This window comes from Candidatus Parakkermansia intestinigallinarum (assembly GCF_944389695.1).
Lineage (GTDB): Bacteria > Verrucomicrobiota > Verrucomicrobiia > Verrucomicrobiales > Akkermansiaceae > Akkermansia > Akkermansia intestinigallinarum.
In genome coordinates this window covers 1-82,882 of sequence record NZ_CALXNG010000008.1, presented here as the reverse complement: position 1 = coordinate 82,882, position 82,882 = coordinate 1, and the positions used below count along the sequence as shown (strand labels likewise).

The 82,882-nt window shown below is 62.3% G+C and carries 65 protein-coding genes and 1 tRNA gene; 27 read left to right on the top strand and 39 right to left on the bottom strand.

The annotated features are described in order from the left end of the window. Positions 1 to 382 precede the first annotated feature (382 nt). From AC6UAL_RS03885 to AC6UAL_RS03805, 17 genes are all read right to left on the bottom strand, one after another. The gene (locus tag AC6UAL_RS03885; RefSeq protein WP_500682054.1) at positions 383 to 847 is read right to left on the bottom strand and encodes a hypothetical protein; all 465 of its coding nucleotides are present in this window, start codon (positions 845 to 847) and stop codon (positions 383 to 385) included. A 178-nt stretch (positions 848 to 1,025) separates the two neighbouring features. After that, on the bottom strand, positions 1,026 to 2,141 hold the full coding sequence (locus tag AC6UAL_RS03880) for a SufD family Fe-S cluster assembly protein (protein ID WP_500682053.1): 1,116 nt from the start codon (positions 2,139 to 2,141) through the stop codon (positions 1,026 to 1,028). A 34-nt stretch (positions 2,142 to 2,175) separates the two neighbouring features. Next, on the bottom strand, positions 2,176 to 3,618 hold the full coding sequence (sufB, locus tag AC6UAL_RS03875; protein WP_500682052.1) for a Fe-S cluster assembly protein SufB: 1,443 nt from the start codon (positions 3,616 to 3,618) through the stop codon (positions 2,176 to 2,178). Between the two features lie 5 nt (positions 3,619 to 3,623). Continuing rightward, positions 3,624 to 4,370, bottom strand: a complete 747-nt coding sequence (sufC, locus tag AC6UAL_RS03870; protein WP_500682051.1) for a Fe-S cluster assembly ATPase SufC — start codon at positions 4,368 to 4,370, stop codon at positions 3,624 to 3,626. Then, positions 4,367 to 4,834: a Fur family transcriptional regulator gene (locus tag AC6UAL_RS03865; protein WP_500682050.1), complete on the bottom strand. Its 468-nt coding sequence runs from the start codon at positions 4,832 to 4,834 to the stop codon at positions 4,367 to 4,369. The genes sufC and AC6UAL_RS03865 overlap by 4 nt, the downstream gene beginning before the upstream one ends. Positions 4,835 to 4,946: 112 nt before the next feature. Then, the gene (rpoN, locus tag AC6UAL_RS03860) at positions 4,947 to 6,332 is read right to left on the bottom strand and encodes an RNA polymerase factor sigma-54 (protein ID WP_500682049.1); all 1,386 of its coding nucleotides are present in this window, start codon (positions 6,330 to 6,332) and stop codon (positions 4,947 to 4,949) included. 189 nt (positions 6,333 to 6,521) lie between these two features. Beyond that, positions 6,522 to 7,985, bottom strand: a complete 1,464-nt coding sequence (gene dnaA, locus AC6UAL_RS03855; protein WP_500682048.1) for a chromosomal replication initiator protein DnaA — start codon at positions 7,983 to 7,985, stop codon at positions 6,522 to 6,524. A 353-nt stretch (positions 7,986 to 8,338) separates the two neighbouring features. Next, positions 8,339 to 9,241 carry a thiamine-phosphate kinase gene (gene thiL / locus AC6UAL_RS03850; protein WP_500682047.1) on the bottom strand — a complete coding sequence of 301 codons (903 nt, stop codon included), beginning with the start codon at positions 9,239 to 9,241 and terminating at the stop codon, positions 8,339 to 8,341. Next, the gene (locus tag AC6UAL_RS03845) at positions 9,238 to 10,035 is read right to left on the bottom strand and encodes a CPBP family intramembrane glutamic endopeptidase (protein WP_500682046.1); all 798 of its coding nucleotides are present in this window, start codon (positions 10,033 to 10,035) and stop codon (positions 9,238 to 9,240) included. The genes thiL and AC6UAL_RS03845 overlap by 4 nt, the downstream gene beginning before the upstream one ends. Positions 10,036 to 10,083: 48 nt before the next feature. After that, positions 10,084 to 10,650 (bottom strand): hypothetical protein, encoded by a 567-nt coding sequence (locus tag AC6UAL_RS03840; RefSeq protein WP_500682045.1) that lies wholly within the window; start codon positions 10,648 to 10,650, stop codon positions 10,084 to 10,086. Beyond that, positions 10,647 to 11,063 (bottom strand): hypothetical protein, encoded by a 417-nt coding sequence (locus AC6UAL_RS03835; protein WP_500682044.1) that lies wholly within the window; start codon positions 11,061 to 11,063, stop codon positions 10,647 to 10,649. Before AC6UAL_RS03835 ends, AC6UAL_RS03840 begins: the two co-directional genes overlap by 4 nt. 52 nt (positions 11,064 to 11,115) lie before the next feature. Then, positions 11,116 to 12,570 carry a hypothetical protein gene (locus AC6UAL_RS03830; protein WP_500682043.1) on the bottom strand — a complete coding sequence of 485 codons (1,455 nt, stop codon included), beginning with the start codon at positions 12,568 to 12,570 and terminating at the stop codon, positions 11,116 to 11,118. 68 nt (positions 12,571 to 12,638) lie between these two features. After that, positions 12,639 to 13,817: an MFS transporter gene (locus AC6UAL_RS03825; protein ID WP_500682042.1), complete on the bottom strand. Its 1,179-nt coding sequence runs from the start codon at positions 13,815 to 13,817 to the stop codon at positions 12,639 to 12,641. Positions 13,818 to 14,131: 314 nt separating this feature from the next. After that, positions 14,132 to 15,172 carry a quinone-dependent dihydroorotate dehydrogenase gene (locus AC6UAL_RS03820; RefSeq protein ID WP_500682041.1) on the bottom strand — a complete coding sequence of 347 codons (1,041 nt, stop codon included), beginning with the start codon at positions 15,170 to 15,172 and terminating at the stop codon, positions 14,132 to 14,134. Between the two features lie 54 nt (positions 15,173 to 15,226). Continuing rightward, positions 15,227 to 16,261, bottom strand: coding sequence for an NAD-dependent epimerase/dehydratase family protein (locus AC6UAL_RS03815; RefSeq protein ID WP_500682040.1), 1,035 nt, complete (start codon positions 16,259 to 16,261; stop codon positions 15,227 to 15,229). 172 nt (positions 16,262 to 16,433) lie between these two features. Further along, entirely contained in the window at positions 16,434 to 17,312 is an 879-nt protein-coding gene (locus tag AC6UAL_RS03810) for a fumarylacetoacetate hydrolase family protein (RefSeq protein WP_500682039.1), read from the bottom strand. Between the two features lie 66 nt (positions 17,313 to 17,378). Next, entirely contained in the window at positions 17,379 to 18,068 is a 690-nt protein-coding gene (locus AC6UAL_RS03805) for a hypothetical protein (RefSeq protein WP_500682038.1), read from the bottom strand. 338 nt (positions 18,069 to 18,406) lie between these two features. Between AC6UAL_RS03805 and AC6UAL_RS03800 the strand changes: the two genes are divergently transcribed. Then, a complete protein-coding gene (locus AC6UAL_RS03800; protein WP_500682037.1) occupies positions 18,407 to 20,893 on the top strand; it encodes a phage tail protein in 2,487 nt (828 codons plus the stop codon). A gap of 299 nt (positions 20,894 to 21,192) precedes the next feature. Here the strand turns inward: AC6UAL_RS03800 and groL are convergent, their stop codons facing one another. The 5 genes from groL to AC6UAL_RS03775 all read right to left on the bottom strand — a co-directional run bounded on the left by groL (position 21,193) and on the right by AC6UAL_RS03775 (position 28,848). Next, a complete protein-coding gene (gene groL, locus AC6UAL_RS03795; protein WP_500682036.1) occupies positions 21,193 to 22,836 on the bottom strand; it encodes a chaperonin GroEL in 1,644 nt (547 codons plus the stop codon). 36 nt (positions 22,837 to 22,872) lie between these two features. Further along, a complete protein-coding gene (locus tag AC6UAL_RS03790; protein ID WP_500682035.1) occupies positions 22,873 to 23,157 on the bottom strand; it encodes a co-chaperone GroES in 285 nt (94 codons plus the stop codon). Between the two features lie 112 nt (positions 23,158 to 23,269). Next, positions 23,270 to 25,192, bottom strand: coding sequence for a molecular chaperone DnaK (dnaK, locus tag AC6UAL_RS03785; RefSeq protein WP_500682034.1), 1,923 nt, complete (start codon positions 25,190 to 25,192; stop codon positions 23,270 to 23,272). Between the two features lie 315 nt (positions 25,193 to 25,507). Beyond that, on the bottom strand, positions 25,508 to 27,100 hold the full coding sequence (locus tag AC6UAL_RS03780; RefSeq protein ID WP_500682033.1) for a hypothetical protein: 1,593 nt from the start codon (positions 27,098 to 27,100) through the stop codon (positions 25,508 to 25,510). Between the two features lie 95 nt (positions 27,101 to 27,195). After that, positions 27,196 to 28,848, bottom strand: a complete 1,653-nt coding sequence (locus AC6UAL_RS03775; RefSeq protein ID WP_500682032.1) for a SpoIIE family protein phosphatase — start codon at positions 28,846 to 28,848, stop codon at positions 27,196 to 27,198. A 189-nt stretch (positions 28,849 to 29,037) separates the two neighbouring features. Here AC6UAL_RS03775 and AC6UAL_RS03770 point away from each other — a divergent pair, with 189 nt between their 5' ends. The 7 genes from AC6UAL_RS03770 to AC6UAL_RS03740 all read left to right on the top strand — a co-directional run bounded on the left by AC6UAL_RS03770 (position 29,038) and on the right by AC6UAL_RS03740 (position 35,950). Beyond that, entirely contained in the window at positions 29,038 to 30,507 is a 1,470-nt protein-coding gene (locus AC6UAL_RS03770; RefSeq protein ID WP_500682031.1) for an efflux transporter outer membrane subunit, read from the top strand. 224 nt (positions 30,508 to 30,731) lie between these two features. Continuing rightward, positions 30,732 to 31,532: a diadenylate cyclase gene (locus tag AC6UAL_RS03765; protein WP_500682030.1), complete on the top strand. Its 801-nt coding sequence runs from the start codon at positions 30,732 to 30,734 to the stop codon at positions 31,530 to 31,532. Next, on the top strand, positions 31,492 to 31,659 hold the full coding sequence (locus AC6UAL_RS03760; RefSeq protein WP_500682029.1) for a hypothetical protein: 168 nt from the start codon (positions 31,492 to 31,494) through the stop codon (positions 31,657 to 31,659). The genes AC6UAL_RS03765 and AC6UAL_RS03760 overlap by 41 nt, the downstream gene beginning before the upstream one ends. Before the next feature lie 23 nt (positions 31,660 to 31,682). Further along, positions 31,683 to 32,318, top strand: a complete 636-nt coding sequence (gene bioD / locus AC6UAL_RS03755; protein ID WP_500682028.1) for a dethiobiotin synthase — start codon at positions 31,683 to 31,685, stop codon at positions 32,316 to 32,318. Positions 32,319 to 32,440: 122 nt separating this feature from the next. Further along, complete coding sequence (locus AC6UAL_RS03750; RefSeq protein WP_500682027.1) at positions 32,441 to 33,382, top strand: LysR family transcriptional regulator; 942 nt, start codon at positions 32,441 to 32,443, stop codon at positions 33,380 to 33,382. A 469-nt stretch (positions 33,383 to 33,851) separates the two neighbouring features. Further along, positions 33,852 to 34,682, top strand: a complete 831-nt coding sequence (locus AC6UAL_RS03745) for a carboxymuconolactone decarboxylase family protein (protein ID WP_500682026.1) — start codon at positions 33,852 to 33,854, stop codon at positions 34,680 to 34,682. A gap of 302 nt (positions 34,683 to 34,984) precedes the next feature. Then, positions 34,985 to 35,950: an alpha/beta hydrolase gene (locus AC6UAL_RS03740; RefSeq protein ID WP_500682055.1), complete on the top strand. Its 966-nt coding sequence runs from the start codon at positions 34,985 to 34,987 to the stop codon at positions 35,948 to 35,950. A 224-nt stretch (positions 35,951 to 36,174) separates the two neighbouring features. On the opposite strand, the gene AC6UAL_RS03735 is transcribed toward AC6UAL_RS03740, so the two are convergent. Further along, the gene (locus AC6UAL_RS03735) at positions 36,175 to 37,689 is read right to left on the bottom strand and encodes a hypothetical protein (protein WP_500682025.1); all 1,515 of its coding nucleotides are present in this window, start codon (positions 37,687 to 37,689) and stop codon (positions 36,175 to 36,177) included. A gap of 335 nt (positions 37,690 to 38,024) precedes the next feature. Between AC6UAL_RS03735 and AC6UAL_RS03730 the strand changes: the two genes are divergently transcribed. After that, positions 38,025 to 39,563 (top strand): ankyrin repeat domain-containing protein, encoded by a 1,539-nt coding sequence (locus tag AC6UAL_RS03730; RefSeq protein WP_500682024.1) that lies wholly within the window; start codon positions 38,025 to 38,027, stop codon positions 39,561 to 39,563. Positions 39,564 to 39,676: 113 nt separating this feature from the next. Here AC6UAL_RS03730 and AC6UAL_RS03725 read toward each other — a convergent pair whose 3' ends face one another. Next, on the bottom strand, positions 39,677 to 41,275 hold the full coding sequence (locus AC6UAL_RS03725) for a tetratricopeptide repeat protein (protein WP_500682023.1): 1,599 nt from the start codon (positions 41,273 to 41,275) through the stop codon (positions 39,677 to 39,679). A gap of 180 nt (positions 41,276 to 41,455) precedes the next feature. Here AC6UAL_RS03725 and AC6UAL_RS03720 point away from each other — a divergent pair, with 180 nt between their 5' ends. After that, positions 41,456 to 42,400, top strand: coding sequence for an enolase C-terminal domain-like protein (locus AC6UAL_RS03720; protein ID WP_500682022.1), 945 nt, complete (start codon positions 41,456 to 41,458; stop codon positions 42,398 to 42,400). Between the two features lie 176 nt (positions 42,401 to 42,576). Here the strand turns inward: AC6UAL_RS03720 and AC6UAL_RS03715 are convergent, their stop codons facing one another. Next, entirely contained in the window at positions 42,577 to 45,837 is a 3,261-nt protein-coding gene (locus tag AC6UAL_RS03715; RefSeq protein WP_500682021.1) for an alpha-mannosidase, read from the bottom strand. Between the two features lie 88 nt (positions 45,838 to 45,925). On the opposite strand from AC6UAL_RS03715, the gene AC6UAL_RS03710 reads away from it, so the two are divergent. From AC6UAL_RS03710 to AC6UAL_RS03680, 7 genes are all read left to right on the top strand, one after another. Next, complete coding sequence (locus AC6UAL_RS03710) at positions 45,926 to 48,433, top strand: beta-mannosidase (protein WP_500682020.1); 2,508 nt, start codon at positions 45,926 to 45,928, stop codon at positions 48,431 to 48,433. A 240-nt stretch (positions 48,434 to 48,673) separates the two neighbouring features. Beyond that, positions 48,674 to 51,016 (top strand): sodium:solute symporter family transporter, encoded by a 2,343-nt coding sequence (locus AC6UAL_RS03705; RefSeq protein WP_500682019.1) that lies wholly within the window; start codon positions 48,674 to 48,676, stop codon positions 51,014 to 51,016. Positions 51,017 to 51,138: 122 nt separating this feature from the next. After that, positions 51,139 to 52,929: a potassium transporter TrkG gene (locus AC6UAL_RS03700; RefSeq protein WP_500682018.1), complete on the top strand. Its 1,791-nt coding sequence runs from the start codon at positions 51,139 to 51,141 to the stop codon at positions 52,927 to 52,929. A gap of 2 nt (positions 52,930 to 52,931) precedes the next feature. Then, positions 52,932 to 53,636 carry a potassium channel family protein gene (locus tag AC6UAL_RS03695; RefSeq protein ID WP_500682017.1) on the top strand — a complete coding sequence of 235 codons (705 nt, stop codon included), beginning with the start codon at positions 52,932 to 52,934 and terminating at the stop codon, positions 53,634 to 53,636. A gap of 141 nt (positions 53,637 to 53,777) precedes the next feature. Next, the gene (locus AC6UAL_RS03690) at positions 53,778 to 54,407 is read left to right on the top strand and encodes an HAD family hydrolase (RefSeq protein ID WP_500682016.1); all 630 of its coding nucleotides are present in this window, start codon (positions 53,778 to 53,780) and stop codon (positions 54,405 to 54,407) included. Between the two features lie 8 nt (positions 54,408 to 54,415). After that, positions 54,416 to 56,842 (top strand): Eco57I restriction-modification methylase domain-containing protein, encoded by a 2,427-nt coding sequence (locus AC6UAL_RS03685; protein WP_500682015.1) that lies wholly within the window; start codon positions 54,416 to 54,418, stop codon positions 56,840 to 56,842. Positions 56,843 to 56,933: 91 nt separating this feature from the next. Then, a tRNA-Cys gene (locus AC6UAL_RS03680) sits at positions 56,934 to 57,007 on the top strand. 203 nt (positions 57,008 to 57,210) lie between these two features. Here AC6UAL_RS03680 and AC6UAL_RS03675 read toward each other — a convergent pair. Continuing rightward, complete coding sequence (locus tag AC6UAL_RS03675) at positions 57,211 to 59,181, bottom strand: hypothetical protein (RefSeq protein ID WP_500682014.1); 1,971 nt, start codon at positions 59,179 to 59,181, stop codon at positions 57,211 to 57,213. A 729-nt stretch (positions 59,182 to 59,910) separates the two neighbouring features. On the opposite strand from AC6UAL_RS03675, the gene AC6UAL_RS03670 reads away from it, so the two are divergent. Then, positions 59,911 to 60,054 (top strand): hypothetical protein, encoded by a 144-nt coding sequence (locus AC6UAL_RS03670; RefSeq protein WP_500682013.1) that lies wholly within the window; start codon positions 59,911 to 59,913, stop codon positions 60,052 to 60,054. A 157-nt stretch (positions 60,055 to 60,211) separates the two neighbouring features. Here the strand turns inward: AC6UAL_RS03670 and AC6UAL_RS03665 are convergent, their stop codons facing one another. Then, on the bottom strand, positions 60,212 to 60,772 hold the full coding sequence (locus AC6UAL_RS03665; RefSeq protein WP_500682012.1) for a hypothetical protein: 561 nt from the start codon (positions 60,770 to 60,772) through the stop codon (positions 60,212 to 60,214). A gap of 41 nt (positions 60,773 to 60,813) precedes the next feature. Beyond that, positions 60,814 to 62,829, bottom strand: a complete 2,016-nt coding sequence (locus AC6UAL_RS03660; protein WP_500682011.1) for an ankyrin repeat domain-containing protein — start codon at positions 62,827 to 62,829, stop codon at positions 60,814 to 60,816. A 586-nt stretch (positions 62,830 to 63,415) separates the two neighbouring features. Here AC6UAL_RS03660 and AC6UAL_RS03655 point away from each other — a divergent pair. Continuing rightward, positions 63,416 to 64,123, top strand: coding sequence for an endonuclease/exonuclease/phosphatase family protein (locus AC6UAL_RS03655; protein ID WP_500682010.1), 708 nt, complete (start codon positions 63,416 to 63,418; stop codon positions 64,121 to 64,123). A 423-nt stretch (positions 64,124 to 64,546) separates the two neighbouring features. Here AC6UAL_RS03655 and AC6UAL_RS03650 read toward each other — a convergent pair whose 3' ends face one another. Together AC6UAL_RS03650 and AC6UAL_RS03645 are read right to left on the bottom strand one after the other, a co-directional pair. Continuing rightward, positions 64,547 to 65,044, bottom strand: a complete 498-nt coding sequence (locus AC6UAL_RS03650; protein ID WP_500682009.1) for a C-GCAxxG-C-C family protein — start codon at positions 65,042 to 65,044, stop codon at positions 64,547 to 64,549. Positions 65,045 to 65,111: 67 nt separating this feature from the next. Further along, the gene (locus tag AC6UAL_RS03645) at positions 65,112 to 65,942 is read right to left on the bottom strand and encodes a hypothetical protein (RefSeq protein ID WP_500682008.1); all 831 of its coding nucleotides are present in this window, start codon (positions 65,940 to 65,942) and stop codon (positions 65,112 to 65,114) included. A 250-nt stretch (positions 65,943 to 66,192) separates the two neighbouring features. Here AC6UAL_RS03645 and AC6UAL_RS03640 point away from each other — a divergent pair, with 250 nt between their 5' ends. From AC6UAL_RS03640 to AC6UAL_RS03620, 5 genes are all read left to right on the top strand, one after another. Next, positions 66,193 to 67,260 (top strand): L-threonylcarbamoyladenylate synthase, encoded by a 1,068-nt coding sequence (locus tag AC6UAL_RS03640; protein WP_500682007.1) that lies wholly within the window; start codon positions 66,193 to 66,195, stop codon positions 67,258 to 67,260. Continuing rightward, positions 67,257 to 67,748, top strand: a complete 492-nt coding sequence (locus tag AC6UAL_RS03635) for a hypothetical protein (protein ID WP_500682006.1) — start codon at positions 67,257 to 67,259, stop codon at positions 67,746 to 67,748. The genes AC6UAL_RS03640 and AC6UAL_RS03635 overlap by 4 nt, the downstream gene beginning before the upstream one ends. A 183-nt stretch (positions 67,749 to 67,931) precedes the next feature. Continuing rightward, positions 67,932 to 69,116: an iron-containing alcohol dehydrogenase gene (locus AC6UAL_RS03630; RefSeq protein ID WP_500682005.1), complete on the top strand. Its 1,185-nt coding sequence runs from the start codon at positions 67,932 to 67,934 to the stop codon at positions 69,114 to 69,116. Positions 69,117 to 69,219: 103 nt separating this feature from the next. Beyond that, on the top strand, positions 69,220 to 70,602 hold the full coding sequence (locus AC6UAL_RS03625; protein ID WP_500682004.1) for an aldehyde dehydrogenase: 1,383 nt from the start codon (positions 69,220 to 69,222) through the stop codon (positions 70,600 to 70,602). A 288-nt stretch (positions 70,603 to 70,890) separates the two neighbouring features. Further along, a complete protein-coding gene (locus AC6UAL_RS03620; protein WP_500682003.1) occupies positions 70,891 to 72,114 on the top strand; it encodes a saccharopine dehydrogenase family protein in 1,224 nt (407 codons plus the stop codon). A gap of 86 nt (positions 72,115 to 72,200) precedes the next feature. Here AC6UAL_RS03620 and AC6UAL_RS03615 read toward each other — a convergent pair whose 3' ends face one another. The 7 genes from AC6UAL_RS03615 to AC6UAL_RS03585 form a co-directional block, all read right to left on the bottom strand. After that, positions 72,201 to 72,530: an HU family DNA-binding protein gene (locus tag AC6UAL_RS03615; protein WP_500682002.1), complete on the bottom strand. Its 330-nt coding sequence runs from the start codon at positions 72,528 to 72,530 to the stop codon at positions 72,201 to 72,203. A gap of 71 nt (positions 72,531 to 72,601) precedes the next feature. Next, positions 72,602 to 73,036, bottom strand: coding sequence for a large conductance mechanosensitive channel protein MscL (mscL, locus tag AC6UAL_RS03610; RefSeq protein ID WP_500682001.1), 435 nt, complete (start codon positions 73,034 to 73,036; stop codon positions 72,602 to 72,604). Between the two features lie 60 nt (positions 73,037 to 73,096). Continuing rightward, the gene (locus AC6UAL_RS03605; protein ID WP_500682000.1) at positions 73,097 to 73,783 is read right to left on the bottom strand and encodes a histidine phosphatase family protein; all 687 of its coding nucleotides are present in this window, start codon (positions 73,781 to 73,783) and stop codon (positions 73,097 to 73,099) included. 93 nt (positions 73,784 to 73,876) lie between these two features. Further along, on the bottom strand, positions 73,877 to 75,733 hold the full coding sequence (locus AC6UAL_RS03600; RefSeq protein ID WP_500681999.1) for a DNA topoisomerase IV subunit B: 1,857 nt from the start codon (positions 75,731 to 75,733) through the stop codon (positions 73,877 to 73,879). A 91-nt stretch (positions 75,734 to 75,824) separates the two neighbouring features. Further along, positions 75,825 to 76,295: a hypothetical protein gene (locus AC6UAL_RS03595; RefSeq protein ID WP_500681998.1), complete on the bottom strand. Its 471-nt coding sequence runs from the start codon at positions 76,293 to 76,295 to the stop codon at positions 75,825 to 75,827. 218 nt (positions 76,296 to 76,513) lie between these two features. Next, positions 76,514 to 77,512 carry an SEL1-like repeat protein gene (locus AC6UAL_RS03590; RefSeq protein WP_500681997.1) on the bottom strand — a complete coding sequence of 333 codons (999 nt, stop codon included), beginning with the start codon at positions 77,510 to 77,512 and terminating at the stop codon, positions 76,514 to 76,516. Between the two features lie 129 nt (positions 77,513 to 77,641). Continuing rightward, on the bottom strand, positions 77,642 to 78,061 hold the full coding sequence (locus AC6UAL_RS03585; RefSeq protein ID WP_500681996.1) for a hypothetical protein: 420 nt from the start codon (positions 78,059 to 78,061) through the stop codon (positions 77,642 to 77,644). A 179-nt stretch (positions 78,062 to 78,240) separates the two neighbouring features. Here AC6UAL_RS03585 and AC6UAL_RS03580 point away from each other — a divergent pair, with 179 nt between their 5' ends. Together AC6UAL_RS03580 and AC6UAL_RS03575 are read left to right on the top strand one after the other, a co-directional pair. Continuing rightward, a complete protein-coding gene (locus AC6UAL_RS03580) occupies positions 78,241 to 78,939 on the top strand; it encodes a hypothetical protein (protein WP_500681995.1) in 699 nt (232 codons plus the stop codon). Between the two features lie 217 nt (positions 78,940 to 79,156). Then, positions 79,157 to 80,074 (top strand): hypothetical protein, encoded by a 918-nt coding sequence (locus AC6UAL_RS03575; RefSeq protein ID WP_500681994.1) that lies wholly within the window; start codon positions 79,157 to 79,159, stop codon positions 80,072 to 80,074. 453 nt (positions 80,075 to 80,527) lie between these two features. Here AC6UAL_RS03575 and AC6UAL_RS03570 read toward each other — a convergent pair whose 3' ends face one another. Together AC6UAL_RS03570 and AC6UAL_RS03565 are read right to left on the bottom strand one after the other, a co-directional pair. Then, a complete protein-coding gene (locus AC6UAL_RS03570; protein WP_500681993.1) occupies positions 80,528 to 80,752 on the bottom strand; it encodes a hypothetical protein in 225 nt (74 codons plus the stop codon). After that, positions 80,749 to 81,630 (bottom strand): DpnI domain-containing protein, encoded by an 882-nt coding sequence (locus AC6UAL_RS03565; protein ID WP_500681992.1) that lies wholly within the window; start codon positions 81,628 to 81,630, stop codon positions 80,749 to 80,751. Before AC6UAL_RS03565 ends, AC6UAL_RS03570 begins: the two co-directional genes overlap by 4 nt. A gap of 584 nt (positions 81,631 to 82,214) precedes the next feature. Here AC6UAL_RS03565 and AC6UAL_RS03560 point away from each other — a divergent pair. Continuing rightward, on the top strand, positions 82,215 to 82,364 hold the full coding sequence (locus AC6UAL_RS03560; RefSeq protein WP_500681991.1) for a DUF2924 domain-containing protein: 150 nt from the start codon (positions 82,215 to 82,217) through the stop codon (positions 82,362 to 82,364). The last annotated feature ends 518 nt before the right edge of the window (positions 82,365 to 82,882 follow it).

Below are 82,882 nucleotides of genomic sequence, written 5' to 3'. Positions count from 1 at the left end.
CAAATAATGACTTATTAGGATTACGGTGCGGATTTTTGTCCGCTACGCGTATGGTGCGGATTTTTGTCCGCTTACGCGGCCGTTTTTTTGCGGTAAGGCATCAAATCCCTGCAAGGTATCACCGGCATAGAGCCCATCTCGCTTCATCTCTGAGATCGAATCTCTTCCGCTGAACGAATCCGAGGCAATGGGTGAATCAACCCTATCCGACACGGTCGGCGTCGAATCGCTCTCCGCGTGCCGTTTTGTTTTGAATGTGAGGGAGACTCCGCCGTCCTCCCGCTTTCGCCCCGAGAGCGACTTCTCTTTGTCTGAACCCTAGAGACAGAGGTGAGCAGCGCGATGCCGCTTCCGATGTCCCCGAGGCGCGGGCGAAAGGCACTTAATCGTCGTCAGCCATGCTGACGGCCTTATGAATCCGCTCGACGCAGCGGTTGATTTTTCCCAGAACGTCAATGTCCTTTTGTCCCTCGAGTCCTCGCTCGCAGGTTGCCACAGCAAGTTTGCCGTCGATTTGGGTCAGGATGACGCCGTACTTTTTACGGAGTTCCAAGGAGAGGCTTTCGATGACCTCGTCGTCCGGCATCTCGACGTCGATGAAGGTGTAGGCGACGACTCCTTCGATTGGGTGTTGGGAGTCGGCGGATGAAAGGGGCCTTTCGTTTCGGCCGGAGAAGATAAAATGGACGGAGCGGATTCGGATGATTTCGGTTTCTCGGTCGATGCTGACGTCGAGGTTTGCATCACGTGCCCCCTCGATGAATTGGGCCGGCGTGAGAGCCGAAACGGGAAGTGCGAGGCCGAGGGCGAGTGCGATGCCGGCGAGGGGGCGAAGGTGGGTGTTCATTGTGCGTTTCGCTGAGGAGTTGTTTGATTGTGCGAACGTTGTTGATGCGGGGGGCAGGGAGGGCGTGTGCGCGAGCTTAGCGCTTCCTACTCCGAGTTTGCTGATTCTTGTCGGGTGTGGCAACCGGCTTTTTTCATCGCCGACGCAGGTGCGCCGCAGGCATCATTCGGTCTCGGGCTCAAGCTTCGCTTTCGCTGTCTTCGCTGTTGCGGAAGCGATCGACGGCGTCGCTGAGGAAGCCTTCGGCAACGAGCAGTTGGGCTTCGTGTCGCGGAATGCCCCGGCTGAGCAGGTAGAAGAGCTGCTCTTCGTCCATGGGGGCGCTGGCGGATCCGTGCGAGCAGCGCACGTGGTCGGCGAGGATTTCGAGGCCGGGCAGGGAGTTGACGGTGGCGTTTTCGCTCAGCAGCATGTTGCGATTGGCCTGGTAGGCGTCGGTTTCATGGGCGCCGGGGGCGACGTAGATATTGCCGGCGAAGGTGGCGGTGGCGTCGCCGTCGACGACGTTTTTGTAGAGGAGGTTGGTGGTGGAGTGCCCCGTGAGCATTTCCTGCCGCGTGTGCTGGTCGAGCACTTGCTCACCGCTGAGGCGATTGGCGGAGTAGAGTTCGATGTTGGCCGGGCCGTGGAGAACGGTGGCGATGCTTTCTTCGCGTGCCCAGCTGAGGCCGCGGTGCCGGGTGAGCTGGCGCACGTTGGCATCGACGGCTTCGATGTTGGTGATGTGCATGGCGCAGGGGCCGTCGCCTTCCGGGGCTTCGCCGCTGACTTCGAGTTCGAGGCTGATATCGGCCCCGCGCTGGGCCATGATGCTGCGCAGGGCGACGAGGGTGCCGCTGCCGCGTACGCTGTAGCGCTCGATGATGCGGGCCTTGGCTCCTTCGGCCGCCAGAATGAGGGTGGCGGGGCTGTAGAGGCTGTCGGTCTCGTAGTCGATGACGATGGGGCGCGTGATTTCTCCTTCGATGTAGAGGCAGCAGCCTTCGCCGAAGCGCTCGAGGTGCAGGGCGACGATTTTGTCGGAGCCGATGCTGCGCAGGCTCATCAGGCTCGCCTTCATGTCCGCATCGAGAGGCGCGGCGCAGCCTTCGGGCGCCTCGCAGGCGCAGCGGCCTTCGTTGCGTCGGCCGCTGAGGGCGGCGACGAGGGCTTCGGCGTAGAGGTGAGGGCGGCCGAAGCGCCAATTTTCGTTGAGGCGATCGGGGGTGCGGGCGTTGCGCAGGCGTGCTTCGTGCTGTGCTTGTTCGAGGGCCAGTTGCAGGCTTTGAGTGGCTTCGCTGTCGGGAAGATCCATATGTTGAGCTAGGAAGGGGGGAGGGTTGGCGGCGTCAGCCGATGGAGTCTTCCATTTCAAGGTCGATGAGGCGGCGCAGTTCGACGGAGTACTCCATGGGGAACTCTTGCACGAGGTCGTTGATGAAGCCGTTGACGGCGAGGCTCATGGCCTGCGCACGGGTGAGGCCGCGCTGCTGCATGTAGAAGAGCTGCTCTTCGTCGACTTGGGAGACGGAGGCTTCGTGCTGCACGGAGCCGGTGTTGCCGTTGACGCTGATGGCGGGGTAGGTGTCGGTGCGGCTGCAGGCGTTGATGAGCAGGGCGTCGCATTCGGTGTTGTTGCGGCAGCCCTTCATGCCTTTGAGCACCTTGACTTCGCCGCGGTAGCTGGCGCGTCCTTCGCCGATGGAGATGGATTTGGCGACGATGTTGGAGCTGGTCTCGGGGGCGGCGTGAATCATGCGTGCACCGGTGTCCTGATGCTGGCCGCTGTGGGCCAGAGAGATGCTGACGACTTCGCCGCGCGCGCGGCGCCCGCGCAGCACGACGGCGGGGTATTTCATGGTGAGGCCGGAGCCGAGGTTGCAGTCGATCCAGCGGATTTCGGCGTCCTCCATGGCGAGGCCGCGCTGGATGACGAGGTTGTAGACGTTGGTGGCCCAGTTCTGGACGGTGACGTATTGGATTTTCGCGCCTTTGAGGGCGACGAGTTCGACGACGCCGGAGTGCAGGGTGGCGCTGTCGTACTTCGGCGCGGTGCAGCCCTCCATGTACATCAGTTCGGAGCCTTCGTCGGCGATGATGAGGGTGCGCTCGAATTGCCCCATGGCTTCCGAGTTGATGCGGAAGTAGGCTTGCAGGGGCTGGGCGAGTTTGACGCCTTTGGGGACGTAGATGAAGGAGCCGCCCGAGAAGGCTGCGTGGTTGAGCGCGGAGAATTTGTTGTCGCCGACGGGGATGACTTTGCCGAACCAGGGGCGGAAGATGTCTTCGTAGTCGCGCAGGCCTTCGGTGGAGTTGACGAAGATGACGCCTTTCTTGCGCAGCTCTTCCTGCATGTTGTTGTAGGCGGTCTCGGAGTCGTACTGGGCGTCGACGCCGGCAAGGAAGGCGCGTTCCTGCTCCGGGACGCCGAGGCGCTCGAAGGTGCGCTTGACGTCGTCGGGGACTTCATCCCAGCTCTTGCGGGGGGCGACGCCGTGGGCGAGGTAGTAGCGGATTTTGTCGAAGTCCACGCCGCTGATGCCTTCCGGCGCCCAGTGGGTGGGCATGGGCATGTCGCGGAACTTCTTGAGTGCTTCTTTGCGGAATTGACGCAGCCAGTCGGGTTCGCCCTTGGCGTCGCAGATGTAGTCGATGGTGTCTTCCGTGAGGCCGTAGCCGGCGTCGAAGCGGTGGTTTTCCGGGAAGGAGAACTCGCCGCGCGTGTCGATGCTGAAGGGGGAATCCGCGGGCGTCCGAAGGTCGGCGGCGGGGTCGGGTGTTGTCTCAGACATGGCTTTCAGGCTTCGTCCTTGAGGAAATCAAAACCGTTTTGCTCGATGTGCTCGACGAGTTCATAGCCGGCCGTGCGCTCGATGCGTCCTTTGTAGAGAACATGCACGACGTCGGGGCGTATGTAGTCGAGCAGGCGCTTGTAGTGAGTGATGACCAAAAAGCTGCGGAAGGGGGCGCGCATGGCGTTGACGCCCTCGGAGACGATGCGCAGGGCATCGACGTCGAGCCCGCTGTCGGTCTCGTCGAGGATGGCGTAGGTGGGTTCGAGCATCATCATCTGCAGGATGTCGTTGCGCTTCTTTTCGCCGCCGGAGAAGCCTTCGTTGACGGCGCGCGCGGTGAACTTCGGGTCCATGCCCAGCTGCTTCATGCGGTTGCGCAGGCTCTTGTAGAAGGCGACGGTGTCGAGGTTCTCGTCCTGCGGCAGGCGTGCCTGAAGGGCGGCGCGCATGAAGTTGGCGTTGGTGACGCCGGGGACTTCGACGGGGTATTGGAAGGCGAGAAAGAGGCCGGCGCGGCTGCGCTCATCGACGCTCATGGCGAAGAGGTCTTGCCCGTCCATTTCCGCGCTGCCGGCGGTGACTTCGTAGTCGGGATGGCCGCAGAGGACTTTCGAGAGGGTGCTCTTGCCTGAGCCATTGGGCCCCATGATGGCGTGGACTTCGCCCTTGGGTATCTCGAGATTGATGCCGTTGAGGATTTCCGCGCCGTCTTTGACGCGGGCATGCAAATCTTTGATGATGAGGCTCATGATTTTGTTTGTGAAGGGGGCAGGCAGTGCTCGGGGATGATGCCGTGCAGGCAGGCGTCCATGCTGCGCACGCAGACGCCTTCCGGCAGGTCGAAGACGTCTTCGATGCGTATGCCGGGTTTGAGTTTGACGTCGATGACGCGGTTGCTGCTGTCGTCGAGCACGTGGACGTGCGGCACGAGGTTCGGGCAGTAGCGCGAGGGGCCGTTGTCGAAGCGCAGCTGGTTGATGAGCCCGGCTTCGGACATGGTTTCGAGGCAGTTGTAGACGGTGGCCAGCGAGATGCCGGCGCTGTTGCGGCAGGTGCGCTCGTAGATCTGCCCGGCCGTCGGGTGGTCGGTGGATGAGATGATGGTCTCGAGCACGGCACGGCGCTGGCGTGTCATGCGCACGCCGGCCATTCTCACCATGGAGCAGGCGAGGTTGCGCGCGTTTTTGCTGCTGCTGCCTTTTGTTTTTCTCATGTCGGTGCGGGGTGGGGGCATTATAGCGGCTTTGCAACGCCGAATCAAGGCTAAATAGAGCCTAGTTTGGAACGGGTAAAAACAAAGGGCCCTTTGCCTGTCGGTGCGCAGGTCAGTTCCGCCGCCTGAGGCTGGCGGGCAGGATGTGAAGTTGCTCGCGGTATTTGGCGATGGTGCGGCGGGCAACGCTGATGCCTTCGGCCGCGAGGGCGGCTTCGAGTTTGGCGTCGGAGAGGGGTTTGCGCGGGTCTTCGCTGCGGATGAGCTCGCGCAATCGGGCCTGCACGGCTCCGGCCGAGACGCTCTCGCCTTCGTTGCCGGCGGGCAGGGCTGCGGTGAAGAAGCGGCGCAGTTCGTAGACGCCGTGGTCGCATTGGAGGTATTTGCCCTTGGCGGCGCGGGAGACGGTCGAGAGGTGCAGGCCGGTGTCCTGCGCGATGTCTTCCATGCGAAGGGGGCGCAGGGCGGCCGGGCCGTCGGTGAAGAAGGGTTTTTGGCGGCGGACGATGGCTTGGGCGACGCTGAGGATGGTTTGCTGGCGGTCGCTGATGGCTTTGATGAGTTCGCGGCCCTCGCGGAAGCAGCGCGAGAGGTAGCGCCGCAGGTCGGTGTCGTCGGCGCGCTCGGCCAGCATGTCTCGGTAGGCGGCGGAGAGGCCGAGGCGGGGGAGTCCCTCGTTGGTGAGCTGCACGACGGGCTGTCCGTTTTCGAGGCGGACGATGAGGTCCGGGGTGATGACGTGCTCTTCGGCTCGGTTGAAGATGCTGCCGGGGTCGGGGTTGAGGCGGGCAATGCGGCGGGCGGCGCCGGCGACGGCTTCTTCGCTCTCGCCGAGTGCGCGGGCGGCTTCGGCGTAGCGGTGCCGCACGAGGTCGTCCCAGCGCTCGCGCAGCAGTCGCATGGCCAAGCTGTCGCCTTCGTCGGCGCGGAGGAGTTGGAGTATGAGGCTCTCTTGCAGGCTGAAGGCGCCGACGCCGGCGGGGTCGAGATCCTGCAGGGTGGCCAGGGCTCGCTCAAAAAGCGGGCGAGAAGCGCGGAGTTCGCGCTCCGTTTGTTCGCGGGTTTCGCTGAAGTAGCCACGGTGATCGAGGCGGTCGATGAGTTGCAGGCAAAGTTCCGCCAAGGGGGCGGGCAGGGCGCTTTGGCGCACCTGCTCGCTGAGGTGTTCGGCGAGGGTGACGGGCTCGGAGAGGTTCTCCAGAAAGGCGCTGTGGCGCTGCGTGGCGGCTCGATCGAGGGAGGGTGTGTCATTTTCTCCGCTCGCGTCGTGCCGAGTGCGGTCGGCGGCGCGGTCGCGACCGCCGCGCTCGTCGCCTTCATCGCTCTCGTCGCGGTGGGGGGGCGGGAGTTCTTCGAGGGCGGGGTTGGCGGCGATGGCTTGCGAGGCGATTTGCGCGAGCTCGGTGTTGGTGGCCTGCAGGGTGCGCATGAACATCTGCATGGCTGCCGTGGCAACCATGTTCTGCCGCATGCCTTGCTCCATGCCTTGCGAACTCACGCGGTGTTTCTTAACACATCCGCGCCGTTCATTCAAGCGCAAACAGGGCGGAGAAGCTTCTGCCCGCTGCCCGAATCTTCCGCGCCGAGGCTCTTTTTCCGCCTGTTCGCCCGAGCGAAACGGCGCTGCGATGGCAGCGCCGTTTGTTTGTCGTGCAGTTAACCCGGGACCTTGCCCCGGAGAAAGGCGTCATGAAAATTGATCGGCCAAGCGCTCGACGCAGCGGCGCAAGCGCGAGTCGGTTTCAATCTTCTTTTCGATGGTGCGCGCCGCATGGATGACCGTTCCGTGATCGCGGCCGCCGAAGGCCGCGCCGATTTCCTGCAGCGAACTCTGCGTGCAGCGGCGCGCAAGGTACATGGCCACCTGCCTCGGGTGGGCGATTTGGGCGGTGCGGCGGCGTGCGGTGAGGTCGGAGACGCGGATGTCGAACTCTTCCGCGACACGCTTCTGGATGGCCTCAATGGTGTTGCGGTCGTTGCCGCGATCGTTGTGCAGAAGATCGCGCACCTGCTGCCGAGCTTCCGAAACACTCGGGCTGTGATGGGAAAAGGAGGCCAAGCTTCCGATGCGCGTCAGGGCACCGGCCAAGCTGCGCACGGAACGCGTGATATTGCTCGCCAGAAATTCGAGCACCTCATCGCCCACCAGATCGCTTTTCCACTTGCTGCGCATGTTGCGCAGGATGGCCAGGCGCGTTTCGAAGCAGGGGAGTGCAATGGAAGCGGTGAGACCCTGTTCAAAGCGCGTGCTGAGGCGCGGGTCGAGGTCGGTGATCTCGTGCGCGGCGCAGTCTGCGGTCATGACGATTTGCTTGCCGCTGTCGAAGAGAGAATTGAAGGTGTAGAAGAACTCGTCCTGAGTCTTCTGGCGCTTCGAGAGGAACTGGACGTCGTCGATGAGCAGCACGTCCGCTTCGCGGTACTTGCGCCGGAAGGCGCGGATGGCTGCGTTTTTCTCGTCGCTGCGGCTGCCGATGGCGTCGATGTAGGCATTCGTGAAGTCCTCGCAGGTGACGTAGAGCACGCAGACCTCCTCGCGTTTTTCGCGGATGGCGTTGCCGATGGCATGCAGCAGATGCGTTTTGCCCAGCCCCGAGGCGCCGTGGATGAAATAGGGGTTGAAGCGAGGCGCCGTATCAGAGGCAACGGCCTTGGCCACTTCGTAGGCGAACTCGCTGTTCGGACCGACGACGAAGTTCTCGAAGCGGAAGTCCTCGTTGAGACCGCTGTTGACGTACACGCGGCGCTTGGCGCTGCGCTTGCGACTCGAGCGCTCGGCTCGAGGAGCAGCGCTCGCCGCCGTCGGGGAAGAGGCTGCCGCGGTGACGGAAGGCGTCGCTGCGGCATCGGTCGGTGCTGCGGCGGTGATCTCGTTTGAGTCTTCGTCCTGCTGCTCGATAAACTCGATGTCTCGCGCACCGTCGAGCACGCGGGCAGCTGCGGCCGTCATCGAGTCGAGGTAGTAGTTCTGCACCCACTCGATCATCATGCCCCGCGGGTACTCAAATACAAGCTTGCTGCCCGTGTCCGTCAGCAGTTTGAGCTGGGTCAGAAAGGTGGAACCAAACGATCCCTCCCCCAGGCTGTTGTCCGCTCTCATGGTGTTCATGATGCTCTCCCACAAACCTGCTGCCTCGCTCGTTTTGCTCATGTGTGTTCCTTTTCTATCTGTGGCCCGCCGATCGTCGGCCGGGCGCCTTTGCGGGGAGAACTATCGCACGCCCTCCCCCCTTCTGCAAAGCTTTTTTTCTCTCGGGCCTCTCGTGCCCTTGCGCTCATCTGCCCGTTCTATGAGCGTTCCACACGTTGAGAAAAAGTTTCTCCGAGACCTCGGCCTTAGTAAGGAAAACTTGACTTTTATGAGCTTGGCCATGATGGCATCTCGGATGCTTGTGGAACAAGGGAAAAATTTTTGCAAATGACTTATTATCAACAATGAAACTAATTTTGAAGCTCTGTGTGCACGGCGGTGGGCGTGTTAGGTCGGAGCGGCTGACAAAGGGGTCAGAGAGGGCGCTTGATGAAGTGCTGCCAACCTGAAATCAAAGGTGTTACGGAGCTGCGCGTGAGGTGCCCGACGGGGGTGATGGGGACGGGGGGCTCGAGGCGGCGGAGGCGTTCGAGCTGGGCGTCGTCGAGGGTGAAGAGCAGTTCGTAGTCTTCGCCGTCACTGATGGCGTGCCGAACGCTGATGCCGGGGTGGCAGGGGATGGCTTTCGTGTCGAGTTCGTAGCCGCAGCCGGAGGCGGCGGCGAGGCGAGGCAGGTCGCTTCCGAGTCCGTCCGAGAGGTCCATCATGGCGCCGGGTCGCAGGTCATGAGAGAGCAGGTATTCGGCCAGTTCGAGTCGCGGGGTGAAGGTCAGGTGGCGTCCGCTTTCAAAAGAGCCGCCCAATTTGCCGCTGACGCAGAGGGTGTCGCCCGGGCGCCCACCGCTGCGCAGAACGGCTTTTCCGCGCCGGACGCGGCCGGTGAGGGCGACGTTGATGATGAGGCCGTCCGCGGGCAGCGACGAGGTTTCTCCGCCCGCTATGGAGACGCCGAAGGCCTCGGCCAGCTCGGCCATGCCGTCATAGAGTCGCTCGGCATCGCGGACGGCGCGCGAGGGGTGCGCCAGCAGGGTGACGAGCGCATGGTCGGGCTGCCCGCCCATGGCGGCGATGTCCGACAGGGTGCGGGCGAGGGCTTTGCGGCCGATGAGCTCGGGCGGTGTATCGCGTGTGAAGTGCACGCCTTCGATGACGACGTCGGTTTTGAGCAGCAGGTCGTATGTGTCATCTCCGGCGACGACGGCGCAGTCGTCACCGGGGCCGACGATGAGGCGGTCGTTGCTGCTCAGGTGGTCCAGCAGGCGTTGCAGCGCTGCGTTTTCCCCGAGTTCGGCGAAGCTGGCGCGGTCGGGAGTCATAAGAGGACGAGCATGCCGAAGTTGAAGGCGTTAAAGAGCGCGTGCAGAACAATGGGCAGCCACAGGCTCCTGCTGCGGTAGTAGACCCATGCCAAAGTGAAGCCCAGGAAGCTCAGCGGCAGAAACTGCGGCAGCGCGAAGTGCAGGGCACCGAAGAGCAGTCCGCTCATGAGGGCAGCCGGCACAAAGCCGCAGCGATGGAGCAGAGTGGTGAAGACGAAGCCGCGGTGAAAGACCTCTTCGCAGACGGGAGCGATGAGGAGGGTCGAGACGCCGAGGGCGGCGAGGTGAGCGCCGCCTTGGGCGTTGATGACTTCGCTGCTGACCTGCTGCAGGGCAGGCGCGCCGCTGAGATTGACAATGAAGCCGTACAGACCGCTCAGCTGGTAGAGGATGATGAAGGCGAAGACCCCGGCCAGCCCGGTGCCGAGCAAGCGTGCGGCGTTGAGCAAGCTGATGCGCCGCCTGCCGGAATGCGGCAACAGAGCCCAACGGAGCAGCAGGGGAGCATAGATGACGAGGGTGAAGGCGATGTTGCTGATCTCGAGACTCAGCCCCGAGCCGGACTCTGCGGGAGTGTCCGCCGCTGCATTAGCGACGCCGACGGGCAGGTAGAGCAGGCAAAAGAAGAGGTAATAGAAGAGAGCCGTGGCGGCATCGCCCGGATTCGGGAAATGGCCTCGATGCAGCACCGTCACCGACGTGCCGCGCTTCACGCCTGCCGCATACATCAGCAGGGCGCCGATGAGGCAAAGGCCGGCGATGAGCAGCGCGAGGCGAAGATCTTGACTCATGCGCGGCGAGAGCGGGGTGCGTGTGCGGAGAGGGCAATCCTCATGCCGTTATTTTCTCATGGTGAGCACGAGCCGCTGAAGCTCCTGTGCCAGCTTGACCGAGCCGTAATACTGAGCGGCTGAGAGGCGGCTGCCCTGCTCCCTGATTCTGTCGTTGAGATCCCGCACCGCGCCCAAATAGCGATCGCAATAGGCTCGACCCTCCTCTTCATCCAGCGCCGGAAGAGCGGCGAAGCCCTGAACCCACTTTTGAAGCTCCCGGCTCAAGAGGCCGAGCTTGTCGGCAACTTTGTCGGCACTCTCGCGATCGCCGACGCTTGCCATCATGGCCTCGAGGCTTTCCAGCAGCTGCACCCCCCTCGCAATGTGGCGTGCAATCGGATCCTCGGCCGCCGAAGGCGCTGTTCCGTCCTCTTGCGAGGCTTCAGGCAGCTCCTCCTCGGCAAAAAGCTCATCATCGGGCATGGGCGGCAGAGGGTGGTGAGCCTGATCGTCTTCGGAGCTTTCCTCAGAGGAATTCGGCGTCATCAGCAATCCGTCAGCCGAGGGCGGCTCTTGCGCGGCCAGGTTGAGAGCCAGCCCGGGAAGCAGCAGAAGACAGGAGAGGCGCATCATTGTTCCAGCATCATGATGAGGGTTTGAAATTGCTTGTTGAACGCGGTGGAGTAGTAGCACTGCGCGCGTTGCAGGCGAAAAATCTGCTCATAGAGTTTGCCCCACTCCGTGCGCATGCGCATCTCATAGCGCTTGCGCACGAGGGCGCTCTGCTCCGGGGTGAGCTGCCGGATGCCGCGCATCGCATCGCAGACCTCGTAGACGCCGGACAGCTCGCGGTAGAGCGGCTCCGCAGCGGCATCAGCGGTAGCTTTGTCCGTCACGGAGCTGAGCACGGGCAGCAGCTTGGCCGGCAGAGCGCAAAAACTCTCCATCGCCTCTTCTATCTCGGGCGAGAGTTGCTCTGCGGCTGTGCTGAGAGGAGCCGCCAACGGCACCAAGGCCGCCCACGCGACGATCGGGAGACTTTTCATGAGCCCTAGTATAGGCGCAAGCGATGAAGCTGTCAACCCCGAGAGCGCGAGCTCACGCCGGGTCTTCGCCCTCCTGCTGCTCGCCGCTCCCGTCCTTGGCGTCGTCCGTCTTCTTTTCGCCGTCGCCCGACTCCGCTTCTTCCCCGGGCTCCGCCTCGCCTTCTGCGGATTGACCGTCACCGGCCGCATCGCCGTCACCGGCGGCATCGTCGGCATCGGGCAGATCTTCATCCGTCTGTCGGGACAGCTCGTCTTCAATCGAAGCGATCATGTTGTCGACTCTCGCCTCAAAGCTGCGAACCTTGCGATCAAGGTCGGTGATTTTGCGTTCGAGAGAGAGTTTTTCGCGGTTGCGGTTGCGGGAGCGCGTGCTGACCTCGCGCTTGAGCACGCGGAGCTGCTCGTTGAGGGGCTCGCGGTACTCCTGCGGGAAGATGTTGTTGCGCAGACGCGTGACGCCGCGCGTCACTTCGTCGCTGTCGAGCAGTTCCGTCGCTCGGTCAAACTCGCCGCGCATCATGGCCTCGCGCGCCTCATCCATCTTGGCCCAGAAGGCCGTGAGCATCTCGGGCACCTTGCCGACCGCGTCGTCCATTTCCGCATCCCTGTTGCGGCGCAGGGCATCCTTCACGCGGTTGGTGCAATTGCGGAGCATCTTGAGGTTGCGGGGCTGAGGGTTGTACCAGACGGTCTCAATGTTCTCTTTCTCCCGCTTAAACTGCTCGGCCAACTTCTCGTATTGCTCATCGTCGGCCTCTTCGAGAGCCCGCTGCCTCTGGTCATTCATGCGCTCACGGCGCTTGGTCTCGCGCTCGTACATCTTGGTCCAGTGTTTGTCGAGCTGCGTGAGCGTTTTGAGGTAGGTCTCGTGGGCTTGGACGTATTCTGGGATGCCTTGGTAGCGATCGCGCATCAACTCAAACTTGCCCAGACCGCCGACCTTGCGCTTGCCCTTATTCTCCTTCATGTCGGTGAGCATGGCCTCGTAGGCCGCCTGCGCATCGCGGACGTACTTGTCGCGATCGCCCGCCGTCACCACCGTGAACTCAAAGCCGCCGGTGAGCGTGTTGTTGTATTTTTCGTTGAGGTCGCGCACCTCGCCCGTCACCTTGCGAATATCATCGAGATCGCGAGCCGAGCGATCCTTGAAGCGTTTCATGGATGAGTTGAGGGTGCGGGAAGGCTTTTTGACCTGACTCATCAGGGTGTCGGCCTCCTCCAACCTGCGCGTAAGACGTGCCATGAGCGTCTCATCGGCGTCCGATGCTCCGGCGGCCTGCTGTTGATTTTCGGCTGTGGTGCCTGCTTGCGCGCTGCCGTCGGCGGCTTGTGCTGAAGCGGCGCTCTTGTTATCTGCTCCCTCTGCGGGGGCATCGGCGGGAGTTGCGGCAGCGGACTCCTCCTTGTCGGCCTCGCTGTTCAGCGTAGCAAAGGGGTTGAGGGAAAGCGGGGCGGCGCAGACAACGGTACCGGCAAGAAAGGAAAGGGAAAGGATAGCTCGTTTCATGGAAGTCGACTTTCTATATGCTGAATATAGCATGTTTTCGGCGGCTTGGCAATGTCAAATGCCGGCATTTACGTTTTTTGAGGAGTCGAGCGGTCGCAACGGAGGCCGAAGGCGAGACCGGACAAGGCGAAGAGGGTGTAGAAACCGAGGATGAAGAGTTCGGGATGCGGCAGCAGCATGCTGCTGCTCACCAGCCAGGCGAGGGCACCCCCGACGATGAAGCCGATGCCCTGCGCCATGCCCGAGAGGGCGACGGTTCCGGCTTCATCGGAAGCGCCCTCCACAATGAAGTTCATGCCGAGGGTGAAAATCGAGCCGATGCAGAGCCCGAGGAGAATGGAGAAAAGCGGCCAGAGGTCCAGAGGCGCTTCGAGCAAGCCGGCACAGGCGACGCAGGAAAGGGGTATGGTGACGAGCATCAGTCTCCGCCGGCTGCCCAGCCAGACGGCGAATTGGTGTGAGAGCAGGGAACTGGGGATTTGAAAAACCGTTGCGAGAGACAGCACCAGCCCCGCTTCAATCGCGCCGAGTCCGCGCAGGCGCATGAGGGTGGAGAGCCAGACGATGATGAGCCACGAGCCCGCGACGCGGAAGAGGTAAAACAGCGTGACGTCCCAAGCTCTCCGCTGACGCAGCAGGGGCAGCATGGAGGCATTGATGGGGTGGGGGTTGACGAGTTTGTCCCGGCTGTTGACGAGGTATTCGACCCAGAGAATGAGTGCGATGAGCAGCGGGAGAGCCCAGAACAGGAGTCCTTTCTGCCAGCTGCCCAACATCAGCGCGATCGGCGTGGCGCTGCCCGAGCCGACAGAGGTGCCCAGACAGACGCAGGCGGTGTAGCCGCCCATGAGCTCCGGCAGATACTGCGGGTACTGCACCTTGACGATGCCCAAGATGACGGAGCCCGTGATACCCAAACCGAGCCCCGTGATGACGGTGCCGCCGTAGAGCCCGAGAATGCCGCCGTAACTGCGCCAGATGACGCCGAGAATGGCGGCAGCCAGCGCATGGACGATCAGGAGACGGGGGCGAATGAGGCAGCTGAGGCGCGCTCCGAGCGGGGCGGCAACACCCATGGCCATGACGGGCAGCAGGGCAAAGAGACCGCTGTCTGACGGGCTGAGGTGCAAGTCGACGATGAGGGTGTCGAGCATGGGGTTGGCCGCGGAGAAGGCCATGCGCAGGTTGAAGCTGATGAGCAGAAAGATCAGCACGAAGTGAAAGGTCGAACGTTTCAGCGCGGGCATGACGTCCTGCATAGCTCTACCCGGCGCCCGAGGCAAGCTAACTCGCCAACCGTTTGAGCTTGCACGCGCTTGCGGGCCATCCGCGCGTCGTTTCCGCGCTGCGCGACCGCAGGGAGGCTGCGGGGAGGCTGCGGGGTGCAGGCGGCGGCTGCGCTGTGCTGCGGCTCAAGGCCGCATTTCAGGCGCGGAGGCGCTCCCCTGCGCCGCAGGCCTCAGAGGGGCGCAAGGGGGGAGGCTCGTGCACGCGACAATCCCGCCGTCCGCAGTTGATGCAGACGGCGGGAGGCGAAGCTGTTGGTGTCTTTGAGCGGGGCTCAGCACCGCTTCATGTCGCGCAGGCGGCGGGCGCAGTCCGTGATGAGCTGAGGCCCCTTGAAGACGAAGCCGCTGTAGAGCTGCACGAGCGAGGCTCCGGCCTTGATTTTGGCCTCGGCGTCATCCGCGCTCATGATGCCGCCCACGCCGATGATGGGAATGCGCCCTTGGAAAGCCTGGGCGAAGGCCTCGAGCGTTTCATTCGCTTTGTTGTACAGGGGCTTGCCCGACAGACCGCCTTTTTGCGCCGCTGCGGGGTGATTTTCAACACCGTCGCGGGAGGTGGTGGTGTTGGTGCAGATGAGCCCGTCGAGCTGGCAGTCGACAAAGACCTTGGCGAGCTCGCGGATCTGCGTCTCGCCCATGTCGGGCGAAACCTTCATGACAATGGGCACATTGCGCCCCGTTTCGCCGACGAGATTGGCTTGTTCGCTCTTGAGCGCCGCCAGCAGATCCGCCGCCGAGTCCGCCCGGGCGAGCTCACAGAGGTTCGGCACGTTCGGGCAGGAGAAGTTGATGGTGATGTAGTCGGCAACGGGCCAAGCAGCCCGCAGGCAGGTGAGGTAATCCACGCGAGCCTCGTCGTTCGGCGTCGATTCGTTTTTGCTGATGTTGACACCGAGCACGCCGCTGAAACGGCGCGCGGCGCGAATGTTCTCCACGCCCTCCTCAATGCCGGGGTTGTTGATGCCCATGTGGTTGATGATGGCCTGCTGAGGAATGCAGCGGAAGCAGCGCGGTTTGGGATTGCCCGGCTGAGGCCTCGGCGTGAGCGTGCCGACCTCCACAAATCCGAAGCCGAGGTGCCCGAAGGCCGCAAAGGTGTTGGCTTCCTTGTCCATCCCGGCGGCAAGACCCACACGGTTGGGGAACTTCAGCCCCATGACGGTGACGGGGTCGTCAATGCGGCGGCCGTTGATCAGGGAGCAGAGATGAAGCTTTTCTGCGACTCGCAGCCCGGAGAGGGTCAGCGTGTGAGCTGTTTCGGGGTCGAGGCAGAAGAGAAAACGTTTGGCGAGGCTGTAGAGGAGGGAATTCACGGAGTGGAGAGAGCGGAAGGAGCAGGCGTACTGCCCCTTCCGCCCGGGGTGGGGTCAATAATGGAAGGTCGTTTTGTAGTGTTGCCGGAACCACTGAACGAAAATCGGCACGGCTTCTTCGAAGTCCCAGACCGGCGAGTAGGCCAGTTGAGCCTCGAGCTTCGAGGTGTCGGCGTAGGTCTCGGCACTCTCACCCCGTTCAATCGACGGCGTGGAGTCGACGTCGATGGAGGCACTCTTGCCCATGGCCGTCTCGATGGACTGGATGAAGGTGCGCAGCGGGATGGCCTTGCCGCGCCCGACATTGTAGAGCGCGTAGGGTGCGTTTCCGCCGAGGGCGAGCGGCGGATTCGACAGGGCGATCGCCACGCCGTCGACGACGTCATCAACGTACGTGAAGTCGCGGATGAGATTGCCGTTGTTGCAGATGGAGATGGTTTTGCCGTCCGCTATGTCGCGCGCAATCGTCATCGGCGGCGAGTCCGGGCGCCCCCAGGGCCCGAAGGCGCAGAAGAAACGGAAGACGGTTACGGGGAGTTTGTATGCCTTGGCGTACGTGTAACAGGAGAGCTCCGCGCAGCGCTTCGTCATGGCGTAGATGCTCATCGGGGTATCAACGTCATCCTCTTCGCTCTGCGGAGCGTGCGCCCGCGCCCCGTGCACACAGGCGCTCGAGGCGAAGAACAGATGGCGGACGCCATGCCGCCTCGAAGCCTCGAGGATATTCATCGTGCCCATGTAGTTGTTTTTGATGAAGTATTCGGGATTGCGCATGGACTCGTCTATGCCCGTCACGGCCGCCATGTGCACGACGCTGTCAAACTTCTCGGCCTCAAAAAGGGCATTGATACCCCCTTCGTCGAGGATGTCGAGCTGGCGGAAGGAGAGAGCGCCGGGACCGGGCACGGAGGCGCCGTACGCGATGCGGGTGCAGTCGAAGCCCAGCTCGCCGAGTCGGGCGAGTTTCAGCTCCCGTGAGTTGAGTGTGTTGAGATTGTCAACAACGACGACGCGATGGCCGTCAGCGAGAAGACGCTTGACGACGTGGAAGCCGATGAATCCGGCGCCACCTGTAACGAGAATATTCATGGCAGAAAGGTCCGAGGTTGATTTGGTAGGATTGCAGGTAGTCATTATAACATCCCGGCGCTCCTTTGCAATACCAATTTGCGGCCTAGGCTCAAAAAATCGCGAGATGCGGATGCGTGTCTGTTTTTCTCTTATGCCCTGATATTTCCTGATAGAGCGAGGGAGGATGCGTTTAGTCTTCGTCTTCGGCGATGACGGTCTGCCTGACCCAGCCGATGGCATCGCAGCCGAACTCAACGACGTCGCCGGGCTTGAGGTAGCGGGGAGGGTTCATGCCCATGCCGACGCCTCCCGGCGTTCCCGTGGAGACAACGTCGCCGGGATTGAGTGTGATGAACTGAGAGACGTAGGCGACCAGCTGCGCCACGGGGCGGATGAGTTGCGAGCTGTTGCCGTTTTGCCGCAGCTCGCCGTTGACCTTGAGCTGCAGTTGCAGGGCGTCCGGGTCGGGGATTTCATCGCGGGTGACGAGAACGGGCCCGAACGGCGCGAAGCTGTCGCAGCTTTTGCCCTTGGTCCACTGCCCCCCGTGCTCAAGCTGGTAGGAGCGCTCGGAGTAGTCGCACATGAGGGTGTAGCCGATGATGGCGCGGCGCGCCTCCTTCTCATCGGCGCGATGCAGGGTGTCGCCGATGACGACGGCGAGCTCCACTTCGTAGTCGAGTTTTTCGGCTCCGGCCGGGTTGATGACGCAGCTCAGATCCGCGCTGACGGCCGAGGGGGATTTCAGGAAGAGCGAGGGCTCCTCGGGCTTGTCTCCGCTGAACTCCATCGCGTGATCAGCGTAGCTCTTACCGAGGCAGGCAATGTTGATGGGCTGCACGGGCAGGGCGCTGCTCACGACAAGACCCTCCGAATCCACGGGCACACCGTCGGGCGCCCCCTTGGAGATCCACGTTTCAATCTCCTTGCGGAGCTTTTTGCCGTCCGGCTGGAGGGCAGCCCAGATTTGATCTTCGTTCGAGCTGACGTCGATGAAGCATCGGCGCTTCGGAACCCAAAGACCGATGACGGTCTCGCCGTCTTCATCGGTGTAGTATTGCAGTTTCATGTCAAGGAGGTGAGAGCCGAGGGACGTGGTGCCGCCGCACCGCGGAGAGAGCGGGGCGTCGGGATATCAGTCCCAATCGTCGACGTGGAGGGGGATGTCGTTGAGATGAGAGGGGAATTCGTCTTTGGAGGGAGCGGATGCGGGCTTGGGCGTGGCGGTGCCGCCGCTAGGCGCAGCTCCGGCGTTGAGCGCATCGCTGACGGGGTCAACCACGGCGGGAGTCGGTGACGCAGGGGGCGCCGCATAGCCGCTGCCGGGCGTCAGGCCGGTCGGCTGACCCGTTGTCGTCGCAGCCGGCGTGCCGTCCGCCGTGCCGGAGCCGAAGCCTCCCGATACCGGGGCGAGCGGGTCGCCGGAGACGCTTTGCTCCTTGCCCGGGTGGCGCAGCACGTCGCGGTAGAGGTAGACGGCATCGCCGCTCACAACGGTGCCCGAGCGTATGGTGGCCGTAATAAAGCCGCGCACGGCGCGTGTATCGCGCAGTTCGAGGTTGCCGACTCGGGTATTGCTGCCGTCGGCCGGGTGTGTGATGAGGGTGGAGCCGGCTGCGGGCATCGGCCCGATCATCCGCAGAACAACGAAGTTGCGGTCGGCATGTACCTGGTGTACGGTGCCGAGATAGAGGGGCGCCGGCTCGTCGGTCTTTTCCCGCTTTTCTGCGTCGGTCTGCGACTGCTGCTGCTGCGCTATCTGGCATGACGGCAGCAGGGCGAGAGCCAGAGCGGCGGGCAGGCTCATCAACGTCGAAAACTTCATGCAGCCAGAGTACACTATTCACCGCCCATCGTCAAGCAGCATCTCTCGGGGGAGTTTGGCGTCGGGGGCTTATTTGCCGAGCCCGTGGCGTGCGGCTTGGCGCTGTCCCCGGCCTCAGCCGCGGATTCCGCACCGGGCCGGAGTGTCGGCACTGCCTTTTTTTTCGATCGGTCGATGGTTCGAAGTCCTTCTCTCTCCCGCTCTCTCGCACCCTCTATCTCACCCTCTATCTCACCCGCTCCGCCCATGCGTCCGCGCTGCCCGCCCGTCTGCGGGCAGGTGTTGCCGCGCTTCCTCTCTTTGTTGATCTTTATCGTTTTATATGCGATGGTGAGCGCATGCAGGATAATCCCTTTGTGCTCGGTTTTACCGCCGGAGAGTTGAGCCCTTGGCTCGAGTCTCGTTTCGATTTGCAGGCTTATCAACGAGGAGCTGCGCTGTTGCAGAATTTTATGGTTCAGCCTTATGGCGGAGTGAAGCGCCGCTGCGGTACGGTGTATGTCGCTCCGGCTTACGAGCAGACTCAGGGGGCGGTGCGCCTTGTGCCCTTCCGCTTCTCGGAGTCGGATGTGCTGATGCTCGAGTTTTTCCCCGGCGGAATGCGGGTTTATCGCGATGCCCTCCCGGTGACGGATGCGGAGGGTGCTCCTTACGTGTTGTCCGTGCCTTGGGACTCGGCCGAGGCGATTGCACAGATGGAGCTGACTCAGGTGAATGATGTGATTTACGTGACGCACGCGAAGTTTCCGCCCTATGCGTTGAGTCGCTATGCGGATAATGACTGGTCATGTTCGGAGCTCGAGCTGGAGCCTTATCCCCGTGAGTCATACCAGTTGCAGGACGGGCTGCTGGAGGTGTCGATTCATCAGGGAGGGAAGACGGCGACGCTGGTCTCCGGCTCGTCGACGCTGCGCTTTTCGTCTGAGATGGAGGGGCGTGAGTTCGTGATTGCCGATGCGCCGATTTCTCCGATGTCGTATTTTTTGAATAAGACTTATGCGCTGAATACTTATGAGTTGCCGAATCTGGAGACGGAGTCCGTGCGGCCGAGTTGTACGTACCGCGTTTATGATTCGGCGGAGCAGATGTATCATTTTTACTACTGCCGCAGTCCCTATATGCCTTCGATGTTTTCGGGGAGTACGTCGCCGGCGGATTACAGTTTGTGTTTTATTCCCGGTGCTTTCGTGTTGAATGATCGAAAGTTGCCCTTTGAGGTTTGCGGGGATTGGGAGCTTGAGACTTATGGCGAGTGGAACGGGATGTGGGAGTTGTGGCGTACGTATGATTCTCGGGCTCAGTTGCAGGATTATACGCAGTGGCAATGGACGCGTTTGCATTCTTTTCATCAGGATGGTTCGCAGGAGCGCAAGAATTGGTCTTTTTCGGGCTCGGAGGATCGCGCCTGCCGCATGGTGCTGATCTGCAAAGCGCAGTCGACGACGACGCTGCCGGCTATGCTGTGTTTCCGCGTGTTGGGCGGGCAGCGCGAGTACAAGATGCGTATTGTGTCAGTAGAGAGCGCAACGAAGGCGACGGCGGAGGTGCTGACGCCGTATTTGGATTATCCGAAGGTGTTTTCGACGCGCAGTTGGAGCTTCGGGGCTTTCGGTGCTCGCAATGGTTATCCGTCTTTTTGCAATTTGCACCAAGGTCGTTTGTGGTTCGGCGGTACGGCCGGGCAGCCGACGACGCTCTTCGGCAGCAGTGTGGATGATTATCGCAATTTCCGCGTGGGCTCGAACGATGACGATGCGCTGCACGTGACGATTGCGACGTCGGATCAGAGCCGTATTTGCTGGATTTGCCCGGCGCGCAGTTTGTTGGTGGGGACGTCGTCGAGCGAGTGGACGCTCAGCACGGCGTCGGGATCGGCGATTACGGCGTCCTCGGCTCTGTTCAGCCGGCAGTCGTCGGTGGGCAGTGATCGCCTCGGCGCTCATGGGGTCGAGAATACGGTGTTTTATGTGCAGCGGGGCGGTAAGCGTTTGCGGGAGATTTCATACAAGCTCGAGGCAGACGGATTTACATCGACGGATACGAGTTTGCTCGCGGAGCATTTGTTCGCCTCGGGCGTGCGCGAGTGGACGGTGCAGAAGGGGAGCAATACGCAGCTGTGGGTGCTGATGGAGAATGGCTTGCTGGCGGTGCTGACGACGAACGCGGAGCAGCAGGTGACGGCGTGGCAGCGGGTGGTTTTCCCGGGGCGTGAGGTGTTGCATGTGTCGGCGCTTTCGAGTCTCGATAGCCATGAGGATGAGTTGTGGCTGGTGCTGCGCAATGCGGTTTCGGGGCATGTGAGCATCGAGCGCTTGGTCGACGGTGCGGCGTTTGTCGACGGGGCTGTCGAGTTTGATGCCGCGGAGGAGGCGCCCCTTTATCCGCATTTGGCCGGTTTGCAGGTGTATGGGCGGCCGTCGGGTTCGGCGGAGGGCTTTGTACGGGTGTCGGTGGGTGATGACGGAGCGGTGGTGCTGCCGGAGGGCGCCTCGGGCAACTGGGTTGTGGGGGCGTCTTTTGCTTCGGTGTTGCAGACGATGGGGATGGAGCGCGAGGTGAATTTTAACACGGTGCGGCAGTTGGGACGCGTGAAGTTGCGCGTGCAGGAGTCGGACCCGCATTTTTCGTACCGAGCGGCGCATGTCGAGCGCTGGGAGCAGTATGAGCCGGAGCGCGATGGCCTGAGTTATCCCTTTACGGGAGCGATTCGCCTGACGAATGTGCCGCAGCCGGGTGTGGGGCAGGGCTTTTGCCTGAGTTACGACGGACCGCTGGATTTCCGTCTGATGGCGCTGGTGATGGAGGTCGATTCTCACGGGCGCTGAGTCCTGCCGCTCTTGGCGCCCTTGCATTCTTCCCGGGCGGGAAGTGTCATGACGGAATGGTGGGCGGCGGGCTGTCGGGAGACGGCCCGCCGCTTTGTGTCGCCGCTTTGTGTTGCCTTTTTGTGTTGCCGCTTTGTGTCGCCGGACGCGCGGGCGGGAGCGCGGGGAGAGGGTGCACGCCGGTGAGCTGAGGCAGGGTGAAGCGGGGCAGGGCGTTGCGGTACGAAGAAAAGCGGGTTGCCCCGTGAGGCAACCCGCTTGAATCTTGTCTGGTTTTCCGAATATCGGAGCCGTGCGGCTTACATCATGCCGCCCATGCCGCCCATGCCGCCGTCCGGGGCGCCGGCGCCGCAGCTGCAGCCCTTCTTCTCGGGCAGGTCAGCGATGAGGCACTCGGTGGTGAGCATGAGGCCGGCGATGGAGGCTGCATTCTGCAGAGCGGAGCGCGTGACCTTGGTCGGGTCAACAACACCGCTGGTCAGCAGGTCCTCATAGGCGTCGGTGACGACGTTGTAGCCCTGAGTCGGCGATTCGAGGCCCTTGACCTTCTCGACGATGAGAGCGGCTTCGCGGCCGGCGTTCTCGACGAGCTGGCGAAGCGGGGCTTCAACAGCGCGGTAGACGATGGCGGCACCGGTCTTCTCGTCGCCCGTGAGCTCGAGGCCGCAGATGGCCTTCTGGGCGCGGATGAGGGCGACGCCGCCGCCGGGAACGATACCCTCTTCCACCGCAGCGCGGGTGGCGTGCAGGGCGTCGTCGACGCGGTCTTTCTTCTCCTTCATCTCGGTCTCGGTGGCAGCACCAACCTTGATGACGGCCACGCCGCCGGCGAGCTTGGCGAGGCGCTCCTGAAGCTTCTCGCGGTCGTAGTCGCTGGTGGAGTCGGCGATCTGCTTGCGGATCTGGCCGACGCGGGCGGAGATGTCAGCGGACTTGCCGGCACCCTCGATGATGACGGTCGTGTCCTTCGTGACGACGACGCGCTTGGCCATGCCGAGCTGGTCGATGTTGACGCTGTCGAGCTTGAGGCCGAGGTCCTCGGAGATGCACTGGCCGCCGGTGAGGATGGCGATGTCCTGCAGCATGGCCTTGCGGCGGTCGCCGAAGCCCGGAGCCTTGACGGCGCAAGCCTTGAGTGCGCCGCGCAGGCTGTTGACGACGAGGGCAGCCAGAGCTTCGCCTTCGATGTCCTCAGCGATGATGAGGAGGGGCTTGCCGGCCTTGGCGACCTTCTCGAGCACGGGCAGGAGATCCTTGAGGTTGCTGATCTTCTTCTCGAAGATGAGGATGTAGGGGCTTTCGAGGACGGACTCCATGGAGTCGGCGTTGGTCACGAAGTAGGGCGAGAGGTAGCCCTTGTCGAACTGCATGCCCTCGACGACGTCGAGCGAGGTGTCGATGCCCTTGGCTTCCTCGACGGTGATGGTGCCGTCTTTGCCGACTTTGTCCATGGCCTCGGCGATGATGCTGCCGATTTCTGCGTCCCAGTTGGCGGAGACGGTGGCGACCTGCGCGATTTCCTTGGAGGAATCAACGGGCTTGGAGATCTTCTTGAGCTCTTCGACGACGGCGGCGGCGGCCTTGTTGATGCCGCGCTGCAGCGAGATGGGGTTGGCGCCGGCCGTGACGTTGCGGAGACCTTCGCGGTAGATGCTCTCGGCAAGGACGGTGGCGGTGGTGGTGCCGTCGCCGGCGATGTCGTTGGTCTTGCTGGAGACTTCGCGGACGAGCTGGGCACCCATGTTCTCATAGGGGTCTTCGAGCTCGATTTCCTTGGCGACGGTCACGCCGTCCTTGGTGATGTTGGGCGAGCCGAACTTCTTGTCGATGACGACGTTGCGGCCGGCCGGGCCCAGGGTGCACTTCACGGCCTTGGCGATCTTGGTGACGCCGCTCAGCAGGCTCTGACGTGCGGTTTCTTCAAATGAAAGTTGCTTTGCCATAGTGTGATGCTTGTTATGGGTTGGTTAACGGTTGGTTCAGTCGATGATGGCGAGGATGTCGCTCTCGCTCAGAATGGTGTAGGTGGTGCCGTTGACGGTGACTTCGGTGCCGCCGTATTTGGTGATGAGCACCTTGTCGTTGACGGCGACGCTGAAGGGAATGGGCTGGCCATCCTTGTCGCGGCCGCCGGTGCCGATGGCGCGCACGATGGCTTCCTGCGGCTTCTCCTTGGCGGTATCCGGCAGGAAGAGTCCGCCGGCGGTTTTGCTTTCAGCTTCGACGCGCTCCACGAGCACACGCTGTCCGATGGGTTTAATCATGGTCTTATTGATGTGTTTGGTTGATTGAAGATGGTGGGAGTCCCTGTTCGTTGTCAGGGGGGGGGGAGCCGGAGCAGGTGTCCTTCCGAGCGCCTGCTCCGGCAATGAGGGGTTATTTGTCGTCATCGACGACTTCGGCGTCGACGACCTTGCCCTTGGCCTTGCGCGGGCCGTTGTCGCTGCCCTCACCGGCAGGCTCGCTGTAGGCGGCGCCTCCCTGCTGAGCGGCGGCTTGCTGGGCAGCCTGATTGAGGTCGCCGAGCATCTTTTCAAGCTCCGTCGTGAGGCTCTTGCACTTCTCGACGTCCTTGGCCTCGGCTGCGGCCTTGAGGGCCTTGACCTTCTCCTCGATGGGCTGGGTGATCTGAGCCGGGGCTTTGTCTCCGAGCTCCTTGATCTGGCGCTCAACGTTGTGGGCGAGCGAGTCGGCCTTGTTGATGGCCTCGATGTCCTCGGCCTTGCGGCGATCTTCCTCGGCGTGGGCCTCGGCGTCCTTCTTGGCGCGCTCGATCTCTTCCTTGGAGAGGCCGGACGAGCCCTGGATGGAGATGTTTTGCTCCTTGCCGGTGTTCTTGTCCTTGGCGGTCACCTTCAGGATGCCGTTGGCGTCGATGTCGAAGGTGACTTCGATCTGCGGGACGCCGCGCGGAGCCGGCTGGATGCCGTCGAGCTTGAAGTTGCCCAGCAGCTTGTTGTCGTTGAACATGCGGCGCTCACCCTGGCAGATGCGGATGTCCACCGCAGGCTGGTTGTCCGCCGCCGTCGAGAAGACTTGGCTCTTGCGCACCGGGATGGTGGTGTTGCGGTCGATCATCGGCGTGGCGATGCCGCCCATCGTCTCGATGGAGAGCGTCAGCGGGGTGACGTCGAGCAGCAGCACGTCGTTGACGTCGCCCATGAGCACGCCGCCCTGAATCGCGGCGCCCACGGCCACAACCTCATCGGGGTTGACGCCCTTGTGCGGCTCCTTGCCGGCGAGGCGGTGAGCCATTTCCTGCACGGCGGGCATGCGGGTCATGCCGCCGACGAGAACGAGCTCGTTGATGTCGCTGGTGTTCAGCCCGGCTGCGGCGATGCAGTTCTTGACGGGAGTGGCGGTGCGCTCCAGCAGGTCTTCGGTGAGTTGCTCGAGCTTCGAGCGCGTGAGCGTCATCTGGATGTGCTTCGGGCCGGTCGCGTCCATCGTGATGAAGGGCAGCGAGATGTCGTAGCTCTGCGTCGAGCTCAGGGCAATCTTGGCCTTCTCGGCTTCCTCCTTGATGCGCTGGAGGGCGTCGGTCTGCTTCGAGATGTCCATGCCTTCCTTGGCCTTGAATTCGCTCAGAATCCAGTTGATGACGGCGTTGTCCCAGTCGTCACCGCCGAGGTGCGTGTCACCGTCGCTGGCTTTGACTTCGAAGACGCCGTCGCCGATTTCCAGCACGGAGATATCGAAGGTGCCGCCGCCGAGGTCGTAGACGGCGATCTGCTCGTTGCTCTTCTTGTCGAGGCCGTAGGCCAGTGCGGCGGCCGTCGGCTCGTTGATGATGCGGCGCACCTTCAGACCGGCGATTTCACCGGCGGCCTTGGTGGCGTTGCGCTGGGCATCGTTGAAGTAGGCGGGCACGGTGATCACGGCTTCGGTGATGGTCTCGCCGAGCTTGGCTTCGGCATCGGCCTTGAGCTTCGAGAGCACCATAGCGCTGATTTCCTGCGGCGAGTAGACCTTCGTCTCGCCGCCGACCTCGACCTGAATGTGCGCGTCGCCGTTCGGGGCCTCGACGATGGTGTAGGGCACCTTCTTGTCTTCAGCCGTCAGCTCGGCATACTTGCGGCCGATCAGGCGCTTGGCCGAGAAAATGGTGTTGCGGGGGTTCGTGACGGCCTGACGCTTCGCCGCCTGACCCACGATGCGCTCGCCGCTCTTCGTGAAGGCGACGACGGACGGGGTGGTGCGGGCACCCTCGCTGTTCTCGAGAACGGTGGCCTGACCGCCTTCCATGACGGCCATGCAGGAGTTCGTCGTTCCGAGGTCAATTCCAAGAATCTTGCTCATGTTGGTTTTCCTTTCTGTTTGTTAAGTGCTTCGTTGATGGGTTAACTGTCGGCCTTGCGGACCGTATCTTTTCGCCTTCTTTCTTGCAAAGAGCGTGCCAGATTTGTAAAGAGTTGAATTTAAGGGATTAGTGTTTTGCGTCCAGGTGTTTTGGCGTTTAAGGCGCGTCAAATTGCCGCACTTTGTCCCAAAATGTCGCATCGGCTGCGGCATTTTGCCTCAGCTCAACGAGCGGGTGAACGAGCAGATGAAAAAGACCCCCTGTCACCGCATGTGACAGGGGGTCGGATGGGGGGGGGGAGGAACTCCGGGATATCAAGCTTCGGGGCTTTCGGCCGGCGATTCCGGCGCGGCCGCGGAAGCTTCCGGCTGCGGCTCGGGCCGGGGCGCTTCGGGCTCAGCTGTCGGCTCGTCGGCGGGGGCGGCAGGGGCCTCCTCTGCTGCGGCAGGCGCGGTCTCGGGCGCGGGAGTCTCGCTCTTGGCCTCTGCCGCTGCTGCATTCTTGGCGTTTTTGGCGCGCTTGCCGCTGCGGCGGGCTCCGGCGGGAGCCTTGGCGGGCTCAGGGGCAAGGCTGCCCTTCGGGTACCAGATGGAGTTGTCCGCCGTCACGACGATGAAGCCCTGCTCAAGCAGCCAGATCATATCGGCAACGTAGGGGGCGTAGGCGTCGACCGTGGCCTGCTTGCCGGCCTCATCCGTCGCATTGGGCACGCCGGAGAGCGCCGCGCACATCGCGTCAACCTTGCTGCCGGAGTTCTCCTTGGTCCAGTTGACGATGGCCATCATGCGGTCGGCCAGCACCATGTCGGCGGGGATGGCGCGCACGCGGCTCGGCCCGGTGTAGTGGTGCCCCTGCCATTTGTAGATGGGGATGTGGTGGCGAGCCAGCCCGTGGCAGAGGTTCGGAATGAGCATCTGCGGGAAACGAGCCGTTTTGTCGGACAAAATGGCGAGGTGCGCCGCGAGGCCGGGAGAGAGCAGAGCCCTCGGCGTGGCGCCGTTGACGAAGACCTTGTCGACAACCTCATAAGCCTCGGCGTAATGCTTGGCCTTGAAGTCGGCCTCGACCGCCTTGGCGTCGCTGAGCACGACCTCGGCATCGCGCAGGGGCTTCCACACGACGGTTCGGCTGGCCTGCTTGAGCCATGCGGCGACGGTCTCTTCGCTCTTGTCGACGCGAACGCGCGCCTTGAAGCTGCTCAGATCCATCTGGGCGTACTTTTCGCGGTAGAGGTGCATGAGAGCCGCTTGGTAGCCGTGCCAGTTGACCGGGCCGATGAGCTCTCCGCCGAGGCTGCAGACGGCGATGGCATTGAAGTTGCCGCTCGGGGCGGGCGTCTCGATTTCCTCGCGGCTGTAGAACTTGCCGAACCAGTCAGCCTTCCAGAGGTAGGCGACGGCTTCTTCCTCGCTCAGCCAGCAGGCGCCGTCGCCGAGGCGGGAATGAATCATCATGGGGCCGTTCTCCAGCTTCATGAAGACGAGGTCGAAGCGGTCGCGCGAGGCCATGACGACGCGCGCGAGGTCGAGCAGGGGCAGGGCTCTCTTCTGGCGTTGAATCTGAGTGGCGAAAATCTCCAAGATGCTGTTGGCGGGGCGCAGCTCGACGCGAAGTCCCGGCGTCGGAGCAGGCAGGCGGCGCGGGGCGCGCTCGCCGCGACCCTCGCGACCCTTGGCGCGGCCGTCGCGGCGATCGGCGTTGCGATCCGCGCCGCTGCGGCGGTCGCGGAAAGAGGGCTTGCGCTCCGCGTCGCGACGCTTCGGCGCATAGTCGCGCGACGACATCTCTTCATATTTTTGCGGCTTCGAAGCGTCGTTTCCCTTGCGGGCCCAAGCGGGACCGAACTGAAACTCTGTCAGCTCCGACAGATTAAAGGGCGTACCGCCCTCTTGATGATTTTCATCCATAAAGATTCGATTCGTAACTGATGGAAGGGTAGCCTAAATCGGCCGAGAATGCAACTTTTTTTTGATGATTGTATCTCAAAAATTCGTTTCGGGACTTACTCGCTCAAGAATTCGACGCCCAACATGCAAATATCATCCTCCTGATCGGCATCGCCGGTGAAGTTATGCATGCAGGCAAGGGCTATGTTAATCATCTCCGTGATGTTGACGGGCTGGCGCTCCTGCAGGTAATTCATGACGCGCACGGCGCCGAGCTCATCGCCCTTGCCGTTGTGAGCTTCCGTGAGTCCGTCGGTGTAGAGCATGAGCTTCATGCCGGGCTCCAGCGGGATTTCGCTCTCGCGGAAGAGCGCGCTTTCGATGAGCCCGAGGGCAGGGGAGCGGGGAATGGCCGGAAGCACGGCTTTGCCGTCCGCCGTCATGACGATGGGCGCCGGATGTCCGGCGCCCGAGAGAGTGAGCCTCTGCCTGTCGAGGTCGAGGTAGACGTAGCAGGCCGACGAAAACATGGTGATATTGGCCTGGCTGAAGATGCGGTAGAGCTGCCGATTGAGCGACGAGAGCAGAAGCCCCGGCGTGTCAGCCAAGTTCGCCACCTGCTCCATGAGCCCCCGCAGCATGGCGGCGATCAGCGCCGCGCTGACCCCGTGGCCCATGACGTCGCAGATGAGCATGCCGACGCCCGAATCACCGACCGGAAACACCTCGAAACAGTCCCCGGCCACCCCGGTGGAGGGCATGTAGACGTGGTGGAAGGTGGCGCGGCGCCGGCTGCCGTCATTCGGATTCGTCCAGACGCGGTCGGGCAGTCGCAGGGGCTGAAGAGCGCGCTGCACCTCGCGCGCGAGGCTGATTTCCTTCTCCAGCGCCCGATTCCTCTGGTCGAGCTGCTCGGCAATGCGCTGGTAGCGGCGCTGCGCTTCGATGAGCTCGGTGACGTCCGACGAAATACCGACGATGCCCTTGATGTTGCCGTCGTGGCCGTACCACGGGAACTTCGAGACACGGCTCCAGCTGTTGCGCTGTTTACCGTTCTTCCACGTCTCGCGATGGATGCGGTTGGTGATGGGCACCCCGGTGTTCATGACGTTGAGCTCCTCCGCCCGGGCAACCTCCGCCATGCTCTCGGTGAAGAAATTCGTATCGCGGCAGCCGATGAGGTCGGCCGGGGTGCGTACGTGCATCTTGCGCGCCGTGGCCTCGTTGGCCAGCACGAAGCGCGATTCGCGGTTCTTGAAATAAATGTTGTCCGGCAGGTAGTTGATGAGGGTGCGGAAGAAGTTCTGATCCTCCAACGCCCGCATATCCGACATCTTGCGGCGCGTGATATCAACCCACACCCCCACGAGCCTCACGGGCTTGAGATCTCGGCCTCGCTCCAGCAGACCGTTGACGCGTATCCAGCGCCAACCGCGCGAGCGCAGATTGAGCAGGCGCACCTCCACGCGCATGGGCGAGGCCGCCACCATGGGCATGTCGATGTAGCGCTGGACACTGCTGCGGAAAAACTGCAGATCCTCCGGATGGATCGTTCGCTCGCTCTCCGTGAAGATATTGGGCGCGATCTCCCGAAAGGGCAGGCCCATCATGCGCAGGCACTGCTCGGTGTAAAAAATCTTGCCGGTCTCCATATCCCAGCAATAGACGCCCTCTTCAGCGGCACGCAGCGCCTTGCGCACCATCTCCCAGTTGAACACCCCGGGAGCCGCGCTGTTATGTGGCTTAAAGCTGGCATCGTCGCTCATCATGCTAAACTCTACCCTATTCCTTTTGCTTTTCAAGCAGAAAATGAAAAAGTGCCCGAATTATTTGTGCTCGCGGGCAGGCTCGCTGCTCGCGCAAGCTGCCGCGTTTGCTGCCCTCATGACACAAAGTTGGAAATTTTCAGCGGATAAAAACTTGACAACGCGAAGCATTAGGAGTAGAGTCAGCGCGGTATGATGAATCACGGAAAGTCTATGAAGATGACGGTTCTCAGCCTGGCTTCCGCCGTGGCCGTGCTGGGCATGAGCTCCTGCCTGATGGGCCCCGATTACAAAGAGCCCGAGATGGAGGTGCCGGCAGCCTTCCGAGGGGCTCCCTCCATGAAGGAGTCGATCGCCTCGCTGCCTTGGTGGGATGTGATGCGCGATCCGGATCTTCGCGACCTTCTGCTTGACACATACCGCAACAACCGCAGCCTCAAAGCCACGTTGGCCAACGTGGACAGCGCCCGCCAGAACGTGACGGTGACGCAGGCTCCGCTCTTCCCCTGGGCATCGTACGGCGGCAGCGTCTCCAAGGGCGCCAACCAGACCGGCGGTTCGACCATCGTCAACAGCGGCGGCATTACGACGGCTCCCGGCTCGATGGCGGCTTCCGCCTCATGGGAGCTTGACGTCTGGGGCCGCACGCGCCGCGCGGTCGAAGCTGCCGAGGCCGATTACTTCTCTGCCGAGCACCAGCTGCGCGCCCTCCAGCTCTCGCTGCTGCGTCAGGTGTCGACGGGTTACCTGCAGCTGCTGATGCTCGACGAACAGCTGCGCGTCCAGAAGGCGAGCGTTGAATCCTATCGCAAGTCACTCGAGTACTTCGAGTACCGCTTCAAGTACGACGCCGACAGTGTGCTCTCCGTCGATTCCAGCCGCGCGGCTCTCGCGGCCGCCGAGGCTCAGATCCCGGCCATCGAGTACCAGATCGTCGAGCTTGAGAACACGCTGAGCGTGTTGGCCGGCCGCACGCCCGGCCACATCCGCCGCCGCGGCAGTCTCTCCGACTACGCCGGCGGATCCACGGTGCCCGCCGGCATCCCGGCCGACATCCTCGCTCACCGCCCTGACGTGCTTGCGGCCGAGCAACAGGTGCGCGCCGCCAACGCCGAAATCGGCGTGGCCATCGCCAACTACTTCCCCTCCATCTCGCTGACCGCAGCCGCGGGTGTGGCCTCGTCCGATCTGACGACCGCCGTGCGCAAGGGCACGGGCTGGGGCATGGGCGCCAACCTCTCCGGCCCCCTCTTCCAGGCCGGCCAGCTGCGAGCCTCTGAGAAGATCGCCCGCAACAACCTCGTCGCGGCCGTCGCCAGCTACGAAGAGACCGTGCTGACGGCACTCAGTGAAGTCTCGACCACGCTCGTGCAGCGCGCCAAACTGCGCACGATTCTCGAACGGCAGGAAGCCGCCGTCGTATCGTATCGCCGCTACCTCGACGCCTGCCTTGAGCGCGTCAAGACCGGCTATTCCGACTACTACGAAGTGCTGACGGCTCAACAGAACCTCTTCCCGGCCGAGCAGAAACTCGCCGAGTATCGCTACCAGTATGCCGCCTGCATCCCGACCCTCTACACGCAGCTCGGAGGCGGCTGGAACCGCAGCTCGGAGAGCATGCGTGAAGGTCGCGATGACGCCCCGGCTCAGGCGAAGCAGTAAGGCCTCCGCCCGCAGCCGCCTCATGGCTTCAAACAAACGCCGCCGTGCCGATGCACGGCGGCGTTTGTCGCATCACGGCCCGCTGCGGCAGCAACGGACGCACGGCCGCTGCCGCCTGTTTGCGGCGGCGGGGCCGCTCGCCGGATAGAGGCGAGAACGCATGAACAGCGCGCAAGCCGCCCTTTGGGCTTGCCATCGGACGGACGAAAGAGTAAAATGATCGCATGAGTTTGCTCGAGTACATCCGCGCCGCCTTTGAGGTGCTCGTACTGGCCGTCATCTTTTATCAGGTGTACAGAGCCTACAGGGATTCGCCGTCCGCCACCATTTTCATCGGCCTGATCGCCTTGGTCGTCGTCGGCTTCCTGCTCCTCAAACTCATCGGAGCCGGCGTGCTGGAGCACATCGTAACCGTCATCTTCGCCGGCCCCGGCTTGGTGCTTGTCGTGCTCTTTCAGCCGGAAATCCGAACCGTGCTCGCCAAGTTCTCGCGCAAAATCATGACCGGGCGCATGTGGACGCATGCGGACTCGCACAGCGATGAATTCATGCAGCGCGTCAAAGAAGCCGTCACCTACATGGCCAGTCGCCGCATCGGTGCGCTGCTGGTGTTTTGCCGCACCAATCGACTCGACGACATCGACCACTACGACCGCGGCACCAAAATTGACGCCATCTTCACCCCCGCCCTCGTCGAGACCATCTTCTACACCGGTTCCCCCCTGCACGACGGAGCCGCCGTCATCATCCGCGAGCGCATCGCCTCCGCCGGCGCCATCCTGCCGGTGAGCGAGCGCAACCCCATCGACGCCTCGATGGGGCTGCGCCACCGCGCCGCCATGGGCATTGCCGAAAAATCCGACGCCGTCGTCGTGGTCGTCTCCGAAGAGAAAGGCCGCATCACGCTCTTCTACGGGCAGAAAGTGCAGACGGACATCTCGGTGAACCTGCTTTGCGAACGCCTCTCCTCGCTCCTCTACAACCATGCTGACGATATCGAAAATCAAGAGGTTTCTGACGTTTGAGTGGCAGGCCAAACTCGTCTGCCTGCTGTTGGCCGTCGTCGTTTGGATTGTTGCTGACTGGCTCTACGTCAAGAAAGACGTCGAAGAACCCGGCGACGATGAAATCCTTTTTGCAACACCTCTCTGAGCCCCGGCCGCCCAACAACCGCCATGCAAAACTTCTTCATCACCGGCACCGACACTGAAATCGGAAAAACCTACGTCACCACCGCCCTGCTGCGCGACCTGCGGCGCCGCGGCATACCCGCCATGGGCTACAAACCCATGGCCTGCGGAGACCGCAGCGACGCCCGCGCCATGCGCGACGCGACCGACCCCTCCGTGAGCCTCGAGCTCATCAACCCCCTCTACCTGCGGGCCGCCACCGCCCCCTACATCGCCGCCACCCTCGAGAACAAGACCATCAGCCTCGGCACCCTCATCGAAGGCTACGAACGCGTTGCCGCCGCCTACGGCCCCGTGCTCGTCGAAGGTGCGGGCGGCTGGGAAGTCCCCATTGCTCCCGGCGTCACCATGGCTGATTTTGCCGTCGCGCTCGGCCTGCCCGTCATTCTCGTCATCGGTAACAAACTCGGCGCCGTCAACCACGCCCTGATGACCATCAAAGGCATACGCGAGCGCGGACTGAGCTGCCGCGCCCTCGTCCTCAACCACCTGCAGCAGGATTGGGACACCGCCGCGCTGACCAATCGCCAACTCATCGAAGAGTTCTCCGGCTTGAGCGTCGCCGCCGAGCTCATCCACGGCCAAAGCGACATCGACTCGCAGGCCGTGCTGGGTTTCTGAGCGCTTCCTCATCCCGAAGAGGCGGGCGGAGCGCCTGGCGCGTCGCCCGGCTGCTCGCCCGTCGTGTATCATCGCCGGGCAGGACTGCTTCCTGCTTGACGTCCGCGCCCTTCCGTGCTTCAATGGCAGCAATGGAACTGCGCGTTCTCCGCTACTTTCTCGCCGTCGCCCGCGAGCGCTCCATCACGCATGCGGCTGCCGCTCTGCACATCACCCAGCCCACACTCTCTCGCCAGATTGCGGATTTGGAGAGCGAACTGGGCGTTCCCCTCTTCCGTCGCGACCGCAAAAACCTGACCCTCACCGAGGCCGGCCTGCGCTTTGTGCAGCGCGCCGAAGAAATCCTGACCCTCACCGAGCACGCCATCAGTGAAGTCTCCATACACCGCAAAGACATCTGCGGTGAAGTCACCATCGGCTGCGCGGAATCGCCCGGCTTCAGCCTCTTTGCCGATGCCTGTCAGCGCGTCCAAAAGTGCAACCCGGGCATCCGCGTTTGTCTGCAAACCGCCAACGCCACCTGCATCAGCGAACAGCTGGAATGCGGCACCGTCGACTTCGGCTTCATGCTCGCCCCCGTCAAGCTCTCCGATTACGAACACCTGAGGCTGCCCCACGTCGACACATGGGGCCTGCTGGTGAGGCGAGACCACCCCTTTGCCGAGCTCGCGCAACTCAGCCCCGATCAAGTTGCCTCCCAGCCGCTCATCACCTCCTACCGCGAACCCGTCCTCGAATTCCTCTCCGGCTGGCTTGGGCGGCAGCTGAGCAGCTGCGACATCCGCTGCCGCTACAACCTCGCCTACAACGCCGCCCGCTTCGTCGAGGCCGGCGTCGGCTGCGCCATCTGTCTCGACGGCCTCGTCCCGACGGGAGGCGAGAGCCTCCTGCGCTTCATCCCCTTTGCGCCGCGACTGAGCTCCCCCTCCTACCTCGTCTGGAAAAAGGCCCGCTTCTTCAGCCGAGCGGCACAAGTCTTTTACTTCGCGCTTTGCAGCGAAGTTCGGCGCCGGAGCTCTGCCCAAGACGCCCCGGCCCGAGAGAGCTCAGCCGACGACGCGTGAAAGAGGACGCATGAAAAGACATCGCTGGCCCGGCGCCGACCGACGCTCTCGAGCCTTTTCCCCTTCCTCCTGCCGCAGCTCCACGCCGGAGCCGCGCCGCCGACATGTCGAGGGCTTACGGGTTCGCACAAGTGTCGCGCAAGTGTCGGGCAAGTGGCGGACGGGGGGACGAGGGACGGACAAGGCTCGGATAGAGTTCGGATAGGATTCGGATGGGGGAGAGACGAAGGCCCGATGGGAGGTGGACAAGATTCGGCGCCCGGAATTGGTGGCGATGCACGAGGACGGCAAGGGAGGCATGGCATTTCCCGTCACCGCGCGATTCATGCCCCGCAGGCATAAAAACGTATGCCGAGCAAGTATTTGCGATGGCCGAGAAAACTGCTACAATGACATCAACGGCGCGAAAGCTCGTGCAAAGGCTGCCCGGCGGACGCGCCTTCACCAACACAAGATTCTTCCCCCCCGTATGAAGAAAACAACCTGCCTCCTCCTCGGTACCCTCATCACCATGAGCCCCAACCTTATGTCACAAGAACCCGTCAAACAAACCGCCGGGCGAGACCAACTCGGAGACTTCGCCCCTCAATTCGCTCAGCTCAACGACGACGTCCTCTTCGGCGAAGTCTGGAGCCGCACCGATAAACTCAGCCTGCGCGACCGCAGTCTCGTCACCATCACCGCCCTCATCAGCATGGGCATCACCGACAGCTCGCTGAGCTACCACCTCAACGAAGCCAAGAAAAACGGCATCACCCGCAGCGAAATCGCCGAAATCCTCACCCACATCGCCTTCTACGCCGGCTGGCCCAAGGCTTGGTCCGCCTTCCGCCAAGCCAAGGATATCTGGGCTGAGGACGTCAAGGGGCAGGGGGCCAAGGCCGACTTTGAGCGCTCCATGATTTTCCCCATCGGCGAGCCGAATACCGCCTACGAGCGTTATTTCACCGGCAAGAGCTATCTCGCCCCCGTCTCCTCCGAGCAAGTTCGCATCGCCAACGTCACCTTCGAACCGCGCTGCCGCAACAACTGGCACATTCACCATGCCGCCTCCGGCGGCGGGCAAATCCTCATCGGCATCGCGGGTCGCGGCTGGTATCAGGAAGAGGGCAAAGCCGCCGTACCCATCCTGCCCGGCACCGTCATCAACATCCCGGCCGGGGTCAAGCACTGGCACGGAGCTGCGGCCGATAGCTGGTTCGCCCATCTGGCCGTTGAAGTCAACGGCGAACAAGGCCGCAATGAATGGCTCGAACCCGTCAGCGATTCCGAGTACGATCGCCTGTCCTCCGATCGGTGACAACACCCCCTCCGGCCGACCACACGCATCGACGGACTGCAACCGGCGACGGACTCCATCCATCGACGAAGCTCACGCATCGGCCGTCGTTTCATATCCGCCTTCTTCAACCTCAGACATCCTCACATTCAATGAAAACAAACACCCTCATCCTCATGGCCGCAGCGCTGGGGCTCACGCTCAGCGCTGCCGGACAAGCTCCGGCCCCTGCGCCGTCATCGGCCAAGCAAGCCCGAACCGAGCAACAGCCGAGCACACCCGCCCGAGCCCCGCTGCTCAACAGCTCACAACCCCGCACCACCATGACACCCATCACCGAAGACACCCGCGTATTCCCCATCAACCCCGATATCACCGCCCTGAGCGTCAGCTTCCCGACCCGCTTCGGCACCACGCTCGTCGGCCACCTCTACCTGCCGAAAGACTTTGACGCCGCCAAACGCTACCCCGCTATCGCCGTCTGCGGGCCCTTCGGCGCCGTCAAAGAGCAAGCCTCCGGGCTCTACGCCCAGCAACTTGCCTCTCTGGGCTTCGTCGCCGTGGCCTTCGACCCCTCCTTCACCGGTGAGAGCAGCGGCGAGCCGCGCTACGTAGCCTCTCCCGACATCAATACCGAAGACTTCTGCGCCGCCGTCGACTTCCTCTCCCTCTGCCCCTTTGTCGAGGCGGAGCACATCGGCATCCTCGGCATCTGCGGCTGGGGCGGCCTCGCCATCAACGCTGCCGCCCTCGACCCCCGCATTAAGGCTACCGTCGCCTCGACCATGTACGATATGTGCCGCGTCAGCGCCCTGGGCTACAACGACAGCATGACGGCAGAGGATCGCGCCCAACTGCGCCGCAGCCTCGCCGAGCAGCGCCTTCGCGACGCGGCCGCCGGCAGCTATCGCCGTGCCGGCGGCGTCATTGACCCGCTGCCGGACGACGCCCCGCTCTTCGTCAAGGACTACTACGCCTACTACAAAACGACACGCGGCTACCATAAGCGCTCGCTCAACTCCAACGAGGGCTGGAACGCCACCTCCGTACAGCCCTTCCTCAACAGCACTCTCATGAACTACGCCGGAGAAATCACCACTCCCGTTCTCATCGTGCACGGAGAAAAAGCCCACTCGCGTTACTTCGGTGAGGGTGCCTTCAGCAAGCTGAAGGGAGACAACAAAAAACTGCTCATCGTTCCGGGAGCCAGCCACGTCGACCTCTACGACAACATGGAGAAAATCCCCTTTGAGGCCATCGGCGACTTCTTCCGTACGAATCTCCGATAACCAAGTCGGCGCTATCCTGCGCCCCCCCTCCCTCCGGCTGCCCGCTGCGCTGCCTCCCGCAGCGGGGGCTGAGGGAGGGGCTTAGGGAGAGACCCGGCACGCGCCGGTTGCGGACTTGATGAGCCTCTTGGCCGCCGCCGTGCTCCGACGGGTGTGCCCCGGCCTGTCCGACGACGGCCGGAGGCTCAGCTCTCTCGGAGGTCGCACTCAGATCCCTGTGCGTCTCACATGTAGCCCTCAAACGGGGAACACTCGAGCAGGTGAAAAACCTGCCGCATTTCCAAGGCGCGGTCTGCCGCAGGGGCAGGGGCATCATCGGTACTCGAGCTTTTCCGTTGCTTTGAGGGATACGGCTCCCCGTGGCTCTCGAGCGCTTGGTAGCCGCGGATCTCCACTTCCCCTCCCTCCGGATGGGAGGCAACGTATTGCCGCAGCACATCGTTGTCCACGACGTATATAAAACCCGGCTCCGCAAGGGGGAAACTGATGCACCAAGGATTCCCGGCAAGTTTCGGGTGGCGGAAAAGCAACGCCGTATCTTGGAAAATCTCGCCGTAGGCATACGTGCTGTGCAGAGGCAGCAAGGCGGCCTCCTTCTCCCGTCGGGCCGAGGGCAGGTCTTTTATATTTTGATCACCGCTTGCCAGTAAATAGAGGAAGCGCTCCCTCGTATCCAGGAGGTAGAGTTGATATTCGAGCGTGGAAACCCCCGTACCGCTGCCTCGGTATCCGGGGCTGGGGCATACCAGATTTCCCATTGCTGTATAGTAGCGCTCCCACGCGCGTTCTTCTCTGCGGATGAGTTCCCGCATGGCTTCGCAGTAAGTGACGGTTTGATCGGATGGGCTCCCGTCTGGCGCGCATGCCGGAATCTCGCTTGTCATGACTTGGCAGTACTCGGTAAAGGGATCTCTGCTCTCACGCTCGAAGCCCGCGCTATCGTAGCTGTAGTGCGCTAAGTAGCTCTCCATGAAACGCCTCTGCCGCTTTTGCCATTCGCAAGCTTGCCGCGCAAGCTTCCATTCATTGGCTACTGTCGAATCACCGCCGGTACGCTGCCAGAAAATGACCTCCGGATCAGGCCGGTTCAACATAGGTCTTCCGCCCGGGTGAAGAGTGGGTTCAACGCAACCTGCGTTCATGAAGGAAGCACAGAAGGACAGGGCCTCCAAGTCCCGGTGAAAACTTTCCTCCAGATATTTTTCACAAATCTCTAGATAATCCTCGACTTCATACGGGTCATCAGGCTGATAGTGAGGGTGCGACAGCGGCCCGCGAATGAGCGCCATCTGCGCCGTGAAAAGCTCCTTGGCCGCGGCGAGAGCCTCGCGTATGTGCCCTCGGACTTCCTCAATCTCCGCCTTCTCATCCTCCGTCAGAGGCCTGTTGTACTCGTCCTCATCGAGGACGAGATACTTGCGAGCTTCGCTCTGCTCCATGAGCACTTCTTGCCAATAATCAAAGATCGGAGGCAGGGGCCGAGGCGAAAAATAGGGGAGTGCTGAGCTGCCATCCTCTGCCGGGGAGTCTGCATCATCCTCCGGCAATAAGTCGTCGTCCGCCGGGTCGGCAGCGGTTGCCTCATTCGTTCCCTCTGCGGGAGCGGAGACGGTGGCGGGCGCCGATGCGGCGTACGAGCAGGAAGCGGAGAGCGGGGCGTTTCCCTCAGCGGCGGCAGAGAGCGAACAGCCCAGCGTTGCTACAAGGGGAAGAAGGGGGAATGAATGCGCTGTTTTCACGGGAGGGTATTCTACCAAAGATGCGGAAAAATACAACACCAATGTTTTGTATCGCGTCGAGTCGGGGAATAAATCCGATACAACCGTCGCGGCGGAGCGACCTTCGCGAGGGCTAGACAAATCGACGCGGAGAAGGGGAGAGGGGGCGGCGCGAAGCAAGCCGTGACCCGTTGCTTCTCGGCAAGCCGTGACTCGCCGTAGGTTCCGGAGCCGCTGCTCCCCCGCGCTCCCGTGAACCATGCAAGGAGAGATATGGGAAAAGCTGTTACTTTTCCTCTTGTGGACTCAGTTAAAAAGATGTATGATGCACGGCAGAAAGGCCACCGCTCCTTGTTATGAAAAAACTTTTCGTTATTGCCGTTGCGCTGTCGGCGACCGCCGCTTTCGCTCAGTCTCCCGCCGTTGCCTCTGCGTCTCCTGCTGCCACCGCCTCGGCGCTTTCTTCCTCCCCGTCCGGCTCTACGTCTTGGGGAGCGGGGGACTTCGAGGCGCAGGTTTTGCCGGAGGAGCACCTCTACCCCGTTGTGTGGCACGACCACGCGGGCGGATGGGGACCGCGGGCCTGGGTGTGGTGCGGGGATGCGGTGCGCTGCGTGAGCGTTGTTTTTGCGGATCCGCGAGACGAGATGAACTATCGCGCGCTCAGCTTCAGGGTAAAGAATCAGGCGCAGGATCCGAACTTTGCCGAGCAGTATGTTGCGCCTCCCGCCGTCTGCTTCAGCGGGCACTTTGAGGCGGGGACGGATGCGTGGAATCGTCCCTTGCTTCGCGTCAGCAACTGGTTTGTCATGCCGCCCTTTTTTCGCCTGAATGCCGAGATGGATGTGGTGGTCGACTACGCCGAGTCCGAGAAGCGGATGCAGCTGGATGCGTCGGATTTCGACAGTCGCCCCGGCCGTACCTTGCACGGCGTTTCGTTGCAAAAATACGTCAAGAGCAGCGGGCAGCGCGAGGCGTTTACGTACCCCGTGGCGGATGCCGATCCGCAGAGGCGCACGGTCACGCTTCTGACGCACCGCAGCTCAGAGGCGGCTTCGGGGCAGGGGCTCGAGCCGGTCTGCTTCACCGCGGCGGCCGTGTTTGCGGATGCCGCACAGGCTGAACACTTTTTCTCGCCCGAGAATGTTGAGCGCGTGAAGCGCGCGCGAGCCGAGGGCTGCGGAGCGGCGCTGATGCTCACGGGGATTTACCGTCCGGCCGACGGACGCATTCAGGCTCTCGATTTTGCGCTGGGTGATGTGCTGGCGGCCGAGCCCGCGGCACCCGCGCCTTCGCTCGATGAACGGCTGTTGGCGGCTGCCCGTGCGGGGGACGCCGCCTGCGCTCGGCGCTTGCCGGCGAGCGGGGCCAAGGTGAATGCCTGCGACCGCCTGCTGCGCGAGACGCCGCTGCACCTCGCCGCCGGCGGCGGGCATGCGGAGCTCGTGCGCCTCTTGCTGGAGGCAGGCGCGGATGTTCGGGCGAAGGATGCCCGCGGCGGGACGCCGCTGCACTGGGCAGCGGCCTGCGGCTCGGTGTGCGTGGATGAGCCCGACAGCGATGAGGCGCGTGCCGCCGCGGCCCGAGGTGCCGCTGCGAGCGATGCCGCAGCCGTGGCGCAGCGCGTGGAGGCGCTGCGCCTGCTGCTGGAGGCCGGGGCGGATGTGAACGCCGCGGATCGCTCGGGCATAACGCCGCTTCAACGTGCGGCAGCGGTGGGCTATGCCGACGTGCTGCGCGAGCTCCTTGCTCAGGGAGCCGATGTGAACGCCCGAAGGCAGCAGAACCCCGCGGCGCTCTCCTCCGGGCCGAAGTCAGCCCTCGAGGCAGCGCGGCGCTTCGGGCGCAGCGACAGCGAGCGGATTTTGAAGGAGGCCGGTGCCGAGGAGCCCTGAGCCGGAGTGCGGTCGGCCGCGAAGGCTTGAAAGGAGGTCGCGGAGGTTCGATAAGAGACCGCGAAGTCTCGAAAATCGGCGCCGATGGCGTCTGCCTGCGCCGATTCCGGGACTCAGAGGGCGTAGGGATCCCACTCGTCGCCTCGCGTCATGTTCTCGAAGAGCTTGCGAGCCTGCGGTCCCAATTCCGGCAGGCACATGAGCAGGCAGTCTTCGGCCTTCGCGGGATCTCCTTTCTGACCGGGCAGACCCTTGGCGTAGATGCAGGCGAGGTGGATATAGGCTTCGGGGTAGTTCAGCGCAGCGGCTTGGTAGCAGTAGCTCTCAACCTCGCTGAGGCTTTGTTCGGCTCCGAGGCCCTTGTAGCAGGCGTAGGCCTTCAGGATGAGCCCCAAGGGATGCCCCGCCTTGACGTATTCGTCAAAGATTTTGTGGGCGCCCTCGATGTCTTGTTTCGTACCGGTCCCTGTCAGCATGCAGCAGGCGCGCTGGAGGATGATCGGCGGGAAGCCGTGGCGGCAGCCGTATTCGAGAAGCTTGTAGCCGTGTTCGTCATTTTTCTCAAAGCCGAACCTGCCCTTCAGGTAGCAGTTGGCCAGCAGGAGCATCGATTCCCCATGCCCGCTCATGGCGTTGAGCCTCAGTAAATCGGCGCCGTCTTTCTCATTGCGTTTGAAGCCGAGTGCCTGTATTTCGGGCGTATCTTCGGGGCTGAGGAGGAAGTTGATTTTGAGGTGCAACGCATCGCGGTTGCCGAGCTTGCAGGCGCTGTCCAAGAGGGGAGCGCCGCCTTTGATGCCTTGCGCGATGAACATGTTACTGAGTTCAACCAAGGCAAGGTCGCTGCCGAGGTCGGCGGCTTTGCCGTACCACTCGATGCGCTCTTTGGATGTGGCGGCGTAGGCGCCCAGAGCAAAGGCCACGAGGTGGTTGCCGCGCTCGATTTCGGATTTGACTTCGGGGCGCTGCGCGTCCGCGCTGCTCCTCAGGCGCCCGGTGGCGACCAGCCACTGGAAGCGGACGCGGAAGTCGTCGTCAGCGGCGGCCTTGGTCAGGTAGCGCACGGATTCTTTTTCGTCTTTTTGGACGCCGCGGCCCCGTGCAAGGCAGACGGAGACGCTGATGATGGCGGGCGCGTATCCCTTGTCGGCCGCCTGTCGCATGATCTTGTAGGCTCGGGCGGTTTCCTCTTTGTCCTTGGAGCCTGAGAGCGTGATGCTGGCGAGGAAATACGCGGCGGCGGGGTTGCCGGCGTCGGCGGCCTTCCTCATCCAACTCTCCGCGGCAAGTTCGTCGCCCGTTGTTGCGAGAATGATGTTGATGGCGGGGAAGAAGTTGATCTCATTGTTTTTCGTGATTTCCTCGAGCACTGAGACGAACTGCTTGTATTGCTCGGGGTGGGCGTCGGGCGATGGATCACAGGTGCCGAAGGGCGGAAAGGCTTGTTGCGCCTTGAGAGCATGTTGTTTGGCTTTCTCAGGGGTGGCGACGCCGACAATGGGCTTCGCGGCGGGGAGCCCGGCCGTGGCGGGTGCCGCTTTCCCCGATTCGGGCACAATCAGCTTGTCCGCTTGGTCAGACGGTGAGGCTTCGGCCGTCGCGGCCTGCGGCGACGGGGCAGACGAGGCTGCGGCGGCTTCGGTCAGGGCGACAAGCGAGCTCGCCAGCAGGGCGGTGATACTCAAGGTGCGGGAGTGGATCGGTGCGATCATGGTCGGATAACGCGTGCAGTATACACAGCGCCGCTGCCGCTGGCAAGGATTATTAGCGGCAACACCCCGCACGCGGCGAAATTGACACGCAGGGGCTTTTTTGAGCACCGACGGAAGCGGAAAGCCGCGTTTTGATCAAAAGTGCGTGACATTTCGCCGCTTTGTGCTTTAATGGTGCGTATGCAATATACGACCTACACGCTCTATCCCATCGGTGCTCTCAGCGCTCGCTCCGCCGCTCAGCCTCGCGAGGGTGTCCTGCTTCGCGGCGACAACGGCGGCTATGCATGCCTGCAGTGCTGGCCCGAGCTCGGCGACAGCCCCTTGGAGTACGAGCTGGATGCCCTCCGCGACGGATCTCCCTTGCGTCTCGGCGCCCGTGCCCTTCAATGCATTGAGCTCGACGGTGAGGCGCGCAGCCGCGGGGTGAGTCTCTTTGACGGGCTGACGGTGCCCAAGAGCCATGCGACACTGACGGTGAGCGCAACGCCTTCGCAGGTTTACAATCTGCATCAGCGCGGCTTCCGCGTGGGCAAAATCAAGGTCATTCCGAAGCTCGACGCAACGGTCGAGCGCTTGGTGAATCTCGCGTCGATGGTGCCGGATTGGAAGTGGCGCATTGATTTCAACTGCACGCTCACGCCCGCCGAGGCGCTTCAGTTCTGGGAGATGCTGCCCGATGCCATGAAGCAGCGCATCGACTTTGTTGAAGACCCCTGCTACTACAGCGTTGAGTCTTGGCAGAGTCTGCAGGATGCGGGCATGCCGCTGGGTTACGACTTGCCCGTTCCCGGCGAGGTGCGCATCCCGCGCTGCACCAGCAAGCCCATGATGCGCCTGGTCAAGCCGGCGCGCCACCACAGCACGAGCGGCCTGCCCGTGTTTACGTCGAACATGGATCACCCCCTCGGGCAGTGCTGGGCGGCGTACAATGCCGCGAAATTCTACACCGGCAAGCCCGAGGCCGAAGTGCCCCTTTGCGGTTTGGTGACGCACCACGTCTATCGCCCCAATGCGTTCTCGGAGCGCATGGGCATGGACATTACGCCGAACTTCCCGCTGCCCGGCGGTACGGGGCTCGGCTTTGATGATCTGCTGGAGGCTCTGCCTTGGAAGACGCTGTGAGTGCAAGGGCAGGGGCGGCGCCGACGGCGCCCTCCTTTCCTCGCTGCTCCGAAGACCCTTACTGACAAAAAGCCCCGCGCGACTGCGAGTCGCGCGGGGCTTTTGCCTGCCCGCTGCCCCGCAGCCCTGTCGGCAGCGGGGTGGCGTTGAGCCCGGCTTCGGGCGGCAAGCCTGCGTCAGACGCTTTCTTCCCCTTCGATGAGGGTGAGAATCTGGAAGGGGCGCAGGCGGAAGACGCGTATGCTGTGCCGAGCGGCGAGAGTTTCGGAATCGGCACCACCGAAGGCGGACGGCGAGGGACTCTCGGGCTCGACGGCGTAGGCCTCGGGCTGCTCGGGGCGGATATCCTCCAGCAGGTTGGCCGTCTCGAGCCCCGGGGCGTTCAGCGGCCCCAACAGCACGCATTCGCTCTCGCACCCGCAGCTTTCGACGAGGCGCAACACGCGCTTCTCCGAGAGCTCGGCCCGCTTGAGCACCTCGAGCTTCACCGTGCTGCCCGGCAGCAGACGGTAGGGGGCGGGGTGCTCGCTCAGACAGGCCGCGCCCGGCAGCACGACGGGAGCGCGGTTCAGCCCGTCCGCGGCGTCACTCACCAGCGTGTTATCCGTCGGGGTGCCGCTGTGGGGCAGCAGGCTGTAGGTGAAGCGGTGCAGCCCCTCTTCGTGGCGATAGTCGGGGTAGAGCGCCGAGCGCAGCAGCGTGAGCTCCAGCGCGTCGCGGCGCAGTTTGGAGCCGTACTTGCAGTCGTTGAGCAGGGCGAGGCCGTAGCCCCTCTCGCTCAGGTCGATGTAGCGCTGGCAGGGAACCTCGAACTTGGCCATATCCCAGCTCGTGTTGTTGTGCAGCGGGCGCTCAACGTGGCCGTACTGGATTTCGTAACAGCCGCGCGGGTTGGGCAGCGAGACGGGGAACTCGACGCGCAGGACGCGGCGCTGTTCGTGCCAGTCGACCTCCGTCTCAAAGTCGAGGCGCTTCGAGTTGCTCGGCAGAACGAGCTTCTGGCGGATGGTCGACGCCCCGATGTGCGCCGTCACCGGCAGCAGGCAGCCGGCCTCCGTCTCCAGCAGCTCGCCGACCTCGACGGCGTGCGGGCGGCGGGGCTTGCCTTCGCTGCGGTACCACTGGTCGATGTCCCAGCCCTCGTAGTTGTTCGGGCGATCGACGTAGAGCAGCAGGTCATTGCCCCCCTGTTTGAAGCGCAGCGTCTGCCCGGTCTCAAAGTCGCGCAGGCAGAGCAGGCGTGCCGTGTCCGGCGACAGACCGTAGGCCACGCGCTCGTTGGCCATCCAAAGCAGTCCGGGGAACTCTTCGGCCAGAGCTTCTCGCTGCGCCGTTGCGCATGCGCCTCCGCACGCGCCGCACGCGCCGGGAGACTCCGCCTCGGGCACGGCCTCCTCCGCCGCTCCCGTCTGCTCGTGCAGCGTTAAGCTGCCCTGCGCGGGAATACTCACCAGAGCACGGCAGCTGCCGTCCGGCTCCTTGAGCAGGGGGACGGTCGCGCCGGAGGCGTCGGTATAGCGCTGCCCGCGGCAGCTCTCGGGCAGGCGCACCAGCCCCTGCCACGCAGAAGGCAGGGTATTGATGAGCGTCAGCGCACCCGCCTCCTCGCGGCAGAGTTCGCGAGCCAGCGCCTGCGTCAGTTCGGCGCAGGCGCGCAGCGCTTCGCCATGCTCGCGCTCGGTGACGCGGTAGGTCTCTTCGATGGAGGAGCCCGGGATGATGTCGTGGAACTGGTTGAGCAGCAGAACACGCCAGAGACGCTCCAGCTCGGATCTCGGGTAGCGATCCGGCGGCAGGCAGGCGGCGATCCATTCGAGCTGCACGAGGGCCTGCTCCAGCAGGCGGTTGTTGCGCTTCGTGCGAGCCTGATTCGTCAGCGTCCCGCGGTGCATCTCGAGGTAGAGTTCACCGTCCCAGATCGGCAGGCGGTCGCGGTAGGATTCCAGCTTGCGGAAAAAGTCGCGGGCGGAGCCGAAGTGCGACTTGGGGCAGCCCTCGAGGTTGCGCACGCGGAGCTCGCGTTCGAGGTGACCTTCGGCGGGGCCGCCGCCGCCGTCACCCAGCCCGATGAGCGAGGCGAAAATCGGTGCGACGTCGGCCTGGGCATAATTGTCCTGTCCGTGTGTGCGGCGCTTCGGATCAGCCTCGGAGGAGTACGTGTCCTCCGGCGGAAAATGCGTCAGCACGCTGCTGCCGTCGATTCCCTTCCAAATGAAGCTGTGATGCGGGAACTTGTTGTATTGGCTCCACGAGAGCTTCTGCGTCAGGAAGCAGGTGCAGCCGCTCAGGCGGATGATTTGGGGCAGGGCGGCTGAATAGCCGAAGACATCCGGCAGCCAAAGCTGGTCGGTTCTCCTGCCGAAGTGCTTGAGGTAGAAGCCCTGTCCGTGCAGAAACTGCCGCACCATCGACTCGCCCGAGATGATGTTGCAGTCCGCCTCCACCCACATGCCGCCCTGAAGCTCCCAGCTGCCGTCGGCCACGGCCTGCTTCACCCGCTCAAAGAGCTCCGGCGACCTCTGCCGCACAAACTCGTAGAGCTGCGGCTGCGAGGCGCCGAACACGTAGCCCGGGTAGCGGCGAATCATCTCCAGCTGGCTGGCGAACGTGCGCACCGCTTTGCGGGCGCCTTCGTGCACCGTCCAGAGCCAAGCCACATCGAGGTGCGCGTGCCCGACGGTGAAAACCTGCAGCGCCGACGAGACGGCGGGGCGCTTGAGCTCGGGAGCCAGCACGCGGCGAGCTGCCGCTGCATTGGCCGGATCATCGCCGTAGGCATCGGCGGCGGCGTTGAGTGCCGTGAGAAGCTGCCGCCGGCGGTACGAGCCCTCGGGCTGGCAGCGGCAGAGCTGGTACAGAACCTCGTAATCGTAATAGAGCAGCCAAGCGTCGCGGTTGAGGATGCCGAGGCGCATGAACTTTGCCGTCGCCTCAAAATCGCCGCCGATACCCTTGTCCGTGCGGTGCGGATCCGTCGTCAGATTCACGCCGAAGAGGGAACTGCCGGTGCACTCCGCGAAAAATTCGAGGCGGCGGCCCTCGCGGCGCATCCACTCCTGCGGGAAGAAGAGATCCTTCTGGTAGGTCTCATTGAAAACCGAACATCCCGTCACGGCATACCACGGCCGGAGGCGGTCGTCGTAGATGAGGCATTCACCGCTGAGGTTAAGGGCAAAGACGAGGTCTTCGTGCTCCCAGCCTTCCGGAATGACGACGGAGGCTCGCAGCCAAGCATTCTCCCACGGCCCGCCCCAGCGCTCTCCTTCACGCAGGGGGCGAAACTCCTCGCTCCGAGCATCTTCAGGTCGCAGATCCCGAGATCCGACGTTGACAAACTCAACTTCCAGCGGCACGCAGGTGCGAAACCGATCTTTCAGGACGCGCTCGAGAAAGAGCTCGCAGCGGCGCAATCGCAGTGAAAATTCTTCCTTAAACATAAATCATCCTCAAATTATCATGCGGCGCCGGGCCCCGCAAGTCAAATGTGAGGTTGACAGAACGGGAGAGCGTCGTTATGCTATTTGCATGATGCAAGCAGTCGATCTGTCCGGAACCTGGAAGCTGAGAGGCGGTGGCGTTGAAATCCCGGTGCGTGTGCCGGGCGATCAATACAGTGCACTGGTTGAAGCCGGAGTGATTCCGGATCCCTACATCGGGCTCAACGAACAGACCGTCCAAGTCTGGCGCGAGTACGACTGGAGCTTCTCGCGCGACTTTGAGCTGCCCGACGAGCTGCTCGACTGCACCGAGGTCTTTCTGAGGATGGACCGCATCGACACGGTCGCCGCCATCGTGCTCAACGGCGAACTGATCGCTCGGTGCAGCAACATGTTTCGCTCGCAGTGCCTGCCCGTGCGCTCGCACCTGCACGCCGGACTCAACCGCTTGGAAGTGACCTTCTCCCCCGCCCATCGCGAAGCCGCCGCCCGCGCCGAGGCCGCCGCCCGCGAGCTCGGTATGGATCTTGCCGCGCCGGTGTCGGACAACAACCGCCTGCCCAACATGAACATGCTGCGCAAGGTGCAGTGCCACGCCGGTTGGGACTGGGGCCCCTGCCTGATGGTCTGCGGCCTCTGCGGACGCGTCGAGCTGCAGGGCGTCCGCGCCGCCCGCCTCGTGAGCGCCTGCACCGAGAGCCATCCGGAAGATTCGAGCGATCTCACCGCCCCTTGGCGCATCAACCTCCACGTCCGCCTCGAACGCGTCGGCCGCGAGCCGCAGCCCCTCTGCCTCTGTGCCGAGCTCGTCGGCGAAGAGAGCGTGTCGGTCGACCTGGCCGCCGGGAGCAGCGAGGCGGATCTGGTTTTGCACGTCGCCAAGCCGAAGCTCTGGTATCCGGCGGGGCAGGGCGAGCAAGCCCTCTATGAGCTCCGTGTTCGCCTCTATCCGGTTGCATCCGCCGACCTCCCCTCGTATTTGTCCGGCGGCGGGAGCTGCGATGATGAGCTGCAGCGCAGCTTGGGCCTTCGCAAACTCGAGGTCATTCGGTGCAAGGACGACATCGGCGAAAGTTTCGCCGTGTCCGTCAACGACCGCAAGATCTTCTGCAAAGGAGCCAACTGGATTCCGTGCGACGCCCTGCCGGAGCGGCAGAAACCCGAGGTGTACGAACGCCTGCTGCGCGATGCCCGAGCCGCCAACATGAACATGCTGCGCGTCTGGGGCGGCGGGCAGTGGGAGCAGGACTGCTTCTACGAGCTCTGCGACCGCCTCGGCCTTCTCCTCTGGCACGACTGCATGTTTGCCTGCATGCACTACCCCGTCACCGAGAGCTTTCTGGCGGACATCAGCGCCGAGATTCGCGAGCAGATTCTGCGCCTGCGCGACCACCCCTGCATCGCCCTCTGGTGCGGCGACAACGAGTGCGCCGGCTCCTGCGCCGGAGGAGAAGTGCCGGCCGAAGAAGCAAAAATGCAAAACTACCTGCGCTTCAACGCCTGCGTGGGCGAGGCCGTGCGCTCGGCAGACCCCACCCGCCTCTTCTGGCCCAGCTCGCCCTGCAACGGCGAGGGCAGCCTCGTCGGCTCCTGGCATGACGACACCACGGGCGACATGCACTACTGGGCCGTCTGGCACGGCAGCAAACCCTTTGAATCGTACCTCGACGTGCGTCCGCGCTTCTGCAGCGAGTTCGGATTCCAGTCCTTCCCCTCGCTCTGCACCGTCAACCGCTACACCGAAGGGCGGGAGCACGACGTCGAGGCGCCCGTCATGACGCTGCACCAGAAACAGACCGGGGGCAACAAGCGCATCACGCGCATGTTTGAGCACTACTTTCACCACCCGCGCAGCTTCGAGGACTTCCTCTACCTCAGCCAAGTGCAGCAGGCCTTGGCCATTCGCACGGCCGTCGAGTACTGGCGCCACAGCAAGCCCGTCTGCATGGGCACACTCTACTGGCAGCTCAACGACAACTGGCCCGTGGCCTCGTGGTCATCCGTTGACTACTACGGGCAGTGGAAACAGCTCCACTATCACGCCGCGCGCTTTTACGCCCCCGTTGCCGTCGCGGCGCGCAAGATCGGCGATGAAGTCGCCCTGAGCGTCGTCAGCGACCTCCCCGTGCCCTGCCGGGGCAATCTGCGCGTGCGCTGGATGACCTTCGAGGGCGGCGTGCTTTCTCGCTGGCTCTTCGTGGTGAAACTCGCCGCGAACGCCCCGGCCGAAGTCGTCGGACGCGTCGCCGTGGGGCACCTGAACCCCGAGAGCGGCTTCCTCGTCATCGAGCTTGACGTCGACGACTGGCAGGGCCGCCACCACGCGCAGCGCAGCACCTGCCTGCTGCGGGCGCCTCGGAACTGCCGCTTGGCGCAGGCTGAGGTGAAACTCAGTGTCGAGGGCGATGACGTGGTGCTGAGCACGGACAAGCCCGTATTCTACCTCACGGTCGAAGCCCCCGATCGCCCCCTGCTGCTCAGCGACAACTCAGTCACCCTGCTGCCTTATGAGCAACTGCGCTTGCGCATCCTGCGCGGCGGCCCGCTCACCGCGGATCAGCTCCGTTGCCGCCACCTGAGACAGACCTATCGCTGATGCCGCTCGCCGGGTTCGACACGCCCCCGCGGGCGGAAGCCTCGCCCTCCGGCCTGCTCGCCGCCGCCTCGTCGGCAGCGTCCGTCTCCCCCAAGGAGAGCGTCAAACTCGCCGTCCGCAGCGCTTCCCCTCCGATTCCTCAAGCGCAAACGCCCCCCAAGCTCTTTTCGTCCACACGCTCTTTTCATCCCCAAGCTCTTCTCGTCCACACGCTCTTTTCGTCCACACGCTCTCTGCCCCATGTCCCTGCTCGATTGGATCCTGCTAGCCGTACCCATGATCGTCGTCATCGTTTGCGCCCTGCGCGCGCAGCGATACCAACGCGGCGTCGCCGACTTCCTGAGTGCCGGACGCGTCGGCGGGCGCTACGTCATGTCCGTCGCCTCGGAAATGGCCGGCATGGGGCTCATCACCGTCGTTGCCGCCACCGAAGCCTACTACCGCTCCGGCATGAGCTACGCCTTCTGGGAGATGCTCTACCTGCCCGTCGGCTTCGTGCTCGGCCTCACCGGCTTCTGCACCTACCGCTTCCGCGAGACCCGCGCCATGACCATGGGGCAGTTCTTCGAGATGCGCTTCAGCCGCTCCTTCCGCATCACCGCCGCCGTCATCCAGTCGCTCTCCGGCATCATCAACTACGCCATCTTCCCGGCCGTCGGAGCCCGCTTCCTCATCTACTACCTCGACCTGCCCACGCAGATCGAACTGGCGGGCTGGCTGTTGCCCTCCTTCCAGCTCGTCATGGCCGCCTTCCTCAGCCTGGCTCTGCTCATCGTCCTGCTGGGCGGGCAGGTGACCGTGCTGGTCACCGACTGCGTGCAGGGGCTCTTCAGCTACCCGATGTATCTGCTGATTCTCGGCTTCATCCTCTGGAAGTTCGACTGGAGCGGGCAAGTCATGCCCGTGCTCGGAGCCGAGGATCCCGGCCGCAGCCTGCTCAACCCCTTTGAAATCGAAAACCTGCGCGACTTCAACGCCTTCTACGTCTTCGTCGGCATCACGGGCATGTTCCTCGGCCGCCTCTCCTGGGGCGGCACCCAAGGCTTCAACAGCTCGGCCCGCAGCGCCCATGAAGCACGCATGGGCAACCTGCTGGGCACTTGGCGCGCGCAATTTTACAAGTGGATGAGCGTCATCCTCGCCGTGGCCGCCATCGTCTACCTCAACAGCCGCGACTACGCCGACGAAGCTCGGGAAGTCCGGGCAGAACTCGCCAACCGCGTCGCGGAAGACGTCGCGCCCGACCACGCAGCCCACCTGCGCGAACAATTTGCCGCCATCGAGCCCCGCAGCACCTTCTCGCCTCGGTACGACAACCACGACGCTTGGCGAGCCGAGAACGAAGACCCCTTCCTGCGAACCGCCAAACAGACCCTCTCCGTCCCCGTCGCCGGCTCGGACGGCTCAACCAACGACGCCCTCCTCACCGACGAAGGCCGCAGCTTCAGCACCATCTACAGCCAGATGACCGTCTCCGTCGCCCTCAAGCACATGCTGCCCACCGGGCTCATCGGCATCTTCTGCGCCCTGATGATTTTCCTGCTCGTCTCGACAGACACCTCCTACCTGCACTCCTGGGGCAGCATCCTCGTGCAGGACTTCGTGCTGCCGCTCTGCCGAAAACCGCTCACCCCCAAGCAGCAGCTGCGTGCCCTGCGACTCGCCATCGCCGGCGTAGCCGCCTTCGCCTTCATCTTCAGCAGCACCTTCGCCCAAATCGACTTCATCCTCATGTTCTTCGCCATCACCGGCGCCTTCTGGGCCGGAGCCGGCGCCGTCATCACCCTCGGGCTCTACTGGAGCCGCGGCACCACGCAGGGCGCCTTCGCCGCCCTCATCGCCGGAGCCCTCATCGCCCTCTCGGGCTTCGCGGCCCAGAAATGCTGGCCGGAAATCTACGGCCTGCTGGCCGAGCACGGGCTAGTCGAGAGCGTCGGAGCCTTCCTCGATGCCGTCACCTCGTGGTGTTCGCCCTACATCGTCTGGAAGATGAACCCCGAAAAATTCCCCATCAACTCGCAGGAGATACTCTTTATCACCAACGCCGTCTCCCTGCTCGTCTTCATCCTCGTCTCGCTGAAAACCTGCCGCCGCCCCTTCAACATGGATCGCCTGCTGCACCGAGGCGCTTGGCGCACGGAAGGCGAAGAAACGAGCCGCCCCGCCCCGATTCGCCGCTTCGGCAGCTACCTGCGCGAACATGTACTGGGCATCAACGACGACTACAGCAAGGGAGACCGCATCATTGCCTGGGCGGCCTTCCTCTGGTCCTTCGGCTACGTCTTCCTCCTCTGCTTCTGCGCCGTCGTCATCTGGAACATCATCGCGCCGTGGCCGGAAAGCTGGTGGGGGCACTACTTCTACATCACCATCTTCATCGGCACCGCCGCCCTCGGACTCGTCTTCTCCGTCTGGTTCACCTGGGGCGGCATCCGCGACCTTCGCGCTCTCTTCCGCGACCTTCGCAACCGCCCCGACCGCTCGGAGCTCGACAACGGAAGCGTCATCGGCAACGTCTCAGCCGCCGACAGCCGCCGCTTCTCTCAAATTGAGCAGCCGAGCGAGAGCCCCGACAAAGACTGAACCGCCGCGCCCCCCCACTGTCACAGGCTCCCCTTGTCAGCTCTTCCCCGCTGTGCTATACTCAGTCCCGGCGCGACGGTATTCCGCCTGACGCGCTCCGCGAAACGCCTTGAAGCCGCCGTATGAATCGAGCCTCTGACAGCAGCAAAACCCTCGTTCTTCCGGAACTCATCGTCGGAAGCCTCGTTCTGTTGACACTCCTCATTGAGCTCTGCTTCGTACCCCTCGACGTCGAGAGCATCAAAGCCCACGCCTTCATCAACCCGCTGCACCTCCTGCTGGCCCTTCTGGTCTGGGTGCAGTGCGGCATGCTCACCGTGCAGCTGGTGCAGACCCTTCTGCAACACGACCGCCCCGCGCGCTCCACGCTTCTGCAATTCGGCCTCAGCGCCCTCTGCAGCGTGACCATGGCCGGCACCGTCTTCATGCTCATACCGCCGGGGTTCTGCTGGCTGAGCCTCGGACTGAGCCTCGTCAGCGGTTTCATGTCGGCCTTCGGGCTCTCCGCCCTGATCGGCGACCGCCTCATGCGGCCGAGCACGGCTCGGCGCAGCTCCGGCTCGTCGGTCTTAATCTACTTCTGCTTCATGATAGGGCTGGTGCTCATCAGCGCCCTCATCCTCATTTCCCCCGGGGCCTGCTCCGCCCCCGTCAGCTTCATCGACGCCTGCTTCATGTGTGCCTCGGCGGCCTCGAACACCGGCCTGACAACCGTCAACGTGGCCGACAACTTCACATGGCTGGGTCGCACCGTTCTGCTTATCGACTTTGAGATCGGCGCCATGGGCATCATGACCTTTACCTACTTTGTGCTGCTGATGGTCGGCCGCCGACTAGCCACGCGTGACAGCATGACCGTCTCGTCAATCCTCGACCACGATGAAGTGAGCACGGTACCGGCTCTCATTCGCACCGTTATCTGCGTAACCCTGCTTATCGAACTCATTGGTGCTGTCGGTCTCTATTTTAGCTGGCTGGGCAATCCCGTTGTCCCACAAGACACGGCGCGCCTTATCGGATTTGCCATTTTTCACTCAGTTTCAGCCTTCTGTAACTCCGGACTCACACTCTTCCCGGACAATATGGCCACGAGTGGCATGGCTGAAGCTTATGTTTCGCAGGGAGTCCTTATGCTCATGGCCTTCAGTGGCATGCTGGGCTTCGGCGTCTACCTTGAATGTCTCACGAGAATGAAGCGGCGTATGAGCCATCGCCGCAACCCACTGAGGTGGAGCACACATGCATGGCTTGTCACGCGCGTCACCCTCATCATTACCTTGGTCGGAACCATCATATTAGCGCTGTTGGGCATTTTTGAGCCAAACAGCCAAAACCAAGGAATAGCCGAGACCTGCTGGGATGCGTTATGGAATAACGTTGGTCGCTGCTGCGGCACTGACCGCAGTAACTTAGAAGACTACGGCCCCGTCTACAAAATCACGCTTGTCGTTCTGATGTTCATCGGAGGTAATCCCGCCGGTACCGGCGGCGGCGTCTATGCACCTGTTTTTGCCATTTGCGTCATGGAGGTGTGCCGCGTGCTGCGCGGCGAGCGAGACCTCACCCTCTACAGCCGTTGCATAGCTCGAGCTACAGTTGACAAAGCCGTGGTGACCATAGTCTTGGGCTTCATGTGGGTCACCGGCAGCACCATGATTATCATGCTGCTAGAGCCCCAATTTGCCGCCGCGCCTAACGGATTCCTCGATACGACCTTCCTCGTCACAAGCGCCTTCGGCACTTCCGGCTACTCGTATTTCGACATATCCGATTTCTCAACCGTTTCCAAACTCTTCCTCTCTGTCACCATGATATTCGGGCGCCTCGGCATGTTCACCACCATGCTGCTCTTCATCAAACCGAGAGACCCTTCGCCCATTCGATACCCTGAGACCAAACTCCCCCTGACCTGATTATGAAATTCGTCATCATCGGATGCGGGCAATTCGGCCGCATCCTCGCCATCAACCTCGCCCGCCGCGGGTACGAAGTCACCGTGCTCGACGAGTCTTCCGCTGTTATCTCCGAGATTCAGGATGAAGTAACCTGCGCCCTCATCGGCGACGCCGCCGATCGCCGCGTGCTGGAGCGCATGGAGCTCGTCGGCAGCGACATCTACGTCATCGTCGCCGTCGGCGAGGACTATGCACGCGACATCCTGATAGCCGCACAGCTCAAAGAAATCGGCGTGCGGCACCTTTACGTGCGCTACATCAACGAACTGCAGGGCAAGATCCTCGAGCAGATCGGCATCAAAGACCTCTTCCGAGTCGAGCGAGTTGCCGCCGAGCAAATGGCCTCCTCCTTCATCCATGAAGGACTTATCCAGCTGCACAAAATCGACGCCAATCACGACCTCGGCTACGTACGACTGCCCGATTCGTGGATCGGGCGCCGCCTCTGCGATGTGGAACTGCGCAGCAAGTTTCACCTCAACCTCGTCACCATCCGGCGCGGGGAAGCCCCGAGCGGCGACGACAGCGAAGACGTGCTAGATCCGTCTGAGCAGCCCGTCATCGGCACACCCGAACCTAACCTCGTCTTCGTGAAGGGTGACGTTCTCGTTCTCTTCGGCAAAGAGAGCGACCTCAAAAACTTCGCCGACTACTACCGCCCCTGAACCCCGCACCCTGACGCCTTCACCCTGACGCCTTCACCCTGACACCCTGAGCCCCGCCGCTCCACCCGCATTCTCCTGCATTCACCTGTACCCCACCTGCAAGATTCTCCTGCAAGCCATTCCGCATCAGCCACCGCATCCATGAGCACACCCCGCGTTCAAATCCCCTCCCAAAGCTACGACGGCTATATCTTCGACCTCGACGGCACCTTGGTAGACAGCATGGCGACCCACTACCGCGCCTGGCGCCAAGCCCTGCAAGAGAACGGAGCCCCGCACGAAGCCTTCCTGTGGGATGAGTTCATAGCCCACGGCGGCATGGCCGCCCCCGACATCGTCGAAGACCTCAACCGCAAATACGGCCTGCACATGGACGCCGAGCGCACCGCGACCCGCAAACGCGCCTGCTACGACCATCTGCTGGAAACGCAGAAACTGCCCGTCATCGACGAAACCGTCGCCCTCGTGCGGCGCCTGCAAGCCGCCGGCATACCCCATGCCATTGGCACGGGAAGCGTGCGTCACGGCGCTTTGGCGACCCTTCGCTCCGCCGGCATCGACGATCTCTTTGACATCATCGTCACGCCCGACGACGTGCCGCCGGGACACGGCAAACCGATGCCCGACATCTTTTTGCTGTGTGCCGAACGCATGGGGGTAGACCCCACCCGCTGCGTTGTCTTTGAGGATGCGGATCCCGGCATCCGCGCCGCCGCAGCCGGGGGCATGGACCACGTGCGCGTCGGCCCCGCCGCCCGCGTTGATGAGTGACCCCCTCCGTGAGCAGAGACCGCCAGCCTGCTGCATCCGCCGCGCCTCCCCGCAGCGCGAGCTTGCGCCTGCGCCTCCTGCGCGCCTGTGCCGCATGGCGCGAACACTTCGGCCCCCTGAGCACCGAACAGCTGCTCGGACTGCTCATCGCCGACTTCAAACACAAGCGCAGCGACATCACCCCCGCCGCCGCCCGCACACTGGGCAGCGAAGCCGAAGCCCTCAGCGGTTTGACGACGGACGAGCTTGATGACGCTCTGCGACCTCTGCCCGCAGCCTGCGGCTTTGTGCGCGAAGATCGACTTGAAGCGCTGGCCCTTAGTCTTCAACATCTGAGGGAAGGCCAGCGCCGCGAATGCCTGCGCCGTTTCGATCGCCTCCACAAAATCGCCGGTGATGATCTGATTGCCGCTACGCAACTCTTCACCCCCCGCTGCATCGCCGACTTCCTCATCCAAAACAGCCTCGGCACGCTCTGGCTGCACATGCACCCGCAATCACCCCTGCGGCAGCACCTGCCCTTTTACCGCGAACCCCCGGAGGACGAACCCCCCACGGACTGCCGTGAGCCCGAGGACATCACTCTGCTGGATCCCGCCTGTGGCAGCGGTCTGTTGCTCTTAGCCGCCGTTGAGATCTTTGAACGCATCTACCGCGACGAAGGTCGTCCCTCCCGGGCGATTCCCGAACTCATCCTGCGGCACAACCTGCGCGGCATCGACATCGACCCCACGGCCCTGCGCCTCACCTCCCTCCTCCTGCACCTGCACCTCGGCATCGCCCCCGAGGAGCCGGGGCGGGTAGCCGACGGCCTCCGTCTCGCCGCGGACCCCGTCGGCGGCGCCCTCGCCGGAGCCGACTTGCCCGAAGCCCGCCTCATCGTCGCCAACCCGCCCTACCTCGGCCACCGCAAAATGGATCGCGCCCAAGCGGACTGGATCTCGCGAAACTACCCCCGGGCATCCGACAACCTGGCCGCCGCCTTCTTGTACGCCGCCCTCGACCGCGCCCGCGACGGCATCGCCTTCATCATGCCGAAGAACTGGCTGGCCCTCAGCCGCTATGCCGACCTGCGCCGCCATTTCCTGAGCCGCGCCTCCTTCCGTCAACTGCTGGAATTGGGCGCCGGCGCCTTCCCCGACCTGACGGGTGAAGTCGTCCTCAGCTGCGCCTTCACCGCGAGAATAGGGGCAGGGGGGCAGCGAGCCGAATACGCCGCCGTCGACAATCCCGAGACCCTGCACGGAGACTACCGATCCTTTGCCCCGGCTGACGGCAGCCGACTGCCCGGCAGCATCATCTGCCCCGAGCTGCGCCCCGCCGAGCTCCGCTTCCTGCTCAGCAGCCCGAAACTCGGCAGCCGCTGCCGCCTCTGCCAAGGGCTTGCCACGGGAGACAACGCCCGCTTCGTGCGATGCTGGTGGCAGGTGGATCACGTCCGGCGCGGGTGCCGCAGCGCCGAAGAAGCCGAGCGCAGCGGCGCCCGCTGGTTCCCCTACAACAAAGGCGGCGAAAGCACGCGCTGGCATGGCCGCCTCATCTACGTCGTCGATTGGCAACACGGCGGAGAAGCCATCCGCCATCTGCGCGACGCCCGCGGCCGCCTGCGCTCGCGCCCCCAAAACCTCGCCCACTACTTCCGCCCCTCCGTCTCTTGGAACAAAATCATGCGCAGCGGCATGAGCGCCCGCGCCTACGAAGCCGGCTTCATCTTCGACATGGCCGGCCCCAGCCTCTTCTGCGAGAGCGAAGACGAGCGCCTCGGCCTTCTGGCCTGGCTCAACTCACGCTCCGCCGCCCGCCTCCTGCGCCTCCTCAGCCCCACCATCAACACCGAGGTCGGCCAACTCGCGCAAATGCCCGCCCCCGAAGGCGCCGCCGTCGCCGCCCCGCTGGCGCGCCGTCTCGTATCCCTGACCCGCGAGCTCTGGCAGGACGACGAGCGCTCGATGGAGTTCACCGAGCCGGCCCTGCTGCGCCGCGCCGCAGCGATGCCCGGCGCCACCCCCGTCGACGCCCTTGCGGCAGCCGCCGACGAGCGCCTGAAGCGCCTGCGACTCATCGCGCGACTCGAAGCGCAGAACGACGCCCTCTGGGCTCGACTCTCCGGCGTCTACGCCCCGGAGCCGGATGGCAGCAGCGACCCGTCGGGAGGCCCGGCCTCGCCATACACCGTGCCCCCGGCGAGCGAGATCCGAGCCGAGCTGTTGCACGAAGCCCTCAGCTACCTCATTGCCTGTAGCCTCGGTCGCTACGGGGAAGCGCGGGCGGCGGAAGACCTGCTGACGGAGCTCTTCGGCACGAGCGGCGCCGAGCGCTTTTCCGCCCTGACCCAAAGCGAGCTCGGACTCAGCCCCGCCGCCTATGAGGAAAAGGAATTCCTGCGTCGCCACCGCCGCCTCTACGGCAAAGCGCCCCTCTACGGCGGAAAATGAGCTCTTTTTTTTCGAAAAAGTTCAGTTTAACCTTGACGTGACGAGCCTCGACGAGTATAATGACCCCGCTGCCACGCAAGGCAAGCCGAAAGGCGGGATAGCCAAGTGGCCTAAGGCAACGGTTTGCAAAACCGTCATTCGTGGGTTCAAATCCCACTCCCGCCTCTGAAAGCCGCAGTCCGTACGGACTGCGGCTTTCTGCGTATGTTGCCGCGGCTTGTGGCCCGCCGCCGCTCGAGCCGATAGTTGCAAGCCCCGGCGGACAGGGGCGGCCTGAAACGTTTTTCGCCGCAAGCAACATAAAAAGCGCCCCGGCGCTGCGTGAAGCAGGTCGGGGCGCTGAAAGAGTCAGCTGTGTGACGCGCGGCTTACTTGACGAGTTTGGCGTCGATGCGCATCGTCGATTTGCCGTCCTTCACGATGACGGCGCCGGTGATGGGGCCCACCTGCTCGGCAAAAGCCTGAAGAAGCGCGGCCGGCTTGCTGTATTTGTTGTAGAAGTCGAACGAGTACTCCTCTTCGTAGTCCTCTCCTTCGTCGAGGTCATCGTCGTCCTCTTCGTCGAACGTTGATCTGATCGCGTCCAAGCGTGCCTGCTCTTGGTCGGCAAGAGCCTGAGCGATGCGTGCGGCGGATGCGGGGTTGAAGCTGAAGACGCCGCCGGGGAAGTTGGCCGTGGCCGAGCTTGTCTCCATCATCTTGCCGCTGACTTCTTCGTTGGAGCCGAACACGAGCGCCGTATCATTGAGCATGATATTCGGAGCAAGGCCCTTGGGCATGGCAACGGGCAGCACCAAGCCATAGCAGTCAGAGCCGGCCGGGCCGGGCTTGGCCATGACGGGCAGCGTGTTGACCATTTCGGGATTGAGACCGAAGGCGCCCATGCCGTCGCCGACGGCCTTGAGCGTCATCTGCCATCCCTCTCGCAGTTTCGCGCGGTTCGTTACGCCGAGGCTGAGAGCCCCTTCAACGAAAACGTTCGGATTTTCGCGAAGAACGAAGGAGGCGTGACCACTGAGTCCATCGCCGATTGTCGCAAGTCCGCGGCCCGCTTCCATGATATGGGGACGCAGAACCTGATAGAAGGCGACACCCTGCTGAACCTGAGGCTCGTCCCCGCAGATGTCGGCAAGGGCGAAGGCCAGCGACTCCAGAGAATCATACACCTCCGCCACCGGGGGAAGAGCGGGATTGCTCGTCTTGGCCGATTCGACGTAGAGGGTTGTCGACGGATCCTGAGCCATGGCCACGTGCTTGAGGAGGGCGCTCTCAACGGTGACACCGCTGGCGTCGCCGGTGATTTCCATGTGGAAGTCCCCGTCCATCCACGCGGTCATCGTCATGGGCACGGTGCAGTTGAAATAGGGTTTGTACATGCCGACCATGAGGGCCGTCAGCTGATCAACGGGTTTGCTCAGGGCCGCTTCCTGCTCGGGCGTGATGTCGGCATACTTCGTGAAGAGAGTCAGCATGCTCTGAATCTGGCTCTCGAACATGGCGGCATAGGTCTTGCACCAGGACGACACCAGCTCGGGGGCGACGTAGGCGTAGCCCAGGACATTCTTGTCGATGCACTTGTCGGTATCGCTGAGCTTGTCGGTCGCCAGCACGGATTCGTCCGCCGAGGCCGGCACCTTGATGTCCGCGGCATCCTGAGCCAGAGCAATGACGAAGGCGTTCCCGCGCACGCCGCCCACGACGTTCAGCTTGCGGCCCTGATAGACGGCGCGAAGGGACTCGGGTATGTCTTGGCTTTTATCCGATGCGAAGGCCATATCACAATCCACGCATATACCCGTCAGCCCGGCAACCTGAACGGCGGAAATCCCCCGGCCCCCCTCTTCGGCGGCCTCCTTGCAGGCCTCCGTGAATTGCTCGTGGATTTGGCTGATTTCAGAAGGTGATGCCGTGATGACGAGGTAGCCGGGGGTGATCTTTTGACCGGCGGTTTCCTTGGCGACTTCGATCACCGCTTTCTCGATGGCGCTTCCGTAGGGATCGACATTGAGAGCCGCCGAGACGGCGAGGAGATACTTCATGGAGATTTCCATGCTGCCGGTCGTGGCGCCGAAGGCCACGCTGGCCGGTCCCTCGGTGCCCAGATCGCGGGCCCAGCCCGTGGTGACGTCGTTGACACCGGTGGAGAAGAAGAAGGTGACATCCTGAGGCATGAGGGCGAGCGCGGGCAAGGCTGCGGCTCGCTGAGCCACCGACGCCTTGGGTGCGGCAGGCGCCTGCACGGCGGCCATGGTGTCGACAAGAGGAGTTGCGGCACCTTGCTGCGCGTAAATCGGAGCGACGGTAGCCGCAAGGGCGATCAAAGATGAACTGAGTTTCATAACGTCGTTATTCTACCGAAAGGAGCGCCCATGTAAAGCGCAAAATCTGTCAGTTCGTCTCCGCGGGGGGCTGTTTCAACTTTGCCGACGGTAGTCGTGGGAATTTTTGTGGAGTCTTTGAAGGCGCCTGACGTGCCCTTAGCGCATTTTCAGGCACGGGTGTACCTCACCCGACAGCCCGCAAGCCTTGGACGGATGCGTTTGATCGCAGCGGCCACAGCGTTTGCGGTCAAGGGAGATGAGCCCGGGGCGGATACCTCATCCGCGGCGGGATTGCTCATCCGGATGGCTGCACTTTGGTCGTCAAGTGAGACGGAGGGGCGCTCTCGAAACAGATGTTTGAGCGCGAACTTTGCATCTCCTCTCATAAACGGGCATGTCATAATTATGGTGACTTTTCATTTGAAGCAACCATAAAAATGCCGTTGCGGCGTTTCTCTCCCGAGAGCTCCTTCGGTGCGTTTCCTTTTTGATGCAATACGGTTGAGCCCTTTCGGCGCAGCAGCGAGCGCGGGGCGCTGAGTCCCCAGAGGAACCCAGCCGGAAAGCACGTGCCCGCCGCCGAGAGTTTTCCGCCTTTTGTCGGTGGACAGAGGAGTCGGCTCTGGATGTCAAAGCCGCTCGAATGGAGGCCCCGCAGACGATGCCGCCCTTACTCTCCCGCCCCAGCATGACCCGCCGTTCGTCGCATGCCGCTGTATAAATCCGTAGGTGCGTAGCTTGACCCGCATGTCAAAAAGGCTGCGCGCCGATGCGGTCGCTGGTGGCGGTGATGTTCTCGATATTGAGCAGACCGTCTCAAAGGCTCCAAATCCGGCGCATGGTGCACAAGCTCTCCATGAATACCGCAAGACGCCGACACGACAGGGCTGACGTCTCCGTTATCTTCAGCGGCGCCGCCTTTTTTCGGGCCTTGGACGCCATTCAGCCATTGCCCGTTGTTTCTTTGTCGGAAATCGCGTGAGAACAGGGGCTCAGCGCGTATCCGAGGGGGCTCCGCGCACTTGCGGCGCGGAGCCCGGCAGGGGAGCTATTGCGCGTGCTTTCGGGAGGGTTCTTCTCCCTCGAGGTCGATGCCGGCTTTCCGGGCTTTGAGGCAGATTTCCAGCACGTTGTAACGTCGGCGAGCCTGCGACAGCAGCGCTTGAACGTCCTTTGAAATCTCCAAGTCTTCATAACAATAATCAGGGAAGAAGGGCAGGGCTCCCTGATCGAGCATGAACTTCACGAGAATGTCATCGTTGCCGATGACGGCGGCATAGAGCGGTGACATCTCGAAGGCGTGGTGTGCCCAGTAGGTGTCGTTGATTTCATCGGGGTACATTTCGACCCTCTTGATGAGTTCTTGACGGGCTTCGGCCACGCGCTCCGCGCGCTCTTGGACGGAGCTGCCCGCATGCGGTCTGCGAGCTTCGCGGATGGCTTCGACGTAAACGAAGCAGGCTTCGAGGACGTGGCCGCAGTAGCGTTCTTTGTCGAGTGGGGCGTAGAACGGCTCGTCGGGATTGCCGGGAAAGGCGCCTCCGTCAGCTCGGGCTGTGCCCGGCAGCAGGGTGAGGGCGGCGAGGCAGGTGAGTAGTGTTCTTTTCATGTGTGTGGCGTGGGTTGTTGGTGAGGGGGTGGAGAAAGGTGTTATTTTTGCTTCAGCATGGCTTTCTTCAGCAGTGAGATGCTCGTTTGGAGGCCGAAGGCCACCGAGCTGAACTCGTATGCGGAGGCGGAGGCTTCTTGCGCGGTTTGCAGCGGGGTGCGCCCGGCGGCGTCTCGGGCCTGCGGGTCTGCCCCCGCGTCCAGAAGGAGGTCGACGAGGGCGCTGAGGCCGGCGCCGGCTGCCTTGTGCAGCGGGGTGCTGCCGTCATGTTCTCGGGCGTTCACGTCGGCGCCAAGTTCAAGGAGCAGGCGGGCGATGGGGGCTCGCCTCTCGCTGATGGAGCGGTGCAGGGGGGTGCACCCGCGGTTGTCCGCGGCGTTGGCGTCGGCTCCCGCCGCGATGAGGCTGCGGACGGTGTCGGCGCGACCGTCATCGACGGCTGCATGCAGCGGGGTGGCGCCGTCTCGGTCTCGGGCGTTCGGGTCTGCTCCTCGTTCGGCGAGCCGCTGCACGGTGTCGCTCCGGCCCGCCGAGGCGGCGGCATGCAGCGGGCTGCGGCCTTGCGCGTCTTGAGCGCGGGGATCGGCGCCGAGGCTGATCAGGCAGAGTGCCGTGTCGCTGTGGCCTCGCTCCGCTGCCATGTGCAGCGGGGTGGCGCCGTCGTGGTCGCGGGCGTTCGGGTCTGCCCCTTTTTCGGCGAGCAGCTGGGCGCAGTCGCTGTGGCCGGCGCCGGCGGCGGCGTGCAGTGGGCTGCGGCCTTGGCGATCGCGGGCGGCGGTGTCGGCTCCGGCAGCGAGCAGCTGGCGGACGGCGTTGTCGTGGCCGCCGTGCGCGGCGAGGTGCAGGGGGGTGCGGGCTTCGGTGTCTGCGGCGTTGGCGTCGGCTCCGGCGTTGAGCAGCAGGCGGGCGGGGTCGCTGTGACCGCCGTCGGCGGCGCGGTGCAGCGGGCTGCGGCCGTTCGCGTCCTGCGCGCGGAGGTCGGCTCCGGCGGCGAGCAGTTGCCGCGCGCCGTCCGTGTCGGCCGCAAAGGCCGTCAGATGGAGAGGTGTGGCGTGGCGGGCGTTCCGGGCGTTCGGCGAGGCCCCGGCCTCGAGCAGCAGGCCGACGGCGTCGGCGTGGCCGTTCTGGGCGGCGAGGTGCAGGGGAGTATAGCCCTGAGCGTTGGAAGCGTTGACGGCTGCTGCCGCGGCGAGCAGCAGGCGGGCGGTGTCGCTGTGGCCTCCTTCGGCGGCTTTGTGCAGCGGGGTGTCGCCATAGGCGTTGGCTGCGTTGACGGCGGCGCCTTTCTCAAGGAGCAGGCGAGCTGTACTGCTGTGTCCGCGGCGGGCGGCGAGGTGCAGGGGGCTTCCCTGCATTCGGCTCGGGGCGTTGGCGTCTGCTCCGTGTTCGATGAGTGCAAGAGCGGTCGTGTCACAGCCGGCGTCGGCGGCGCTGTGCAGCGGGGTGAAGCCCTGTTTGTCTGCGGCGCTCACGTTGGCGCCCTTCTCAAGGAGGAGGATGAGGCTGTCTCGCTGCCCTCTTCGTGCGGCTTCGTGCAGCGGGGTGCAGCCCTGCGCGTTTCGGGCGTTGATGTCGGCACCTCGTTCCAGAAGCAGGATGGCTGTGCCTCGGTGTCCGTTGAGAGCGGCTTCGTGCAGTGGGGTTTCGAGGCTGTAGGCCGCTCGGATGTCGGCTTTGACGCCTTTGTCGAGAAAGATTCGCACGATGTCCGTGCGGCCTGCCGAGGCGGCGAGGTGCAGGGGGGTGCGGCCGTGTACGTCATAGGCGGCGTTGACCTCGGCACCTTTGTCGAGGAGCAGGCGCACGATGTCGCTGTGGCCTTCACTGACGGCAAGGTGGAGGATGGTGCCGACATTGCCGAGTCGGGCACGGGCGTCGGCGCCGGCCTCCAGCAGTTTGCTTACCGCCTCCGTGCGGCCTGCCTGCACGGCACTGGCGAGCGATTCGTTGTCGGCCGCAGCCTCGGTGCTTGGTGCGGGTGCCGGAGCTGCGTCGGCTCGGGCTGTGCCCGGCAGCAGCGCGAGGGCGGTGAGGGCAGTGAGGTATGTGGTTTTCATGAGGGTGGATTTGAGGGTGAGGGCAGTAGGAGGCCTGCGCCGAAAGCGGGCGTTTGCGGGTGCGCTGCGGCGGGCTTATATAGAAGGTACGTCAGCCGGTCGGGTATTCTTACGGCTTAGGCGTAAAAAAATCAGATTTAATGTTCGACGCGCCCGGCTCGCGCCGCTTTTTGCCCCAGTGGCGCGGCTGTGTTCGTTCCCGCTGTGCACGGGCGGGCGCAGCACGGAGCGCGGGGTGTGCTCGCCGCGTCGGCTCGGCTACGGGGGCGGCGGAGTGGAGGTCTCTGCTCTGGGGGGGCGGGCTTCGTCCAAGGAGTTGTTCGAGACGCCGCGCAGACGCACGAGGATGCCGTTGCGGAAGCGGCGGCGCTCTTTGATCCGGAAGGGGGGGGATGTTCATGGCTACGGCGGCCGGCGGGTGGCGGTGCCCTCCATGGCGGGGACTTTGGCACTATGGCAGACGCGCTTCGGACTGTCTTATGGCCATGAAGCGGGGATGCGGCGCGGTTGTTTGTTGGGCGTTGCCTTGGGTGATGATTCGGCGCTGCTGCGGGTAAAATCCTTGAGGGAAGCCGCCTCGCGTGCTATGCTGGAGGTGTCAGATGCAGCAGGAAAGGATAGTATGCGCTTGGTGACTTGGAATTGTGCGGGCAAGTTTCGCGAGAAGTTCGAGCTGGTTTCCCGGCTCGAGGCCGATTTGTACGTTATTCAGGAATGCGAGGATCCGCAGGTCTGTCGGCACGAGGCGTACCGGGAGTTCGCTTCTCACGGCCTGTGGACGGGTGAGAAGCCGTACAAGGGGCTCGGGATTTTTGCGCGAAACGGTACGTCGCTTTCGCGCTTGGATTGGGAGCCGTACTGCCTGCGCCACTTTTTGCCGGTTCGGGTGAATGATTCGTGGAATCTTTTGGGGGTCTGGGCGGCGAAACCCTACATTGAGGAGTATTATGTTTATCACTGCATTCACCGGGACAAGATGGATGAGCGAACCGTGGTGATCGGCGATTTTAACAGCAATCAACGCTGGGATACCAAGCACAACGCGCGTTCTCACTCGGCTGTGGTGCGGATGATGGCGGAGGCGGGGCTGGTTTCGGCCTGGCATGCTGCTCACGGCGAGGAGCAGGGGCGCGAGAGTGTGCCGACCTTTTATCTCTACCGCCGCGCGGATCGCCCGTATCATATTGACTACGCCTTTGTCGCGCCGCAGCGTCTTCTTTCGTGCGAGATTGTGCAGGATGAGTGTTTTGCCTGCTCGGATCACCGTCCGCTGGTGGTGGATATCGCGCTGTGAGGGCTGCGCTTTATCCGATGGATACGGGAGGAATTTGTCCGCCTTTGCGGAGGTTTAGGGTTCTTCGGCAGGGCGGCGACACCTGCCTTTCGCAAAAGGAAGTCTTCCCGGGATCCGAGGATCCCGGGAAGCCCAACTACCCTATGAATCGGACTTTCAGAGAAGCCCGGGAACCTTTACTTGTCCGGTCCCTTAGACGCGCCCATTCTAGCAGTCAGACAGGGGCTCGTCAAGAAAAAGCACGTCTGCAACGTGATTTTTTTGCAATCGGATCACCTGAGCGGCTCACCCTCGCCGCGGTGCCGGGCGGCGGAAAAATCGGCTTCCCGCGGCATTTTTCGTCGGCACGGCGTTGGCTCTGAGTCGGAACCGAGCCTGCACCGGGTAGGCTCCCGGTCGGTTTTGCGCCGGAGCCGAGCGTTTTCAGGCGAGCCGCGCGTCGGCTCCGGCGCTCGGCGAGCCCGAGCCTGCGGCCTCGGCGATGAGGCGAGCAGCCTGCCGGGCACAGTGTGCGATGCAGCGTTCGCAGGGGCGAGAGGCGTAATAGGCTGCGGTTCTGGCATTCGGTGTTGCGCTTTCTTCGCTGCCTTCCGGCAGATGCAGCAGCTCGCGGCAGCTGAGCGTTCCGAACTCCGCCTTGAAGTCATCCGCCAAGCGGCGGATGAGGGAGTAAATCTTCTCTTTGCCCTCGACCGTTCCCTCCGTATTGCCGTGAAGATGGCCGGCAATGAGGCTCAGCGCGGAGAAGGCTCCGCATGTTCCCCTCATGCGCCCCAGTCCGGCGCCGAAGCCCGACGCCAAACGCAGCGCCTGCTCGCGCGTGAGTCCGAGCTCTGCGGCGAAGGGCGCGAGAGTGGATTGGGCACAGCTGTAGCCCCGGTGAAAGGTCTCAAGTGCATCGTCGACGTAATGGTGTTGCATGGGAGTCTCCGCTGTCAAAGGTGAGGGCTCAGGGCTTCAGGTCAGGGCTTCAGGCCAGAGCTTCAGGTCAGGGCTTCAGGTTGGCAATCAGGTTGTAGCAGAACCAGGGGTCGACGCCCTCAAAATAGAGAAGGGGCTTGCCGTCGCCTTCGGCCTGCAGGCTGATGCCCTTGGCCTGGGCATTCGCCGTCATCAGCTCGGCGTAGGGCAGCTTCATGTTTTTCATCGACGAGGCGAAGTAGAAGGCCTTGTCGCTCAGGCAGACCATGCCGTGGGCAACCGGCTGGAGCTGCGTTGTCTCCACCGCCTCGCTCTCGAGGCCGCCGAGACCGTAATACAGCCCCCGCGCCAGTTGTATCGTCAGGCTGTTGCCCTTGCTCCTCTGCGAGACCACGGTCTTGAGTTGATAGCAGGTGACGCTGCCGTAGAGCCAGAGCATCGTCTCGTCCCGCGCCAGCAGGAAGGGCAGGCTGGCGTTCGTCGTGATGCGGCATTTCGGCGGTCGCCCTTCGTATATGTCCTGCAGAATCTGCGACTGCACGAGGCGCTCCATGCAGTGATTGACGTTGAGGACGCTCTGCGGGAAACCCGTGTACTCGATGAAGGCCGACACGGCGTCATTTTCCTCTTGGGAGATGAGCCCGTCGTAGAGAAAGAGCCTGATGGCGTCGTCGAGCGCCCGCGCGCAGATGGAGCCGAGCGTTTGGTGGTCGATGTAGCCTTCGCGGCAGATCTGTTTGATTTTGTCGTCCTGATCCCGAAAGCTGAGCTTATCGCGGAAGCAGGTGCTCAGAAGCAGATACAGCCTTCGGCAGGCTTGCTCGTGTTGCTGTTTGCATTCGGGGTGAGCAGAGCGAAAAAGACCGGCGCTGCGGCGGCAGTATGGACATGTTCCCATGATGTTGGACGGAGCGACCCTGAAGGACTCCGCGCCGGCTTCGGCGCGGCGGAGCATCAGGCGCCTGCATGGTAGCAGTTCGGGCGCTGCGATGCAAGCAGTGATTGTGTGCGCTCGGCGATTTTTTGCGTCATGGGGAAGCGCTCGGATGCGAGAGCCCCGGTCGGGGGCAGCGGCGGGCGCGTGCTCCGCTCGCCTGAAAGCCTGCTTTAGCGTTGACTTTCGGGGCCTGCACGCTTATCATTCACGCATGAACACTCGCGTAATAGAGGTGGATTTGCTCGATGACTGCCGTGCCGTGTACCGAGAGGCGGCAGACGTCCTGGCGCAGGGCGGCCTCGTGGCGTTGCCGACGGAAACGGTGTACGGCCTCGGGGCGGACGCCTTCTGCACGGAGGCCGTGGCGGAGGTCTTTGCCGTCAAGCAGCGCCCGAACTTCGACCCGCTGATCTGCCACTTGCCGAGCGCCAAGGCGGTGTACGACATTGCCGAGGTGCCCGATGAGCTGCGCCCCTTGGTGGATACGCTTGCTCGCGAGTTCTGGCCGGGCCCGATGACGCTTGTGTTGCCGCGCAAAGACTGCGTGCCCGACATCGTCACCAGCGGCCTGCCGACGGTGGCCTGCCGCGTGCCGAGTCACGAGGTGATGCGCGGCGTGGCGAAGGCGCTGGGGCACCCGATTGCCGCGCCGAGCGCGAATCGCTTCGGGCACATTTCTCCCACGTCGGCCGGAGCGGTTCTCAAGGAGCTCGGCGGGCTGATACCGCTGGTGCTCGATGCCGGAGCCTGCTCGGAAGGGCTCGAGAGCACCATCCTGCAGCCCTGCCTCGACGAGAAAGGCAAACCCGCCGTGCGCCTCCTGCGCGAAGGCCCCGTTACGCGCGAGAAGCTGCGCGGCATCTGCCGCGTGCTGCGCAAGAACGAAAAGGCAGCGAAAAGCGCCGCGGACGGTGACGAGGCGCACCCCAACGCGCCCGGGCAGCTCAAGAGCCACTACGCCCCCACAAAGCCTCTTCTACTGCACGACCCACGCGAGCCCTTCACGCCGGAAGAGGGCCTGCGCTACGGTCTGATTTCATACCAAGGTGATTCGCCGCTGGCTGCTCAGGACTGCTGGGCTGAGCTGATGATGCTTTCGCCGGGCAGCGGGCGTTTGGCCGAGGCGGCGGTGCGTCTCTTTGCCGTCATGCGGGCGATGGACGAGTGCGAGGGGGTGGACGTGATTGTGGCTGAGACATTGCCCATGCAGGGGCTCGGCTGCGCCATGATGGATCGCCTGACGCGTGCCTCGGCCAAGCGCGGGGAGGTGGCGCCGTGAAGCGCACCGCTCAGGCTGCCGTCGTTCGCATCGTGCTGCGCGTGCTCTACGCCGCGCTCGTGGCGCTGCGCTCCCGCGACTCCCGAGCCCGCCGCGAGTTTGAACGCCTGCCCGAGGGCGCGGCTTATTCGGTTCTGGCGGCCGCGAGCGGGCCTCAGCTGCACGTGCAGTGGAGCGGCGGCCATCTGCGGCGCCTGCGGGAACCGGCCGCCGGCGCCTGCGTGCTGCGCATTAAATCCATGAAGCTGGCCTTCAGCATGTTCACCGGGCGCATGGGCCTCGCGCAGGCCTACGCGCAGCATGCCTTCACCCTTCAGGGCGACATTGCGGACGTGATGCGCCTCGCGCGACTGATCAATCTGGTCGAAGCCTACCTCTTCCCCGCGTGGATGACGCGGCGCATGATGACCGACGTGCCCCGTCGCGAGTGCTCGCCGCTGCTCCTCTACGGCGCCGTGGCCGGCGTCTGCCTGACGGGGCGCAGTTGAACCCTGCTCGTCAGCCCGCCCCGCTGCCCGCACCTTCGCCCTGCGGGTGCGCGTTCCCTCGCTCTCCCGTCCCCTTTCTCGCCTCGCTTCCTCCCTCCCTCTCTCTCCATCCCCTCTCCTGCTCCCTTCTGCTCCCTCCCGCTCCTTCCTGCTCCGAACCTTTTCAACCCACAGACTTGAGACATGCTACCGACGTACTTTGAGTTCCAGAATGCCGTCAAATTGCTCTGCGGCGACAGTGCCCTCTCGCGCATGGCCGATGAACTGCGCCACCTCGGCGCCGAGCGCCCCCTGCTGCTCACCGATGCCGTGTTGGCCAAAATCGGCACGGCCGCTCTCGCCGAGCGCGCCTTGGCCGAAGAAGGCTGCCCGGCGGTGGGCGTCTTCTCGGAAATCCCCGTCGACTCATCGCTCGCGGTCGTCAACCGCATTGCCTCACTCTACCGCGACATGGGGGCTGATGCCCTCGTGGCCGTCGGCGGCGGATCCGTCATCGATACGGCCAAGGGCGTGCGCCTCGTGCTCTCGCAAGAGGCAAGCGACCTGCTGACCCTCGCCGGCGTCGAAAACCTCAACCGCGGCCGCCACATCCCCTTCATCGTCGTCCCCACCACGGCGGGAACGGGCTCCGAATGCACCGGCGTCGCCGTGATACGCCACGACGTCACGCAGGTGAAAATGGAGTTTCTCTCCCCCTTCGTCGAGCCCGACGTCGCCGTGCTCGACCCGCAAATGACGCAGGGCCTGCCGCCCTCGCCCACGGCCGGAACCGGTTTTGACGCCCTCTGCCACGCCGTCGAATCGGCCACCTGCCTGCAGGCCAATCCCCTCTCCACCGCCTACGCCTGCGCGGCCATGCGCCTCATCATGCAGAACCTGGAGCGAGCCGTCGTCTCGGGCAAGGATCGCGAGGCTCGCTACGCAATGGCGCTGGCCTCCACCATGGCCGGCATCGCCTTCTCGAACTCCATGGTGGGGCTGGTGCACGCCATCGGGCATGCGCTCGGCGGCGTCTGCCACGTGCCGCACGCCACGGCCATGATGATTCTGCTGCCGCACGTCATGCGCTACAACCTCGGACGCGCGGATGAGGCGTACGCCGCGCTTCTGCCCCACCTCATCGGCATGGACGCCGCCCTCGGCGTCGCCCCCGCACAACGCGCCCAAGCGGCCGTGGAGGCCATTGAATCGCTCGCGCAGCGCTTGGCCGCGCTCGCCAAGCTGCCGCTGCGCCTGCGCGAGGTCGGGGTGGAGCGCGAGCAATTTGCACGCGTGGCCGAGCTGGCCGTCAACGACGGCTCCATCATCGTCAACCCCCGCGCGGCGGACGAGACTCGGATCGAAGCCATCCTCGAATCCGCCTACTGACCCGGAAACGCCTACTAAAACCGAAACAACGACAGCGCTCACGCAGCAGCACTCACGCAGCAGCACTCACGCAGCAGCACTCACGCAACAGCGATTGGAAACCATGATGACGGCGACAGAAATCAACGCCTTAGTCGAAGCACAGCGCGCTTTCTTCCGCACGCGCGTCACCTTCGAACGCAGTTTTCGCAAACAGGCACTCAAGCGCCTGCGCGACGCTCTCATCGAGCAGGAAGCCGACCTCGCGGCGGCGCTCCGCGCAGACCTCGGCAAGAGCCTGGAAGAAGCCTACATGAGCGAAATCGGCATGCTGCGCAGCAGCGTCAGCGACGCCCTGCGCCACCTGCGCTCGTGGATGAAGCCCCGGCGCGTCGCTGCGCCGCTGGCCCACTTCCCGTCCCGCTGCCGCGTACTGCCCGAGCCCTACGGCCTGAGCCTCGTCATCAGCCCGTGGAATTATCCGCTGCTGCTGAGCCTCGACCCGCTGATCTCCTCGATAGCCGCCGGCAACTGCTGCATCATCAAGTGCTCGGAATATGCGCCCGCCACCTCGAAAGCCATAGCCGAGCTCATCGCGTCTCTGTACCCGCCGGAGTACGTAGCCGTCGTCGAGGGCGATGCCGAGCAGAGCCGCCTGCTGCTCGATGAGCGCTTCGACTGCATCTTCTTCACGGGCGGAGCCCGCGTGGGGCGCATCGTCATGGAAGCCGCCGCCCGCCATCTCACCCCCGTGACCCTCGAGCTCGGCGGCAAAAGCCCCTGCATCATCGACAAGAGCGCCAACATCGAGCTGGCCGCCCGCCGCATCGCCTTCGGCAAGATCCTCAATGCGGGGCAGACCTGCGTCGCGCCCGACTACGTCCTGCTGCCGCGCGGCAGCGAAGAAGCCTTTGCGGAAGCCTTCCGCACCGCCGTGGCCGGGATGCTGGGCGATGAACCCTGCCTCAACAGCCGCTACGTGCACATCATCAACCGCCGCCACTTCGACCGCCTGCTCGGGCTTCTCGCCTCAGGCCGCGTGCTGAGCGGCGGAGCTTCGGATGCCGAGAGCCTGCACATCGAGCCCACTCTGCTCGGCGACGTCAGCCCCGAATCCCCCTGCATGCAGGAAGAAATCTTCGGGCCGCTGCTGCCGCTGATTCCCTACGACTCGCTGAGCGATGCGGAAGCCTTCGTGCTCTCGCGCCCGAAACCGCTGGCCTGCTACATCTTCGCGAGCGAGCGCAGCATCGAGCGCCGCCTGCTCGAGCGCCTCTCCTTCGGCGGCGGCTGCGTGAACGACACCATCGTGCACCTCGCTGTCCCGGGCCTGCCCTTCGGCGGCGTCGGCGAGAGCGGCATGGGCGCCTACCACGGCAAGGCCGGCTTCGACACCTTCTCGCACCGCAAATCGGTGCTGCGCAAGGCCTGCTGGCTCGATCTCCCCTTCCGCTACCATCCCTTCACGAAGCTGAGCCTGCGCATGCTGCGCCTCTTCATGCGCTGAAGCCGAAAGGGCTCAAAGGGCGAAGCGGCCGTCAGGCGCCCAAGCCGAAACCGCTCGCGAGCGCTCAGGCCGGGGGCAGGGGGACGGGAAGGGAGCGGGCAGGGGACTGCCGTCGCCCGGTCGCCTCGCGCGGCAAGAACGCGTGAGCGCCGCGAGCCTCGGCCCGGCAGCACCTCGGCGCCGGAATGAGCGCGAGGTGAGAGAGCCGCGCGGACCTGCGTGTTTTTTGAAGCCCGCGGGGCGTTTGGACTTGACTTGACGCCGCACATGGTGCAATCTCTTGCTGCGATGAATACTGTACTCATTATCGGTGCCGGCGGTGTGGGCCACGTCGTGGCTCACAAGTGTGCTCAGATGAAGGAGGTCTACAAAGAGATACACCTCGCGTCCCGCACAAAGAGCAAGTGCGATGCGATCGCCGCTGACGTGCTGGCACGGGAAGGGGTTCAGATCACGACGCATGAAGTCGATGCCGACAATGTCGAGCAGACGGTCGCGCTCATCAAAGCCGTCAAGGCCGACCTCGTGCTCAACGTGGCGCTGCCCTATCAGGACCTGCCCCTGATGGACGCCTGCCTCGCGGCGGGCTGCAACTACATGGACACCGCCAACTACGAGCCGCGCGACGTCGCCAAGTTCGAGTACAGCTGGCAGTGGGCCTATCAGGATCGCTTCAAGCAAGCCGGCCTCTACGCCCTGCTCGGCTCGGGCTTCGACCCGGGCGTGACCAACGTCTACACCGCTTGGGCGCTCAAGCATCACTTCGATGAAATCGAGTATTTGGACATCATCGACGTCAACGGCGGCGACCACGGCCAAGCCTTCGCCACCAATTTCAACCCGGAAATCAACATCCGCGAAGTCTCGGCCCCCTGCCGCCACTGGGAGGACGGAGACTTCCGCGAGACGCCGGCCATGAGCCTGCACCGCCCCTTCACCTGCCCGGGCGGCGTGGGTACCTATGAGATCTACCGCATGTATCACGAAGAGATGGAGTCTCTGGTGCGGCACATCCCCACCATCCGTCGCGCCCAGTTCTGGATGAGCTTCTCGCCCAACTACATCAACCACCTCACCGTGCTCAAGAACGTGGGCATGACCCGCATCGACCCCGTCATGTACAACGGGGTGGAAATCGTGCCCCTTCAATTCCTCAAAGCCGTGCTGCCCAACCCCGGCGACCTCGGCAAGACCACGCACGGCCGCACCTGCATCGGCTGCGTCATTCAGGGGCGCAAGGACGGCCAGTACAAGGCCCTCTACATCTACAACATCTGCGACCACGAGGAGTGCTTCAAGGAGGTCGGCTCGCAGGCCATCTCTTACACGACCGGCGTGCCCGCCGCCATCGGCGGCAGCCTGATTCTCTCCGGCGTCTGGGGCGGCAAAGGCGTCTTCAACATGGAGCAGAACGACCCCGACCCCTTCATGGAGGCCCTCAACCGCTACGGCCTGCCTTGGAACTGCATTGAGCTGAGCGAAGAGCAGGCCAAAGCCCTGCGCGTCGAGTAAAACGCGAGAGCCTCCGGCCACTCCCTTCACCGGATCATACGAAAAGCCGCCGTCGGTCTCGCGCCGTCGGCGGCTTTTTGCAGCTCTCACGCTTCCCCTTGATCCCCCTCGCTCCCCCCTCTCGGGCGCGGAAGCGGGCAGAGAGCCGCCAAAGCAGCCAGACTCTCCGAGGGGCGGAAGCTCAAATAGCGGCAGGCCGCGCGGGGACGCATGCTCGCTCGCGCAATATCATACCCCTTGGTCGCCGCCCGCTCCTTCACCTCGAAAGTGCCGAAGTGGGCGAGATGCAGCGGACCCTCCTCCGCCAGCTCGGCCAAAGAATCGAGCACGGCATCGACCGAAGCCGTGGCCGTGCTGCGCGTGGCGCCGGGCCCCATCAATAGACGAACGCGGGCGATGAGCTGCTTCTTGTTCATGAAATCCTGAAAGCGAGGGCCGGAAGGCCGGAGCGCGAGCCGTCGGAAAGTTTCTCGTCGTCCCCTCCTCGTCAGCCCTTCCTCGTCAGCGCATCGCGAATCTCACGCAGCAGCGCCACATCCTCCGGCACGGGCGGCGGCACCGGCTCGGCGGGCTTTGCCGGCTCTTCCCCGCGGTGCAGGCGCGACGCCATCGCGCAGTAGACGCGCAGCATGATGAAAATCGTCAGCGCGACGAGCAGAAAGTCAATCGTCGTCTGAATAAAAGCCCCGTACCTGATAACGGGCGCATCCGCCGCATCGCTGACGCGGTAACAGAGCTCCCCGATACCCTTCGTCCCGCCGTAGAGCATCGCGAACCCGGGCATGAGCACATCGTTGACCAGCGACGAGACAATCTTGCCGAAGGCCCCGCCGATGATCACACCGACAGCCATATCAATCACATTGCCCTTGAGCGCAAAGCGCCGGAACTCCGAAATCCAGTGAGCGGCCTTGGCCTTCATAACACCCGAGAAGCGGAAGAGAAAAACAGGGCGGCCGCCACCCGACGACCGCCGCTGCCATCAGAGACACTTGAACGCCTTGACGCCCCACTCGCGGCACTGCCAGCTGCGCCCGTCGCGGGACTCAAAAATACAGACCCCGCCCGTCGGCACCTTGATATCATGGGAAGCGCAGAAACCCTCGTAATCACCCGTGATGCAGGGGGCGAAGCGGATCGTACCGTTGGACGAAACGCAGAGCAGCGTAGCGCCCTCCGGCACCTCGCTCGCCAGCTCGAACCAGTTGCGCCGAATCGCCTCCACATCAACCCTCCAAGAATCCGGCACAATCGCCTCGCGGTTCCAAGCGTCGATCGCGCATGCCCCCTTGGCGATAAGCTGCTCCGCGCTGAGCTGATCCGCATCCGTACCCTCGGCCGCACAGGCGACGCGCCCGAGGCGCGCCATCACCTCATCCTCCGTCTTGTTTTCATCGGGGCCGTAGTCCACCTCAATGAAGCGGGAATCCGCCTCGACGGGGCAGCTGCTGCCCATAGCCTCTGCTGCGAGCTGAGCCGTGGCCATCGTGCGCTTGAGAGGAGCCGCCAGAATGCGAGTCGGCTCGAGACCGAGCTTGCTGAGATAGAGACCGATGCCGCGCGCCCTCTCCTCTTCAACGAGTTCGAGGTCGGTGCGTGCGCCCACGCGCGTGGGCGTCTCCCCCTTGCGGAAAGTGTTGCCGTGACGGGCAATGATGAGAGTTCTCATGGTTGGAGTGTTGTCTGAATGTTGAAAAAACGCGGTGAAAAAGATGGTGAAAAGAGGCGGTGCAAAGACGCAAAACGGGCGAGGCTCGGCCTGTCAGTCGACGAGATCCTCCTCGACACGAAGGTTATCAATAATGTAGCGGCGGCGCTCGTCGCTGTTGTCGCCCATGTAGAAACTGAGAATCTCGCGCAGATTGTGCGCGTTTTCAAGCGTGACCTCCTGCAGCCGTATATCCTCGCCGATAAAGCCGCGGAACTCATCGGGAGAAATCTCCCCGAGCCCCTTGAAGCGCGTAATCTCCGGAGACTTACCCAGCTGCCTGACGGCGCGGTCGCGTTCCGCCTCGCTGTAGCAATAAAGCGTCTTCTGCTTGTTGCGCACGCGGAAAAGCGGCGTCTGCAAAATAAAGAGGTGCCCATCGCGGATGAGATCCGGGAAGTACTGAATGAAAAAGGTCAGCAGCAGCAGGCGAATGTGCATCCCGTCCACATCCGCGTCCGTCGCAATGATAACCTTATTGTAGCGCAACTCGTCGATACTGCGGTCGATATTGAGCGCCAGATGCAGAAAATCGAGCTCCTCATTGCGCTTCTCCCCGAAGAGAGCGGCGCGGTTCATACCGAAACTGTTGGCCGGCTTGCCGCGCAGAGAAAAGACCGCCTGCGTCTCGGCATCCCGCGCCGTCGTAATCGACCCCGAGGCCGAATCGCCCTCGGTGATGAAAAGCATCGTCTCAGCCGCCCGCTTATGCTTTGAATCATAGTGAACGCGGCAATCGCGCAACTTCTTCGTGTGCACCTTCGCCTTCTTCGCGCGGCTCTTGGCCAGCTTGCTCGTCACACCGGCCACCTCCTTGCGCGTCTTCTCCGAATCCTTGATCTTCTCCTCGATCGCCGCTGCCACCTCCGGGGCGCGGTGCAGGTAATTATCGAGCTCGCGGCTCAGAAAATTCATCACAAAGGTGCGAATCGTCTCCTTGCCGGGACCCATCACATTGCTGCCGAGCTTCGTCTTCGTCTGCGACTCAAAGACAGGCTCAATCACCTTGATACTGATAGCCGCCTCAATACTCGCGCGGATATCCGCCGAATCGTAAGGCTTCTTGAAGAAACTCTGCAAAGTCTTGACGATAGCCTCCTTGAAGGCACTCTGGTGCGTTCCGCCCATCGTCGTGTGCTGCCCGTTGACAAACGAGTAATACTGCTCGCCGTACTGGTCGCCGTGCGTGATAGCCACCTCGATATCCTCCCCCACCAAATGAATGGGCGGGTAGAGCGGCTCCTCCTTCATCTCCTCACTGAGCAAATCCAGCAGCCCGTTCTTTGACGACACCGACTTGCCGTTGAAGCGAATCGTCAGCCCCGGGTTGAGGTAGCAGTAATAGCGGCACATCCGCTGTGCAAAATCCGCATTAAAAGTCGCATCAGCCGCGAAAATCGTGCGATCGACGCGGAAAGCAACCCGCGTGCCGTTTGCCTCCTCCGTCGGCTCCGTCACATCCTCCCCCTCGACAAGCTCCCCCTTGCGGAACACGAGGCGCCGCGTCTGACCGTCGCGGTATGCCTGAATCTCAAAACGCTCCGAGAGCGCGTTGACCGCCTTGATACCCACGCCGTTGAGACCGACGGACTTCTTGAAAGCCTCGCCGTCGTACTTGCCGCCCGTGTTAATGCGAGCCGCACAGTCGAAAAGCTTACCCAGAGGAATACCGCGCCCGAAGTCGCGCACCTCGCAGAGACCGTCATCGCTGATATTGACGATAATCTTCTTGCCGACGCCCATCACGAACTCGTCGATGGAATTGTCGATCACCTCCTTGAGCAGGACGTAGAGCCCGTCGTCGGGCATCGAACCGTCGCCGAGCTTGCCGATGTACATACCGGGGCGCAGTCGAATGTGCTCGCGCCAGTCAAGCGTTTGAATTGCGTCCTCCGTGTATTCGGCTTCCATAGTACGCTGGCCATTTTACCCCGTCGAAGGCTTTTTTGCAAGCCGGAAAAGCAGGGCGGCGGACGGACCGCGGCTCGCAGGGTGCGCGATTTCAAGCCTCTCGGCGCAGAGCTTCCCGTGCGGAGAGTCCGCACGGAAGCCCGTCGTCAGACAGCTTAGCCGGCCTCCGGTACGGGCGAGGGGACTCGCATGGCACGAGTCGCACGCACATCAGCCTGTCGTCCTTTTTATGAAACTTAAACTCCAAGAGAAGCCGGATGCGCTCGCGTTTATTCTGAGGATAGACCTGTCGCAGACGCTGCAACCGGGGCAAATTGTTCGGACAATAATAGGAATAGACATATGTATTATCGTGCTCGGAGTCGCCCACCGTCCTCGGCTCCCCAAACAGAGCTCTGACATCTTGTGAGGTCGTCGTGAGAAAATCCGGTTCCATAGCTTGGGCCGTGGCTTCCTTCCAGGCATCGAAATCATTTGCCCCCAAGGGGAACACTGCGGAAAAGGCCGGGGCAACAGCCATGAGGCTGAAAAGGCTGCCGAGTGTCAGGATGATGTTGTTCATGATACAGACGTCAACGGCGCAGCTCGGCCCTGTGTCACCCTTCGGCGCCCTTTTTGTGAAGAGAAGGCCGAACTCAGAGGGCCGAACTCAGCATCCATGCCCTCGCCGCTTTGCCTCATGGGAAGAGCGCCCTTGCCCGAGGTGTTGCGGCGGCCGACAACAAAAGGAGCGGCTGCTGCCGCTCCTGGGAAAGACTTGAGGCCTTTACGTCCCTTGGACTACTTTTCCTCTTCGGTGGAGTATTTCAGCTTCCAGATTTGCTCGATGGCTGCATCCACTCCCTGCTCATCGGCCTTTTGAAACCAGTACAAGGCTTTTTCCTTGTCGGGATGGCCGTCAATGCCTTCCGCATACAGGAGGCCCAAGTTGTATTGAGCCTGGGGCATTCCCTTTTCGGCGGCCCTCAGATACCACCGAGCGGCCTCACGATTGGATTGTTCGACACCCCAGCCATGAGAGTTGCAGTATCCCGTACGGAACTCCGCATCCACGTTGCCCTTTTCCGCCGCTTTGCGATACCACTTGTAACCCTCTTCTGCGTTCCTCTGAAGCCCGAACAAGCTTCCCATATAACAGTCTCCGAGAATCCGCATTGCCTCAGGTTGCTCCTGTTCCGCTGCCTTGTGATACCAGTACAGGGCTTTTTCATTCGACTGCTCAATACCATCCCCTGTCGCATAACAGCTACCCAACGCGAGCTGAGCGTCGGCATCTCCGCTCTCAGCTGCCTTTTGAAACCATTTGACCGCTTCCGTCATGGAGCGAGGCACGCCTCTCCCATAGGCATAAAACACACCGGCGTTGTACTGCGACTGCAAGTTCCCACGCTTGGCGGCTTTAAGATACCAAGACAGGGCTTTTTCCTCGGACAATTCGACACCCCAGCCATAGTCATAGCAATGTGCCAAGTTACATTGAGCCTGAATATCACCCTGCTCCGCGGCTTTGCGGAACCATCGGAAAGCCTCCTCGTAGGATTGCTTGACGTGCAGACCATGCAAGTAGAAAGAGCCTACAACATTCTGCGCCCTGGCCACACCGGCATTGGCCTCGCGAAAATAACCTCGGACCTCCTCCGGCGAGCACGAGCTCAGCATTGCAACCGTTTCACCGTTGTCCGAACGGCATTCAATGTCAGAACCTGCCTGCTCGGCGAACGACGACGTCCCCACCAAAAGGCAGGCAGCCACCATCCGGATAAGTTGATTTAGTTTCATGTGTTTTTTCTATGTTATCGTTTAGACCGCTTTCCCGGATGCCAAGGAGCAATCGGCGCGCAGCGCCACAGTCATTCAGGGAATGAGCCCTGCAGGTTTCCCTCCGCCGGAAGTACGGCGGCGCAGCGCTCACGGCAAGGGAAACACAGGCACGCGCTCTGTTTTTCCGGCCCTCATCTTCTTGGGTTTCGTGCAATCCGTTTTCCAATGGCGATAGATGATTAATTCGCTGATGAGGTAGGCTCCCTGCTCGTTTTGGGGAGTCGCTATCAGGAACAAGGCGTCACCTGATTGTTTCCATGTCACCATGATAATCATGTCCCCATCTCTCGGCGCAACATCGCCGGTGTACGGCTCAACGGCTTCTAAATCGGGGCAGCGTTGCAGCATGTGCAATCCGTCTTTCAAGGGCATGCCGACAGAGATTGGCGCGAATGTCTCTTGCTCTTCGTGTCCGAGTGCTGCGGCGGCCTCGGCCGCGGCGGCGAAACACAGGCTGCATGGGCATGAGAACATCAGAAAGGCGAGCGCGAGCAGACTCCTGTTCATGCTGTCAGTCTAGACGCTAGCTCCTGCGTCGTCAAGCCTTTTCTGTTTTGGATACGTCATCATTCTCAATCGCGAGGACACCTCTTGCAACGCGACGAAAAACAGGCCGATTGAGATTGACAGCGCATCCGGCATTTTGTATAAAACAACCGAAGGCCAACCCGCCCCGTGAATCATATATGAAAAGACTCTTATTAGCCGTAATCGCCCTCTCCCTGCCTCTCCGTGCAGCCGGAACCGGCAGCTCCCCATCACCTCAGCCTCCTGAGCCCCTTCCGATGGCCTGTGCGGAAGAACAAGCGCAACGCACGAACCCTGCGGCTTCACCGTCCAAAACACAACCGGCTGCGGAAGAGCGCGAAACACCCCTCCCTTGGGCAGGACCGCTTCCCCAAGCCATTCGGCTGCCGCACGGCAAAGACATAACGGAAACGTCAGACTTCCCGGAACTTGAAGTCCCGCCGCCAAGCATCGAAGGAGCCCTGTTTTCGCGCAAACCTTTGCCCGCATACGTAAATCCCAAGAACGGGCATCTCGTCATCGAATATACCCTGCCGAAATTGAGCCGCGACGGCGTCAACACCTTGATGATTGAATCCTGCTCACTTTCCCCCGACGGAACGGAATTGACCATACACAGGCAACGCCTGTATGCCCCGGCCGCCGAAAAAGCGCAAACACATTTTGTGTACAAGCTCAAAACAAGCATTCCCTACCGCTTCATCCGCGATCGTCATCTCTACGTATTCAACGTCGAGAACGCCGTCATCGTATCCTGCAACGTCTTCTGCATCAAAAACGACCGGGACAAGCCCACGTGGAAGAGATGCATCTATCCCGCCCGAGAATGGGCCTATGGGATCATGTCTCCCCTGTAAAAATCAACAAGAAAGAGGCCACTCGGATCGCTTTGCCGGCAACTGAAACCTTCTGATCAGCCATGATCAATTCGAGCTTTCAATCCCGAAAAGAAGAAAGAGAGCCGAACACGTGAAAGATTTTACGCATCTTGAACGTACCCTTGATGAGAGCTGCGAGCCTCGGTGCGGAAGAGAGCGCTACAACTCAGAATATAACAAACCGAAAACTTCACACATGAAAAAATACTTTTGGATGACAGCCATCGCGTTATGCGGCTCTTTGCATGCGGACTCGATAACCGGATGGGAAATAGTAGGCGATGCACGTAGTACAGACGGAGCTGTATACGAAATGAAGCGCACGGTACAGGATTACCCCTACGTTATGCTTTTAACGGCACGCGCAAGCGAAAATCAGATAACGGGAACAATAAAAACAGTATACAAAGGAGAGCTCCGTCAAAGCACCGAGATCAACTGTGATGCACCTCAGAATCTCTTCCAAGTACAGGAAGAAGGGCGTGAATATTTGCCTGAAATGTTTGTCCTTTGCAAATCCGTAACAATAGACAGGGACGGAAAATACCTTCTGCACGATGCCATCATCATACCGCGGACTCGCGCACCCTTCTTGCCGGAAGTCGCCTTGAAAATAGCCCTTGCCTCCGGCCAAGACCCCCGCTCATCCGCAGCAGAGAAGGACACCCGAGCCGCATCAGCCCCCCTCCCGCTCATCGTAACACCCCCGCAATCAAGCCGCGACAACCAAGGCTTCTCTCGCCCCCCGACCCCGGGACTCTACAAAGAAGAAAAAGGCATCCTCGTCATCGAATACCTCTCACAAACCAAATACCGATCGCCGAACGGAAACAACACCCGCTTCGTCATCCTGGAATACCTCATTGACCCCGAGGGAAAAGAACTGAAAACAACCTCATGGGAAATCTTTGAAGGAAGCGGCAAATTGGCAAATGAACACACCCTCACATATGAGCGCCTCGCACCTTATACCTTCCGAGAAAACATGGGAGATGGCGAATCATGCATCTACAAGCTCCGCTTTGATTCAGAGGGCAAATTTAAACAGCTGGAACGAACTCACCTTGGAAAGAATGGCGAAACCTTGTCTCAAGAACTCATATTCAGCCGCTGAGCCCGAGAAATAAAAAACCGAGGATGCGGGGCAGGGAACGAGCCCCTCCCCCATCCCGCACCGCAAACGATAACACCCTTTGGCCCATCCCGCCGCCCATCAGCCCCGCTGCCTCGGGCCGGGCAGCGACCGTGGGACAAGGCTCGACCGGGGCCGCGACAAGGCGCGACCGAGGCCGTCCGAGGCCGTCCGGGGCAGGGGAGCCTTCCCCGTTGCGTCCCCTCCCCTCAGCAGAGAAAAGCCGAAGACAGGCCGAGCGCATGAACCCGCCGCCGACCGCCGCCGCCAACCCCGTGCTCCGGCTCACCGCGCACACGCAACGTCCCGTCAACTCTCGGCTTGACACGCCGGCTGCGGAAGCGTAGCATGGGATCACCGTCGGTTAGAACACGCCCCATCCGCACAACGCACCCCGGCCACCTGTGCTCGCGCTAAATCGAGAAACGCGAGCAATCAAAAATAAAGGGAATCGCTGTCGGCGAGTTCTCGGGCCACAATCTTTCCTGATCCTACATCAAATCCGGTTTCCTCTATCCAAGGATTTTTTCTCAGCAAGCTCCTGAATGCCGCTTCGGCATTATCTGCCCGAGCTTCACCCAGCAATTGACAATTATTGACTTCAGAACCGTTCGGTCCTTCAGTATACCCCTCGGTTGTGTAAAAAATAAATTTCTTCATATAAGAAGTTTGCGGTATCTTCCTCGCGACATAAACTCAATAAATCCCTTATCTCGCAATAACTGCAACTGCTGCCTAATCTTATCCTTTACAAAATTATTTTCCGGATGTTTCTTTCCCAGCTCATCACAAAAGGCATATATGTCATCCAAACAAAAGTCCTTCACCTTAATTTTTTCTATGCATTGTATAACGTCGAACAGCCAACCGCGTTTCTTGATGCTCGACGTCTGCAAATTTAAAAGCTCTTGGTATTGGTCTACAACTTCCGACTTACTCCTCTCCTTGCCTTCCTTCACAAGAACAATTTTCCCGACGTCGGGAATGTTTCCAATTTCAATATTGCATCCGATCCATCCGGCACGACGAGCCGAGTCTTTCAGTGGCGGACGCTGCTCAATAAGCTCAGGGATAAAGAAAAAATTGGGGATGAGAATCAGGTTATTCACCTTCATGTTTGCGTACGTCATCACAAACAAATGTGGATTATGGAGCGACGTAATTCTTTCGATCATGGAATTGTATGCCCCATCCGGTATTTTCTTCTTAATTTTCTTCCCGGCAGATTTATAGCTTTTCAATTCGAAATCGGAAAGGCACCATTTGCAAAAGAAATCAGCAACGGGTTTATTCGGTGTATACTGATGCAAGAAATCAGCTCCGCATATGGGACAATACATATTTTTAGCCAGCCATGACTCCGTCACAACTCGAGCAACTTGTGGCTCTTCTGCTAATTGTGTGGAATGACGCCGCAACAGAGCAGGGTGAAGAAGAGAAAAACAACGCAGGGGGCAGAAAAAACATTGAGCATGGAGGAGAAATCTCCTACCATGCCCGGTGTGTTCAATCGGTCCCTGAATATTATCGGTCGGCACGCAACATGTCGAGAAGTTATTTATGACGTAACTCTGAAAAATGATCAGAGCTCGCTTTGTCCTCATTGCGGAGCCGCGAGCTATGCGCACGGTTATCGACGACGCCTCGTCGACTTCATGAACGATGAAGGAGCGGTGCGCAGGTGTCGGATCAAGGTGAGACGGTTCAAATGCCGACGATGCGTGCTCGTGGAGTGCAGCGGTGGCTCACTCAGTGGTCTGATATGCGGTTTCCACACACTTTGCGCTTGACCCGTCTGATAGGCGGTTTCAACACACTTTGCGCTTGACCCAAAAAATCCCGCCTCCCGGGATGGTGCCGGAAGGCGGGTTATCGGACTAGCCTTTTTGTGACTGTGATTTTTAGCGACTCCTAAATATTGTGTATGAATAGATTGTGAAAATTAGCGTCATTTTCTGAAAATCCCCCCCGAAATTCGGCTTGACTCATAACGAGTTGCAGGAAGATTCAGAAAGTACTTGATTTCAGAGTTTTACAAAATGTGTTAACATTACATGCCCACATTCCTCTTGAGGTAAATTTATGACGATTTTATCGAGAAATGGGTTGCTATCAGATGAACTTGTCATCCTGGGTAGACGTACTAGACAGCGGCTACAAGTGGAATGGCGAGGTTTACCCCACCCTCACCCACATCAGTTGGAAAGCTACAGGCTACCAAATCGGAGGCAATAATTTCTTCGGGCTACCTACCAAGCGCCGGGGCGAGTAAGGCATGCCCACTCCTCCCAATGGGCTTGTTCTTTAAGGGGCGTCAATGGGAGTCGAAAGTTTTCTTGAGTTGTAAAATGCTTATGAACAAGGTTTTATAAAAACAAGGTTGCAAACGAAAGACAAAAATCAGATTTTAGTTTTGGGAATTAGGTCGATAGACAGCGAAAAATCAATCATTAAATCTTGTAACCGTATTCATTAAGTGTAAATTTCGATATTTTCTATTATACTTATACAAATAAACAGTCGATGATACTCGAGAGTCTAAAACAACGGTTACATAAACAGCATGAAACGAAATAGGTTCAAAAGCAACTATTTTATGCCGTTTGGAAATTATAATAGATTCGCTTTCATCTAAATCTATGTTATATTTTTTGCAAAGTATTTCATTTTCAATATCATTGCAGACATATACATCGGTTGATTTAAAAAAGTCAGGGTCAAGCGCAAAGTGTGTGGAAACCGCATATCAGACCACCGAGTGAGCCACCGCTGCACTCCACGAGCACGCGT

Excerpts from the sequence above, each read along its gene's own strand:
- AC6UAL_RS03885 (WP_500682054.1), bottom strand. The coding sequence starts at position 847 with ATGAACACCCACCTTCGCCCCCTCGCCGGCATCGCACTCGCCCTCGGC.
- AC6UAL_RS03880 (WP_500682053.1), bottom strand. The coding sequence starts at position 2,141 with ATGGATCTTCCCGACAGCGAAGCCACTCAAAGCCTGCAACTGGCCCTC.
- sufB (WP_500682052.1), bottom strand. The coding sequence starts at position 3,618 with ATGTCTGAGACAACACCCGACCCCGCCGCCGACCTTCGGACGCCCGCG.
- sufC (WP_500682051.1), bottom strand. The coding sequence starts at position 4,370 with ATGAGCCTCATCATCAAAGATTTGCATGCCCGCGTCAAAGACGGCGCG.
- AC6UAL_RS03865 (WP_500682050.1), bottom strand. The coding sequence starts at position 4,834 with ATGAGAAAAACAAAAGGCAGCAGCAGCAAAAACGCGCGCAACCTCGCC.
- dnaA (WP_500682048.1), bottom strand. The coding sequence starts at position 7,985 with ATGAGCAAAACGAGCGAGGCAGCAGGTTTGTGGGAGAGCATCATGAAC.
- thiL (WP_500682047.1), bottom strand. The coding sequence starts at position 9,241 with ATGACTCCCGACCGCGCCAGCTTCGCCGAACTCGGGGAAAACGCAGCG.
- AC6UAL_RS03845 (WP_500682046.1), bottom strand. The coding sequence starts at position 10,035 with ATGAGTCAAGATCTTCGCCTCGCGCTGCTCATCGCCGGCCTTTGCCTC.
- AC6UAL_RS03840 (WP_500682045.1), bottom strand. The coding sequence starts at position 10,650 with ATGATGCGCCTCTCCTGTCTTCTGCTGCTTCCCGGGCTGGCTCTCAAC.
- AC6UAL_RS03835 (WP_500682044.1), bottom strand. The coding sequence starts at position 11,063 with ATGAAAAGTCTCCCGATCGTCGCGTGGGCGGCCTTGGTGCCGTTGGCG.
- AC6UAL_RS03830 (WP_500682043.1), bottom strand. The coding sequence starts at position 12,570 with ATGAAACGAGCTATCCTTTCCCTTTCCTTTCTTGCCGGTACCGTTGTC.
- AC6UAL_RS03825 (WP_500682042.1), bottom strand. The coding sequence starts at position 13,817 with ATGCCCGCGCTGAAACGTTCGACCTTTCACTTCGTGCTGATCTTTCTG.
- AC6UAL_RS03815 (WP_500682040.1), bottom strand. The coding sequence starts at position 16,261 with ATGAATATTCTCGTTACAGGTGGCGCCGGATTCATCGGCTTCCACGTC.
- AC6UAL_RS03810 (WP_500682039.1), bottom strand. The coding sequence starts at position 17,312 with ATGAAACTGCAATACTACACCGATGAAGACGGCGAGACCGTCATCGGT.
- AC6UAL_RS03805 (WP_500682038.1), bottom strand. The coding sequence starts at position 18,068 with ATGAAGTTTTCGACGTTGATGAGCCTGCCCGCCGCTCTGGCTCTCGCC.
- AC6UAL_RS03800 (WP_500682037.1), top strand. The coding sequence starts at position 18,407 with ATGCAGGATAATCCCTTTGTGCTCGGTTTTACCGCCGGAGAGTTGAGC.
- groL (WP_500682036.1), bottom strand. The coding sequence starts at position 22,836 with ATGGCAAAGCAACTTTCATTTGAAGAAACCGCACGTCAGAGCCTGCTG.
- AC6UAL_RS03790 (WP_500682035.1), bottom strand. The coding sequence starts at position 23,157 with ATGATTAAACCCATCGGACAGCGTGTGCTCGTGGAGCGCGTCGAAGCT.
- dnaK (WP_500682034.1), bottom strand. The coding sequence starts at position 25,192 with ATGAGCAAGATTCTTGGAATTGACCTCGGAACGACGAACTCCTGCATG.
- AC6UAL_RS03780 (WP_500682033.1), bottom strand. The coding sequence starts at position 27,100 with ATGGATGAAAATCATCAAGAGGGCGGTACGCCCTTTAATCTGTCGGAG.
- AC6UAL_RS03775 (WP_500682032.1), bottom strand. The coding sequence starts at position 28,848 with ATGATGAGCGACGATGCCAGCTTTAAGCCACATAACAGCGCGGCTCCC.
- AC6UAL_RS03770 (WP_500682031.1), top strand. The coding sequence starts at position 29,038 with ATGATGAATCACGGAAAGTCTATGAAGATGACGGTTCTCAGCCTGGCT.
- AC6UAL_RS03765 (WP_500682030.1), top strand. The coding sequence starts at position 30,732 with ATGAGTTTGCTCGAGTACATCCGCGCCGCCTTTGAGGTGCTCGTACTG.
- AC6UAL_RS03760 (WP_500682029.1), top strand. The coding sequence starts at position 31,492 with ATGCTGACGATATCGAAAATCAAGAGGTTTCTGACGTTTGAGTGGCAG.
- bioD (WP_500682028.1), top strand. The coding sequence starts at position 31,683 with ATGCAAAACTTCTTCATCACCGGCACCGACACTGAAATCGGAAAAACC.
- AC6UAL_RS03750 (WP_500682027.1), top strand. The coding sequence starts at position 32,441 with ATGGCAGCAATGGAACTGCGCGTTCTCCGCTACTTTCTCGCCGTCGCC.
- AC6UAL_RS03745 (WP_500682026.1), top strand. The coding sequence starts at position 33,852 with ATGAAGAAAACAACCTGCCTCCTCCTCGGTACCCTCATCACCATGAGC.
- AC6UAL_RS03740 (WP_500682055.1), top strand. The coding sequence starts at position 34,985 with ATGACACCCATCACCGAAGACACCCGCGTATTCCCCATCAACCCCGAT.
- AC6UAL_RS03730 (WP_500682024.1), top strand. The coding sequence starts at position 38,025 with ATGAAAAAACTTTTCGTTATTGCCGTTGCGCTGTCGGCGACCGCCGCT.
- AC6UAL_RS03725 (WP_500682023.1), bottom strand. The coding sequence starts at position 41,275 with ATGATCGCACCGATCCACTCCCGCACCTTGAGTATCACCGCCCTGCTG.
- AC6UAL_RS03720 (WP_500682022.1), top strand. The coding sequence starts at position 41,456 with ATGCAATATACGACCTACACGCTCTATCCCATCGGTGCTCTCAGCGCT.
- AC6UAL_RS03715 (WP_500682021.1), bottom strand. The coding sequence starts at position 45,837 with ATGTTTAAGGAAGAATTTTCACTGCGATTGCGCCGCTGCGAGCTCTTT.
- AC6UAL_RS03710 (WP_500682020.1), top strand. The coding sequence starts at position 45,926 with ATGATGCAAGCAGTCGATCTGTCCGGAACCTGGAAGCTGAGAGGCGGT.
- AC6UAL_RS03705 (WP_500682019.1), top strand. The coding sequence starts at position 48,674 with ATGTCCCTGCTCGATTGGATCCTGCTAGCCGTACCCATGATCGTCGTC.
- AC6UAL_RS03700 (WP_500682018.1), top strand. The coding sequence starts at position 51,139 with ATGAATCGAGCCTCTGACAGCAGCAAAACCCTCGTTCTTCCGGAACTC.
- AC6UAL_RS03695 (WP_500682017.1), top strand. The coding sequence starts at position 52,932 with ATGAAATTCGTCATCATCGGATGCGGGCAATTCGGCCGCATCCTCGCC.
- AC6UAL_RS03690 (WP_500682016.1), top strand. The coding sequence starts at position 53,778 with ATGAGCACACCCCGCGTTCAAATCCCCTCCCAAAGCTACGACGGCTAT.
- AC6UAL_RS03675 (WP_500682014.1), bottom strand. The coding sequence starts at position 59,181 with ATGAAACTCAGTTCATCTTTGATCGCCCTTGCGGCTACCGTCGCTCCG.
- AC6UAL_RS03670 (WP_500682013.1), top strand. The coding sequence starts at position 59,911 with ATGTCAAAAAGGCTGCGCGCCGATGCGGTCGCTGGTGGCGGTGATGTT.
- AC6UAL_RS03665 (WP_500682012.1), bottom strand. The coding sequence starts at position 60,772 with ATGAAAAGAACACTACTCACCTGCCTCGCCGCCCTCACCCTGCTGCCG.
- AC6UAL_RS03660 (WP_500682011.1), bottom strand. The coding sequence starts at position 62,829 with ATGAAAACCACATACCTCACTGCCCTCACCGCCCTCGCGCTGCTGCCG.
- AC6UAL_RS03655 (WP_500682010.1), top strand. The coding sequence starts at position 63,416 with ATGCTGGAGGTGTCAGATGCAGCAGGAAAGGATAGTATGCGCTTGGTG.
- AC6UAL_RS03650 (WP_500682009.1), bottom strand. The coding sequence starts at position 65,044 with ATGCAACACCATTACGTCGACGATGCACTTGAGACCTTTCACCGGGGC.
- AC6UAL_RS03645 (WP_500682008.1), bottom strand. The coding sequence starts at position 65,942 with ATGGGAACATGTCCATACTGCCGCCGCAGCGCCGGTCTTTTTCGCTCT.
- AC6UAL_RS03640 (WP_500682007.1), top strand. The coding sequence starts at position 66,193 with ATGAACACTCGCGTAATAGAGGTGGATTTGCTCGATGACTGCCGTGCC.
- AC6UAL_RS03630 (WP_500682005.1), top strand. The coding sequence starts at position 67,932 with ATGCTACCGACGTACTTTGAGTTCCAGAATGCCGTCAAATTGCTCTGC.
- AC6UAL_RS03625 (WP_500682004.1), top strand. The coding sequence starts at position 69,220 with ATGATGACGGCGACAGAAATCAACGCCTTAGTCGAAGCACAGCGCGCT.
- AC6UAL_RS03620 (WP_500682003.1), top strand. The coding sequence starts at position 70,891 with ATGAATACTGTACTCATTATCGGTGCCGGCGGTGTGGGCCACGTCGTG.
- AC6UAL_RS03615 (WP_500682002.1), bottom strand. The coding sequence starts at position 72,530 with ATGAACAAGAAGCAGCTCATCGCCCGCGTTCGTCTATTGATGGGGCCC.
- mscL (WP_500682001.1), bottom strand. The coding sequence starts at position 73,036 with ATGAAGGCCAAGGCCGCTCACTGGATTTCGGAGTTCCGGCGCTTTGCG.
- AC6UAL_RS03605 (WP_500682000.1), bottom strand. The coding sequence starts at position 73,783 with ATGAGAACTCTCATCATTGCCCGTCACGGCAACACTTTCCGCAAGGGG.
- AC6UAL_RS03600 (WP_500681999.1), bottom strand. The coding sequence starts at position 75,733 with ATGGAAGCCGAATACACGGAGGACGCAATTCAAACGCTTGACTGGCGC.
- AC6UAL_RS03595 (WP_500681998.1), bottom strand. The coding sequence starts at position 76,295 with ATGAACAACATCATCCTGACACTCGGCAGCCTTTTCAGCCTCATGGCT.
- AC6UAL_RS03590 (WP_500681997.1), bottom strand. The coding sequence starts at position 77,512 with ATGAAACTAAATCAACTTATCCGGATGGTGGCTGCCTGCCTTTTGGTG.
- AC6UAL_RS03585 (WP_500681996.1), bottom strand. The coding sequence starts at position 78,061 with ATGAACAGGAGTCTGCTCGCGCTCGCCTTTCTGATGTTCTCATGCCCA.
- AC6UAL_RS03580 (WP_500681995.1), top strand. The coding sequence starts at position 78,241 with ATGAAAAGACTCTTATTAGCCGTAATCGCCCTCTCCCTGCCTCTCCGT.
- AC6UAL_RS03575 (WP_500681994.1), top strand. The coding sequence starts at position 79,157 with ATGAAAAAATACTTTTGGATGACAGCCATCGCGTTATGCGGCTCTTTG.
- AC6UAL_RS03570 (WP_500681993.1), bottom strand. The coding sequence starts at position 80,752 with ATGAAGAAATTTATTTTTTACACAACCGAGGGGTATACTGAAGGACCG.